This is a genomic window from Alphaproteobacteria bacterium, from assembly GCA_019635875.1.
Classification (GTDB): domain Bacteria; phylum Pseudomonadota; class Alphaproteobacteria; order Reyranellales; family Reyranellaceae; genus JAFAZJ01.
Genome location: JAHBYP010000003.1, coordinates 622968 through 732443, shown reverse-complemented (window position 1 = coordinate 732443; position 109476 = coordinate 622968). Strand labels below are relative to the sequence as shown.

At 68.9% G+C, this 109476-nt stretch carries 99 protein-coding genes and 1 pseudogene; 54 read left to right on the top strand and 46 right to left on the bottom strand.

What is annotated here, in order from left to right:
* The first annotated feature begins 86 nt into the window (after window positions 1-86).
* A complete protein-coding gene (locus KF889_14720) occupies window positions 87-851 on the top strand; it encodes an SDR family oxidoreductase (protein ID MBX3500699.1) in 765 nt (254 codons plus the stop codon).
* Window positions 851-1249 carry a hypothetical protein gene (locus KF889_14715; GenBank protein MBX3500698.1) on the top strand — a complete coding sequence of 133 codons (399 nt, stop codon included), beginning with the start codon at window positions 851-853 and terminating at the stop codon, window positions 1247-1249. Before KF889_14720 ends, KF889_14715 begins: the two co-directional genes overlap by 1 nt.
* Window positions 1250-1325: 76 nt before the next feature.
* On the opposite strand, the gene ilvD is transcribed toward KF889_14715, so the two are convergent.
* From ilvD to KF889_14695, 4 genes are all read right to left on the bottom strand, one after another.
* Window positions 1326-3194 (bottom strand): dihydroxy-acid dehydratase, encoded by a 1869-nt coding sequence (gene ilvD, locus KF889_14710; GenBank protein ID MBX3500697.1) that lies wholly within the window; start codon window positions 3192-3194, stop codon window positions 1326-1328.
* A 219-nt stretch (window positions 3195-3413) separates the two neighbouring features.
* The gene (locus tag KF889_14705) at window positions 3414-4874 is read right to left on the bottom strand and encodes an amidase (protein ID MBX3500696.1); all 1461 of its coding nucleotides are present in this window, start codon (window positions 4872-4874) and stop codon (window positions 3414-3416) included.
* Window positions 4875-5060: 186 nt separating this feature from the next.
* Window positions 5061-7550 (bottom strand): ATP-dependent helicase HrpB, encoded by a 2490-nt coding sequence (gene hrpB, locus KF889_14700; GenBank protein ID MBX3500695.1) that lies wholly within the window; start codon window positions 7548-7550, stop codon window positions 5061-5063.
* A gap of 9 nt (window positions 7551-7559) precedes the next feature.
* Window positions 7560-8237: a hypothetical protein gene (locus KF889_14695; protein ID MBX3500694.1), complete on the bottom strand. Its 678-nt coding sequence runs from the start codon at window positions 8235-8237 to the stop codon at window positions 7560-7562.
* A 210-nt stretch (window positions 8238-8447) separates the two neighbouring features.
* Between KF889_14695 and KF889_14690 the strand changes: the two genes are divergently transcribed.
* The 7 genes from KF889_14690 to KF889_14660 all read left to right on the top strand — a co-directional run bounded on the left by KF889_14690 (window position 8448) and on the right by KF889_14660 (window position 16238).
* The gene (locus tag KF889_14690; GenBank protein ID MBX3500693.1) at window positions 8448-8822 is read left to right on the top strand and encodes an EthD domain-containing protein; all 375 of its coding nucleotides are present in this window, start codon (window positions 8448-8450) and stop codon (window positions 8820-8822) included.
* Between the two features lie 29 nt (window positions 8823-8851).
* Window positions 8852-9163, top strand: a complete 312-nt coding sequence (locus KF889_14685; protein ID MBX3500692.1) for a nucleotidyltransferase domain-containing protein — start codon at window positions 8852-8854, stop codon at window positions 9161-9163.
* Window positions 9160-9543, top strand: a complete 384-nt coding sequence (locus KF889_14680; protein ID MBX3500691.1) for a HEPN domain-containing protein — start codon at window positions 9160-9162, stop codon at window positions 9541-9543. The genes KF889_14685 and KF889_14680 overlap by 4 nt, the downstream gene beginning before the upstream one ends.
* 25 nt (window positions 9544-9568) lie before the next feature.
* A complete protein-coding gene (locus tag KF889_14675; protein MBX3500690.1) occupies window positions 9569-10939 on the top strand; it encodes a glutamine synthetase in 1371 nt (456 codons plus the stop codon).
* 94 nt (window positions 10940-11033) lie between these two features.
* A complete protein-coding gene (locus tag KF889_14670) occupies window positions 11034-12425 on the top strand; it encodes an aldehyde dehydrogenase family protein (GenBank protein MBX3500689.1) in 1392 nt (463 codons plus the stop codon).
* A 33-nt stretch (window positions 12426-12458) separates the two neighbouring features.
* On the top strand, window positions 12459-13625 hold the full coding sequence (locus KF889_14665; GenBank protein ID MBX3500688.1) for an iron-containing alcohol dehydrogenase: 1167 nt from the start codon (window positions 12459-12461) through the stop codon (window positions 13623-13625).
* A 150-nt stretch (window positions 13626-13775) separates the two neighbouring features.
* On the top strand, window positions 13776-16238 hold the full coding sequence (locus tag KF889_14660; GenBank protein ID MBX3500687.1) for an FAD-dependent oxidoreductase: 2463 nt from the start codon (window positions 13776-13778) through the stop codon (window positions 16236-16238).
* Window positions 16239-16296: 58 nt separating this feature from the next.
* Here KF889_14660 and KF889_14655 read toward each other — a convergent pair whose 3' ends face one another.
* On the bottom strand, window positions 16297-17226 hold the full coding sequence (locus KF889_14655; protein ID MBX3500686.1) for a LysR family transcriptional regulator: 930 nt from the start codon (window positions 17224-17226) through the stop codon (window positions 16297-16299).
* Window positions 17227-17322: 96 nt separating this feature from the next.
* Between KF889_14655 and KF889_14650 the strand changes: the two genes are divergently transcribed.
* The 4 genes from KF889_14650 (at window position 17323) to KF889_14635 (ending at window position 22003) form a co-directional block, all read left to right on the top strand.
* Entirely contained in the window at window positions 17323-18471 is a 1149-nt protein-coding gene (locus KF889_14650) for a 2-aminoethylphosphonate--pyruvate transaminase (GenBank protein ID MBX3500685.1), read from the top strand.
* A 9-nt stretch (window positions 18472-18480) separates the two neighbouring features.
* Complete coding sequence (gene phnA, locus KF889_14645; protein ID MBX3500684.1) at window positions 18481-19743, top strand: phosphonoacetate hydrolase; 1263 nt, start codon at window positions 18481-18483, stop codon at window positions 19741-19743.
* Window positions 19744-19874: 131 nt separating this feature from the next.
* Window positions 19875-21341 carry a phosphonoacetaldehyde dehydrogenase gene (gene phnY / locus KF889_14640; protein MBX3500683.1) on the top strand — a complete coding sequence of 489 codons (1467 nt, stop codon included), beginning with the start codon at window positions 19875-19877 and terminating at the stop codon, window positions 21339-21341.
* Window positions 21342-21457: 116 nt separating this feature from the next.
* Window positions 21458-22003, top strand: coding sequence for a hypothetical protein (locus KF889_14635; protein ID MBX3500682.1), 546 nt, complete (start codon window positions 21458-21460; stop codon window positions 22001-22003).
* 7 nt (window positions 22004-22010) lie between these two features.
* Here KF889_14635 and KF889_14630 read toward each other — a convergent pair whose 3' ends face one another.
* The gene (locus KF889_14630) at window positions 22011-24431 is read right to left on the bottom strand and encodes a GcvT family protein (GenBank protein ID MBX3500681.1); all 2421 of its coding nucleotides are present in this window, start codon (window positions 24429-24431) and stop codon (window positions 22011-22013) included.
* A 145-nt stretch (window positions 24432-24576) separates the two neighbouring features.
* Window positions 24577-25848 (bottom strand): aromatic ring-hydroxylating dioxygenase subunit alpha, encoded by a 1272-nt coding sequence (locus tag KF889_14625; protein MBX3500680.1) that lies wholly within the window; start codon window positions 25846-25848, stop codon window positions 24577-24579.
* Window positions 25849-26015: 167 nt separating this feature from the next.
* Between KF889_14625 and KF889_14620 the strand changes: the two genes are divergently transcribed.
* The 3 genes from KF889_14620 to KF889_14610 all read left to right on the top strand — a co-directional run bounded on the left by KF889_14620 (window position 26016) and on the right by KF889_14610 (window position 29964).
* Window positions 26016-27038: a putative 2-aminoethylphosphonate ABC transporter substrate-binding protein gene (locus KF889_14620; protein MBX3500679.1), complete on the top strand. Its 1023-nt coding sequence runs from the start codon at window positions 26016-26018 to the stop codon at window positions 27036-27038.
* Window positions 27039-27058: 20 nt separating this feature from the next.
* Window positions 27059-28132, top strand: coding sequence for a putative 2-aminoethylphosphonate ABC transporter ATP-binding protein (locus KF889_14615; protein MBX3500678.1), 1074 nt, complete (start codon window positions 27059-27061; stop codon window positions 28130-28132).
* Window positions 28133-28269: 137 nt separating this feature from the next.
* A complete protein-coding gene (locus tag KF889_14610; GenBank protein MBX3500677.1) occupies window positions 28270-29964 on the top strand; it encodes a putative 2-aminoethylphosphonate ABC transporter permease subunit in 1695 nt (564 codons plus the stop codon).
* Between the two features lie 103 nt (window positions 29965-30067).
* Here the strand turns inward: KF889_14610 and KF889_14605 are convergent, their stop codons facing one another.
* Window positions 30068-30985: a DUF1194 domain-containing protein gene (locus KF889_14605; protein ID MBX3500676.1), complete on the bottom strand. Its 918-nt coding sequence runs from the start codon at window positions 30983-30985 to the stop codon at window positions 30068-30070.
* Window positions 30986-31135: 150 nt separating this feature from the next.
* Between KF889_14605 and KF889_14600 the strand changes: the two genes are divergently transcribed.
* Both KF889_14600 and KF889_14595 read left to right on the top strand, forming a co-directional pair.
* Window positions 31136-32344, top strand: a complete 1209-nt coding sequence (locus tag KF889_14600; protein MBX3500675.1) for an acyl-CoA dehydrogenase family protein — start codon at window positions 31136-31138, stop codon at window positions 32342-32344.
* The gene (locus KF889_14595) at window positions 32344-33336 is read left to right on the top strand and encodes a glutathione S-transferase N-terminal domain-containing protein (protein MBX3500674.1); all 993 of its coding nucleotides are present in this window, start codon (window positions 32344-32346) and stop codon (window positions 33334-33336) included. Before KF889_14600 ends, KF889_14595 begins: the two co-directional genes overlap by 1 nt.
* Here KF889_14595 and KF889_14590 read toward each other — a convergent pair.
* The 4 genes from KF889_14590 to KF889_14575 form a co-directional block, all read right to left on the bottom strand.
* Complete coding sequence (locus KF889_14590; GenBank protein MBX3500673.1) at window positions 33284-34531, bottom strand: MFS transporter; 1248 nt, start codon at window positions 34529-34531, stop codon at window positions 33284-33286. The genes KF889_14595 and KF889_14590 overlap by 53 nt on opposite strands.
* Before the next feature lie 103 nt (window positions 34532-34634).
* Window positions 34635-36209, bottom strand: coding sequence for a GMC family oxidoreductase N-terminal domain-containing protein (locus KF889_14585; GenBank protein ID MBX3500672.1), 1575 nt, complete (start codon window positions 36207-36209; stop codon window positions 34635-34637).
* Window positions 36206-38497: a xanthine dehydrogenase family protein molybdopterin-binding subunit gene (locus tag KF889_14580; protein MBX3500671.1), complete on the bottom strand. Its 2292-nt coding sequence runs from the start codon at window positions 38495-38497 to the stop codon at window positions 36206-36208. The genes KF889_14585 and KF889_14580 overlap by 4 nt, the downstream gene beginning before the upstream one ends.
* Before the next feature lie 106 nt (window positions 38498-38603).
* Window positions 38604-39647 carry a low specificity L-threonine aldolase gene (locus KF889_14575; protein MBX3500670.1) on the bottom strand — a complete coding sequence of 348 codons (1044 nt, stop codon included), beginning with the start codon at window positions 39645-39647 and terminating at the stop codon, window positions 38604-38606.
* Between the two features lie 92 nt (window positions 39648-39739).
* On the opposite strand from KF889_14575, the gene KF889_14570 reads away from it, so the two are divergent.
* Window positions 39740-40567: an enoyl-CoA hydratase/isomerase family protein gene (locus KF889_14570; GenBank protein ID MBX3500669.1), complete on the top strand. Its 828-nt coding sequence runs from the start codon at window positions 39740-39742 to the stop codon at window positions 40565-40567.
* Between the two features lie 3 nt (window positions 40568-40570).
* Here KF889_14570 and KF889_14565 read toward each other — a convergent pair whose 3' ends face one another.
* From KF889_14565 to KF889_14545, 5 genes are all read right to left on the bottom strand, one after another.
* Window positions 40571-41578 (bottom strand): NADPH:quinone oxidoreductase family protein, encoded by a 1008-nt coding sequence (locus KF889_14565; protein MBX3500668.1) that lies wholly within the window; start codon window positions 41576-41578, stop codon window positions 40571-40573.
* 9 nt (window positions 41579-41587) lie between these two features.
* The gene (locus tag KF889_14560) at window positions 41588-42811 is read right to left on the bottom strand and encodes a cytochrome P450 (protein MBX3500667.1); all 1224 of its coding nucleotides are present in this window, start codon (window positions 42809-42811) and stop codon (window positions 41588-41590) included.
* Complete coding sequence (locus tag KF889_14555; protein ID MBX3500666.1) at window positions 42808-43455, bottom strand: VOC family protein; 648 nt, start codon at window positions 43453-43455, stop codon at window positions 42808-42810. Before KF889_14555 ends, KF889_14560 begins: the two co-directional genes overlap by 4 nt.
* A gap of 102 nt (window positions 43456-43557) precedes the next feature.
* A complete protein-coding gene (locus KF889_14550) occupies window positions 43558-43929 on the bottom strand; it encodes a VOC family protein (GenBank protein ID MBX3500665.1) in 372 nt (123 codons plus the stop codon).
* A 263-nt stretch (window positions 43930-44192) separates the two neighbouring features.
* On the bottom strand, window positions 44193-45038 hold the full coding sequence (locus KF889_14545; protein ID MBX3500664.1) for an enoyl-CoA hydratase/isomerase family protein: 846 nt from the start codon (window positions 45036-45038) through the stop codon (window positions 44193-44195).
* A 142-nt stretch (window positions 45039-45180) separates the two neighbouring features.
* On the opposite strand from KF889_14545, the gene KF889_14540 reads away from it, so the two are divergent.
* The 7 genes from KF889_14540 (at window position 45181) to KF889_14510 (ending at window position 55148) form a co-directional block, all read left to right on the top strand.
* Window positions 45181-45972 carry an enoyl-CoA hydratase gene (locus KF889_14540; GenBank protein MBX3500663.1) on the top strand — a complete coding sequence of 264 codons (792 nt, stop codon included), beginning with the start codon at window positions 45181-45183 and terminating at the stop codon, window positions 45970-45972.
* A gap of 159 nt (window positions 45973-46131) precedes the next feature.
* On the top strand, window positions 46132-46923 hold the full coding sequence (locus KF889_14535; protein ID MBX3500662.1) for an enoyl-CoA hydratase: 792 nt from the start codon (window positions 46132-46134) through the stop codon (window positions 46921-46923).
* A gap of 21 nt (window positions 46924-46944) precedes the next feature.
* Window positions 46945-47706 (top strand): VOC family protein, encoded by a 762-nt coding sequence (locus tag KF889_14530; protein ID MBX3500661.1) that lies wholly within the window; start codon window positions 46945-46947, stop codon window positions 47704-47706.
* Between the two features lie 4 nt (window positions 47707-47710).
* Window positions 47711-48448, top strand: a complete 738-nt coding sequence (locus tag KF889_14525) for a glutathione S-transferase family protein (protein MBX3500660.1) — start codon at window positions 47711-47713, stop codon at window positions 48446-48448.
* 2 nt (window positions 48449-48450) lie between these two features.
* On the top strand, window positions 48451-48849 hold the full coding sequence (locus KF889_14520) for a hypothetical protein (protein ID MBX3500659.1): 399 nt from the start codon (window positions 48451-48453) through the stop codon (window positions 48847-48849).
* A 132-nt stretch (window positions 48850-48981) separates the two neighbouring features.
* Complete coding sequence (locus KF889_14515) at window positions 48982-50832, top strand: outer membrane protein assembly factor (GenBank protein ID MBX3500658.1); 1851 nt, start codon at window positions 48982-48984, stop codon at window positions 50830-50832.
* Window positions 50832-55148 carry a translocation/assembly module TamB domain-containing protein gene (locus KF889_14510; protein MBX3500657.1) on the top strand — a complete coding sequence of 1439 codons (4317 nt, stop codon included), beginning with the start codon at window positions 50832-50834 and terminating at the stop codon, window positions 55146-55148. The genes KF889_14515 and KF889_14510 overlap by 1 nt, the downstream gene beginning before the upstream one ends.
* A 215-nt stretch (window positions 55149-55363) precedes the next feature.
* Here KF889_14510 and KF889_14505 read toward each other — a convergent pair whose 3' ends face one another.
* Window positions 55364-56320 carry an IS110 family transposase gene (locus KF889_14505; GenBank protein MBX3500656.1) on the bottom strand — a complete coding sequence of 319 codons (957 nt, stop codon included), beginning with the start codon at window positions 56318-56320 and terminating at the stop codon, window positions 55364-55366.
* A gap of 299 nt (window positions 56321-56619) precedes the next feature.
* A complete protein-coding gene (locus KF889_14500) occupies window positions 56620-57594 on the bottom strand; it encodes a nitronate monooxygenase (protein ID MBX3500655.1) in 975 nt (324 codons plus the stop codon).
* A 123-nt stretch (window positions 57595-57717) separates the two neighbouring features.
* On the opposite strand from KF889_14500, the gene KF889_14495 reads away from it, so the two are divergent.
* From KF889_14495 to KF889_14480, 4 genes are all read left to right on the top strand, one after another.
* The gene (locus tag KF889_14495) at window positions 57718-58608 is read left to right on the top strand and encodes a TauD/TfdA family dioxygenase (protein MBX3500654.1); all 891 of its coding nucleotides are present in this window, start codon (window positions 57718-57720) and stop codon (window positions 58606-58608) included.
* Between the two features lie 96 nt (window positions 58609-58704).
* On the top strand, window positions 58705-59520 hold the full coding sequence (locus KF889_14490; GenBank protein MBX3500653.1) for an SDR family oxidoreductase: 816 nt from the start codon (window positions 58705-58707) through the stop codon (window positions 59518-59520).
* 58 nt (window positions 59521-59578) lie between these two features.
* Entirely contained in the window at window positions 59579-60379 is an 801-nt protein-coding gene (locus KF889_14485) for a putative hydro-lyase (GenBank protein ID MBX3500652.1), read from the top strand.
* A 7-nt stretch (window positions 60380-60386) separates the two neighbouring features.
* Complete coding sequence (locus KF889_14480; GenBank protein MBX3500651.1) at window positions 60387-61079, top strand: DUF2848 domain-containing protein; 693 nt, start codon at window positions 60387-60389, stop codon at window positions 61077-61079.
* Window positions 61080-61082: 3 nt separating this feature from the next.
* Here KF889_14480 and dctP read toward each other — a convergent pair whose 3' ends face one another.
* Window positions 61083-62123 carry a TRAP transporter substrate-binding protein DctP gene (gene dctP / locus KF889_14475; GenBank protein ID MBX3500650.1) on the bottom strand — a complete coding sequence of 347 codons (1041 nt, stop codon included), beginning with the start codon at window positions 62121-62123 and terminating at the stop codon, window positions 61083-61085.
* Window positions 62116-63234, bottom strand: a complete 1119-nt coding sequence (locus tag KF889_14470) for an NAD(P)/FAD-dependent oxidoreductase (GenBank protein ID MBX3500649.1) — start codon at window positions 63232-63234, stop codon at window positions 62116-62118. The genes dctP and KF889_14470 overlap by 8 nt, the downstream gene beginning before the upstream one ends.
* 229 nt (window positions 63235-63463) lie before the next feature.
* Here KF889_14470 and KF889_14465 point away from each other — a divergent pair, with 229 nt between their 5' ends.
* From KF889_14465 to KF889_14430, 8 genes are all read left to right on the top strand, one after another.
* Complete coding sequence (locus tag KF889_14465; GenBank protein ID MBX3500648.1) at window positions 63464-64009, top strand: methyltransferase domain-containing protein; 546 nt, start codon at window positions 63464-63466, stop codon at window positions 64007-64009.
* 15 nt (window positions 64010-64024) lie between these two features.
* Window positions 64025-64813: an SDR family oxidoreductase gene (locus tag KF889_14460; GenBank protein ID MBX3500647.1), complete on the top strand. Its 789-nt coding sequence runs from the start codon at window positions 64025-64027 to the stop codon at window positions 64811-64813.
* Window positions 64810-65211, top strand: coding sequence for a dihydroneopterin aldolase (locus KF889_14455; protein ID MBX3500646.1), 402 nt, complete (start codon window positions 64810-64812; stop codon window positions 65209-65211). Before KF889_14460 ends, KF889_14455 begins: the two co-directional genes overlap by 4 nt.
* A gap of 161 nt (window positions 65212-65372) precedes the next feature.
* Window positions 65373-66476, top strand: a complete 1104-nt coding sequence (locus KF889_14450; GenBank protein MBX3500645.1) for a Zn-dependent alcohol dehydrogenase — start codon at window positions 65373-65375, stop codon at window positions 66474-66476.
* Complete coding sequence (locus KF889_14445; GenBank protein MBX3500644.1) at window positions 66476-66844, top strand: hypothetical protein; 369 nt, start codon at window positions 66476-66478, stop codon at window positions 66842-66844. Before KF889_14450 ends, KF889_14445 begins: the two co-directional genes overlap by 1 nt.
* A complete protein-coding gene (locus tag KF889_14440; protein ID MBX3500643.1) occupies window positions 66841-67692 on the top strand; it encodes an alpha/beta hydrolase in 852 nt (283 codons plus the stop codon). Before KF889_14445 ends, KF889_14440 begins: the two co-directional genes overlap by 4 nt.
* A 142-nt stretch (window positions 67693-67834) precedes the next feature.
* Window positions 67835-68749: a DMT family transporter gene (locus tag KF889_14435; GenBank protein ID MBX3500642.1), complete on the top strand. Its 915-nt coding sequence runs from the start codon at window positions 67835-67837 to the stop codon at window positions 68747-68749.
* Window positions 68746-69660: a DMT family transporter gene (locus KF889_14430; protein ID MBX3500641.1), complete on the top strand. Its 915-nt coding sequence runs from the start codon at window positions 68746-68748 to the stop codon at window positions 69658-69660. The genes KF889_14435 and KF889_14430 overlap by 4 nt, the downstream gene beginning before the upstream one ends.
* Here the strand turns inward: KF889_14430 and KF889_14425 are convergent, their stop codons facing one another.
* On the bottom strand, window positions 69661-70575 hold the full coding sequence (locus KF889_14425; GenBank protein MBX3500640.1) for a LysR family transcriptional regulator: 915 nt from the start codon (window positions 70573-70575) through the stop codon (window positions 69661-69663).
* 102 nt (window positions 70576-70677) lie between these two features.
* On the opposite strand from KF889_14425, the gene KF889_14420 reads away from it, so the two are divergent.
* The 5 genes from KF889_14420 to KF889_14400 all read left to right on the top strand — a co-directional run bounded on the left by KF889_14420 (window position 70678) and on the right by KF889_14400 (window position 75080).
* A complete protein-coding gene (locus KF889_14420; protein ID MBX3500639.1) occupies window positions 70678-71010 on the top strand; it encodes an Atu4866 domain-containing protein in 333 nt (110 codons plus the stop codon).
* 107 nt (window positions 71011-71117) lie between these two features.
* Window positions 71118-71846 carry an NTP transferase domain-containing protein gene (locus KF889_14415; GenBank protein ID MBX3500638.1) on the top strand — a complete coding sequence of 243 codons (729 nt, stop codon included), beginning with the start codon at window positions 71118-71120 and terminating at the stop codon, window positions 71844-71846.
* A gap of 154 nt (window positions 71847-72000) precedes the next feature.
* Window positions 72001-72411 (top strand): FdtA/QdtA family cupin domain-containing protein, encoded by a 411-nt coding sequence (locus tag KF889_14410; protein ID MBX3500637.1) that lies wholly within the window; start codon window positions 72001-72003, stop codon window positions 72409-72411.
* Window positions 72408-73505, top strand: a complete 1098-nt coding sequence (locus KF889_14405) for a DegT/DnrJ/EryC1/StrS family aminotransferase (GenBank protein ID MBX3500636.1) — start codon at window positions 72408-72410, stop codon at window positions 73503-73505. Before KF889_14410 ends, KF889_14405 begins: the two co-directional genes overlap by 4 nt.
* 84 nt (window positions 73506-73589) lie before the next feature.
* The gene (locus KF889_14400) at window positions 73590-75080 is read left to right on the top strand and encodes a hypothetical protein (protein ID MBX3500635.1); all 1491 of its coding nucleotides are present in this window, start codon (window positions 73590-73592) and stop codon (window positions 75078-75080) included.
* Here KF889_14400 and rfbB read toward each other — a convergent pair.
* On the bottom strand, window positions 75052-76125 hold the full coding sequence (gene rfbB, locus KF889_14395; protein ID MBX3500634.1) for a dTDP-glucose 4,6-dehydratase: 1074 nt from the start codon (window positions 76123-76125) through the stop codon (window positions 75052-75054). The two genes, KF889_14400 and rfbB, sit on opposite strands and share 29 nt — an antisense overlap.
* A gap of 89 nt (window positions 76126-76214) precedes the next feature.
* On the opposite strand from rfbB, the gene KF889_14390 reads away from it, so the two are divergent.
* On the top strand, window positions 76215-77066 hold the full coding sequence (locus KF889_14390; protein MBX3500633.1) for a methyltransferase domain-containing protein: 852 nt from the start codon (window positions 76215-76217) through the stop codon (window positions 77064-77066).
* Window positions 77067-77136: 70 nt separating this feature from the next.
* Here KF889_14390 and KF889_14385 read toward each other — a convergent pair whose 3' ends face one another.
* The 3 genes from KF889_14385 to KF889_14375 form a co-directional block, all read right to left on the bottom strand.
* Window positions 77137-77571: an OB-fold domain-containing protein gene (locus KF889_14385; protein MBX3500632.1), complete on the bottom strand. Its 435-nt coding sequence runs from the start codon at window positions 77569-77571 to the stop codon at window positions 77137-77139.
* Entirely contained in the window at window positions 77571-78752 is a 1182-nt protein-coding gene (locus KF889_14380) for an acetyl-CoA acetyltransferase (protein ID MBX3500631.1), read from the bottom strand. Before KF889_14380 ends, KF889_14385 begins: the two co-directional genes overlap by 1 nt.
* A gap of 183 nt (window positions 78753-78935) precedes the next feature.
* Complete coding sequence (locus KF889_14375) at window positions 78936-80135, bottom strand: amidohydrolase (GenBank protein ID MBX3500630.1); 1200 nt, start codon at window positions 80133-80135, stop codon at window positions 78936-78938.
* Between the two features lie 128 nt (window positions 80136-80263).
* Between KF889_14375 and KF889_14370 the strand changes: the two genes are divergently transcribed.
* Window positions 80264-81007: an IclR family transcriptional regulator gene (locus KF889_14370; GenBank protein MBX3500629.1), complete on the top strand. Its 744-nt coding sequence runs from the start codon at window positions 80264-80266 to the stop codon at window positions 81005-81007.
* Window positions 81008-81044: 37 nt separating this feature from the next.
* On the opposite strand, the gene KF889_14365 is transcribed toward KF889_14370, so the two are convergent.
* Both KF889_14365 and KF889_14360 read right to left on the bottom strand, forming a co-directional pair.
* Window positions 81045-82001, bottom strand: a complete 957-nt coding sequence (locus KF889_14365) for a terminase small subunit (protein MBX3500628.1) — start codon at window positions 81999-82001, stop codon at window positions 81045-81047.
* Window positions 82002-82226: 225 nt separating this feature from the next.
* Window positions 82227-83504, bottom strand: a complete 1278-nt coding sequence (locus KF889_14360; protein ID MBX3500627.1) for a hypothetical protein — start codon at window positions 83502-83504, stop codon at window positions 82227-82229.
* On the opposite strand from KF889_14360, the gene KF889_14355 reads away from it, so the two are divergent.
* Window positions 83503-85668, top strand: coding sequence for a TonB-dependent siderophore receptor (locus tag KF889_14355; GenBank protein ID MBX3500626.1), 2166 nt, complete (start codon window positions 83503-83505; stop codon window positions 85666-85668). The genes KF889_14360 and KF889_14355 overlap by 2 nt on opposite strands.
* 86 nt (window positions 85669-85754) lie before the next feature.
* On the opposite strand, the gene KF889_14350 is transcribed toward KF889_14355, so the two are convergent.
* The 7 genes from KF889_14350 to KF889_14320 form a co-directional block, all read right to left on the bottom strand.
* Complete coding sequence (locus KF889_14350; GenBank protein MBX3500625.1) at window positions 85755-86462, bottom strand: methyltransferase domain-containing protein; 708 nt, start codon at window positions 86460-86462, stop codon at window positions 85755-85757.
* A 247-nt stretch (window positions 86463-86709) separates the two neighbouring features.
* Window positions 86710-86979, bottom strand: a complete 270-nt coding sequence (locus KF889_14345; protein MBX3500624.1) for a hypothetical protein — start codon at window positions 86977-86979, stop codon at window positions 86710-86712.
* Window positions 86972-87658: a DUF1826 domain-containing protein gene (locus KF889_14340; protein MBX3500623.1), complete on the bottom strand. Its 687-nt coding sequence runs from the start codon at window positions 87656-87658 to the stop codon at window positions 86972-86974. The genes KF889_14345 and KF889_14340 overlap by 8 nt, the downstream gene beginning before the upstream one ends.
* Window positions 87655-88869 carry a zinc metallochaperone GTPase ZigA gene (gene zigA, locus KF889_14335; protein MBX3500622.1) on the bottom strand — a complete coding sequence of 405 codons (1215 nt, stop codon included), beginning with the start codon at window positions 88867-88869 and terminating at the stop codon, window positions 87655-87657. Before zigA ends, KF889_14340 begins: the two co-directional genes overlap by 4 nt.
* A 107-nt stretch (window positions 88870-88976) precedes the next feature.
* Window positions 88977-90332, bottom strand: a complete 1356-nt coding sequence (locus KF889_14330; protein ID MBX3500621.1) for an FAD-binding oxidoreductase — start codon at window positions 90330-90332, stop codon at window positions 88977-88979.
* Window positions 90333-90631: 299 nt separating this feature from the next.
* Entirely contained in the window at window positions 90632-91177 is a 546-nt protein-coding gene (locus tag KF889_14325) for a hypothetical protein (GenBank protein ID MBX3500620.1), read from the bottom strand.
* 194 nt (window positions 91178-91371) lie between these two features.
* Window positions 91372-92871, bottom strand: a complete 1500-nt coding sequence (locus KF889_14320; GenBank protein MBX3500619.1) for an FAD-binding oxidoreductase — start codon at window positions 92869-92871, stop codon at window positions 91372-91374.
* 158 nt (window positions 92872-93029) lie between these two features.
* Between KF889_14320 and KF889_14315 the strand changes: the two genes are divergently transcribed.
* Window positions 93030-93626: a 2-hydroxychromene-2-carboxylate isomerase gene (locus KF889_14315; protein ID MBX3500618.1), complete on the top strand. Its 597-nt coding sequence runs from the start codon at window positions 93030-93032 to the stop codon at window positions 93624-93626.
* 10 nt (window positions 93627-93636) lie between these two features.
* On the opposite strand, the gene KF889_14310 is transcribed toward KF889_14315, so the two are convergent.
* The 4 genes and pseudogenes from KF889_14310 to cysQ all read right to left on the bottom strand — a co-directional run bounded on the left by KF889_14310 (window position 93637) and on the right by cysQ (window position 97500).
* Window positions 93637-94650 (bottom strand): IS30 family transposase, encoded by a 1014-nt coding sequence (locus KF889_14310; GenBank protein ID MBX3500617.1) that lies wholly within the window; start codon window positions 94648-94650, stop codon window positions 93637-93639.
* Between the two features lie 100 nt (window positions 94651-94750).
* The gene (locus tag KF889_14305) at window positions 94751-94891 is read right to left on the bottom strand and encodes an SEC-C domain-containing protein (protein ID MBX3500616.1); all 141 of its coding nucleotides are present in this window, start codon (window positions 94889-94891) and stop codon (window positions 94751-94753) included.
* A gap of 783 nt (window positions 94892-95674) precedes the next feature.
* A complete protein-coding gene (locus KF889_14300) occupies window positions 95675-96766 on the bottom strand; it encodes a threonylcarbamoyl-AMP synthase (protein ID MBX3500615.1) in 1092 nt (363 codons plus the stop codon).
* A pseudogene (gene cysQ / locus KF889_14295) lies at window positions 96676-97500 on the bottom strand (3'(2'),5'-bisphosphate nucleotidase CysQ). The gene KF889_14300 and the pseudogene cysQ overlap by 91 nt, the downstream one beginning before the upstream one ends.
* 74 nt (window positions 97501-97574) lie before the next feature.
* On the opposite strand from cysQ, the gene KF889_14290 reads away from it, so the two are divergent.
* From KF889_14290 to KF889_14280, 3 genes are read left to right on the top strand one after another with little or no spacing between them, the layout of a single operon-like run.
* Window positions 97575-97919, top strand: coding sequence for a hypothetical protein (locus tag KF889_14290; GenBank protein MBX3500614.1), 345 nt, complete (start codon window positions 97575-97577; stop codon window positions 97917-97919).
* A 32-nt stretch (window positions 97920-97951) separates the two neighbouring features.
* Entirely contained in the window at window positions 97952-98314 is a 363-nt protein-coding gene (locus tag KF889_14285; protein MBX3500613.1) for a hypothetical protein, read from the top strand.
* Between the two features lie 5 nt (window positions 98315-98319).
* Window positions 98320-99162, top strand: a complete 843-nt coding sequence (locus KF889_14280) for an SDR family oxidoreductase (protein MBX3500612.1) — start codon at window positions 98320-98322, stop codon at window positions 99160-99162.
* Window positions 99163-99300: 138 nt separating this feature from the next.
* Here the strand turns inward: KF889_14280 and KF889_14275 are convergent, their stop codons facing one another.
* Together KF889_14275 and KF889_14270 are read right to left on the bottom strand one after the other, a co-directional pair.
* Entirely contained in the window at window positions 99301-99564 is a 264-nt protein-coding gene (locus tag KF889_14275) for an SDR family oxidoreductase (protein MBX3500611.1), read from the bottom strand.
* Window positions 99565-99626: 62 nt separating this feature from the next.
* Window positions 99627-100391 (bottom strand): glucose 1-dehydrogenase, encoded by a 765-nt coding sequence (locus KF889_14270; protein ID MBX3500610.1) that lies wholly within the window; start codon window positions 100389-100391, stop codon window positions 99627-99629.
* Window positions 100392-100489: 98 nt separating this feature from the next.
* Here KF889_14270 and KF889_14265 point away from each other — a divergent pair, with 98 nt between their 5' ends.
* Window positions 100490-100741, top strand: a complete 252-nt coding sequence (locus tag KF889_14265; GenBank protein MBX3500609.1) for a DUF1127 domain-containing protein — start codon at window positions 100490-100492, stop codon at window positions 100739-100741.
* A gap of 43 nt (window positions 100742-100784) precedes the next feature.
* Window positions 100785-101588: an SDR family oxidoreductase gene (locus KF889_14260; GenBank protein ID MBX3500608.1), complete on the top strand. Its 804-nt coding sequence runs from the start codon at window positions 100785-100787 to the stop codon at window positions 101586-101588.
* Window positions 101589-101767: 179 nt separating this feature from the next.
* Here KF889_14260 and KF889_14255 read toward each other — a convergent pair whose 3' ends face one another.
* The 5 genes from KF889_14255 to KF889_14235 form a co-directional block, all read right to left on the bottom strand.
* Window positions 101768-102328, bottom strand: a complete 561-nt coding sequence (locus KF889_14255) for a protein-tyrosine-phosphatase (protein ID MBX3500607.1) — start codon at window positions 102326-102328, stop codon at window positions 101768-101770.
* A gap of 38 nt (window positions 102329-102366) precedes the next feature.
* Window positions 102367-103524, bottom strand: a complete 1158-nt coding sequence (locus KF889_14250; protein MBX3500606.1) for a DUF3616 domain-containing protein — start codon at window positions 103522-103524, stop codon at window positions 102367-102369.
* A gap of 224 nt (window positions 103525-103748) precedes the next feature.
* Window positions 103749-104486 carry a sulfite exporter TauE/SafE family protein gene (locus KF889_14245; protein ID MBX3500605.1) on the bottom strand — a complete coding sequence of 246 codons (738 nt, stop codon included), beginning with the start codon at window positions 104484-104486 and terminating at the stop codon, window positions 103749-103751.
* A complete protein-coding gene (locus tag KF889_14240) occupies window positions 104477-105685 on the bottom strand; it encodes a DUF2029 domain-containing protein (protein MBX3500604.1) in 1209 nt (402 codons plus the stop codon). The genes KF889_14245 and KF889_14240 overlap by 10 nt, the downstream gene beginning before the upstream one ends.
* Entirely contained in the window at window positions 105661-106788 is a 1128-nt protein-coding gene (locus tag KF889_14235) for a DUF2029 domain-containing protein (protein ID MBX3500603.1), read from the bottom strand. Before KF889_14235 ends, KF889_14240 begins: the two co-directional genes overlap by 25 nt.
* A 202-nt stretch (window positions 106789-106990) precedes the next feature.
* Here KF889_14235 and KF889_14230 point away from each other — a divergent pair, with 202 nt between their 5' ends.
* Window positions 106991-107878, top strand: coding sequence for an NAD(P)-dependent oxidoreductase (locus KF889_14230; GenBank protein ID MBX3500602.1), 888 nt, complete (start codon window positions 106991-106993; stop codon window positions 107876-107878).
* A 138-nt stretch (window positions 107879-108016) separates the two neighbouring features.
* A complete protein-coding gene (locus tag KF889_14225; protein MBX3500601.1) occupies window positions 108017-109390 on the top strand; it encodes an MFS transporter in 1374 nt (457 codons plus the stop codon).
* The last annotated feature ends 86 nt before the right edge of the window (window positions 109391-109476 follow it).

Genomic DNA, 109476 nt, shown 5'->3' with positions numbered 1-109476 from the left:
TCTTCGACATCCCCCTTCCGGCGCTGCGCGCCACCTTCCCCCTCCGGGGGAAGGTAGAAGTTGAGACTGTAGGGAAGGAACGAGCCATGAAGGTCAACGGCAAGGTCTGCGTCGTCACGGGCGCGGCGGGCGGCATCGGCGAGGCGGTGGCGCGGCGCTATGCGGCGGAAGGTGCCAAGGGCGTCGTCGTCGCCGATCGGCCGGGCGACAACCTGCAGCGCGTGGCGAAGGAGATCGGCGGCCTGGCCGTTGCCTGCGACGTCGCGATCGAGGGCGACATCAAGAAGCTGGTGAGCGAGGCCGAGCGCAGCTATGGGCCGGTCGACGTGTTCTTCTCCAACGCCGGCATCGCCCGCGCCGGCCACGAGGCGGCCTCGGACAAGGACTGGGCCGACAGCTGGGCGATCCACGTGATGAGCCACGTCTACGCCGCGCGCGCCCTGGTGCCGGGCATGCTGGCGCGCAAGTCGGGCTACCTGCTCAACACCGCCTCGGCCGCCGGCCTGCTGGCCTCGATGGGCTCGGCGCCCTACGGCGTCACCAAGCACGCCGCCGTGGCGCTGGCCGAGCATCTGGCGATCCAGTACGGCGACAAGGGCATCCGCGTCTCCTGCCTCTGCCCCCAGGCGGTCGACACCAACATGTATCGCGGCACCACGACGACGGCGGCCGGCATCGACGGCATCATGACGCCCGCCGATGTCGCCGACGCGGTGATCAAGGCGATGGATGCCGAGCGCTTCCTGATCCTCTCGCACCCCGTGGTGCACGAGTACATGCAGCGCAAGACCGCCGACGTCGATCGCTGGCTCACCGGAATGCGCCGCCTGCGCGATCGCGCGGTGAAGTGATGGCGGGCGAGCCGGGCACCAGCAGCCAGGCGCCGCCGCAGATCGTCGCGGTGATCGAGGCCTATATCGAAGCGCTCAACAGGCGCGACCTCGACGGCGTGCGCGCGACGTTCCACTTCCCGCACGTGCTGTTCGGCTCCGGCATGGTGACGCATTACCCGACGCCGGCCGACCTGTCCTTCACCGCCTTCGATTCGCGCACGGCGCAGCATGGTTGGGCGCGCAGCACCTGGGACGGCCATTGCGTGCTGCTGGCCGGTCCGGACAAGGTGCATATCGACGTGTGGTTCACGCGCTGGCGCGCCGACGGCTCGAAGATCGGCACCCACCACTCGATGTACATCGTCACCAGGCTCGACGAGCGCTGGGGCATCCAGGCGCGGTCGAGCTACGGGTGACTGAGCTGTCATCCCGAGCGAAGCGAGGGATCCAGGCCGGCCGTAGATCCCTCGCTTCGCTCGGGATGACAAATGGCTATCCCCTCGACTGGCGCTCGATGAGGTCGATGTCGCGGGCGGCGCCTTCGGAAGCCGACAGCGCGAAGGCGGCGTAGGCGCGCAGCGCCGTCGACACCAGGCGCTCGCGCTGCTCGGTCGGCTTCCACGCCCTGGCGCCGCGCGCCAGCATGGCCTCGCGGCGCTTCGCCAGGGTCGCCTCGTCGACTGCGAGGTGCAGCTTGCGCTGCGGGATGTCGATCTCGATGATGTCGCCTTCCTCGACCAGGCCGATCAGGCCGCCGGTCGCGGCCTCGGGCGAGATGTGGCCGACGCTGAGCCCCGAGGAGCCGCCGGAGAAGCGGCCATCGGTGATCAGGGCGCATTTCTGACCCAGCCCGATGCTCTTGATGTAGCTCGTCGGGTACAGCATCTCCTGCATGCCCGGCCCGCCGCGCGGTCCCTCGTAACGGATGACCACGACGTCGCCCGGCTTGAGCGTGAAGCCGAGGATCGCCTTGACCGCCGAGTCCTGGCTCTCGAAGACGCGCGCCGGTCCCTTGAAGCTCAGGCAGTTGGCCGGCACGCCGGCGGTCTTCACGATCGAGCCGTCAGGCGCGAGGTTGCCGTAGAGCACCGCCAGGCCGCCGTCCTGCGAGTAGGCGTGCGCGCCGGAACGGATGCAGCCCTTCTCGCGGTCCATGTCCAGCGAGTCCCACTTCCTATCGGTGCTGAACGCCTCGGTGGTGCGCACGCCGCCCGGCGCGGCGCGGTAGAACTCGCGCACCTCGGGCGCCGGCTGGCGCATGATGTCCCAGCGGTCGATCGCCTCGCCGATGGTCTTCGCGTGCACCGTCGCGCGGTCGCGATGGATCAGGCCCAGCCGGTCGAGCTCGCCCATCAGGCCCATGATGCCGCCGGCGCGATGCACGTCCTCCATGTGGAATTCCGAGGTCGAGGGTGCCAGCTTCGACAGATGCGGCACGCGGCGGCTCAGCCGGTCGATGTCGGCCATGCCGAACGGCACCTCGCCCTCGCGCGCCATGGCGAGCAGGTGCAGCACGGTGTTGGTCGAGCCGCCCATGGCGATGTCGAGCACCATGGCGTTCTCGAAGGCCTTGAAGTCGGCGATGCCGCGCGGAGTGGCCGTCACGTCGTCCTGCTCGTACCAGCGCTTCGTCAGCTCGACGATGGTGCGGCCGGCCTTGAGGAACAGCTCCTTGCGGTAGGCATGCGTGGCCAGCACCGAGCCGTTGCCCGGGAGCGCCAGGCCCAGCGCCTCGGCCAGGCAGTTCATCGAGTTGGCGGTGAACATGCCCGAGCACGAGCCGCAGGTCGGGCAGGCCGAGCGCTCGTACTTGGCGACGTCGGCATCCGAGGTCTGCGGATTGGCGGCCTGGATCATGGCGTCGATCAGGTCGGCCTTGCGCTGGCTGCCGTCCTCGAGGATCACCTTGCCGGCTTCCATCGGCCCGCCCGACACGAAGATCGCCGGGATGTTGAGCCGCATGGCGGCCATCAGCATGCCCGGCGTGATCTTGTCGCAATTGGAGATGCAGACCAGCGCGTCGGCGCAATGGGCGTTGCACATGTACTCGACGGCGTCGGCGATGTGCTCGCGCGAGGGCAGCGAATAGAGCATGCCGTCATGGCCCATGGCGATGCCGTCGTCGACCGCGATGGTGTTGAACTCCTTGGCGACCGCGCCGGCCTTCTCGATCTCGCGCGCCACCATCTGGCCGAGGTCCTTGAGATGGACGTGGCCGGGCACGAACTGGGTGAAGGAATTGGCGATGGCGATGATCGGCTTGCCGAAATCGCTGTCGCTCATGCCGGTGGCGCGCCACAGGCCACGGGCGCCGGCCATGTTGCGGCCATGCGTGGAGGTACGCGAACGATACTGCGGCATGATCTCCCCTCGTTTGCGCGCAGCCCTAATGCGCGCGCCGCAAGGCGTCAACGCGATCTTTCTCCTCCCAACGCAGGCCAGCTCTACCTTCCCCCGGAGGGGGAAGGTGGCGCGTAGCGCCGGAAGGGGGATGTCGAAGACGGACTCCTGCGTTCGGCTTCGACATCCCCCTTCCGCCCTTCGGGCACCTTCCCCCTCCGGGGGAAGGCAAGTGATGCCTCACGCGTAGCCCGGCGGCGGCACGAAGGCCTGGTACTCGCGCTCGAGCAGGCGGGCGAAAGCGATGGTGGTGCGGTCGGCGTATTGCGGGCCGATGATCTGCACGCCCACCGGCAGGCCGCGCGGCGTGAAGCCGATCGGCGCCACGGTGCCCGGCAGGTAGCAGACGCCGTTGATGCCGGCCCAGAACAGCTGGTCGGTGGTCGGCACGCGCTGGCCGTTGACCTCGATGGTGCGCTCGTGGCGCTCGCCCACCTGGTCGTGCGGGAAGGCGGCCGAGGCGGCGGCCGGGCAGAGCAGCAGGTCGTAGTCCCTGAAGAACTCGGCCCAGCGCAGGCGCAGCTGGTGGCGCCGCTCGTTGAGCGCCAGCCAGTCGCGATGGCCCAGCACGTTGGCGCGGGTCATCTCGGCGAAATAGCTGTGGTCGTCCGGCGCGAGATTGCGCGCAGTTTCCTTGTTGCGCGCGTAGGTCTCGTCGCTCTGGCGGCCCGAGGTCGCGCTGCGCAGCAGCGCGATGTAGAGGCGGTGCAGCTCGCCGGTGTCGATCTCCGGCCGCGCCGTCAGGCTGATCTTGGCCCTGGACTTGCCGAGGAACTCGGCCAGGCGCGACAGCAGGCTCTGCACCTCCTGGTCGACGGCCGAGTTGGCATCCTCGAGCATCACCGCGACCTTGAACTCGCGGAGCTTCGTCTTGGCCGGCTTGGGCAGCTTCAGCCGCCAGCCGGCGCCGTCGATGTCGTCGGGCCCGGCCATCGCCTTGAGCGCCGTGGCGAGGTCCTCCGCACCGCGCGCCAGCGGGCCGATCACCGAGATGTCGCCCTGGGCCACGCGGCCGGGCAGCGCATGGCCGCGCGGGCTGACGACGCCCCAGGTCGGCTTGTGGCCGTAGACGCCGCAGTAATGCGCGGGGTTGCGGATCGAGGCGCCGATATCGGAGCCGGCCTCGATGCCGGTCAGGCCGGCGGCGAGCGCCGCCGCCGAGCCGCCCGAGGAGCCGCCGGGCGAGCGGCTGGTGTCCCAGGGATTGCTGGTCGTGCCGTAGATCGCGTTGTAGCTCTGCCAGTCCGCCAGCATCAGCGGCACGTTGGTCTTGCCGAACAGGTTGACGCCGGCGGCGCGCAGCCGCGTCACCGACAGCGCGTCGCCCGACGCCACGCTGGCGCGCAGCGCCGGGTCGCCCCAGGTCGTCGGCAGGCCGGCGACGTCGTAGCTCTCCTTGATGGTCATCGGCACGCCGTGCAGCGGCGGCAGGTCGTCGCCGCGCGCCACCTTCTTGTCGGCCGCCTTCGCCGCCTTGCGCGCCTTGCCGGTGTCGAGCGCGATGATCGCGTTGAGCTTGGGGTTATAGGTCTCGATGCGCTTGAGGTAGAGCTCGAGCAGCTCGACGCAGCCGATCTTCTTCTTGCGGATCGCGCGGGCGAGGTCCGTGGCCGTGCGGAACGGCAGGTCGGGCGAGGCCATGGGTCTGTCTCCTGGATCGGCGGCGGCCGGATCATAACGGGCGCGGCGTGAGGTTCAATCTTGCCTTCCCCCGGAGGGGGAAGGTGCCCGAAGGGCGGAAGGGGGATGTCGAAGCCGAACGCAGGAGTCCGTCTTCGGCATCCCCATCCGGCGCTTCGCGCCACCTTCCCCCTCCGGGGGAAGGTATTAACGGGGGCGAGGCCGGACGCGGGCGGTGGGCTCGGCGATCAGGGGATCGTCGGGCCAGTAGTGCTTGGGGTAGCGGCCCTTCATCTCCGCCTTCACCTCGCGATAGCCATTGGCCCAGAAGCTGGCGAGGTCGCGGGTGACCTGCACCGGGCGGCGTGCCGGCGACAGCAGGTGGATCAGCAGCGCCACCTTGCCACCGGCGACGTGCGGCGTCCGGGCCAGCCCGAACATCTCCTGCAGGCGCACGGCGAGCACCGGCTCGGCCGGGTTGGCGTAGTCGATCGGCAGGTGCGAGCCGCTGGGCACGTCGACATGCGTGGGCGCCAGGCGATCGAGATCGCGGCGCGCGCCCGGCGGCAGCAGGCCGCCCAGCGCCGAGTCGAGATCGACCTGCGCCAGGTGCGCGCGGCGCGTGACGCCGGCGAGATAGGGGCCGAGCCAGTCCTCGAGATCGGCCAGCAGGCGCGCATCGGAGAGGTCCGGCCAGTCTTCGCCGAGGTGATGGCGCAGGAAGGCGACGCGCTGACGCAGCGAGACGAGGCCGTCGCGCCACGGCAGGCTGTCGATTCCCATCGCGCGCACGCCCTCGAGCATCGCCAGGCGCAGTGCCTCGGGATCGGGGTTGGCCAGCGGCCGATCCTCGAGCACCAGCGCGCCCAGCCGGCGCTGCGCGCGCGCCACCACCGCCTGCTCGCGCGCATCCCAGCGCAGCACGTCGCGGCGCGCGAGGCGATCGGCGAACAGCTCCTCGATATCGCCCATCGTCAGCGGCGCGGCGAGGAAGACGCGGCCGTCCTGCTGTGCACCGTCGAGATCGGCGATCGCCAGCCACGCCTCGGCGCCCAGCGGATCGCCCGCCGGCAGCGCCGCGCCGCGGCCGCCGCTCAGCGCGTAGCGGCCATCGCTGTTGGGACGCCGGCGCGCGATACGGTCGGGATAGGCGAGCGCCACCAGCCGCCCGGTGTCGCGGCTGTCGATGTCGCTCTCGTCGCGCACGCCCAGCCGACGGCGGAACTCGCGCGCCGACTGGCGCACGGCGGCGAGCGTGCCGCGATCGACCGAGGCGCCGCGCACCGGCCGCTCGGCGTTGAGCGCGACATCGACGCGATGGCGCAGATCGGGGTCGCGCTGGCCCGGCGCGAAGCGCAGCAGGTCGCGCTCGCCGATCAACGCGGCCAGCAGGCAGGCCAGCGCGCCGCGCCCGCTGAGCAGCATGTGGGCGATGCGGGGATGCGCGCCCAGCCCGGCCATCTCGAGGCCATGGGTTGTTATGCCGTCGTCGTCGTCGATGGCGCCGAGGTCGCGCAGCAGGGCGCGCGCCTGCTCCAGCGCCGCGGCAGGCGGCGGCGTCAGCCACGGCAACGCCGCCGGATCGCGCGCGCCCCAGGCGGCGAGCTCCAGCGCCAGCGGCGCGAGATCGGCTTCGAGGATTTCCGGCGTGCCGAATGCCTTCAACCCGCGCTGCGTCGCCTCGCTCCACAGGCGAAAGCAAACGCCCGGTTCCAGTCGTCCGGCGCGGCCGCGCCGCTGGTCGGCCGAGGCCTGCGTCACGCGCACCGTCTCCAGCCGCTCCATGCCGGTGCGCGGCGAGAAGCGCGGCACACGCATGTAGCCGCCATCGACGACGATACGCACGCCGTCGATGGTGAGACTCGTCTCGGCGATCGCCGTGGCGAGCACGATCTTGCGGCGGCCCGGCGGCGAGGGGCGGATGGCGCGATCCTGCTCGGAAGCCGACAGATCGCCATAGAGCGGCACAAGATCGGTGTCGGCGGGCAGCACGTCGCGCAGGCGCTCCTCGACGCGGCGGATCTCGCCGACGCCGGGCAGGAAGACCAGCGCGCTGCCGCTTTCCTCCTCCATGGCGCGGCGCGTGGTCGAGGCGACAATGTCCTCCAGCCGTCCCTCGGGATCACGCTCGAGATAGCGTGTGCGCACCGGGAACATGCGGCCGGCGCTTTCGATCACCGGCGCGTCGCCCAGCAGCTTCGCCACCGCCGCGCCGTCGAGCGTCGCCGACATCGCGAGGATGCGCAGATCCTCGCGCAGCGCCATCTGCGCCTCGCGCACCAGCGCCAGCGACAGGTCGGTCTCCAGTCCGCGCTCGTGCAGCTCGTCGAAGATCACCAGGCCGACGCCGTCGAGCGACGGATCGGCCTGCAGGCGGCGCAGGAACAGGCCGTCGGTGACCACCTCGATGCGGGTCGTCGGGCCGACGCGGGAGTCCAGCCGCACGCGATAGCCCACCGTGCCGCCGACTTCCTCGCCCAGGGTCTGCGCCATGCGCCGGGCGGCGGCCCGCGCGGCGACCCGGCGCGGTTCCTGCATGACGATCCGGCGCCCGGCGAGCCAAGCCTGATCGAGCAGGGCCAGCGGCACGACGGTCGTCTTGCCGGCGCCCGGCGGCGCCAGCAGCACCGCCGCGCTGTCACGCGCCAGCGCCTCCTTCAGCGCCGGCAGGGCGTCGACGATGGGCAGATCGGCCATGGCGGCCGTTCAAGCAGGCGTGGCGATCCTGCGCAACCGCGCATCGAGCTCCCGCCGGTCCGCCGGCGGAAGGTTCGGCTGCGTGCAATGGTTTGCGATGGTCGGCGACGGCTGCCCGACAGCCTCGCCGGCTGCCGGATGATCGGCATTGCTATGGTTTGCAATGGTGGGCGACGGCGGCTCGCCTGCCGCCCCGAACGGGAGAGCATCGCCATTGCTATGGTTCGCCATGGTCTGCGGCGGCGGCGCGTCCGGCTCGCCGAATGGCGGACTTCGCGGAGTCTGGCCATTGCTATGGGTTTCAATGGTCGGCGGCGAAGGCGGCTCGCCCGCCTGGCCGACGCCGGGAAGCGGGGAGGCAGCGGCTGGATACCGCCGCCGCGCACGCTTGCCGACCCGCTGGAGCTGGTGCCAGTCGGCGATCGCAACGTATTCCTGGCCGTCGACTTCGTAGATCCGCACCAGCCGCTGCGCCGCCAGTTCGTCGATCATCCGTCGTACGGCGTCGCTGTCGAGCTCCTCTCCGGGCAGCACCTGCATGCGGATGGTGCGCGGCCGAAGCGGCTGCACGCCGTAATCGTCGGCGAAATTCCACAGGCCGATGAACAGAAGGCGCGTCATCGGCTGGCAGTCGATGACGGCTTCCCAGGTCCAGAAGTCGGGTGAGATCGTGCGGTTGCGGGCCATCGGGCGGACTCCGGTTCGGGTGAGAGTGGCACCGGTGTACCGCCGAAATCCGTCCTGTCCTATTTCCACCCCTAGGCGTGTCGGAATCGCCTGGATTCGCCTGGTCGGCGGGCTGTAATCGCGGTGGAAAAGGCCCGCCGCACAAGGACTTACAGGGTTGTTCCTGATATTGGTATGTCCGCCCTTATGCGTGTCGAAGAGGAGGCCCGGATGCCTGCCGTGAAGCTGACATTCTGCCTGCACCGCCTGCCGCACCTGACGCGCGCGCAGTTCCAGGATTACTGGCTGAACCGGCACGGTCCGCTGGTGCGCAGCCACGCCGCGGCGCTGGGCATCAGCCGCTATGTCCAGACCCACGCCACCGAGACACCCTTCGACGCCGGTCTGCAGGGCGTGCGCGGCGCGCCGGAGCCCTATGACGGCATCGCCGAGTTGTGGTGGGCGGACGAGGCGGCCTTCGAGCGCTCGATGCGCGATCCGGCGGCGCGGGAAGCGGGAAAGATCCTGGTCGCCGACGAGAGGACTTTCATTGACCTCGCGCGCTCGCCACTATGGGTCAATCGCGAGAACGAGATCGTGGGCTGAAACCGACCGGCGGCCTATAATGGTTCGTGATGACGGACGAACTTGCCCTGGTCCGAGAATACAAGCGACGTGTTGAGGCCAAGCTGCCTGGACGCGTGGCGAAGGTTGTGCTGTTCGGTTCGCGTGCCCGAGGAGATGCGTCGGCGGATTCCGATTGGGATATCGCTGTGTTCCTGGGCAGCCGACCGACTGTGGGGGAACGCGATGTGATCTCGGACATCGCCTTCGACCTCATGATGGAGACCGGCGCGCAAATTCAAGCGCTTGCCCTGTCCGCAGCCAGCGAAGCGGGCGATTTCCGCTTCTATCGCAATCTGCGCCGAGATGGCGTTGCCGCATGACGACGGAAGTCGACGCTCGATTGGCGAAGGCCGATCGGTATCTGCGATCGACCGAGACCGTCGCTGCCAAGGAGTTTCCTGAAACCATTGTGACGGCTGCTTACTACGCGATGTTTCATGCAGCGGTCGCTGTTCTGGAGGCGCGGGGAATAGAACCCCCAAGGACGCACCGCGGCTTGGTCGCACGCTTTGGCGAGCTGGCCAAGAGCCTCGGCGATGACGCGCGTGAGATGGGCCGCCTCCTGGCACGCGGTCTGGATCGACGCGTTATCGGCGACTACTCGGTATCCGAGGTGCTGACACCGGAAGAGGCTAGCGAAGCGCGCGACCGAGCCGAGCGCTTCGTTGACTGGTGCGTGCGGACGATCCGCCGACGATAGCTATCGAATTGGGGAGAAAGACCGCATGGAACCGCGGCAGGTGAAGAATGCAGCCGACGTCCGCAAGATCCTCAAGGACCGCAAGCTCACGCACGTGAAGGTCGGCGTGCACGACATGGATGGCGTGCTGCGCGGCAAGTACCTGCATGTCGAAAAGTTCCTCGGCGCGCTCGACGGCGGCTTCGGCTTCTGCGACGTGGTGCTGGGCTGGGACAGCAACGACCAGCTCTACGACAACGTCACCTATACCGGCTGGCACACCGCCTATCCCGACGCGATGGTGCGCATCATCCCCGAGAGCTGCCGCGAGATCGCCACCGAGCCGGGCAACCTGTTCTTCCTCTGCGAGTTCGTCGGCAAGGCCGAGGCGCTCTGCCCGCGCGGCACCCTGCGCCGCGTGCTCGATCGCGCCGCCGACATGGGCTTCGACGTCTGGGCCGGCTTCGAGTACGAGTTCTTCGTCTTCGCCGAGACGGCGTTCAGCGTGCGCGAGAAGGGCTTCAGGAACCTCAAGCCGATCTCGCCCGGCTTCTTCGGCTACTCGATGCTGCGCAACTCCGTGCACGCGGAGTGGTACGCCGACATGCTGAAGCTCGGCGAGACGATGGATTTCCCGATCGAGGGGTTACACACCGAGACCGGCGCCGGCGTGCTCGAGGCGGCGCTGCGGGTGAGCGGCGGGCTGGAGGCGGCGGACCGCGCCGCCTTGTTCAAGACCTTCACCAAGGTGCTGGCGCAGCGGCGCGACTGGATGGCGACCTTCATGGCCAAATGGTCGAAGGACTGGCCGGGCTGCGGCGGCCACATCCACATGTCGCTGTGGCAGAAGGGCCGGGACGTCTCGGCCTTCCACGACGAGAAGGGTCCGCATCGCATGAGCGCGACCATGCGAAGCTTCGTCGCCGGCCAGAAGGCGCTGATGCCGGAGTTCCTCGCCATGGTGGCGCCGACGGTGAACTCGTTCCGTCGCCTCATCCCGGGTTTCTGGGCGCCGACCGCCGCGAGCTGGGGGGTCGAGAACCGCACATGCGCCCTTCGTGTTATCCCCGGCTCGAAGAAATCGACCCGCGTCGAGTACCGGGTGGCCGCCGCCGACGGCAATCCGTACCTGGCACTGGCCGCCGCCATTGCATCGGGCCTGTGGGGCATCGAGCAGAAGCTCGATCCGGGCGATCCGGTCGACGGCAACTCCTACGCCAGGACGCATCCCGCGAAGTCGCAGCTGCCGCGCACGCTGACCGAGGCGGCGGAACGCTTCCACAAATCCAGGGCGGCGCGGGCGCTGTTCGGCGACGCCTTCGTCGAGCACTACGCCGCGACGCGCGAGTGGGAGGAACGCGAGTTCCGCAAGCACATCAGCGACTGGGAGCTCGATCGCTATTTCGAGATCATCTGATTGACGCACCCCGTCATCCTGAGCGAAGCGAAGGATCTGGCGGTGTGTGACCGAGACCGCGAGATGCTTCGCTACGCTCAGCATGACGGGGAAAATGACCACGTTTGAAGTTCGTTCGCCGATCGACGGCTCCATCGTCGCCACGCGGCCGCTCGCCGGTGCGGCGGAGATCGCGTCCGCGGTGTCGGCCGCACGGGCCGCGCAACGCGCCTGGCGCGGCGCACCCGTGGCCGACCGCGCTGCGCTGGTGCGGCGCTTCGTCGAGGCGATGCAGGCGCGCAGGGACGGCATCGCGCAGGAGCTGACGCGGCAGATGGGGCGGCCGATCCGCTATACGCCAGGCGAGGTCAACGGATTGTCGGAGCGCGCCACGACGATGGCGGGCCTCGCGCCCGAGGCACTGGCCGATGTCGCGACGGCCGAGAAAGCGGGCTTCACCCGCTTCATCCGCAAGGACCCGCTGGGCCTCGTCTTCGTCATCGCGCCGTGGAACTACCCATACCTGACGGCGGTGAACGCGGTGGTGCCGGCGCTACTCGCCGGCAACGCGGTGCTGCTGAAGCACTCCAGTCAGACGCCGCTGGTGGCCGAACGATTCGCCGAGGGCTTCAAGGCGGCCGGCCTGCCGGACGGATTGCTGCAGGTGCTGCACCTCTCGCACGCCGACACCGAGAGGCTGATCGGCTCGCCCGACATCGACTTCGTCTGCTTCACCGGCTCGGTGGAAGGCGGCCACTCGGTGACCCGCGCCGCCGCCGGTCGCTTCATCGGCCTGGGGCTGGAGCTGGGCGGCAAGGATCCGGCCTATGTCCGGCCCGACTGTGATTTCGACCACGCGGTCGAGAACCTGGTCGACGGCGCATTCTTCAACTCCGGCCAGAGCTGCTGTGGCATCGAGCGCATCTACGTGCACGAGCAGCTCTATCCGCGCTTCGTCGATGCCTTCGTCGCGCTGACCAGGCAATACAGGCTGGGCGATCCGCTCGATCCCGAAACCACGCTGGGGCCGATGGTGCGCGCTTCGGCCGCCGCTTTCGTGCGCGGGCAGATCGCCGAGGCGGTGGGCAGGGGCGCGCGCTCGCTGGTCGATCCCAAGAGCTTCGCCGCCGATCGCGAGGGCACGCCCTACATGGCGCCGCAGGTGCTGGTCGATGTCGACCATTCGATGCGGGTGATGACCGAGGAGAGCTTCGGCCCGGTGGTCGGCATCATGAAGGTCGGCGCCGACGAGGAGGCGATCAGGCTGATGAACGACAGTCCGTACGGCCTCACCGCGGCGATCTGGACGCGCGACGAGGCGGCCGCCATCCGCATCGGCGATCAGGTCGAGACCGGCACCTGGTTCATGAACCGCTGCGACTACCTCGATCCCGAGCTGGCCTGGACCGGGGTCAAGGACACCGGGCGCGGCTGCACCTTGTCGCGGCTGGGTTTCGATTACCTGACGCGGCCGAAATCGTTCCATCTCCGGCACGCGACCGGCTAAGGTCGCGACCGATCCGCATCGCATCGAGGCCATATGACAGAGTCGCCCGTCGGCAACTGGAGCTACCCCACGACCGTGAAGTTCGGCGCCGGGCGCATCAGGGAATTGGCCGAGCACTGCAAGGCCGTGGGCATCGTCAAGCCGCTGCTGGTGACCGATCCTGGGCTGGCCGGCCTGCCGATGATCGCCGAGGCCTTCGTCTCGCTGGAGAAGGCCGGCGTACCGGCGGTGATCTTCTCCAAGCTGAAATCCAACCCGGTGGCGCAGAACGTCGAGGACGGCGTCGCCGCCCTGCGCGCCGGCAAGCATGACGGCGTGATCGCCTGGGGCGGCGGCAGCGGTCTCGACACCGGCAAGGTGATCGCCTTCATGGCCGGCCAGAAGCGGCCGATGTGGGATTTCGAGGATATCGGCGACTGGTGGACGCGCGCCGATCCTGACGGGATCCTGCCGGTGATCGCCGTGCCGACCACCGCCGGCACCGGCTCGGAGACCGGCCGCGCCGGCGTGATCACCGACGAGACCACGCATACCAAGAAGGTGATCTTCCATCCGAGGATGATGCCGAAGATCGTCATCGCCGATCCCGAGCTCACCGTCGGCCTGCCACCGCATCTCACGGCAGCGACCGGCATGGACGCCTTCGCGCATTGCCTCGAGGCGTATTGCGCGCCGTCCTATCATCCTTATGCCGACGGCATCGCCGTGGAGGGCATGCGGCTGGTGAAGGAGTACCTCGAGCGCGCCGTCGCCGACGGCACCGACATCGAGGCGCGCGCGCATATGCTGGCGGCGTCGCAGATGGGCTCCACCGCCTTCCAGAAGGGCCTGGGTGCCATCCATTCCCTGTCGCATCCGATCGGCGCCGTGCTCGACACGCATCACGGCCTGACCAACGCGGTGGCGATGCCCTACGTGCTGGTGTTCAACCGCGACGCCATCGCCGAGCGCATCGCGCGGCTGGCGCGATACCTCGGACTGCCGGGTGCGGACTTCGACGGCTTCCTGCAATGGGTGCTGGAGCTGCGCCAGCGGCTGCAGATCCCCCACACCTTCGCCGATCTCGGCGTGACGGAAGACATGCTCGACAAGTTCTCGGAAATGGCTGCCGTCGACCCCACCGCCGGCGGCAACCCGGTGCAGGCCGGCGTCCCGGAGATGCGCCAGATGTACGACGCGGCATTGCATGGGCGGTTGTAAGTTTTTCTACCTTCCCCCGGAGGGGGAAGGTGCCCGAAGGGCGGAAGGGGGATGTCGAAGACGGCCTCCTGCGTTCGTCTTTGACATCCCCCATCCGTCGCGCTGCGCGCGCCACCTCCTCCCTCCGGGGGAAGGTAAAGTTGGATGTCCATGACCGACACCCCTCCCGCGTTCCCGACACAGGCGCGCGTCGTCGTCATCGGTGGCGGCATCGTCGGCTGCTCGGTGGCCTATCACCTCACGCAGCTCGGCTGGAAAGACGTCGTGCTGATCGAGAAGGGCCGGCTGTCGAGCGGCACGACCTGGCACGCCGCCGGTCTCGTCGGCCAGCTGCGCACCCATCCCAGCATGACGCGGTTGATCCGCTACTCGACCGATCTCTATGCGCGGCTCGAGGAGGAGACCGGGCTGGCCACCGGCTGGAAGCAATGCGGCAGCCTCACCGTGGCGCGCACGCCGGAGCGCATGACCTTGCTCAAGCGCGTCGCGGCGATGGCCAAGGCGCAGAACGTGACCTGCGATCTGCTGACGCCGGCGGAAGCCGGCAAGCTCTATCCCATCATGCGCACCGACGATCTGGTCGGCGCCGCCTGGCTGCCGGGCGACGGCAAGGCCAATCCCGCCGACATCACCCAGGCGCTGGCGCGCGGCGCGCGGCGCGGCGGCGCGCGCATCTTCGAGCAGACCAAGGTCACCAGGGTCCATGTCAAGGACGGCCGCGCCACGGGCGTGTCGACCGACAAGGGCGACATCGTTGCCGACGTGGTCGTGAACTGCGGCGGGCAATGGGCGCGCGAGATCGGCCGCGCGGTCGGCGTCACCGTGCCGCTGTTCTCCTGCGAGCACATGTACATCGTCACCGAGCGCGTCGCAGGCGTGCAGCCGGACCTGCCCTGCCTGCGCGATCCCGATGGCTACATCTACTTCAAGGAAGAGGTCGGCGGCCTCTTGATGGGCGGCTTCGAGCCCGAGGCCAAGCCGTGGGCGCAGGCCTTCGACATTCCCGAGCCGTTCGAGTTCCAGCTGCTGCCCGACGACTGGGACCAGTTCCAGATCCTGATGGAGAACGCGCTGATCCGCGTGCCCGCGCTGGAGAAGACCGGCACCAAGCGCTTCATCAACGGGCCCGAGAGCTTCACCGCCGACAACAACTACATCCTGGGCGAGGCGCCGGAGCTGAAGAGCTTCTTCGTCGCCGCTGGCTTCAACTCGATGGGCATCGCCAGCGCCGGCGGCGCCGGCAAGGCGCTGGCGGAGTGGATCGTCAACGGCGATCCGACGCTCGATCTGTGGCCGGTCGACATCCGCCGCTTCGCGCGCTTCAACGCCAACGAGCAGTGGCTCAAGGCACGCGTCGCCGAGGTGCTGGGGCTGCACTACAAGATGCCGTGGCCCAACCGCGAGCTCGAGACGGCACGTCCGCTGCGCCGCTCGCCGCTCTACGACCGGCTGAAGGCGAGGGGCGCCTCGTTCGGCTCGAAGATGGGTTGGGAGCGGCCCAACTGGTTCGCTGTCGATGGACAGTCGACTTCGCTGGATTACGGCTGGGCGCGGCAGAACTGGTTCGCATCAAACGCCCGCGAGCATCGCGCGGCGCGCGAGGGCGTGGCGATCTTCGACCAGAGCTCATTCTCCAAGCTGCTGCTGCAGGGCCGCGACGCCGAGGCGGCGCTGCAGCATCTCTGCGCCAACGACATGGCCGTGCCGGTCGGCACGTCCGTCTACACGGGCGTGCTCAACGTGCGCGGCGGCTTCGAGTCCGATCTCACGGTGCAGCGCCTGGCGCGCGACCGCTTCATGCTGGTGACCGGCTCGTCGCAGACGACGCGCGACGCCGACTGGCTGGTCAAGCACATGCCCGAGGACGCGCACGCGGTTCTCACCGACGTCACCGGCGCCTGGGCGGTGATCTCGGTGATGGGCCCGAAGGCGCGCGATCTGCTGACGCGCGTCAGCCGCGCCGATCTCAGCGATGCCGGCTTCCCCTTCGGCACCTGCCGAGACATCGACGTTGGGCTGGCGACGGTGCTGGCGGTTCGTCGCACCTATGTCGGCGAGTTGGGCTGGGAGCTCTACACGCCGGTCGAGATGGCGGCCTCGGTCTACGACACCCTGCGCGAGGCGGGCGAGGCGCTGGGCCTGATCGACGCCGGCTACTACACGATCGAATCGCTGCGGTTGGAGAAGGGTTACCGCGCCTGGGGCCGCGAGCTGACGCCCGAGCACACACCGTACGAGGCGGGGCTGGGCTTCGCGGTGAAGCTCGACAAGGCGACGCCGTTCATCGGCCAGGAGGCGCTGCGCGGCCTGCGCGGCAAGCCGCTGTCACGCCGCTGCGTGTCGATTACGCTGGCCGATGGCGGACCAATCGCGCAAAGCGGCGAGCTGCTGCTGCGCGATGGCAAGCCGGCCGGCGAGACGACGTCGGCCGCCTACGGCCACACCTTGGGCCGCACCGCGCTGCTGGGCTACGCGCACAACAACGGCCAGCCGGTCGATGCGGCGTTTCTGTCATCGGGCACGTGGGAAGTCGACATCGCCGGCGACCGCTGCGCCTGCACGGTCTCCCTGAAGGCGCCGTACGACCCCGACGGCAAACGCACGCGCATGTAGTTGTGCTTCCCTTCCCCCGGAGGGGGAAGGTGGCGCGAAGCGACGGATGGGGGATGCATCAACGACTCCGCTGTCCGTCTTCGACATCCCCCTTCCGCCCTTCGGGCACCTTCCCCCTCCGGGGGAAGGAAGATTGTTCGGCGATCTCGAAGAACTGGCGCACCGGATCGAGGCGCCGCCGCTCGGCGAGGCAGACCGCGAACTCGCCGACCTCCATGTCGGCGCCGGCGATGTCGAGGGCGCGGAAGCGGGCGTCGGCGCCGAACTCGCTTTCGAACACCACGCCGATGCCGAAGCCCGCGGCCACCGCCTCGCGCACGCCCTCGCGGCTCTCGACCTCGACCAGCACGCCCGGCCGCACGTCGGCCTCGGCGAGGCGCTGCTCGAAGACCTCGCGGGTGATCGAGCCGCGCTCGCGCAGCACGAGGTCCTGCGCCGAGAGCCGCGAGAGTTCGACCCGCCGCAGCCGCGCCCAGGCATGGCGGCGCGGCACGAAGAGGATCAGACGATCCTTGCGGATTCGGCGGCAGACCAGGCGCGGATCGGAGGTCGGCCGCGCCATCACGCCGACATCGGTCTCGTGGTCGAGCACCTGGCGCAGCACCGCGTCGGAGTTGCCGATGCGCAGCGCGAAGGTGAAGCCCGGTCGCGTGCGACGGATCTCCGCCAGCGCCGGCATGACGTGATAGGCCGAGTCGGCGCCGACGCGCAGATGCCCGCCCGCCAGCGCCGCGCCGCCGGCGATGGTCGCGGCGGCCTCGTCGTAGACCGCGAAAAGCCGGCGGGCAACGTCGTGCAGTCGGCGGCCGGCCTCGGTGAGCTCGACGCGCCGGCCGACGCGGCGGAACAGCGCCACGCCGGACTCGCTTTCGAGGCCGCGCACCTGCGCCGACAGGGTGGGCTGGCTGATGCGCTGGGCGCGGGCGGCGGGCGAGTAGCCGCCGGCATCGGCCACGAGGTGGAAGGCGCGCAGCTGGGTGAAGTTCAATCTATCTAGCCATCCTATGGGATGGATATAAAATATATAATGGACCGATAGATGTCACGCCGCCATCCTGTCCCCGAGACAGTCGAGAGGACCTCCATGGCCCCGCGCGGCGCTTCCGAAACCGGCGATCCCCTGCTGCTGACCCCCGGTCCGCTCACCACCTCGGCCGCGGTGAAGCAGGCGATGGTGCACGACTGGGGCTCGCGCGACGCCGAGTTCATCCGCATCAACAGGATGGTCCTCGACAGCATCGTGCAGCTCGCCGGCGCCGAGGGCACGCATGTCACCGTGCCGGTGCAGGGCAGCGGCACCTTCGCCGTCGAGGCGATGATCACGACCTTCGTGCCGAAGACGGGCAAGCTGCTGTTGCTGATCAACGGCGCCTATGGCCAGCGGGCGAAAAAGATCGCCGAGATCGCCGGCCGCGCCGTCGTCACCCACGAGACGCCCGAGGACACGCCGCCCGATCTCGCCGCGATCGAGACGCTGCTGGCCGGCGACACGGCGATCACCCACGTCTTCGCCGTCCATTGCGAGACGACGTCGGGCATCCTCAATCCGATCGGCGAGACCGCAGCGTTGGTCGCGCGGCAGGGCCGCCGCCTGCTGGTCGATTCGATGAGCGCCTTCGGTGCGATCGAGATCGACGCGCGAACGGTCCAGTACGACGCGCTGGCAGCTTCGTCGAACAAGTGTCTCGAAGGCGTGCCGGGCCTCGGCTTCGTCGTCTGCCGCAAGGATGCGTTGGCTGCGTGCAAGGGCAACGCCACGACCCTGGTGCTCGACCTGCACGACCAGGCCGAGGGTTTCGCCAGGACCGGGCAGTACCGCTTCACGCCGCCAATCCACGTCATCGTGGCGCTGGGCAAGGCGATCGAGGAGCACGCGGCGGAGGGCGGCGTCGCCGGCCGCGGCGGGCGCTATCGCAGCAATGCCAGGATCCTGATCGAGGGCATGCGCGGCATGGGCTTCCGCACCCTGCTGCCCGACGCGCTGCAGGCGCCGATCATCGTCACCTTCCACATGCCGACCGACCCGCGCTTCGTCTTCCAGCGTTTCTATGACGGGCTGAAGGATCGCGGCTATGTGATCTATCCCGGCAAGCTCACGGTGGCGGAGTCGTTCCGCATGGGCTGCATTGGCCGCCTGAACGCCGAGCACATGAACGGCGCGCTGGCTGCGGTGCGCGAGGTCCTGGACGAGATGCGCGTGAGCAACGGCGGCCCGGCGCTGGCGGCGGAGTAGGAGACAGACATGGCACCCGACTCGCTCACCGCTGGCGGCACCACGACCATCACGGTCAACGGCCGCACCTACCGCCGGCCGCAGCGACCCACCGTCGTGGTCTGTGTCGACGGCTCCGAGCCCGGCTATATCGAGCGCGCGGTCGAGGCGGGCATGGCGCCATGGTTCGCGCGCATCCTGCGCGAGGGCACCAGCCTGCTCGCCGATTGCGTCGTGCCGAGCTTCACCAACCCCAACAACCTCTCGATCGTTACCGGCCGTCCGCCCGCGGTGCACGGCATCAGCGGCAACTACTTCCTCGATCCCGAGAGCGGGAACGAGGTGATGATGAACGATCCGAAATTCCTGCGCGTCGAGACGCTGTTCCCTGCCTTCCAGCGCGCCGGCTGCCGCATCGCGGTGATAACCGCCAAGGACAAACTGCGTGGCCTGCTCGGCAAGGGGCTGGAGCTCGCGCCGGGCAAGGCCTGCAGCTTCTCCTCCGAGAAGGCCGACCAGGCGAGCGTCGCGACCAACGGCATCGACAACGTGCTGTCGCTGGTCGGCATGCCCGTGCCCGACGTCTACAGCGCCGGACTGAGCGAGTTCGTCTTCGCCGCCGGCGTCGAGCTGATGCGCCGCGACCGGCCCGACCTGATGTATCTGTCGACCACCGACTACATCCAGCACAAGCACGCGCCGGGCACGAAGGTGGCCAACGCCTTCTACGCCATGATGGACGGCTACCTGAACGAGCTCGACGCCATGGGCTGCACCATCGTGCTGACCGCCGATCACGGCATGAACGCCAAGCACGACAGGGCGGGCCAGCCCGACGTGGTTTACCTGCAGGACCTGCTCGACGGCTGGCTGGGCGAGGCGAAGGCGCGCGTGATCCTGCCGATCACCGATCCCTACGTCGTGCACCACGGCGCGCTGGGCTCGTTCGCGGTGATCTACCTGCCGCGCGAGGCCAACGCCGACGTTGTGATGGCGAAGCTGCGCGCCACCGAAGGCATCGAATCGGCGCTGAGCCGCGAAGACGCCGCCCAGCGCTTCGAGCTGCCGGCCGATCGTCTGGGCGACATCATCGTCGTGTCGAACCGCCACAAGGTGCTGGGCACCAGCGCGTCGCGCCACGACCTCTCCGGCCTGACCGAGCCGCTGCGCAGCCATGGCGGCGTGTCGGAGCAGGGCGTGCCGCTGATCTGCAACCGCAAGCTCGGCGCCGGCCCGACGCAACGCTGGCGCAACTTCGACGCCTTCGACCTGGCGCTGAATTTGGTCGCCTAACTCCGTCATCCTGAGCGAAGCGAAGGATCCAGGGCTATGGCGGTCAGCCACCGCGAGATCCTTCGCTACGCTCAGGATGACAGGCGGAGCGAGTCTCCCCGCCGGACCAAAGGCTTGAGTGGAGAAGAACCATGAACGTCCAGGCGAAGCTCGGCGGCATCCAGGCGCCCGTCACCGGCCTGCGCGAAAGCATGCGCATCGCCGGCAGGCGGGTCGACGGCGAGGCCGCGCTCGAGGTGTTCAATCCCTGGAACAACAGCGTCGTCGGCACGGTGCCGCGCGCCAACCCGGCGCAGGTCGCCGAGGCGTTCCAGATCGCGCACGACTACAAGCCGAAGCTCAGCCGCTACGACCGCCAGAAGATCCTGATGAAGACCGCCGAGCTTCTGGTGGCGCGCAAGGACGAGATCGCGCGGCTGATCACGTCGGAGAGCGGGCTCTGCCTGAAGGATTCGCTGTACGAGGTCGGCCGCGCCTTCGACGTGTTCTCGCTCGCCGGCCAGCTCTGCATCATCGACGATTCGCAGACCTTCTCCTGCGACCTCACCCCGCATGGCAAGCAGCGCAAGATCTTCACCCTGCGCGAGCCGCTCAACGCCATCTCGGCCATCACGCCGTTCAACCACCCGCTGAACATGGTGGCGCACAAGCTGGCGCCGGCGATCGCCACCAACAACTGCGTGGTGCTTAAGCCCACCGAGCAGACGCCGCTCACCGCGCTGATGCTGGCCGACACGCTCTACGAGGCCGGCCTGCCGCCGCAGATGCTGTCGGTCGTCACCGGCGGCCCGGCCGACATCGGCGACGCGATGATCACCGATCCGCGCATCGACCTGATCACCTTCACCGGCTCCGTGCGCGTCGGCAAATGCATCGCCGAGAAGGCCGGCTACAAGCGCATCGTGCTCGAGCTGGGCGGCAACGACCCGCTGATCGTCATGGAGGACGCCGACCTCGACAAGGCGGCCGAGCTGGCGGTGCAGGGCGCGACCAAGAACTCCGGCCAGCGCTGCACGGCGGTCAAGCGCATCCTCGTCGTCGAGAAGATCGCCGAGGAGTTCGCCGCGCTCGTCCTGGCGAAAACCAAGAAGCTGCGCGCCGGCGACCCGATGGATCCCGCCACCGATGTCGGCACGGTAATCAACGAGCGCTCCGCGACGCTGTTCCAGAACCGCGTGACGGACGCGGTGTCCAAGGGCGCCAAACTGCTGCACGGCAACGATCGCAAGGGCGCGCTGTTCCCGCCCACCGTCGTCGACCGAGTCCCTTACGATTGCGAGTTGGTGCGCGAGGAGACCTTCGGCCCGGCGATCCCGATGATCCGCGTCAAGGACATCAACGACGCCATCCGCGTCTCGAACTCGACCGCCTACGGCCTGTCGTCGGGCGTCTGCACCAACCGCCTCGACTACATCACGCGCTTCGTCAACGAGCTCAGCGTCGGCACGGTCAACATCTGGGAGGTCCCCGGCTACCGCATCGAGATGTCGCCCTTCGGCGGCATCAAGGATTCCGGGCTTGGCTACAAGGAAGGCGTGCTCGAAGCGATGAAGAGCTTCACCAACGTGAAGACCTACTCGCTGCCTTGGGCGATTTGAGCGCCTACAACGGGGCTTGGACCATGTGCTTGAACACCTTCAGATCCCTGGGGATCAAGTTCGTCGGACCAGTTTTTTGCTTGGTGGCCTTCATTGCATGGCCGGCCGCGGGTCAGATGTCGACCAGCGCCCTGTTGAAGCGCGTGGAGGCCATGCGAATTGAGGGAGTATGGCTCGGTGCTGCTTTTGAGGCTCTCGATCCCAAGCTCCTCGATCGACCGGGTGCGGTGGAGCGACGAGTGGTCTCTGGGGTCAGCACGACAGATGTGAATGTAGAGGACAGAAAGAGCGAGGTACTGCCTGGGGCAGAGGTCTCGATGACGTTGAAGTTCGATTCAGACCGCGGTCGCGAGTCCGTATCCCTCATCATACTCGCGTATTCAGTTCTCAGCCGATCGCAGGTCGAGCAATTTGCCAAGTACGTCAATGACAGGATCGGGGTTCCAACGAGGCATATCGCTCAAACCTATGGTGCCTATCCTGATGTTTTGGAGTTTCGAAGCGTCTGGGAGCCCGAGTCGCCAGGCGCCGCGTCCTCTCTCGAACTCCCATATCGTTGGATCGTCAGCCTCGAGGTCACGCCGATGGACGGCGAGCTTGGCGCACTCAATCCACGCAGTGTGCTGTTCCTGACGGTCAGATACCCGATCGAGAAGAGATAGAGAGAAGCTACGCGAGTATTTTCCTGCGCTCGGGATCGTAGGCGGAGCCGTCGATACGCTTGGCGGGCACGCGCTGCGTGAAGGCTTCGATCTCGTAGTCGGCGTGCGTGGTTTCGGCTGAGGGCAGGTAGCCGAAGGCGATCCATTTGCCCACGGTGTGGCCGTAGCCGGCGCTCGACGTGACGCCCACGACCTTGCCGTCGCGCAGGATCGCCTCGCTGCCATAGACCGGCTTGTCGCCGTCGAGCAGGAAGACGCAGAGCTTGCGGTTGACGCCGTTCGTCCGGTGATTCTCGAGCGCAGCACGGCCGATGAAGTCGCCCTTCTTCATCGCCACGGCGAAGCCGAGGCCGGCCTCCCACGGCGTGTAATCCGGGCCGATGTCGCTGCCCCAGTAGAGGTAGCGCTTCTCCAGCCGGCAGGATTCGATCGCGCGGTAGCCGGCGTTGACGACACCCAAATCCTGGCCCTCGCGCCACAGCAGGTCGTAGACATGCGCGGCGTATTCGACCGGGATGTGCAGCTCGTAGCCGAGCTCGCCGACATAAGTCACCCGCGCGACGCGGCAGGGGGCATAGCCGAGACGAATCTCGCGCATCGCCATGTAGGGCAGGGCGGTGTTCGAGACGTCGGCGTCGGCGAGGCGTTCGAGCAGGGCGCGGCTCCTGGGGCCGCAGCAGTTGATCACCGCCCAGGCGTTGGTGACGTCGGTCAACGTGACCGAACCGTCGGCCGGCATGTGGCGGCGGATCCAGGAGGCGTCGTGGATGCCGAAGGCGCTGCCGGTGACGACGTAGTAGCGGTCCTCCGCGACGCGCATGAAGGTGAGGTCGGCCTCGATGCCGCCCTTCTCGTTGCACAGCTGGGTGTAGATCAGCGCGCCCACCGGCTTGTCGACGTTGCCGGCGGCAAGGCGTTGCAGGAACGACGCGGCGCCGGGGCCGGCGAGCTCGAACTTGGAGAACGAGCTCTGGTCGATCAGCGCGACATGCTCGCGGATGGCGCGGCATTCGCGGCCGACGGCGGCGAACCAGCTCGGCTTGCCCTCGAAGGACGGATGATCGACGCGCGCATCGCCGTTGGTGGCGAACCAGTTAGGCCGCTCCCAGCCGAAGCGCGAGCCGAACACGGCGCCGGCCTGGTCGAGCACGCCGTAGAGCGGCGAGCGGCGGCCGCCGCGGCCGGTGTTCATCTCCTCGCCCGGCCAGTGGATCAGGTAGTACCGGTGATAGGCCTCGACCGCGCGCTCGTGCAGGTACCTGGCGCCGACATGGTGCGGGCCGAAGCGCTGAACGTCGAAGCTCCACAGATCGAACTCCGAGGCGCCCTCGACGATCCATTGCGCGAGCTGCTTGCCCGCGCCGCCGGCGCCGGCGATGCCTGACGTGAAGCCGCCGGCGACAAAGACGTTGTCGAGCTCCGGCGCCTTGCCGAGGATCGGCTCGCCGTCGGGCGTGATCGGGATCGGCCCGTTGATCAGCTGGCGCACACCGAGATCGTTGAGCAGCGGCAGGCGCTCGGCGGCCGGCGTGGCGATCGCCTCGAAGCGGTCGTAGTTGCCCTGGAACAGCTCGCGGCCGAAATCGAACGGCACACCGCGCTCGCCGAATGGCCGCGTGTTGGACTCCCAGCCGCCGATGGCAAAGCCGCCGACCTCGGGCTTGAGATAGAAATTGTTGTCGGGGTCGCGCAGCGAGGTCAGCGTCTTCGGCAGGTCGGGCAGCTTCTCGGTCACCATGTACTGGTGCTCGACGGCGGCCACCGGCATGCGCACGCCCATCATCTTGGCCACATCGCGCGCCCAGATGCCGGCGGCGTTGACCAGCGTGTCGCAGGCGATGGTGCCGTGGTCGGTGACCACCGCGGTGGCGCGGCCGTCCTTGACCATGATGTCGGTGACGCGCACCCCTTCTACGATCTTGACGCCGCCCTGCCGCGCCAGCCGTGCCATGCCCTGCGTCAGGCTGCTGGGATCGATGTAGCCGTCGGAGGGGATGAACGCTGCGCCCTCGACGCCTTCGGTCGAGATGTAGGGGAAGATCTGCTTGGCCTCGCTGGCCGACATCAGATGCAGTTCGAAGCCGAAGCTGCGCGCGGTGCTGGCAGTGCGCTTGATCTCGCTCCAGCGATCCTTCGACGAGGCGAGCCGCAGCGAGCCCACCGGGTGCCAGTCGATGCCGTAGCCGAGCTGCTTTTCCATCGAGCCGTAGAGCTCGACGGATTGCTGCATCATGCGCGTGAGGTTGCGCTTGGAGCGCAGCTGGCCGACGAGGCCGGCGGCATGCCAGGTCGAGCCGTGGGTGATGCCGCTCTTCTCGACGACGAGCACATCGCGCTCGCCCATCTGCGCCAGGTGATAGGCGATCGAGCAGCCGACGGCGCCGGCACCAATGATGACGATGCGCGCCTGCGTCGGAATGCTGGTCATGGCTCATGCTCCCTCTCCCCGCGAGCGGGGAGAGGGTTGGGGTGAGGGGTCGTTTGAAGTTGCGCAGGGCGGCGGTGCGTCACCTGATGCAGCCCCTCACCCCAACCCTCTCCCCGCTCGCGGGGAGAGGGAGAAAGACGCAGGCTCATTCTGCCGCCTGCTGCCGAGGTGCTCCATGGCCGCTCATCTCGCCGAGGTACCAGTCGACGAAGTGCTGCACGTTGGCTTCCTGCGTGCGAGAGTAGGGGCCGGGCACGTAGCGCGGCGAGGTGACGCCGGCCTGGTTGGCCTCGCAGATGAACCAGTCCTGCTCCGACGTGCGTTCCCAGAACGGCGTCAGCTTCGCCGGGTCGTAGTCGCGGCCTTCGACCGCGTCCTTGTGCACGAACCACCAGACCACGATCTCGCAGGTCGTGGCGTCGACCGGTGTGATGCGCGTCGAAACCGCGTGGTCGTCGCTGGCGTGCTGCCAGAAGTTCGGGAACACCGTGGTGCGCAGGGTGCCGTCGCTCCACGTGTTGCGCTCGCGGAAGTGGCCCATCAGCGGCGCCACCGGCGTGCCGTCGAGGCTCTGCGTCTTCCAGCCCTCCATCAGCGGCGTGCGGTGGGCGCGCCAGAAGCCGCCGGTCATGTTGGAGAAGGCGTCGCCGGTGTCGATGCCCAGGGCGCGGAAGCGGGCATTGGCCAGCTCGGTCTGCTTCACCACGTCCTCGGCCAGCCCGGGCATGATTCGTGCAACGTCATAGGTGCCCTTGACGTACTCGGGATGGGCGACCGGGCAGTGCAGGCACTCGCGATTGTTCTCGAAGACCAGCTTCCAGTTGGCCTTCACCGTGTAGCGGCGCTCGACCGCGACCTTGGCGTCGTACAGCCCCTGGTGCTTCAGCCGGCTGGCGAGGTCCTCGTGTGCGCGCTCGAACGGCACGGGATCATCCGAGAGGTTGATCCACAGGATGCCGGCGGTGTCGCGCAGGCGCACCGGGTGGAGGCCGAGCGTCGCCTCGGAGACGCCGAACTCGGCCATGGTGCGCGTGGTGAGCCTGCCCTCCAGGTCGTAGGCCCAGCCGTGGTAGGGGCAGCGGAAGCCGCGCGCATTGCCGGTCTCGCCATTGCAGAAGCGTGCGCCGCGGTGACGGCAGGTGTTGTGGAACGCGCGGATCTGGCCGTCGCGTCCGCGCACAATTACGATCGAATCCAGGCCAATCTTCCACGTCATCCAGTCGCCCGGGTTGGGCAGCATGCAGGCGTGACCGGCATAGAGCCAGTAGCGCGACCAGATGCGGTCCATGTCGGCCTGAAACACCTCGGCGTCGATGTAGAAGTCGCGCGGCAGCGGCCCGCCATGGCGGTAGGCCGCGATCAGCCCGGCGATCCGCTCCTGGTCGAAGCGGTATCCGCTGGGGCGGGCGGTAGACATCGGGGTTCGTCCTCGCGCGGGTTCTTCGGCCGGTCACATCTATCGTGCAGGGTTGCGGTTGTCAGGACCGGGCATCTGCGATGTAATAAATCCGAAACCGTCGCGGACTTCAAATGCGACGCCGCGACGGTGCGGGCAGAGGGGGCAGAACGATGATGGACAAACTGATGCGTGGCGGTCTCGCCGCGCTGGCGGCTGTCGCCGTGATGGCAGGCGGGACGGCACTGGCCCAGAAGGTCAAGCTCACCGCCTACACGGCGCTGGAGAACGACCAGCTCAAGATCTTCAAGGACACCATCGAGAAGGCCGTGCCGACGGTCGAGATCTCCTGGGTGCGTGATTCCACCGGCATCATCACGGCGCGCTTCCTGGCCGAGAAGGCCAACCCGCAGGCCGACATGGTGCTCGGCCTCTCGGGCTCGAGCATGGCCGCCTTCGCCAAGCAGGGCTTGCTCGAACCCTACACGCCCAAGGGCGCCGACGCGCTGAAGCCGGTCTTCCGCAGCGGCGCCAAGCCGGCCGAGACCTGGATCGGCATGGACGCCTATCTCTCGGTGGTCTGCTTCAACACCGTCGAGGCCGGCAAGAAGAACCTGCCCAAGCCGGTGTCGTGGAAGGACCTGGCCAACCCGGCCTATGTCGGCTCGATCGTCATGCCCAACCCGGCCTCGTCGGGCACCGGCTACCTGACCATCGCCGCCTGGCTGCAGCTGATGGGTGAGGAGGCCGGCTGGAAGTTCATGGACGAGGTCCACAAGAACGTCGCTGTCTATACCCACTCCGGCTCGGCGCCCTGCGTGCAGGCCGCCAAGGGCGAGCGCATCCTGGGCATCGGCTTCGACATGCGCGGCGCGCGCGAGAAGACGGCCGGCGCGCCGATCGACCTGATCCTGCCCAGCGAAGGCGCGGGCTGGGAGATGGAGGTCTCGGGCATCGTCAAGGGCCGCCCGAACGTCGCCGCCGCCAAGCTGGTGCAGGACTGGGTCGCCTCGCAGGCCGCCAACGAGCTGTACGGCAAATACTACGCCATCGTCGCCCATCCGGCGGTGAAGGCGGCGCCGCCGAACTATCCGCCCAACGCCGACAAGGCGATGGTCAAGAACGACCTCGACTGGATGGCGTCCAATCGCGACCGCATCCTGGCGGAGTGGAACAAGCGCTACGACGGCAAGTCGGCGCCGAAGAAGTAGGCGATCGGCGGTTCGCAGACATGCCGTATCTCGAGGTCGACCGCGTCACCAAGAGGTTCGGCATGTTCACCGCCCTGGAGGCGGTGTCGCTGACGATCGAGCGCGGGGAGTTCGTCTGCTTCCTCGGCCCTTCGGGCTGCGGCAAGACGACCCTGCTGCGGGCCATCGCCGGGCTCGATCCGCAGACCAGCGGCACGATCCGGCAGGACGGCCGCGACGTCTCGGCGCTGCCGCCGGCCGAGCGCGATTTCGGCATCGTCTTCCAGTCCTATGCGCTCTTTCCCAACCTCACCGTCGCCGACAATGTCGGCTACGGCCTGAAGAACCGGCGCAAGCCCGCCGCCGAGATCAGGGCGCGGGTCAACGAGCTGCTGGCGCTGGTCGGCCTGCCGACGCAGGGCGACAAGTACCCGGCGCAGCTCTCCGGCGGCCAGCAGCAGCGCGTGGCGCTGGCCCGCGCGCTTGCCACGTCACCCGGGCTTCTCCTGCTCGACGAGCCGCTGTCGGCGCTCGATGCCCGCGTGCGCGCGCGCCTGCGTGGCGAGATCCGCGGCCTGCAGCGCCGCCTGGGCGTCACCACGATCATGGTGACGCACGACCAGGAAGAGGCGCTGACCATGGCCGACCGCATCGTGGTGATGAACCACGGCCGCATCGACCAGATCGGCACGCCGCAGGAGATCTACGGCCGCCCGGCCAGCGCCTTCGTCGCCGATTTCGTCGGCTCGATGAACTTCCTGTCCGGCCGAGTCGCCGGGCCGGGCCGGGTCTCGCTGGGCGACGGGCTGGCGATCGACTGCACGCACGCGCAGCCACAGGGCGGCGAGATCCGCGTCTGCCTGCGGCCCGAGGACGTGCAGGTGCGCGGCATCACCGAAAGCACGGCCAACCGCTTCCCGGTGACCATCGCGGAGCTGGAGTTCCTGGGCTCGTTCTGCCGCGCCACCTTGCACGCCGCGACGCCCGGGGTCACGCTGATGGCGGATTTCTCGATCAACCTGATGCGCGACCTCGACGTCGGCGTCGGCAAGACGCTGGACATCGCGCTGCCCGCCGACCGGCTGCGCGTGTTCGCCGGCGAGGCGGCGGGCTAGAGATGAGCCGGCCTACTGTCATCCTCGGGGCCGTCCGCGGCCCCTGCAGCGCAGCGAGGGACCTAGGCAGCTCCCCTGGATCCCTCGCTGCGCTCGGGATGACAGTGGAACCATTCGGACGGAAAGTGCGCTAGGTCATGGCGGTGGTGGCCGAAGCCGCGCTGGTGCGACCAAAGGCATCGACCGACGACATCGTCATGCGCGCCGGCATCGGCGTGGCGCTGATCCTGCTGGCGCTGTTCGTCGCCGCGCCACTGTGGACGCTGCTGTCCAAGAGCTTCCACAACGCCGATGGCGCCTGGGTCGGGTTCGACAACTACATCCGCTACGTCTCGACGCCGGCGCTGCTGCAGTCGCTGTGGAACAGCCTGTTCATCGCCGTCGTGAGCACGGCGATCGTCGTGCCGCTGGCCTTCGTCTACGCCTATGCCCTCACCCGCGCGGTGCTGCCGCTCAGGCCGGTGTTCCAGGCCGTGGCGCTGGTCCCGATCCTGGCGCCCTCGCTGCTGCCGGCGATGTCGATGATCTACCTGTTCGGCAACCAGGGCATGCTCAAGCATCTGCTGGGCGGCAGCGAGATCTACGGCGCCGGCGGCATCGTCGCCTCGCAGGTCTTCTACTGTTTCCCGCACGTGCTGATGATCCTGGTCACGGCGCTGTCGATGGCCGACCAGCGGCTCTACGAGGCGGCCGAGGCGCTGGGCGCCTCGCGCTGGCGCGTCTTCTGGACCGTGACGCTGCCGGGCGCGCGCTACGGCCTGATCAGCGCGATCTTCGTCTGCTTCACCCTGGTGCTGACCGATTTCGGCATCGCCAAGGTGATCGGCGGGCAGTTCAACGTGCTCGCCACCGACGTCTACAAGCAGGTGATCGGCCAGCAGAACTTCGAGATGGGCGCGGTGGTTGGCCTGATCCTGCTGGCCCCGGCCGTGCTGTCGTTCTTCGCCGATCGCTATGCGCAGAAGCGCCAGGTGGCGCTGCTGTCGGCCCGCGCCGTGCCCTACGCGCCCAGGCGGCAGCGCGGTCGCGACGCGCTGCTGTTCGCCTTCTGCTGGCTGGTCGCCTGCCTGATCCTGATGATCATCGGCATCGCCGGCTGGGCCTCTCTGATCAAGCGCTGGCCGTACAATCTTTCGCTGACGCTCGACAACTACGACTTCGAGAATTTCGATCCCACCGGTTGGGATCCGCTGTGGACGTCGTTGAAGATGGCGGCGCTGGCCGCCGCGATCGGCGCCGTCGCCATCTTCACCGCCGCCTGGCTGCTGGAGAAGAGCCGCGGCTTCCACTTCATGCGCGGCCTGGTGCAGTTTCTCGCCACCCTGCCGATGGCGGTGCCCGGGCTGGTGCTGGGCCTGGGCTACATCTTCTTCTTCAATCACCCGTCGAACCCGCTGAACTTCCTCTACGGCACGCTGGCGATCCTGGTGATCAACACCGCCGCCCACTTCTACACCGTGGCGCACATCACGGCGGTCACGGCGCTCAAGCAGCTCGACGCCGAGTTCGAGGCGGTGTCGGCTTCCCTGAAGGTACCGCTGCCGGTGACCTTCGTGCGCGTCACCGTGCCGATCTGCCTGCCGGCGATCCTCGACATCTTCATCTATCTCTTCGCCAACGCGATGACGACGATCTCGGCGGTGATCTTCCTCTACGGCGCCGACACCAAGCTGGCCTCGATCGCCGTCATCAGCATGGACGAGTCCGGCTTCAACGCCGCGGCGGCCGGGATGGCGATGTGCATCGTCGCGGTGTCGCTGGCGACACGGCTGCTGCACCTGCTGCTGGAGCGCACGCTGCTGGCGAAGCTGCAACGCTGGCGGCGGCGCTGACACTCCCTCGTCCTGAGCGAAGCGAAGGACCTCGCGGCATGGCGGACAGTCGCGTGCGGTCGTTCGACCGCGAGGTCCTTCGCTTCGCTCAGGACGACGGGAATCAGTTCGGCTGGTAGCGCCGATAGAATTCGCGGGTGCGCTTCTCGCCGACGTCGCAGCCGTGCTGATAGCGACGGTGGCCGCCCGGACCGGGACCGTGCGGATCGCGCACGCCCATGGCGCTGTCGCGGCTCTGCGCGAACTGCAATCCGGCACGCGGTTCCGGCGCGACATCGGCGATCTCCTGCAAGAGCTTCTTGCGGATCGCCTCGGCGAAACTCTGGAAGTCGTTGGCGACGACCATGAAGGAGCGCGGCCCGCCGATGACGCAGCCCTCGTAGTAGCGGTCGAGGTCGGGATCGTTGGGGAAGCCGGTGGGGTTGGGCCGGTTGTTGAAGATCGGCAGGCCGTTGATGGTAATGCCGCGCGCGACGGCGTCGTCGCGCGCCTGGGTCACCATGCCGCCGTCATTGTTCGAGCCGTCGCCGGAGATGTCGAGCACCTTGCGCTCGGGCACCCAGCGCAGGCGGTCGAACATCGGCACGGCGTAGCGCATCGCGCCGGTGATCGAGGTGCGCATCATGCGCGCGATCGGCAGGGTCTCGAGCTTGTGGGTGAAGGCTTCGATCGACTGCTCGCTGTCGAGCAACGTCCAGTCGACCACCAGGTTCTGCCGCCAGGCGTCCGACCATTCGAAGTAGGCGACGGCGATGCGGCCGTGGTAGCCGCCGAGGATGGCGCGGCGGATCGCCGGATCGCGGAACGCCTTGACGTAGCCATCGCGCTGCAGGCGGCCTTCCTCGAGATCGACGCTGCCCGATACGTCGATCGCCAGCGCCAGTGCCAGGTCGATCTCGCCGTCGGGCGTGTGGCTCTTGGCGCTCTGGGCCAGCGCCGGGACACCGCCGGCGAGCGACAGCGCCACCAGCGCGGCGAGAAGCCACGCAAGAGGCCGTCGTCGGGCGGGTGAGTCGGCCATTCTCTGCCTCCATTCCGGTCCGCGACGGAAAGCGTACGCCTGTCGAAACGGCGTGGGAAGCGGTGCGACGCCCGGCTGGCGCCTCCGTGCGGAACATGCTTGCCTTGCAAACAACGCAATCGCCGTGCCGCGGACACGCGGGAGGACGCCATGGACCTGTCGCTCAGCCCTGAGGACCAAGCCTTTCAGCAGGAGGTCCGTCAGTTCTTCGCCGAGAACCTGACGCCCGACCTGCGCGAGGCGGGCGCGCGCACCGGCGGCGTCTTCGCCGAGTTCGAGGCATCGATGCGCTGGCACCGCAAGCTGGCGAGGAAGGGCTGGTCGGCGACGACCTGGCCGAAGGAATACGGCGGCCCCGGCTGGACGGCGACGCAGCGCTACATCTACGCGCGCGAGGCCACCGCCGCCGATGCGCCGCGCATCTTCAACATGGGCGTGCGCATGGTCGGCCCGGTGCTGATGAAGTTCGGCACGCCGGAGCAGCATGCCAAGTACCTGCCGGGAATCATTTCCGGCGACATCGTCTTCTGCCAGGGCTACTCCGAGCCCGGCTCGGGCTCCGACCTCGCCTCGCTGAAGACGCGCGCCGATTCCGACGGCGACGACTACGTCATCAACGGCACCAAGATCTGGACCACCGGCGCGCACATCGCCAACCGCATGTTCTGCCTGGTGCGCACCTCGGCCGAGGGCAAGCCGCAGGATGGCATCTCCTTCGTGCTGATCGACTCGATGGACACGCCCGGGCTGACCGTGAAGCCGATCATCACCTTGGCCGGCGACCACGAGGTCAACCAGGTGTTCTTCGACAATGTGCGCGTGCCCAAGGCCAACCGGATCGGCCCGGAGAACGCCGGCTGGACCGTGGCCAAGCACCTGCTGGAGTACGAGCGCGGCGGCGAGGCCTATACGCCCAACCTTTACGCCCGCATCGAGGACGTGCGCCGCATCGCGCGCGAGGAGGCGGCGGGCAAGGGCGGCCGTCTGATCGACCAGCCCGAGTTCGCCCGCAAGCTGGCCGAGATGGAGATCTCGATCCAGGCGCTGGAGACCATCGAGCTGCAGGTGCTTTCCGACCTCAGCCAGGGCAGGAACCCCGGCGCGATCTCCTCGGCGATGAAGGTGCGCGGCTCGGAGACCTTGCAGACGCTCGACGAGCTCGGCATCGAGGCGCTGGCGCACTATGCCGCACCGTTCGAGCCCGAGGCCCGCGCGCTGGGCCGCAACGAGCCGACGGTGACGCCGGACTATGCGCTCACCGCCATGCCGCTCTACCTCAACAACCGCGCGGCGACGATCTACGCCGGCTCGAGCGAGGTGCAGCGCAACATCCTCGCCAAGGCGATGCTCGGTCTCTGATGTACGTCCTATACGGCTTCAATCCTTCACCGTACTCGGTGAAGATGCGCGCGATCCTGCGCTATCGCCGCATTCCGTTCATCTGGAAGGCGACCGGCAACCCGCGCGACGAGGCGGTGGCGGCAGGCCTGCCGCCGGTGATCCCCGTCCTGCGCTTTCCCGACGGCAGGATGATGAACGACTCGACGCCGCTGGCCTATGCGCTGGAGCGCGAGCGCGTGGAACGCTCGATCGTTCCCGATGACCCGATGCTCGCGTATCTCAGCGACCTGCTCGAGGATTTCGGCGACGAGTGGCTCACCAAGATGATGTTCCACTTTCGTTGGTACTACGCCGCGGACCGCGACTTCGCGCAGACCTGGATCATCACCTCGCGCGATCCGGTGATGCCTGATGATGCGCGGCGCGCCGGCATGAAGACGTTCAACGACCGCCAGGTCGGGCGCATGGCGCTGGTCGGCTGCACCGAGCAGAACCGGCCGATCATCGAGGACAGCTATCGCTTCGTGCTCGACGCGCTCGATCGCCACGTGCGGGCGATCCCGTTCCTGTTCGGCTCGCGCCCGTCGCTGGCGGATTTCGGCCTGTACGGCCAGCTGCAGATCCTCTCGGTCGATCCGACGCCGATGGCCGAGATGCGGGCGCGCGCGGCGGATGTCTATTGCTGGCTGCTGCGGCTCGACGACGCCTCCGGCGTCGAGGGTGAATGGCTCGATGGCAGGGCGCCGTTGCCGGAGACCTTGCTGGGGCTGCTCAGGCATTGCGGCGAGACCTACCTGCCGTTTCTATCCGCCAACATGCGGGCGCTGCGCGAAGAGGCGGCCGAGCTCGAGCTCGATATCCTCGGCCGGCGCTACAGCCAGGCGCCATTCCGCTATCAGGGCAAGTGTTACGACGCGCTGCGCAAGAAGCTGGCGGCCCTGCCGCGCGAGGTGCGCGTCAGGCTCGATCCGGTGCTGGAGCAGGCCCGCTGCCTGTCATGGCTGACCTAGGCCGGCCGCGCTGCGCCAGGAAGAGGATGGTCAGCAGCGCGAGGTTGACCAGGTTGGCGAGCAGTGCCAGCCGGAAGGCCCAGGTGTAGGAGCCGGTGGCGTCGAAGATCACGCCGCCCAGCCAGCCGCCCACCGCCATGCCCGACAGGGCGAGGAACAGCACCACGCCCAGGCGCCAGCCGCCGATGCCCGGCCCGTAGAGCGCGCGCAGATTGAGCGCATAGCCCTGCACGATGGCGATGAACGGGATGCCGTGGATCGCCGACAGCGTGTAGATGCCCCACAGCGAGGCAACGAACAGGAAGCCGACCAGCGCCACGATCTGGATCGCCGAGCAGATCAGGCTGGTGGGCAGCGGGCCGATCTTGTCGGCCAGCCGGCCCATCACGAAGGTGCTGGCGATCGCCGACAGCAGCACCAACGACACCGCCTCGGCGCCGCGCTCGGCGGCGAAGCCGAGATCGCCGCAGAACGCCACCATGTGCGCGAACGGCATCGCCATGGCGAGGCAGCAGCAGAACGAGGCCGCCGACAACAGCGCCATGAGCGTTGGCGAGGGCAGCGGCAGCGCCGCCAGGTTCTCGCGCACCGCGACGTTGCCGGGGCCGCGCAGCATCGGCGCCGGGCGCACGTAGAGGGCACCCAGGATCATGACCACCGCCGCGATCAGGCCGAAGATCACCAGCGTGTCGCGCCAGCCGAAATCGGGCAGCAGGGCGCGATAGATCTGCGGCCAGACGAAGCCGCCCACCGCCGGGCCGACCGAGACGATGGCCACGGCGATGCCGCGGCGGGCGTCGAACCAGCCCTGGATGTTGTTGAGCATCGGCGTGAAGGTCGCGGCGTTGCCGAGGAAGCCCAGCAGCAGGCCGTAGGACGCCAGCAGCGTCACCTGGCCGCCCTGCGCGCCCAGCCAGGCGCCCAGCGCGACGCAGCCGGCAGCGAGCAGCAGCGGCGGACGCGGGCCGAACCTGTCGGCGAGCCAGCCCATCATGATGCCACCGGCGCCGGCGCCGATGTAGCCCAGGGTGTAGGCGAGCGATGGCACCTGGCGCTGGCCGCCGAACTCCTGCGCCATCTGCGACATGGCGACGATCGGCAGGAAGGCCGAGCCGCCGCTGGCGGCGATGCAGATCATCGACACCAGAGCCAGCCGCCAGGCATAGCCGCTCTCGATCCCGGACGCCGGGGACATACGCGCACTCCTCCAGCCGGCGGCCACGTTCTGGGCGCGGCTCGCGAAGCGGCGGCTTATAGCATCGCGCCGCCGGCCGCCGCCGTCGTCATTGTCCCGCTTGCTAGGCCTGCCGCATCTGCGCGGCGACCTTCTCGCCGATCATCACGGTGGTCAGATGGGTGTTGGCGCGGCAATCGGCGGGCATCACCGAGGCGTCGACCACGCGCAGGTCCTGCAGTCCCTGCACCCGGCACTGCGGATCGACGACGGCCGACGGATCGCCGACGCGGCCCATGCGGCAGGTGCCGGCAGCGTGCTGCGCGTCGGTGGTCTCGGCCAGCAGCAGCGCGTCGAGCTCGGCGCCCTGCAGCTTCGCGGCGTCCTCCAGCTTCGTCTGCGTCATGCCGAAAGCGATGCCCTCGGCGACATCGGTGAAGGAGGGGTGCCGCAGCATCGCCATCTGCCGGCCGAAGCCGTCACGCATGCGCACCAGGTCGCGCTCGTCGCTCAGCATGCTCTCCTCGACGAAGGGATCGACATGCGGATCGGCCGAGCGCAGCTGCACCGCGCCGCGCGAGAAGGCCTCGAAGATCGAGCACGACAGGCTGCCGGGCAGCGCCTGGCCGTCGTCGCCGAAGCCGCGGTGGTTCATCGCCAGGAAGATCATGTCGCGATGGCCGCCGCCGCCCAGGCCCGAGCTCCAGGTCACGCAGACATTGGTGTGGCGGAAGTCGATATCGGTGGGCCGATGCGCGGGCTTCAGCCGCACCTCGGCGCGCACCACGGGATGATCCATGAAGTGCCCGCCCACCGCGGGCAGCGCGTGGCGCACCGCGATGCCGTGCTCGGCGAGCGACGCCGGATCGCCGATGCCGGAGCGCATCAGGATGGCGGGAGAATGCACGGCGCCGGCGCTGATCACGATCTCCCGGCCGCGATAGGTCATGCGCTCATTGCCGCGCAGCACCTCGACGCCAACCGCGCGGCGTCCCTCGAAGACGATGCGGTCGATCAGCGCCTCGCCGACGATGGCGAGGTTGTTGCGCCCGCGCGCCGGCTCGAGATAGCCGTCGTTGGTCGACACACGACAGCGCCCGGCACCGCAGGTGATCGGGTAGTGCGCCACGCCGTCGCCCATCGGCGCGTTGAGGTCGTCGTGCCAGGGATAGCCCAGCGTCAGCGCCGCCTCGGCGGCGGCGCGGTCGATCGCACCCCATTGCGAGCGCGGCGTGCGCCAGACCGGCAGCGGTCCGTCGCTGCCGTGCCAGGGCGAGCCGCTGAAATGCTCGTCGGCCTCGGCCTTGCGGAAGAACGGCAGCACGTCGTTGAACGACCAGCCGTCGCAGCCCAGCTGCTCCCAGTGGTCGAACGCCGCGGCGACGCCGCGGATCGCGATCAGGGCATAGACGGACGAAGAGCCGCCCATGCCGCGGCCGCGCCAGTACAGCCGGGGCTGCTGGCCCGCCGCGCGGCGCGCCATCACGCCGGGCCACTGGTAGAGCGCCTGCAGGCGCGGCGGCACGATGATGCGCAGCGGATTGAGGCTGGCCATCTCCGGCGGCGTCTCGGCCGAGCGGAAATCCCTGCCGGCCTCCAGCAGCAGCACGCGCCGCGCGCCGTCCTCGCTCAGCCGTGCCGCCAGCGGGGCGCCGGCCGATCCGGCGCCGACGACGATCACGTCGAAGGTTTCAGTCATCGCTGGGCCAGGCGCCAGACGCGCTCCGCCGTGAGGGGCAGCTCGATGCGGCCCTCGTCATGCGCGCCCAGCGCGTCCATCACGGCGTTGAGCACGGCGGCCGGCGCGCCGTTGGTCGGCAGCTCGCCGACGCCCTTGATGCCCAGGATGTTGAACGGCGCCGGCGTGGAGAGCGTGACCTGCTCAAACCTGGGCACGTCGTCGGCGCGCGGCAGGGCATAGTCCATCAGCGAGCCGGCCAGCAGCTGGCCGCTCTCGCGATCGTACGCCGCATCCTCCAGCAGCGCGCCGCCGATGCCGGCGGCATAGCCGCCGTGCAGCTGGCCGTCGAGCAGCAGCGGATTGACCACCGTGCCGACATCGACCGCCGACGAGAACCGCTCGATGGCGACATGGCCGCTTTCCGGGTCGATCTCGACCTCGCAGATCGCCACGCCCGTGGGCCAGCTCTCGATCTTGTCGGCGAAGTCGGCGCGGCCTTCGATCGCACCCTTGCGCTCGGCGATCTCGAACAGGCCGACGCGCCTGTCGGTGCCGACCACGGTGAAGGTGCCGTCGGCGTACTCCAGATCGGCCGGCGCCGCCTCGAGCATGTCGGAGGCTTGATCGCGCGCGCGGGCGATCACCACGTCGGCGGCGCGCTTCATCGTGGCGCCAGAGATGATCGTCGAGGACGAGCCGCCGGTGCCGCCGCCGCGCGTCACCTTCAGCGTGTCGCCCTGCACGATTCGCACGCGCTCGGGGCTGACGCCCAGCGCCGCGGCGATCACCTGGGCATAGACCGTGGCGTGGCCCTGGCCCTGGCTCTGCGTGCCGGTGACCGCCTCGATCGTGCCGTCGGCGTTGACGGTGACGATCGAGGTCTCGTCGCTCCAGCCGCCGGTGCCGTGGATATGGGCCGAGTAGCCGATGCCGCGCCTGCGTCCGCGCGCCTCGCTGGCGCGGCGGCGGGCCGCGAGGCCGGCGATGTCGGCCTTCCGGTTTGCGGCGTCGAGCAATGCCGCGTAGTCGCCGCTGTCGTAGGTGAAGCCCAGCGGCGTGCGATAGGGGAACTTGTCGGGAGCGACGAAGTTCAGCCGACGCAGCTCGCCGGGATCGCGGCCCAGCCGGTGCGCGGCGAGATCGACCAGCCGCTCGACCATGACCAGGGTCTCGGGCTTGCCGGCGCCGCGGAAGGCATCGACCGGCGCGGTGTTCGACACCGCGCATTTCATCGCGATGTGGGCGACCGGGATGTCGTAGAGACCGGTCAGCACCTTGGCCATGCCGCCGGTGGGAATGGTCGGATTCACCGTCGAGACATAGGCGCCGAAATTCGCCACGGCATCGACGCGGATGGCGAGGAATCGGCCGTCGGCATCGATCGCCAGCTCGGCCGTGGCGATCAGGTCGCGCGCATGCGTGTCGGCGAGATGGTGCTCGCCGCGCTCCTGCGTCCAGCGCACGTCGCGCTTGAGTTGCAGGGCGGCGAAGCTGACCAGGATCTGCTCGGGATAGGGCGGCAGCTTGGGCCCGAAGCCGCCGCCGACGTCGTGCGTCACCACGCGCAGCCGCTCGCGCGGAATCTTCAGGATGTCGGTGATCACCCGCTGCAGGATGTGCACGCCCTGCGAGGGCGTCACCAGCGTGACGACATCGCCCTGCAGGTCGTATCGTGCCAATGCCGCGCGCGTCTCGAGATAGCTGGCGAGGATGCGGTTGGCACGCTGCTGCACGCGCACGACATGCGCCGCGCGGGCGAAGGCGGCGTTCGTCGCGGTTTCGTCACCGCGCCGCCAGTCGCACAGCAGGTTGCCGGGGGCCTCGTCGTGCACCGGCGGCGCGCCCGATTTCAGCGCGTCGTCGCCGGCGACCACGGCGTCGAGCGGTGCGTAGTCGATCTCGACCAGCTCTGCGCCGTCGCGCGCCTGCTCGAGCGTGTCGGCCACCACCATGGCGACGATCTCGCCGACATGGCGCGCCTTGTCGGGCGCGATCGGCAGGCGCGGCGGCTCGATGTGGCGCCGGCCGTCGGCGCCCTTGATCTCGACCACCGCCGGATTGTGGCCCAGCCCGGCGGCGAGGATGTCGGCGCCGGTGAACACGCCGCGCACGCCGGGCGAGGCCTTGGCCGCGGTGGTATCGGCAGCGTTGATGCGGGCGTGCGCGTAGGGCGAGCGCACGAACACCGCATGCAGCGCACCGGGCGCCGCGATGTTGACGGTGTAGCGGCCGCCGCCGGTGAGCAGGCGCGGGTCTTCCAGCCGTCTGAGCGGCCGGCCGAGTCCGGGAAGCGTGTCGTAGGGCATGACGTTTCAGCGGTGCCTTAGTCGGTCGGGGCGCGCCACTCCAGTGGCGCGGCAACAGGCCGATCAGACGCGCCACTGGAGTGGCGCGCCCCAAGTCGTGCAATCATCACGCCGCCAGCACCTTGCTGAAGCTGGCCAGGGCCGTGTCGATGTCCTCCGACGTCACGTCGAGATGGGTGACGACGCGCACGGTCCTGGGCCCGAAGGCGCCGATGCCCACGCCGTGCTCCTTCATCGCCGCCATCAGCTTCGGCGCGGTCCAGCCCGGCTTGGTGACGTCGAAGAACACCAGGTTGGTCGGCATGGAGTCGGGATCGATGACGATGCCCTTGATGTTGGCCAGGCCGACGCTCAGCTTGCGCGCATTGGCGTGGTCCTCGGCCAGGCGGTCCCAGTGGTGGTCGAGCGCGTAGAGGCCGGCGGCGGCGATGATGCCGGACTGGCGCATCGAGCCGCCGAGCTGCTGCTTGACGCGCCAGGCCTGGTGGATGAACTCCTTCGAGCCGGCCAGCACGGCGCCGACCGGCGCGCCCAGCCCCTTGGTGAAGTCGAGCCACAGCGTGTCGCAGGGCGCCGCATAGGCCGCCGCCTTGATGCCGCTCTTGACGCAGGCATTGGGCAGGCGCGCGCCGTCCATGTGCAGCTTCAGGCCGCGGCGCCGCGCGACCTCGCCCACCGCCTCGATCTGCTCCAGCGGCCACAGCGAGCCGCCGCCGCGATTGGAGGTCTGCTCGATCTCCAGCAGGCGGCTGAGCGGCGAATAGCGGTTGTTGGGATCCTTGATCGCCGCCTCGGCCATGGCGGCGGTATAGACGCCGTTGGGCCCGTCGAGCGGGTGGAACATCACGCCCGAATTCGCGCCCGGCCCGCCGCCCTCCGAGGTGATGATGTGCGCGGTGCGGTCGCAGATGATCTCCTCGCCGGGCTTGCAGTGCACGCGGATGGCGATCTGGTTGGCCATGGTGCCCGACGGCAGGAACACCGAATCCTCCTTGCCGAGCAGCGCGCAGACCTTCTCGCGCAGGCGGTTGACGGTGGGATCCTCGAATTTCTGCTCGTCGCCGACCTCGGCTTCGGCCATCGCCTTGCGCATGCCAGGCGTCGGCCTGGTCTTGGTGTCGCTGTAGAGGTCGATGAAGCGGTTGGACATCTGAAGGGTTCCGATCTGCGGTCACTCGCACGGGCCGGCATTGAACGGGTCATGCCGGCGGCGAACAATAGCGGGACCAGCGAGGAGTCGCCATGACAAGCACCGCCGCCAGACCCGCGTCCGCCGCAGAGGAAGTTCTCCACAGCGTCGACGGGCCGATCGCCACCATCACGCTCAACGCGCCATCGCGCATGAACACCATCTCGCGGCCGATGCTGGAGGCGCTGTCGATGGCGCTGCTCGACGCCCAGGCCGATCCCGAGATCCGCGTGATCATCCTGACGGCGGCGGGCGACCGCGCCTTCTGCGCCGGGCTGAACCTGGAAGCACAGAAGAGCGGCGCCGACAGCATCGGGCTCAACCAGTCGTTCATGCGCACGACCATCGACCTGCGCGACACGCCGCCCACCGTGCTGCACAACCTCGACAAGCCGGTGGTCTGCGCGCTCAACGGCTCGGCCGCCGGCTACGGCCTCGACCTCGCCCTGGGCGCGGACATCCGCATCATGTCGGCGGGTGCCAAGCTGGCGGCCTCCTACGCCAAGCGCGCCGTGCTGCCGGAATCGGGCGGCACCTGGTACCTGCCGCGCCTGATCGGCTGGTCGAAGGCTGCCGAGCTGATCTTCACCGGCCGCACGCTGTCGGCCGACGAGAGCCTGAAGCTCGGCCTGGTCTCGCAGGTCGTGCCGGCGGGTGAGGTGATGGGCGTGGCGCGTAGCATCGCGGCCGAGATCGCCGCCAACGCGCCGCTCGCGGTGCAGGCCGCCAAGCGCATGATGCGCATGGCCTGGAACGAGCCCTTCGGCGAGCACGTGCACCACGTCTTCCTGCAGCTCTTGCCGCTGTTCGGCACGCAGGACTTCAAGGAAGGCATCGCCGCCTTCATGGAAAAGCGCGCGCCAGACTTCAAGGGACGTTGAGCGTCAATCCATCACGATGGCGACGCGACCAGCGATCTCGCGGTTGAGGATCGCGCGCATCGCCCGCGGCGTCTCCTCCAGCCTGAAGATGCGATCGACATGCGGGCGTAGGCGGCCCGCCTCGACATACTGGTGGATCCAGCGCCACGTCGCCTGCATGCGCTCGGCTTCCTCGAAGCGCGCATCGTGCGGGCTCCAGCCGACGTAGTAGCCGAGATTGACACCCACAACGGTGATGTTCTTCACCAACAGGATGTTCGCGGGGATCGTCGGAATCGTGCCCGACGCGAAGCCGATCGGGCAGATGCGGCTCTGCGGCGCCATGCAGCGCAGCGACTGAGTGAAGACATCGCCGCCGATGGGATCGTAGACGGCATCGACGCCCCGTCCGCCGGTCAGCCGCAGCACCTCCTCGCGGAACGGGCCGGCGCGGTAGTCGATGACATGATCGGCGCCATGCTCCCTGGCAAAGGCGCATTTTGCAGGACCGCCCGCGGTGGCGATCACCTTGGCGCCCAGGATCTTGCCGATCTCGACCGCGGCCACGCCGACGCCGCCAGCCGCGCCGTGCACCAGCAACCATTCGGCGGCCTTCAGGTCGATGAAGCAGGGCCAGGTCAGCGTCGCGGCCGAGGTCGCGTAGGAAATCGGCAACGGCACCGTGCGCACGAAGTCCAGGGATGGTGGCTTGGGCGAGACATTGACCTCCCACGCCACCGCTTCCTCGGCGCAGCCGCCCCAGTCGAGCACGGCCATCACGGCGTCGCCCGGCTTGAAGCGCGTCACCGCTGATGTGACCTCGATGACGTCGCCGGCGACTTCGGTGCCAGGCGAGAACGGGAAGGGCGGGCGGCGCTGGTACTTGCCGGCGATCACCAGCGAGGTGGCGAAGCTCACGGCGCCCGCCCTGATGCGGATGCGCAACTGGCCCGGCTTGAGCGGCGGGCGCTCGACCTCCTCGAGCCGCAGCGACTCCGGCGGTCCCCATTCGCGACAGACGATGGCACGCATCAGAAACCTCTACGCCAGCACCACAGGCAACGCCTTCACCCCGCGCAGGATCAGCGAATCGTGCCAGTCCGGCGCGCCGCCCGCGAGCCGGATGTCGGGATGGCGCTCGGCCAGCCGCATGGCGGCGATCTGCGCCTCGAGCCGTGCCAGCGGCGCGCCGAGGCAGAAATGGATGCCGTGCCCGAAGGTCAGATGCGGGTTTGGGTCGCGGCCGATGTCGAAGCGCTCGGCATCGGCGAAGGCCAGCGGATCGCGGTTGGCCGCGTTCATGAAGGCGAAGACGCGCTGGCCGCTCCTGATCGTGCGGCCGGCGAACTCCATGTCGGCCGACGCCACGCGCGCCAGCGCGCCCGACGGTCCGTCGTAGCGCAGCCATTCCTCGACGGCGCTGGGCGCCAGCGACGGGTCGGCGCGCAGCCTTTCCCATTGGTCGCGGAAGCGCATGCTGCAAAGGAAGCCGTTGCCGATCAGGTTGGTCGTGGTCTCGTGCCCGGCGAAGAGCAGCAGGATCGCGGTGCCGATGACCTCATCGGTCGACAGCGCGTCCTTCTCGTCGCGCGCCAGCACCAGCTGGCTCACCATGTCGCCGGCCGGTTCCGCGGTGCGCGCCTCGACCAGGCCGCGGAAGTAGGCGGCCATCAGCCGCGCGCCCTGCTCGGCGCGCAGGTACTTGTTGCCGGCGACCTGGGCGGTGCCGATGAACAGCGCGATGTCGTCCGACCACACTTTGACCCGCTGCAGGTCGGCGCGCGGCACGCCCAGCATGTCCATGATCACGCTGGCCGGCAGCGGATAGGCGAAGTCGGCGATGTAGTCGACCGGCTCGCCGCGCGCGGCCTTCGCCGCCATGCCGTCGAGCAGACGGGCGACGATGCTCTCGATGCTGGGCCGCAGATTCTCGACCGCGCTCGGCGTGAACACCTTGTTGAACAGCCGGCGCAGGCGCGTGTGGTCGGGCGGGTCCTTGAACACCATCCAGTGATTGAGGTAGCGCGCCAGGTTCTCGATCCCGCCGCGCTGGTACTCCGGGTTGGCCTTGAAGAACGGCGTCAGCCGGTCGGCCGAGAGCTCCCTGTTGTTCAGCGCCACGCGCCTGACGTCGTCGTAGCGCGTGACGATCCACGCCTTCATCGCCGGCGACCAATGCACCGGATCCTGCTCGCGCAGCCGCGCGAACTCCGGGAACGGGTCGGCGTTGGTCTCGGCGCAGCCGAGGTCGAAGACGTAGCTCATGATGCTGGTCCGGCGAACAGCAGCAGATTGCCATCGAGGTCGCGCACGATGAAGCTGCGGGCGCCCCACGGCTCCCCTCGCAGCGCCTGGAAGAAGTCGACGCCGGCCGCCTGGAACTCGAGGAACAGGGCCTTGATGTCCGCCGCCGTGCCGACGGTGAACGACGCGCCGAGAATCTCCTCGCGCTCGCGGATGCCGTCGACGAAGACCGGATCGCAGACGAGGCGAAGGTTCACCACCGCGGCGCCGCGCCGGAACTGGCCGTAATAGGGCGGCTCGCCGTAGGTGAAGACGGTGTCGAAGCCGAGCTTGTCGGTGAACAGGGCAAGGCTGGCGGAGAAGTCGCGGACAACGAGGTTGGGCTCGGCGGCCCGAAGTTCGGGCGTCGTCGACGGCCTGGCTGTCTGGTCGGTCACGGCATGCACTCCTGATGTGAGCGCCTGCCAGCTCTCGAATCCCTGCTGGCGCGCCACCAGCTCCTGGGCGTCGGTGAGCCGGAAGCTGTGTGCCAGCACCTGGCGATCGTCGAGATCGCGGAAGCGCGGCAGCACGGCCCGGATCTGCGCCGCGACGGTGTGATGGCCGTCGCGGTGCCAGCGCACATAGAGCTTGGCCTGCTTGCGGATGTTTTCGAGATTCGGCATGGGCGCAATGGTGACGGATGAGCAGGTGGGCATTGCCCCTCCGGCGTCATGCCGTTGCGCCCTGCAGCAGCGTTTCCAGCATGCGGGGCTGGTCAGTCCCTGTCAACGTGGCGAGATGCGGCACACGGCCTCGATATTGTGGCCGTCGGGATCGAGGACGAAGGCGCCGTAGTAGTGCGCGTGATAGCGCGGCCGCAGCCCGGGGGCGCCGTTGTCGCGACCGCCGGCCGCCATCGCCTCGGCGTAGAAGCGGTCGACCACCGCCCTGTCCGGCGCGAAGAAGGCGATATGCGTGCCGGTCTGCACGCCGGCGCGCTGGCCGATCCAGAAGAACGCCTTGGGATGGACACCGTATCCCGCGTCGGCTTCGCCCTCGGTGTACAGGCGCTCGACGCCGAGCGGCCGCAGCGCGCGGTCGTAGAACGCCTTCGACCGCTCGATGTCGGTGACGCCGAGACTCACATGATCGAGCATGATGCACCCCGCTGCGCTATCCGCGCCGCATCATAGACGAGGTGGGGGTGAGGGATGGTGAGGGATTGTCGGGTTATCGGCGTCACGCGCGCGGACGGTCGATAACGGAAAATCCCTCACCATCCCTCACCCCTCGCTTCCCCTTCCGGGACCAGCCGGGGGGGGGTGAAGGATGGTGAAGGATTGTCGGGTTATCGACGTCACGCGCGCGGACGGTCGATAAGGGAAAATCCTTCACCATCCTTCACCCCCGCCCCCGGGGCTCAGACTTCCTTGTGCCACGGCCCGAACGGCGGCATGTCCTGGCTGGGCCTCATGGGGAAGGCGGGCGGGCGCTTCTCCATGAAGGAGCGCACGCCTTCCTGGGCATCGCCCCTCGCCATGTGGGCGATGCAGGCGATGTCGATGCCCAGCGCGTCCTGCGGATCCTGCGCGCCCAGCATGCTCCACATCAGCTGCCGGTTCATCGCCGCCGCCACGGGCGAGGTGTCGGTGGCGAACTTGCGCGCCAGCGCCCTGGCCGCCGGCAGCAATTCCTCGGGCGCGTGCACGGAACGCACCAGGGCGCCCTTCAGCGCCTCCTCGGCGCCGAAGATCTCGGCCGACATCACCCATTCCTGGGCGCGCTGCATGCCGACCAGGCGCGGCAGGTACCACGAGCTGCCGGCCTCCATCACCATGCCGCGCCTGTTGAAGACGAAGCCGATGCGTGCCGTGCTCGACATCAGGCGGATGTCCATCGGCAGGCACATGGTGATGCCGACGCCGACCGCCGCGCCGTTGATCGCGGCGATCACCGGCTTGAGCGAGCCGGCGATCGCCGTGGTGATCGAATCGCCCTGGCGGCGCTGCTGCGGCTTCTCGCGCCCTTCGCCCCAGACCTGGAAGCTGCCGCTGCCGCCGGAGATGTCGGCGCCGGCGCAGAATGCGCGGCCAGCGCCGGTGACGATCACGGCGCGGATGGAATCGTCCTGGTTGATGCGGCCGAAGATGTCGAGCATGTCGCGCGACATCGCGGGGTTGAAGGCGTTGAGCTTGTCCGGCCGGTTCAGCGTGATGGTCAGCACGCCGTCATCGATCTCGGTCAGCAAGGTCTCGTAGCTCTGCATCGTCTTTCCTCCACTGGCGGCGAGTGTCGACGCCGCCCGGTGAGGGAGCAAGCGCCGTCGTTTCGACAGGCGAGGCGCGATAGGCGTTGCCACCCAGCGGGCCATCGGGGACGATGCGCGGCATCGAATTCCGGAGGGAAGAATGTCGGAGCTGATCGAGACGATCGAGGATGGCGTCGCTACGCTGACCATGAACCGGCCCGAGGCCATGAACGCGCTGTCGGGCGCCATTATGGGCGGGCTGCTCGACGCGCTGCCGCGCCTGGCGGCCGATTCGAAGGTCGGCTGCGTCGTCGTGCGCGGCGCCGGCGACAAGGCGTTCTGCGCCGGCGGTGACGTCAAGTCGATGGCGGCGGGCAGCAATCGCGAGCTGAGCTACGAGGACAAGGTCGCCCACCTGCGCTCGCGCATGGAGGTCTCGGAAGTCCTGCACGAGATGCCCAAGCCGACCATCGCCATGGTCAACGGCGTCGCCGCCGGCGCCGGACTGTCGATCGCGCTGGCCTGCGACATGCGCTTCGCGGCCAAGAGCGCGCGCATGACCACCGCCTTCGCCAAGGTCGGCTTCTCCGGTGATTTCGGCTCGCACTATTTCCTGCACAAGCTGGTCGGCACCGCCAAGGCGCGCGAGCTTTACTTCACCGCCGAGATCCTGGGCGCCGACAAGATCGAGAAGCTGGGCCTCGCGAACTGGATCGTCGACGACGACAAGCTTGAGGCCGAGTGCATGGCCTTCGCCAGGAAGCTGGCCGCCGGACCGCGCGTCGCCTGGTGGCATGTGAAGCACAACATGAAGATCGCCGAGGAGGGCTCGCTCTCGGCCGCGCTCGACAGCGAGGCCTCGCGCATGATCCGCACCGGCGAGACCGACGACCACAAGGAAGCCGCCCGCGCCTTCGTCGAGAAGCGCGCGCCGCAGTTCAAGGGCCGTTGAGCATCGTTCCCTTCCCCCGGAGGGGGAAGGTGCCCGAAGGGCGGATGGGGGATGTCGAAGACGAACTCGGAGCGTGCTGAGGCATCCCCCTTCCGTCAGCGCTACGCGCTGCCACCTTCCCCCTCCGGGGGAAGGTAGAAAGCTCCACAAGGACAACACATGAGCGATCTTCTCACGCGCATCGAGGACGGCGTCCTCGTCATGACCATGAACCGGCCCGACGCGATGAATGCGCTGACCTCGCAGATGACCGCGCTCATGCTGGAGTCGCTGCGCAACGCCGTCGACAACGACGATGTCGGCTGCGTGCTGGTCACCGGCGCCGGCCCGCGCGCCTTCTGCAGCGGCGGCGACGTCAAGGCGATGGCCAGCGGCACCAAGAACCTCGGCACCTTCGAGGCCAAGGTCAACGATTTGCGCAGCCGCATGGAGGTCTCGCGCCTGCTGCATGAGATGCCGCTGCCCACCGTCGCCATGGTCAACGGCGTGGCGGCGGGCGCCGGCCTGTCGATCGCGCTGGCCTGCGACATGCGCTATGTCGGCCGCTCGGCGCGCATGACCACTGCCTTTGCGAAGGTCGGCTTCTCGGGCGATTTCGGCGGCCATTTCTTCCTGCACCGCCTGATCGGCACCGCCAAGGCGCGCGAGCTCTATTTCACCGCCGACATCCTCGACAGCGGGCAGATCGAGGCGCTGGGCCTGGCCAACCGCGTCGTCGACGACGCCGGGCTCGAGGCCGAGACCATGGCCTTCTGCAAGAGGCTGGCGGCGGGACCGCGCGTCGCCCATGCGCTGATGAAGGGCAACATGAAGATCGCCGAGGAGGGCACCCTGATCGAGGCGCTCGACGGCGAAGCCTGGCGGCTGACCCGGGCGCGCGACACCGAGGACCACAAGGAGGCGGCGCGCGCCTTCGTCGAGAAGCGCAAGCCGGTGTTCAAGGGACGCTGACCGCAACCAGTGGAGGGAACGATGCGCTTTCGTCAGGGCGTGTTCGTGGCGCGCGATCTGGAGAAGAGCGCGGCCGAGCTGTGCGACATCCTCGGCATCGAGGTCGCCTATCGCGACACCAGCGTGGCCAAATGGGGTCTCGCCAATGTCGTCTGTCCCACCGGCGACGATTTCCTCGAGATCGTCGCGCCGACGCGCGACGGCACCTCGGCCGGCCGCTACCTCGACCGGCGCAACGGCGATGGCGGCTACATGGTGATCCTCCAGGTGCCCGACGCGATCCCGTATCGCGAGCGCATCACGGCGATGGGCGTGCGCGCGGTCGAGCAGAAGAACCTGCCCGAGTATCGCTACACCCATTTCCATCCAAGCGACACCTCGGGGGTGCTGCTGTCGATCGACTCGGTGCAGCCGCCGGCCGGCGCCGACGCGGCGAAGTTCTGGCCGCCGGCCAGCAACGGCTGGACCAAGCACGATCGCAGCGACGTGACCAAGGGTCTGGCCGGCGTCGAGATCCAGCATGTCGACCCGGCCGGCGCGGCGGCGACCTGGTCGCGCATTCTCGACCGGCCGGTGAACCGGCGCGGCGAGGCATCCGTCATCGCCATCGACGGCGGCGAGATCCGCTTCGTCGCCGCCACCGATGGCCGCGGCCCCGGCGTCTCGGCCTACGACGTGAAGGCGGCCGACAAGGCGCGTGCCCTGGCGGCCGCGGACAAGCGCGGCAAGCGGCTGGGCGATTCGCAGGTCGAGGTCTGCGGCTGCCGCATCAACCTCGTGTGATGCCGTGCTGATCGTCGGCAACTATCTCTCGCCCTATGTGCGCAAGGCGCTGGTGTGTCTCGAGCTCAAGGGCATCGCCTACGAGATCGACCCGATCGTGCCGTTCTACGGCGACGATCGCTTCTCGAAGCTCAGCCCGCTGCGCCGCATTCCGGTGCTGATCGACGGCGACCTGGTGCTGACCGACTCCTCGGTGATCTGCCAGTACCTCGACGACCTCAAGCCGTCGCCGCCGCTTCTGCCCGCCGACATCCGCGACCGCGCGCGGGCGCGCTGGCTCGAGGAGTTCGCCGACACGCGCATGGGCGATGTCTTCATCTGGCGGCTGTTCTACCGCGTCGCCGTCGGTCCGGCGATCTGGGGCGACAAGCGCGACGCCGAGCAGGTGGCGCGGCTCCTGGCCGAGGACGTGCCCACGGTGCTCGACTATCTCGAGGCCGAGGCCCCGGCCGAGGGGTTCCGCTTCGGCGCGCCGACGCTGGCCGACATCGCACCGGCCTGCTTCATCCGCAACGGCCACCTGTCGCGCTTCCAGATCGACGCGACGCGCTGGCCGCGCACGGCGGGCTGGATGGCGCGCACCCTGGCGCTGCCGGCTTTCGAGAAGCTGGCGGCCTTGGAGAACGCTACCGCGCGCCGTCCCATCGCCGAGCATCGCGACGCCCTGGCGGCCGTCGGCGCGCCGCTGAGCGCGCAATCGTACGGCGCGGCGACGCCGCGCCGCGGCGTCATGCCGATCTGAGCATGCGCGCATTCGACACCACCTATGTCGCCACGACGGCGTTGGCGTGCTTCGTGCCATTGCTGCTGTTCATGGGACACCGGGACATCGGCGTCGTCGTTCTCGGGACGCTGGTCGGTGGCGTCGGCGCGGCCATCGGCGGATCGATCTGTCGGCGGTGGCCGGGTCTCGCGGCGCCGGGCTGGAAGCTGTGGCTGGCGGCCTGGCTGTTCAATCCGGTGCTGATTGTGGTCCTGGGATACATCCTGTCCGAGTATGAATGCCTGCTGGGCTACGCACGGGGCTGGAAGTGCATGGGCCTGGCGCTGGCGATACTCGCCCTGCCGGTCACGCTGATCGGACCGACCGCGGCCGTCATTGCCCACGTGATCGCGCGGCGTTCGCGCCAGTCATCCGGCTGAAGAGCGCGATCGCCGCATTGGCCTCGCCCGGGGCGGCACATTTCTGTACGAGGGAGGGGTCCGCGGCGCTAGGCTGCGGGCGCAGAGGGGTGTCCGCCTTGGCCGCATCCCGCACCTGAACAGGGAGCGACCATGAGACGAGTCTGGCCGTGCTCTCATGTCCCCCGTCTCGCCGGATTGTTCCTTCTGTTCGCCCTCGGGCTTGGCCGGCCGACCCTGGCTCACACGCTCGATGTCGCCGTCAACGTGACGGGCGACGAGTCGATGGGCAAGGAGCTCAGGGAGCTGATCGAGGAGGCCGAGAAGGGGCAGGGAGCCGTCGACGGCGCCGGCGCGCTGCAGCGAGCCCGCACGCATCTGCGGCGCGTGACCCTGGCGCTGCGCTCGAAGGGCTACTACGGCGCGTCCATCACCGCGACGATCGCCGGCCGTTCGGTCGAGGACCCGGCAACGCTCGACACGCTTGAGGCGTTACCTCCGGATCAGAAGCTGTCGGTGGCGTTTCGCGTCGAGACTGGACCGGTGTTCCGTATGGCCAAGATCGACATCCAGGGCGCGCAGGATATCGAGCGCAAATCGCTGCGGCTGGCGCCCGGCGATGCGGCCGATGCGGCGCAGATCCTCGGCACCGAGGAGGATATCCTGGTGCAGCTGCGCAAGCGTGGCCACGCCCTGGCCGTCGCCGGCGAGCGCGAGGTGGTGGTCGACCATGCCACGCAGAAGGTCGATGTCACCTATGTCTTCGACGCTGGCCCGAAGGCGAAGATGGGGCCGGTGAGTTTCGCCGGCTCGGAAAGCATCGACATGGTGTTCCTGCAGCGGCGCGTGCCGTTCAAGCAGGGCGAGCCCTACGATCCGGACAAGGTCAAGAAGCTGCGCGACCGGCTGGGCGCGCTGGGGGTGTTCAGTGCCGTGCGGGTGAAGGCGGCACCCGAGCTCAATCCCGATGGCGAGCTGCCCTTGGCCGTGGACCTGCAGGATCGGCCGCCGCGCACCATCGGCTTCGGCGTCGGGTACGAGACGCAGCGTGGCTTCGCCGTGAACGGCTTCTGGATGCACCGCAACCTGTTCGGCCAGGCCGAGAGCGTGCGGCTGTCGGCCGAGATCAACAATATCGGCCGTGGCGGGCTGAACAGCCGCAGCTTCCGCAACACCGGCTTCGCCGTGTCGGCCGCCTTCCTGAAGCCCGACTGGTGGGTCGCCGGCCAGGATGCGACCGCCAAGGTCGAGGTGCTGCGCGAGATCCTCGACGCCTACCGGCGGCGCGCCACCGAGATCCAGGGCGGTCTCGATCGCCGCATTTCCCAGGAATGGCGCGTCACCGCCGGATTCAATCTCGAATACTCGGTCATTGAACGCTTCGGCGTGACGCGGAACTACCAGCTGCTCGGCATCCCGCTGGGCGTCACCTGGGATCGGACGGACAGCGAGCTGGAGCCGACCAAGGGCTGGAAGGTCAACGCCAAGGTCACGCCCTATCTCGATGTCGGCGAGCTCGGCAAACCCTTCACCATCATGCGCCTGACCGGCAGCGGCTACCTCGATGTGCTGGGCGGCGGTCGCACGGTGCTGGCCGCCCGCGCCTCGATCGGCTCGATCCCCGGCGTGCGCACCGATGCGGTGCCGCCGGACAAGCTGTTCTACGCCGGCGGAGGCGGCTCGGTGCGCGGCTTCGCCTACCAGACCGCCGGCCCGCGCAATGCCGTCTTCACGCCGATCGGCGGGGCCAGCATCATCGAAGGCAGTCTCGAGCTGCGCCAGCGCATCGGTGAATCGTTCGGCGTGGTCGCCTTCATCGATGTCGGCAGCGCCTATCCCGGCAAGCTCCCCGACTTCTCGATCACGCCGCGCATCGGCGCCGGCATCGGCGGCCGCTACTACACCGATTTCGGGCCGATCCGCGTCGATGTCGGCTTCCCGATCAACCGACGCGCCGGCGACGACCGCTTCGGTCTCTACATCAGTCTGGGGCAGGCCTTCTGATGCGCGTGCGGCGGGCCATCGCTCTCACAGCGATCGGCCTGGTGTCGGTCGCGGTCGTTGTGTTCGCTGGACTGCAGACGCGGCTGGGCCAGCGCTGGCTGATGGGCGCCGTCGCGTCGATGGCGTCGTCACCCGACATGCGGGTCGCGATCAGCGGCTCGCACGGCTATTTCCCGACGAACCTCACCATCGATCGTATCGAGCTCGCCGACCGCCGCGGCGTGTGGCTGCGGATCGACCAGGCGCATGTCGACTGGGCCTTCACCTCGCTGTTCAGCGACCGGCTGCGCATCGACCGCCTGGCGGCCCGGCGCGTCGAGATGATGCGCCAGCCCGACGCGCCGGGCGAGCCGGCGCCGCCATCGTCGGGCGGCGGCTTCAGCCTGCCGATAGGTGTTGATCTCAAGGCGCTTGCGGTCGACGAGATCCATGTCCGCGCGCCCGCCGCGCCGATGGATTCGCGCTGGAAGCTGGCGGGCAATGCCTCGGTCGCCGCCGACACCGGCCAGAGCGACGTCAGGCTGCTGCTGGAACGCACCGACGGCCGCGAGGGGCGGCTGTCGATCGACGGTCGCTATGACATCTTCAGACGCGTCGTCGCCGCCAGCGTGTCGCTGCAGGAAGGCGAGTCGGGCCTGATCGCCAGCCTGGTCGGCCGTCCCGACCTCAAGGAAGTCTCGGCGCGATTGGTGGCCAACGGCGACGAGCGGCAGGGCAACGCCGAGCTGACCTTCGAGGGCGGCGATGCGATGTCTGCGCGGGGCTCGCTGGTCTGGCGGCCACAGGGCGATGTGACGGCGATTGCGTTGAAGCTCGAGGCCGCCGCGCCCGGCCTGCCCGACGGGCCGCTGGCGCGCATCGTGCGCCAACCGCTGCGGATCGACGGGCAGGCGACGATCAGCGATGCGCTGCTCGACGTGCGCGAGCTCACGGCCGTTGCCGCACCGATCCGGTTGCGCGCGACGGGCAAGTACGGGCTGAAGGACCGCAGGATCGACGGCGAAATCACGCTGGCCGCCGCCGAGGCGGGCGGCTTGCGTGACTTGCTGGCTGGCACGACCTGGCGCGATCTTGGCCTCGATCTGCGCCTCTCCGGCACGACCGCGAAGCCGCGCCTCAACGCGCGCATTCGCGCCGCCGAGATCAACGGGCCGGACGGCGCCTCGGCGCGCGACGCGGATGTCACCATCGATGCCGAGGCGCGCGACATCGGCGCCCGCATGCAGGCCACCATGACGCTGAGCGGCCATGCCCTCGACGTCACGGCACCCACGGTCGATGGCCGCGGCATGCCGCCGACCCGGGTCGACTTCAGCGCCAAGACCGCGCTGCAGCCCGATGGACGGATCGTCGTCGACGCGGCGGAGCTGGCCTCGGCGTTCGCCTCGCTCAAGGGCGCTGGAGCCTACCAACCCGCCAGCCGCAGCGGCGAGGCCAGGGCGAGGCTCGCCATCGCCGACGCCGCGACGATCTCGACGCTCGCCGGCCGGCCAATCACCGGTCGTGGCACCGTCGACGTGACGGTGCGCATGGCGCAGGGGCAGGCCGGCGTGGAGTGGCGGGGCATCCTGCAGAACCTGTCCGTCGAGGGCGTGCCCACCGGCGTGACCACGCCGGATATCCGGCTGAGCGGCGCGGCAACGGCGCAGCCGGATCAGCGCTGGACCTTGCGCGCCTTGCGCATCGAAAGCGACGCGCTGGCCTTCGAGATGTCCGGCCAGGGGCGCGGCCAGGACGGCGATATCGAGGCGTCGCTGGCGGCGGCACGCCTGGCGGCGATCGATCGGCGGTTCGCCGGTGCGGTCAATGCCAGGGCGACGGTCGCGATGCGCCCCGACGGAATCGCGGTGAAGCTGTCGGCGGATGCGGTGGATCTTGTGCACGAGACGCTGCGTGCCGGTCGCCTCGCGCTGTCGCTGGACGCGCAAGTGCGAGGCGAGGCGGTATCCGGGGCGCTCAACGCCAGCGGCGATCTCGCCGACCAGCCCTTGCGTATCGACGCCCGCTTCGCGCGCGCCGCCGACGGCACACTGACGGTGCCGACGATCGACGCGCGCTGGGCCAGCTCGACCATCGACTCGAAGGATTTGACGGTCACCGCCAGCAGCGCGACGGGCAGCGCGCGCGCCAGGCTGGGCGACCTTGCCGAGATCGGCCGCGTCATCGGCCAGAAGCTCGCGGGCTCGGTGGAGTTGGACGTCACCACCGACAACGAGGTGCCCGGCGGTCGCGTGAAGACGGTGGTGCGCGGCAAGGGCCTGCAGGGCGGCGGCTTCGAGGCCGCGGCCCTGGACGTGGATGCCACGCTCGTCGATCCGCTGGGCCGCGCCGGCATCGAGGGCAGCGCGCGCGCCACCGGCCTGCGCGGCATCGACGAGCTGAGCCAGGTGGCGCTGACCGTCGGCGGTGAACGCGCGGCGCTCGATGTGACGGTGGACGCCAGGGGACCGCGCACCAATGCGCAACTCGCGGCGAAGCTGCGCGAGTTCGCCGATGGATTCGTCATCGAGCTGGCGCGTGCCACCGGCCGGTTCGCGGACCTGCCGATCGCCCTGGCCGGGGCATCGAAGGCGCGCATCGAGGGATCGCGGGTCGTGGTCGAGCCGACGTCGCTTCGCATCGCCGACGGTCGCGTCAATGTCGCCGGCACGCTGGATTCAGGTCAGAGCGATTTGGGCATCGAGATCGCCGGCTTCCCGCTGGTGGCGATCGGCAAGATCGCGCCCGGCGTCGATATGGTCGGCACGCTGCAGGCCAAGGCGCGGGTGCGGGGCGCGTTGGCCGCGCCGCGGGTCGAGTCGACCTTCACCATTGCCGCCATGCGCCTGCGCCGGCCGATGACCGAGCTGCTGCCGGCGCTGAACGTCACCGGGTCAGCGGCACTCTCCGGCAATCGTGCCACGTTCGACACACAGGTCGCGGCCGGCGCGGCAAGTCGGCTGACCATCAAGGGCGATGCGTCGCTCGCGGGCGGACCCACCAACGCCGCCATCGCCGGCACGCTCGATCTCGGGCCCTTCGCGCCCCTGGTCGGCTCGACGGTGCAGGGACTGCGCGGCACGGCGACGCCCGACGTGAGCCTGAGGATTGCCGGCGACTCGATCACCGGGCAGGGCAATGTCACCCTGAGAGGCATCGCGCTCACCCTGCCGGTCGCGGGTCTGCGCCTGCAGGGCGGCGACGCCGTCCTGCGGCTCAACGGCAATGCGCTGGCGATCGAGCGCCTGGTCGCCTCGACCGGCGGCAGCGGCGACATCAATGCCACGGGCACCGTGCAGCTCGACGCGGCGCGTGGCTTCCCCGTCGATCTTCAGGTCACCACGCGCCGCGCCGCGCTGGTCAATCGCGACGACCTGGTCGCCACGATCTCGTCGAACCTGCGCGTGACGGGTGCGGCGACCAACGGCCTCACGGTCAGCGGGCCGGTCACCATCGACCGTGCCGAGCTCACCATCGGCGCGAGCCAGGTGGCGAGCTATCCAACCCTGCCGGTGCGCGAGATCAACAAGCCCGGCGCCATCAAGCAGCCACCGCCGCCGCGTCCGGTGCGCGCCGGCAAGCCGGTGCCGACTGGGCCGCCGCGCGGCGCGGCGGTCAACCTGGCGCTGACCATCGACGCGCCGCGCGCGGTGTTCGTGCGCGGCCGCGGGCTGGACGCCGAGGTGGGCGGGCGCTTCCAGGTCTCGGGCGACGCCTCGAAGCCCGGCGTGGTCGGCAATCTCAGCCTGCGGCGCGGCGACTTCAACCTGGCCGGCAAGCGTCTGAGATTCACGCGCGGCAATGTCAGCCTGATCGACCTCGAAACCATCGAGCCGCTGCTCGACTTCGTCGCCTCGGCGCCGATCAACGGCGGCACCGCCGAGATCGTGATCTCCGGCACCAGCCGCGCGCCCAGGATCGAGCTGCGCTCGTCGCCGGAGATGCCGCCGGACGAGGTGATGGCGACGCTGCTGTTCGGCAAGTCCGGCTCAAAGCTCAGTCCCTTCGAGCTGGTCTCGGCGGCGCAGGCCCTGGCCGAGCTGACCGGCGTCTCGCAGGGGCGCGGCTTCCTGGCGCGCATCCGCGGCGGCCTGGGCCTCGATCGTCTGGCGGTCGATTCGGCGAACGAGGATCCCGCCTCGATCACGCTGGAAGCCGGCCGCTACGTCGCCCCGGGGATCTACGTTGGCGCCAAGCAGGGTGCCACGGCGGACTCCAGCCGCGGCGTGGTCGAGATCGACATCATGCGCAACACCAAGATCGAAGCCGATGTCGGCGCCGACAAGTCCGGCCGCTCGACCGGCCGCGTCGGCATCAAGATGGAATGGGACTATTGAGCTTATCCTTCTCCCCGCGAAGGCGGGGAGAAGGTGGCGCGAAGCGCCGGATGAGCAACTGTATTGTGGAGAGGTTGAGTGAACCGGAGCAGCGACCGCGTCAAGGCGCGCGCGTTCGCGCGCCCGCTGGCGCGGCTACGGCCTTGACCCGGCCGCTGCCCCGGTTCGTTGGGCTCGGCAAGCCGTCGGCGCATTGCGCCGACAGCTCGGCAGGCTCAGGCGGCGAGCGCCGCGGGTTGCCAGTCCTGGTCGCGCGCGACCATGGCGTTGAGCATGCCGAGCAGGCGGCGCAGACAGGCAATGATGGCGAGCTTGGCGGCCTTGCCCTTGGCCCGCAGCGCCGTGTAGTGGGCGTTGAGGGTCGGGTTGCAGGCGGTGGTGGCGGCGACCATGGCCGACATGTAGAGCACGTTGCGCAGCTTGGTGCGCCCGCCCTGGATGACGCGCACGCCGCGGCGCGGGCCGCTGTCGTCGTCGAAGGGCGCGACGCCGACGAGACGCGCCAGCTTGCGGCGCGAGAGCTTGCCGAGCTCGGGCAGCCAGGCGATCAGGGCGGCGATCGCCACCGGCCCCAGCCCGGGCACGCTGCCGAGGCGGCGCGCCAAGGCGGCGAACGGCGTGTGCGCGGCGATGGCCTCGGCGATCTTGCCGTCCAGCGTGGCGAGCGCCTGCTCGAGCGCCGCCAGCGGTTGGGCCATGATCTGGGCGACATCGGCGGCGATGCTGCGCTGCTGCTGCCGCAGCGCCGTGCGGTGATCGAGCAGATCGTGGCGCGCGGCGAGCAGCTCGCCCAGCGCCGCGCGCCGGGCATCGGGCAGGATCGTCGTGTCGCGATCGTCCGCCGTGGCCAGGCCGAAGCGGGCGATTACCTGCGCATCGATGCGGTCGTTCTTGGCCCGAGCCAGCGCCTTGGCGAAGTGGCGCACCCGCTTGGGATCGACCACCCGCACCCGCAGCCCGGCCGCCCACAGCGCCGATACCGCCGTCTTCTCGTAGCCGCCCGAGGCTTCCAGCACCGCGCACCGCACGCCCAGCGCGCCCAGCCGTTCGATCAGCGCGGCGTGGCCCGCCGCGTCGTTGCGCATGCGCCACGTCTCGCCGCTCGGCAGCACGTGACAATCGAGCCATTCCTTCGAGACATCGAGGCCGACAAGACCCTCGTTCCGTGCCATCTTCGTCATCCCTTCCTTGCTCGTTCGGGCTCGCAGCCCGTTCAACTGTTCGGGTCGAGGAAGACACGAAGCGGACCATGCTCATCCACGGTCTTCGGGCCTAGGGGCAATACGGTCTCTGCTTCGCGGCGGACGGCCGCTGCTAACGGCCGTCCGCTCGCGAACTCTAGTCCTTTCCCGATACACAAGGGGCTTCGCGGCGCGTCAACAACGACATCGCCGGGTGTTGCGCGAGAAAGCCCCTCATCCGCCTCGCTGGCGCTCGGCACCTTCTCCCCGCCTTCGCGGGGAGAAGGAAATCACGCCACCATCATCTTCTGGAACTTGCCCCGCATGATGTCCTCGGCCTCGCGCACGATGCGCTCGACAAGCTCCTTGCAGCTCGGGATGTCGTTGATCAGGCCCATGCAGGTGCCGGCCGACCACACGCCGTGCTCGAGATCGCCGGTCTCGTAGACCACGCGGCCCTTGGCGCCCGAGACGATGGGACCGATCTCCTGGATGGTCTTGCCCTCGGCCTCCATCTCGATCGCCTTCCTGGCCACCGAGTTGCCGTAGACGCGGCTGGTGTTGCGCAGGGTGCGGAATATCAGCGCGGTCGAGCGCTCGTCGGAGCCGACGATCTTCTCCTTCACGTTCTGGTGGATCGGCGCTTCCTTGGTCGCCATGAAGCGCGTGCCCATGTTGATGCCGTCGCAGCCCAGCGCCAGCGCCGCCACCAGGCCGCGCGCATCGGCGAAGCCGCCCGAGGCCAGCATCGGGATCTTGATCACGTTGGCCGCCGCCGGCAGCAGCACGAGGTTGGGCACGTCGTCTTCACCCGGATGGCCGGCGCACTCGAAGCCGTCCATCGAGATCGCATCGACGCCGACGCGCTCGGCGGTGACGCCGTGGCGCACCGAGGTGCATTTGTGGATCACCTTGATGCCGGCGTCCTTGAACTTGGGCAGGAAGGGCTTGGGGTTGTTGCCGGCGGTCTCGACGATCTTCACGCCCGACTGGACGATGGCGTCGATGTACTCACCATAGGGACGCGGCACGAGGGTGGGCAGGATGGTGAGATTCACGCCGAACGGCTTGTCGGTCATCTCGCGGCAACGCTTGATCTCCCTGGAGAGATCTTCCGGCGTCGGCTGCGTCAGCCCGGTGATGATGCCCAGCGCGCCGGCGTTGGAGACCGCCGAGGCGAGCTCGGCGCGGCCGACCCATTGCATGCCGCCCTGCACGATCGGGTGCTGGATGCCGAACATCTCGGTGAAGCGAGTCTTGATCATGGTGAGCGGTTCCCTGCCCCGATTTCGACGCGCGGAAGCGCCCATCGACGCGCCCCGCTGCGGCGCGTACCTTGTACCGAAGCAACGGCCGTTGACCAGTACCGACGGCCGGAGGGAGCGACCATGACCTATCAGCGTATCGCTGTGCGACGCCTGGCCGGCGGCTGCGGCGCGGAGATCGATGGGCCCGATCTGAAGAAGCCGCTCGACGAGCAGACGGTGGCCGAGATCCGCAAGGCCCTGATCGAGCATTGCTGCGTCTTCCTGCGCGGCCAGGAAGGCATGACCGATCTCGACCAGGCGCGCTTCGCCGGCTACTTCGGGACGTTCGGCCGCGATCCCTTCGTCGAGGGCGAGGAGACGCATCCCAGTGTGCTGAAGGTCGCCAAGGAGGCGGACGAGGGCAAGAACCCGACCTTCGGCGGCAACTGGCATTCCGACTGGAGCTTTCTGGAGACGCCGCCGGCCTTCACTTTCCTGCACGCGCGCGAGCTGCCGCCCTATGGCGGCGACACCATGTTCGCCAACCAGTACCTCGCCTACGAAACCCTGTCGGAGGGCCTGCGCCAGACGCTCGACAAGATGCGCGCGGTGTACTGGGCCAAGGGCTATGCCAAGGGTGCGGCGTTCCACGACAACCGCAACGCGCGCAGCATGAAGGTGCGCCACGACGAGAGCGCGATGGCCGAGATGGTGCACCCCATCGTGCGCGTGCATCCCGAGTCGGGAAGGCGCGCGCTGTTCGCCAACGTCGCCTACACCGTGCGCTTCGAGGGCATGACCGAGCGCGAGAGCCTGCCGCTCCTGAATTTCCTCTACGGGCACGCCGTGCGGCCGGAGTTCGTCTGCCGCTTCACCTGGTCGCCGGGCGCGATGGCGATCTGGGACAATCGCTGCCTCAAGCACTTCGCGATCAACGACTACGCCGGCTACCGCCGCGAGCTGCGCCGCACCACCATCCGCGGCGAGAAGCCGATCGCGGTGGGCGAGGACACGAACCGGCACGCGGCATGAAGCTGTCATTCCGAGCGCAGCGAGGAATCTTTCGTCAGGGCGAAGATCCCTCGCGGCGCTCGGGATGACAGTGGTGCCCAACTGAGGTCATCGGCCATGGATCTTGAGCTCGCCGGCAAGGTGGCGCTGGTCACCGGATCGAGTCGCGGCACCGGCGCCGGCATCGCCCGCGTGCTGGCGCGCGAGGGTGCGCATGTCGTGGTCAGCGGCGCCGACGAGATCGCCTGCGAGCGCATCGCGGCGCAGATTCAGAAGGACGGCGGCAAGGTCTCCATCGCCGCTGGCGACGTGGCGAGCGCCGACGGGGCCGAGGCGGTGATCGCCGCGCTGGTCGCGGCGCGGCTCGAGGTCGACGTGCTGGTCAACAATTACGGTACCGCCGAGCGCGGCTTCTGGTCGACCGCGACCGATGCCGACTGGCTCGCGATCTACGAGAAGAACGTGGTCTCGGGCGTTCGGCTGGTGCGCGCCCTGGTGCCGGGCATGAAGGCGCGCGGCTGGGGCCGCATCGTCTTCGTCGGCACCATCGGCAGCACGCGGCCCAACGCGCGCATGCCGCATTACTACGCCGCCAAGGGTGCGCTGCCGGTGATGACCGTGGGCCTGGCCAAGGAGCTGGCCGGCACGGGCATCACCGTCAACCTCGTCAGCCCAGGGCTGATTGCGACGGCCGAGGTGATCGAGAACGCCCGCCGCCGCGGCACGAAGGAGAACTGGCCCGAGGCTGCCGACCCCGACCCCGATGCGCTGCTGCGCCGGCTGGCGGCGCATGACATGCCCAACCCGGTGGGCCGCATCGCCACCACCGAGGAAGTGGGCGAGCTGGTCGCCTTCCTCGCCGGCAGCCGCGCCGCCTTCATCAACGGCCAGAACATACGCGTCGACGGCGGCGCGGTCGACGTGACGGTGTAGGCATGGCACGATAGGGGCCACAGTCCCAGTATCCCGGAGGTCCGCCATGGACACCACGATGAGCGCCCTGGGCGCGACGGCCCGCGAGACCGGCCACGCCGCCCGCCTGAAGATCCGCGCCGGTGCGCATCGCCGGCCGACCGCGGGCATGGCGCCGGGCTACGTGCAGGCCAACCTGGCGATCCTGCCGGCGGCGCTGGCGGCCGACTTCCACCGCTTCTGCCACCTCAACCCCAAGCCCTGTCCGCTGCTGGCGGCGTCGGAGCCCGGCGATCCGCGGCTGCCCGCGCTGGGCGCCGACCTCGACATCCGCACCGACATCCCGCGTTACCGCGTGTGGAAGAAGGGCGAGCTGGTCGACGAGGTCGACGACATCCGCGCGGTTTGGCGCGACGATCTGGTGTCCTTCGCGCTCGGCTGCTCGTTCAGCTTCGAGGAGGCGCTGATCGAGAACGGCCTCGATATCCGCCACATCAGCTGCAACAGCAACGTGCCGATGTACCGCACCAGCATCGCCACCGCGCCGGCTGGCCCGTTCCACGGCCCGATGGTGGTGTCGATGCGCCCGTTCAGACCGGCGGACGCGATCCGCGCCGTGCAGGTCACGACGCGCTTCCCCACGGTGCACGGCGCGCCGGTGCATCTGGGCAAGCCCGAGATGATCGGCATCAAGGACATCGCCAGGCCCGATTACGGCGATCCGGTCGAGGTGCGCGACGATGAGCTGCCGGTGTTCTGGGCCTGCGGCGTCACCCCGCAATCGGTGATCGCCACGGTGAAGCCGGAGTTCTGCATCACGCATGCGCCGGGCTACATGCTGGTGACCGACCTGCTCAACGCGCAGCTCGCGGTGCTCTGATCCAGGCATGACCGTCACGCTCGTCTTCGAGGGCCACGCCAGGGGCGCGGTCGAGCAAGTGCGCGCCGAGATCGCCGATCTCGTGGTCGCCGGCTGGACCGGCCGCGAGAGCGCGGCGCTGGAGCATCACATCGAGGAGCTGCAGGCGATCGGCGTGCCGCGCCCCAGCACCGTGCCGCTGTTCTATCGCATGTCGGTCGACCGCCTGATGCAGGCCGAGCGCATCCAGGTCGTCGGCCCTGACACGTCCGGCGAGGTCGAGCCGATGCTGATCGGCACCAGCGACCGGCTGTGGGTGACCGTCGCCTCCGACCACACCGACCGCAAGGCCGAAGCTTGGTCGGTGGCGCTCAGCAAGCAGCTCTGTCCCAAGATCTGCGGCCGCGTGGCCTGGCGCTACGAGGAGGTCGAGGCGCACTGGGACCGGCCGATGCTGCGCGCCTGGATTAGCGAGGCCGGCCGGCGCGTGCTCTACCAGGAAGGCCCGGCCGGCAACATCCGCGCGCCGCGCGACCTGGTCACCCGATACACCGGCGGATCGAAGCACCTGCCGGCGGGCACGGCGATGTCCTGCGGCACCTTCAACGCCATCGGCGGCATCCGCCCGTCGTCGCGGTTCGAGATGGAGCTCGAGGATCCGGTGCTGAACCGCAGGATCACGCACGCCTACGACATCGAGGTCGTGCCGCTGGTGAGCTGAATCTCACGGCGCCGCCGTCACGTCCGCCATCCTGCCCACGGTGTCGTTCCACACCGCGACGCAGTCGGCGCCGCAGCGCCTGGCCCAGCGCTTCAGCACAATATCGGCAACCACGTTCTCCCACGCCTTACGGTCGTTGGGAGAAAGTAGAACCCTTACCAATTTGCCCGCCTTACCGTCGCGGCAAATGGCCCCCATGATACATGCCCGGCCCATTGCGGCCTCGTCGGCGACTACCTTCCAGGCCCTGTCCTCGAATGCAGTCAATTGCGCCACGAGGAAGTCGCGCGATTTGCCGTTGAGGCCACGCCACGTCGCCTTGCTGACGGCGGTGTAAGCGATAGAAAAACCGACCGGCATGTCGATGACGTGCGTCACCACTTCGTGCCAGCCCACCTCGTTGGTCGCCGATGTGCTGGCGATGGCGCAATCGACTGCGCCCCGCAGCAGTGCGGGTACACCGTCGCCGAACGGCAAGGTGACGGCGATGGCGCCAAGGCCCTCGACCAGGTCACCCTGCGACACGTCCTGCACACCCACCTTCCTCCCCTTGAGATCGGCGAGCGATTTGATCGGCGTCTTGCAATGGATCATCTGTGTCGGAAAGGCGTACCAGTTCAGGAACTTGGCGTTGTAGTCCCTGTCCATCCGCGCATCGAGGCGCGGCGCCCATACCGTGGTGATCTTGCGCGCCATATCGAGATCGCGCGCCACGCCCGCGATGTCGACCGCCTCGAGCCAGGGATCGTTGGCGACATAGGTCGGTAGCCCGTGCGCGAAGTCGTACCGGTCCTGCTTGAGCAGGCCCATGACCTCGCTACCTTTGAGCCCGAGCCCGGTGATCGACTGCGCGCTGGCGGTGAAGGCCCCGCCCGACTCCTTCGGCAGCGCGTCCCAGAACGGCTTCTCGATCTTCTGCCAGCTGGTGAGGTTGCCGAACGAACCCACCACCTTGAACTGGAGCTTCGGCAGATCCTGCGCCTGGGCGATCGCCACCCCGGCCACCAGTGCGATGGCAGCCGCAAGCGCCCTCATGCTACGCATGGCTTGGCTCCGTCATCGCCAGCACGTGATCGCCGATGGCGAGCGAGGCCGTCAGCCCCGGCGATTCGATGCCGAAGAGGTGGATCAGGCCGGGAATGCGATGAGTCTCGGGGCCGTGGAAGGTGAAGTCCTGCGCCGGCGCGCCCGGCGGCACGATCTTGGGCCGGATGCCGGAATAGTCGGGCTGCAGCGCGCCGTCCTTCAGGTCGGGCCAGTAGCGGCGCACGGCGGCGTAGAACTTGTCGCCGCGCGCCGGATCGACTTCGTAGTCGATCTCCTCGATCCACTCGACGTCGGGGCCGAAGCGCGCCTGGCCGCCGAGATCGACGGTGATGTGCACGCCCAGCCCGCCGGGCACCGGCACGGGGTAGATGAGGCGCGAGAACGGCGCCTTGCCGCTCAGACGGAAATAATTGCCCTTGGCGTAGTAGGCGGTGGGCAGCGTGTTGTAGAGCGCGCCCTCGATCCTGCGTGCGAGGTCGGGCGCGTGCAGCCCGGCGCTGGTCACCAGCAGGCGCGTGCGCAGGGTCATCGGCTGCTCGCCGCCGACATCGATCTCGATGCCGTCCTCGACGACGCGGCCGCGTTCCATCGGGCTGTGGAAGGCGATCATCGCGCCGGCTTCCTCGGCGTCGCCCTGCAACGCCACCATGAAGCGGTGGCTGTCGATGATGCCGGTGGTCGGCGAGACCAGCGCGCCGGTGCAGCTCAGCTGCGGCTCGATCGCCATGGCCTCGGCGGCGCTGAGGAACTCCATGCCCTCGACGCCATTGGCCTCGGCGCGTGCCTTGATCGAAGCCAGGGTCTCGCGCTCGGCCTCCGTCGTGGCGACGATGAACTTGCCGCAATTGTTGTAGGGCACGCCGTGCTCGTCGCAATAGCGGTAGAGCAGGCGCCTTCCCTCGACGCACAGCCGGGCGATATTGCCGCCCCTGGGATAGTAGATGCCGGCGTGGATCACCTCGCTGTTGCGCGAGGAGGTCTCGGTGCCGATGCCCTCGCGGGCCTCCAGCACGATCACCTCGCGCCCGGCCATCGCCAGCGCCCGCGCCACCGCCAGGCCGACGACCCCCGCGCCGACCACCACGCAATCAACCGTCTCGTACGCCATGGCGGGCACTCTATGTACCTTCCCCCGGAGGGGGAAGGTGGCGCGTAGCGACGGATGGGGGATGTCGAAGACGGACTCCCGTGTCCGTTCTCGACATCCCCCATCCGCCCTTCGGGCACCTTCCCCCTCCGGGGGAAGGGATTGGGCGCTTTTCTCTGGCATGTCGCGGCGGCCAAGCCTAGTTAATGGCCCCATGTTTCGCGCGGCGCGGCTATTTGTCGGACAGATCATGGGCGCGCCGCGTGCCGTCGGCGCGGTGCTGCCCAGCTCGCGGGCGCTGGGCGAGGCGATGGTCGAGCCGATCGATTTCGCCAAGGCGAAGGTGATCGTCGAGTTCGGCGCCGGCACCGGCGCGCTGACCCATGCCATCGTTCCGCACCTGACGCCGCAGCACAGGTATCTCGGCATCGAGCTCAACGCCGCGTTCGTGGATCACCTGCGCCAGGAATTCCCCAGGCTCACCTTCGTCGCCGCCAGCGTCGAGGACCTCGACAAGATCCTGGCCCAGCACGGCATCGAGTCGATCGACGCCATCGTCTGCGGCCTGCCCTGGGCGTCGCTGCCGGTGGAGGTGCAGGAGCGCGCCTTCGGCCATGTCAGCCGCTTCCTGGTGAAGGACGGATTGTTCATCACCTTCGCCTATCTGCAGGGCCTGCCGCTGCCGGCCGCGCGCGCCCTGCGGCGGCGATTCGACGCCATCTTCAGCGACGTCTCGCGCACGCGCATCGTCTGGGGCAACGTGCCGCCGGCCTTCGCCTATGTCTGCAGGAAGTAGATGCCCTCCCGCCCGATGAAAGCCGTCCCCACGAGGGCGGCCCTCGTCACCGGCGCCGGCAAGCGTATCGGCCGCGCCTTCGCGCTGGCGCTGGCGAGCGACGGCTGGTTCGTCTTCGTGCACCACAACGCCTCGGCGGCGGAGGCGAAGCAGACCGTGGCCGATATCGTCGCCGCGGGCGGCAAGGCGAGCGCGGTGCGTGCCGACCTTGCCTCGGCGAAGCAGGCCGACGCCTTGATCGACAGGTGCCGGGCCAAGCGCGTGGCGCTCAGCTGCCTGGTCAACAGCGCCTCGCTGTTCGCGCTGGACGCCGCGCCGCATGCCGGCGCCGCGCTGTTCGACCGCCACATGGCCGTCAACCTGCGCGCACCGCTGCTGCTGTCGCAGGCGCTGGCGCGGCAGCTGCCGGACGGCGAGATCGGCGTGATCGTCAACATCCTCGACCAGAAGCTCTGGAACCTCAATCCGGACTTCCTCACATACTCGCTGAGCAAGATCGGCCTGCAGGGCCTGACGACGATGCTGGCCCAGGCCTTCGCGCCGCGCCTGCGCGTGGCCGGCATCGCGCCCGGCCTGACCCTGCGCAGCGGCAGCCAGACCGACGAGCGCTTCCGCCGGCAGCACACCGCCAATCCGCTGCGCGTCGGCGTCGAGCCCGAGGATCTGGTGCGCGCCCTGCGCTTCATCCTGGCGACGCCGTCCTTCACCGGCGACACGCTGATCGTCGACAGCGGCGAGCATCTCGTCGGCCGCCCGCGCGACATCGCCTTCGATCCGAAGGCAGGCAAGGCCGGCAGGTCATGAGCGCCGAGGACCACGCCTCCAACCTGCTGCGGCGCGACGGCGAGACCCGCCGCATCTTCCTGCGCGATCTGAAGGTGATGGCCGATATCGGCATCCACGATTTCGAGAAGGCCGCGCGCCAGAAGCTACTGATCAACATCGATCTGTGGGTCGAGGTGCACAAGGGCGATCTCGGCGACGATATCGCCAACGTGCTCGACTACGATTTCGTGCGCAAAGGCGTCGTGGCGTTGGTGGCGAGCCGGCGCTTCAACCTGCAGGAAACCCTGGTGCACGCCATCCTCGACCTGTGCCTGACCCGGCCGCAGGTCCTGGTGGCGCGCGTTTCGAGTGCCAAAACGGACGTCTATCCGGATGTCGCCGCGGCAGGCTACGAAGCCACGCGCGTGAGACGATGAGAAGTTTCTTCCCTCGGAGGGGGAAGGTGACGCGCAGCGCCGGAAGGGGGATGTCGAAGACGGACTCCTGCGTTCGTCTTCGACATCCCCCTTCCGCCCTTCGGGCACCTTCCCCCTCCGGGGGAAGGTAGTAGGATCGCGCCACCAATTTGGAGGGAGCAATGAAAACGCGGGCCGCCGTGCTGTTCGAGGTCAACAAGCCGTTGCAGGTGGTCGAGCTCGACCTCGCGCCGCCCAAGGCCGGCGAGGCGCGGGTTAAGATGAAAGCCGCCGGCGTCTGCCAGAGCGACTGGCACGTGATGAACGGCGACTGGCCGACTGCGCTGCCCGTCGTGCCTGGTCACGAGGCCGCCGGCATCGTCGAGGAGGTTGCGTCCGACGTGACCTCGGTGAAGCCGGGCGACCACGTGGTCTTCTCATTCCGCCCGCATTGCGGACGCTGCCGCTACTGCACGGCGGGCCGCACGGTGCTGTGCATCGGCCGCCTGAACTCGCCGCCGTCGGCGCTGTTCGACGGCACCTTGCGGCTGTCGCAGGGCACGACCGGTGTGAACCAGATGGCGCGCATCGGCACCTTCAGCGAGCACGTCGTCGTGCCGTCGGAGATGCTGGTGCCGATTCGCAAGGACATGCCCTGGCCGCAGGCGGCGCTGGTCGGTTGCTGCGTCGCCACCGGCGTCGGCGCGGTGACGCGCCATGCCAAGATCGAGGCCGGCTCCACGGTGCTGGTGATCGGCTGCGGCGGCGTGGGCTTGAACGCCATCCAGGGCGCAATGCTCAGTGGTGCGCGCAAGATCATCGCCTGCGACCTGCTCGACAACAAGCTGGAGATGGCGCGCAAGTTCGGTGCCACGGATACCGTCAACAGCACGAAGGACGACGCGGTCAAACGCATCAAGGAGCTGACCGGTGGGCTGGGCGTCGACTACGCCTTCGACGCGGTGAGCATCGACAAGACCCAGGCGCTGGCCTTCGACTCGCTGGCGCCGGCGGGACATGCGGTGACGGTCGGCGTGCCGGCCGCGACCATGCGCGCAGCCTACTCGCCGCTCAACCTGGTGTTCACCGAGAAGACGATCTCCGGCACCTTCTACGGCTCGGTGCGGCCGAACGTCGATTTCCCGGTGCTGGTCGACCACTACATGAACAAGCGGATCAACATCGACGGCCTGATCAGCCGCACCTACAAGCTCGACGAGATCAACGAGGGCTTCCGTGCCATGATGGGCGGCGAGGTGGCGCGCGGCGTCGTGGTCTTCGACTGATGCTCGAGCGCCTGCCCCAGCTCGTGAACGCCGACGCGATGCTGCAGTATCGCGGCCGCGGCCTGAAGACGACCTTCCTGGTCGCCGTCGGCGCGCAGGAATGGCTGCTGCACATCGACGACGGCAAGGTGGCGCGGGTCGAGAAGGGACCGTTCCGCATGCCCGCCTACAGCTTCGCGCTGCGCGGCGGCGAGGAGGGCTGGAAGCGCTTCTGGCAATCGGTGCCGCCGCCTTACTACCAGGACCTGTTCGGCCTGATGCGCCAGGGCGAGCTGCGCGCCGAGGGCGACCTGCGCCAGCTCTGGGCGCGCATCATGTACGTGAAGGGCGTGCTGGGCGCGCTGCGCGGGCAGGCAGGTGCGGCATGAGCGTCGAGTTCGAGCCCATCGTCGGCCGCTACCTGCGCTTCCCGTTCAAGGGTCGCGATTACCGGCTCTATGTCGAGGAGGCGGGGCAGGGTATCCCGCTGCTCTGTCTGCACACCGCCGGCTCCGACGGCCGCCAGTATCGCGCGCTGATGAACGACGCGACCATCACGTCGAAGTATCGCGTGATCGCCTTCGACCTGCCATGGCACGGCAAGTCCTCGCCGCCCGAGGGCTTCCATCACGAGCAGTACAAGCTCACCCGCGAGTTCTACATCGACATCATCGTCGCCGTGGCGAAGGCGCTGGAGCTCGACCGGCCTGTCGTGATGGGCTGCTCGATCGGCGGGCGCGTCGTGCTGGGGCTGGCGGCCGATCACGCGCATGTCTTCCGCGCCATCATCGGCCTGCAATCGTCGGCGACACCCAGCGCCTATTACGATATCTCGTGGCTGAACCATCCCGAGGTCGACCACAGCGAGGCGGCGCTGGGCGCGGTGTCGGGCCTGATGGCGCCGATGAGCCCGGAGGCCGAGCGCTGGGAGACGCTGTGGCACTATATGCAGGGCGGGCCGGGCATCTTCTTCGGCGACCTGCATTTCTACACGGTCGACGGCGATCTGCAGGACCGGCTGCATCGCATCGACACGGGCAAGTGCCCGCTCTACCTGCTGACCGGCGAGTACGATTACTCATGCAAGCCCGAGTACACGCTGGAGGTCGGCAAGGCCGTGCCCGGCGCGAAGATCACCATCATGAAGGGCCTCGGCCACTTCCCGATGAGCGAGAACCCGCCGCTGTTCCGCAGCTTCATCCTGCCGGTGCTGGAGGAGATCGCGGGGCGTTCGTGATGTCCTACCTTCCCCCGGAGGGGGAAGGTGCCCGAAGGGCGGATGGGGGATGTCGAAGCCGGACTCCGCCGTTTGTCATCGACATCCCCCTTCCGGCGCTGCGCGCCACCTTCCCCCTCCGGCGGAAGGTAGAAGACTCCCAATGAACCGTGGATCCATGCTCCTGGCCTCGGCCGGCCTGATGGGCTGTTGCCTGATCTGGGGCTCGATGACGCCGATCCTCAAGGAGCTGACCGAGGTCATGGACCTCTGGCTGCTCTCGGCGCTGCGCTACGTGCTGGGTCTGCCGGTGCTGTGGGTGGCGTGGATGCTGGCGACGGCACCGCGAAATAATCCGAGGCCGATGAGGGTAGGCCAGCTCGCTTCGCTGGGCCTCGCCATGAGCGCCTTCTCGGTGCTGTTCACCTTCGGTGTGCGCCACTCGCATCCTGTGACGGCGGCGATCGTGCTCAACACCGGGCCGGTGATCGCCACCGTCATGGCCTGGTTGCTGCTGCGCGCGAAGCCGGCGCCGGGCTTCGTCATCGCGCTGTCGCTCAGCCTCACCGGCGCGGCGCTGGTGGTGATCGGCGCGCCTGGCTTCGCCGAGCGCGGCTTCGGCTTCGAAGGCGGCGAGCCGCTCCTGATCCTCGCCCAAGTCTGCTGGCAGTGGTACTCGATCCGTGCCCAGCAATGGCTGGGCGATCGCGGCCAGATCGGCCTGAGCGCCATCACCTCCAGCGCCGCCGGACTGTGGATGTTCGCGGGCTACGCCGCGATGTACGGCGCCGGCCTGGCCGGCGGCCTGCCTGACACGATCAGCCCGCTCAGCATCGGCTACCTGATCTGGGTCTGCGTCTTCGGCGTCGCCATCGCGGTGCTGATGTGGAACTACGGCGTCAGCCGGCTGTCGCTGCCCGTGGCGTCGCTGCACATGAACGCCGCGCCCGTGGTGACCGTGCTGACCTCCTGGGCGATCGGCCGGCCACCGACGGCGCTGCAGGTGCTGGGTGGCGTGGTCGTGCTGTCGGGCATCGTCTACATGCAGTCGCGGCAATTCGCGCGGGCGCGCGCATGAATGGCGCGCCGACGCCGCGCGACACGCTGGTCGGCCTCTCGGCGTTCCTGATCACGTCGATCTTCTGGGGCGCCAACGTGCCGGTGACGGCGGTGCTCTTCGGCACCTTCGATCCCTACTGGATGCAGATCTGGCGCGTCTTGATCGGCACCGTGGCGCTGGCGGCGATCGTCGTGGCGCTGCAGGGCGTCAGGGCGCTCGCCATCCCGATTTCAGTCGGCCGCTTCGTGATGCTCGGGCTGGGCATCAGCCTGTTCCTGCTCGTCTACAATGTCGGCCTGCGCTACACCAACGCCATCACCGCCGCCGCCGTCATGGTCGGCTCGCCGGTCTACACGGCGCTGTTCCTGCGCGCGTTCAACGGCACGCCGTTCGACAAGGGCTTCTGGGTCGCCGCGTTGCTGACCGCGATCGGCGGCACCATTGCCGTGCTGGGCCGGGCCGACGCCGCCGGCTTGAGCCTGCAGGGCGGCGAGCCGCTGATCGCGCTCAGCGTCATCTTCTGGGCGCTCTACTCGCTGGCCGCCCAGAAATGGTTCGTATCAGCGGAGACCCAGATCCGCCGGACTTATGTCTCCACCTTGTCGGCCGTGGGCTGCAGCGTCGTCCTGTGGTCGCTGTGTCGGATGGCCGGCATCGCCGGACCGCCCAATACCGAGCCTGGCACCGAGGCCGTGGTCATGCTGGTGACCATCGCGATCCTGGCCACCGCCGTCGGTGGCGTGACCTGGAATATCGGCGTGAGCCGGCTGGGCATCGCCGCCGGCTCGCTGTGGCAGAACGCCGTCCCGGTCTTCGCCGTGCTGATCGCGATGGCCTTCGGCATCCACCCCACCGGCCAGCAGATTCTCGGCGGCGCGATCGTGATGGCTGGCGTGGCCTATATGCAGTGGCGCAGGTTCCGGGGTTGATCACGATCGCCGGCGACGGGCGGTCTTCGGTCGATAGCGCACATGGTCGATCAGCGCGCGCAGCTTGGGTGGCAGATTCCGGCGGTTGGCGAAATAGAGGAAGAAGCCGGGGAAGGGTGGGCAGAACTTCTCCAGCAGCGGCACCAGCTCGCCGCGCTCGAGGTACGGCCTGAAGGTTTCCTCCATGCCGAACGTGAGGCCGCCGCCGGCACAGGCGGTGCGGATCATCAGCCACATGTCGTTGGTGGTGATCCGGGGATCGACCGCGACATCGAACGCGCGGCCGCTCTCCTCGAACTCCCAGCGATAGGGTGCGACCTCGGGCGACGGGCGCCAGCCGATGCAGCAATGTCTCGACAGCTCGGTGGGATGCGTGGGCGCACCGAAGCGCTGCAGGTATGACGGCGCCGCCACGACCATCTGGCGCTGATCGCCCGAGACCGGCACGGCGATCATGTCCTGCTCGATCACCTCGCCCAGCCGGATGCCGGCGTCGTAGCCCTCGGCGACGATGTCGAACTCCTCGTCCGTCACGGTGACGTCGAGCTGCACGCCGGAATGGGCGTGGGTGAAGCCGGCGAGCAGCGCGCCGGAGAGAAACCGCTCCGCGATCGAGGACACCGCCAGCCGCAGCAATCCACTGGGCGTCGCCTCGCGATCGCGCGTCGCGTCCAGTGCGATCTCGACTTCGGCCAGCGCCGGCGCGACGCGGCGTTGCAGGCGCTCGCCGGCCTCGGTGAGGCTGACGCTGCGCGTCGTGCGATGGACCAGCGCGACGCCCAGCCGGTCCTCCAGGCGCCGGATCGCCTGGCTCACGGCCGAGCGGGTCACGCCGAGCCGGTCGGCGGCGGCGCGGAAGCTGCGCGCCTCGGCTACGGCAAGGAAGACGGCGATGCCGCCGAAGTCGAGATTCATTGGTTAGGTAATCTTAACAAAATGATGAGGATTGAGCAAATTGCCTATCCTAATACCAGCCACTACATCACCGCCCATCGCAACACGAGGAGGCTGAACGACATGACCAGCAGATCGGCGATCCTGCGCGGCCTGATCGCGAGCTCTTTGCTCGCGGCCAGCCTGTCTCCCGGCACCGGCCAGGCGCAAAGCCAGTCGACACCTCATCCCTATGTCGGCATGTGGGTGACCGACGATGGCCATGTCCGGCACGAGCTGCTGCCGAACGGCCGCTACGACGAAGCGCGCGGTACGCGCCAGAGCGCCTATCAGGGGCGCTACAGGGTGACCGGCAGCCACATCGACTACTGGGACGACACCGGCTTCACTGCCGACGGCACCTTTGTCGACCACAATACCCTGCATCACGGCGGGATGATCTTCCGCCGGCGCTGACGCCGGAGCGCGGCGGATTGCGCCGCAGTTGCGCCCCCCGGCCTGTGCTACACGGTTGCTTTCGGCCGCCGGGTGCGTGAGCTTGCGGCGGTTTCCCGGGGGAGCGCATGAAGGGCGTCATTCTGGCCGGCGGCAAGGGCACGCGGCTCTATCCGCTGACCAAAGCCACCAACAAGCACCTGCTGCCGGTGGGCCGCGAGCCGATGATCTACCACCCGATCCGCCACATGGTGGCCGCGGGCATCAGCGACATCCTGGTGGTCACCAGCGTCGACCACATGGGCGAGATGGTGAACTGCCTCGGCTCGGGCGTCGAGCTGGGTTGCGGGCTGACCTACCGCGTGCAGGACGGCGCGCTGGGCATCGCCAACGCGCTGTCACTGGCCGAGGGCTTCGCCGGCGGCGGCAAGATCTGCGTCTTCCTCGGCGACAACGTCTTCCAGAACTCGATCGCACCCATCGTCGAGTCCTTCCGCAGGCAGGACATAGGCGCGCGCGTGGTGATCAAGAGCGTGCACGACCCGGAGCGCTACGGCGTGGCCGCGCTCGACGAGCAGCACATCCTCGAGATCGAGGAGAAGCCGGCCAGGCCCAAGACCTCGTTCGCCGTGGTCGGGCTCTATTTCTACGACGGCCAGGTCTTCGACATCATCCGCACCATCAAGCCTTCGGCGCGCGGCGAGTACGAGATCACCTCGGTCAACAACGAGTACATCGCCCGCCGCCAGCTGCAGTACGAGATCTATCCCGGCGCCTGGACCGACGCGGGCACCTTCGAGTCGCTGCTCGAGGCCAACAAGCTGCTGTACGACACCGCCAACGAGATCGCGCGATGAGCCGCACGAGTCACCTGCCTTCATCTCTCCCTCTCCCCGCTAGCGGGGAGAGGGTTGGGGTGAGGGGCTGGGAATCAAGGACCGCGGCCGCGGCGTGTCGCACGAACCCCTCACCCCGACCCTCTCCCCGCGCGCGGGGAGAGGGGGGCAAGCCATGACCGTCGGCGGCTGCCGTTGGATCGACGTGCGCGGCTCGTCCGATCCGCGCGGCACGGTGAGCTTCATCGAGACCGGCATCGACCTCGACTTCCCCATCCGGCGCGCCTTCTGGATCCATGGCGTGCCGGCGGGCCAGCCGCGCGGCCATCACGCCCATCGCGAGGTGCGACTGGCGATGGTCGCGCTCGCCGGCGGCGCCGACCTCGTGCTCGACGACGGCACGACGCGCGAAACCGTGCGGCTCGACCGGCCGGATCGTGCGATGCTGGTCGAGCCCTGGGTCTGGCACGAGCTGGTGGATTTCGCCGCCTCAACGGTCGTGCTGGTCCTGGCATCGGCCAACTACGCCGAGGCCGACTACATCCGTGACTACGACACGTTCCGCCGCGAGGTGAAGGCGCGATGATCCCGTTCCTCGACCTGCGCGCCGTCTACCTCGAGCTCAAGCCCGAGATCGACGCTGCGATGGCGCGCGTGGCGGATTCCGGCTGGTATATCCTGGGCAAGGAGGTCGCGGCCTTCGAGCAGGAGTTCGCCGCCTTCTGCGGCGTGAAGCACTGCGTCGGCCTGGGCAACGGGCTGGAGGCGCTCGAGCTCGTCCTGCGCGCCTGGGACATCGGGCCCGGTGACGAGGTGATCGTGCCGTCGAGCACCTACATCGCCACCTGGCTCGCGGCCACGGCCTGCGGTGCCAGGCCGGTGCCGGTCGAGCCCGACATCCGCACCGCCAACCTCGACCCCGAGCGCGTCGCCGCGGCGATCACGCCGCGCACCAGGGCAATCATCCCGGTGCATCTGTACGGCCAGGCCAGCGACATGGACCCGCTGATGGAGCTCGGCCGCAGGCACGGCATCAAGGTGCTGGAGGACGTCGCCCAGGCGCAGGGCGCGCGCTACAAGGGCCGGCGCGCCGGTTGCCTCGCCGATGCCGGCGCCTTCAGCTTCTTCCCGAGCAAGAACCTCGGCGCCATGGGCGATGCCGGCGCGGTCACCACCGACGACGATCGGCTCGCCGACCGGCTGCGCACCCTGCGCAACTACGGCTCGAAGGTGAAGTACGTGAACCTCGAGACCGGCGTGAACTCCCGGCTCGACGAGATGCAGGCGGCGATCCTGCGCGCCAAGCTGCCGACCCTCGACGTCTTCAACGAGCGCCGCCGCGTGCTCGCCGTCCGCTACCTCGAGAGGCTGCGCGGCATCCCGGGCGTCGAGCTGCCCTACGTGCCGCAATGGGCCGAGCCGATCTGGCATCTCTTCACCGTGCGCTGCGCCGATCGCAGGCGCATCACCGACGCGCTCGACCGGGCCAAGATCGGCTGGCTGATCCACTACCCGATCCCGCCGCATCTGCAGCAGGCCTATCGCGGGCTGGGCATGAAGCAGGGCGATTTCCCGCTGGCCGAGCGCATCGCCGAGACCACGCTCAGCCTGCCGATCGGCCCGCACGCCACGGTCGAGCAGATCGACCGCGTCGCCGACGCGATCCGCGCGGCGGTGTAGCGGCATGACTGTCGTCCCGGGTTCTTCTGGGAGCGCCGGCGCTCCCAATCCTTCGCTCCGCTCGGGACGACGGGGCCTGGTCCGGTGCTGAAGCTATTCAAGGCGATGGTGACATCCGGCGGGGCCGGCCTCGCCGGGCTGTTCTTCGGCCTGATCGCCAACAAGATCTTCGCGGTGACTCTGGGGCCGACGGGCATCGGCCTGCTGGCGACCTATCGCCAGGTGCACGACATGGCGACCGGGCTCGGCATCTTCGGCGCCGGCGCCGGCCAGATCCAGGCGCTGAGCTCGGTCCAGGGCGAGGCGCGGCGGCGGCGTGTGGTGGCGTCGATCTGGCTGTCGCTGTGCGGCGCCGTGCTCGCCTCGATGACCCTGCTGCTGACCGCGCCGCTGATCGCCGAGCACGTCTTTCGCGACTCCTCGCCCGACATCGTCCTGGGCGTGCGCTGCCTGGCACTCACCGTCGGCATCGCCATCGTCGGCGTCACCCTGCAGGGCCTGATCAACGTCTCGCGCGCCATCGGCCGGCTGGCGATCGTGCAGGTGCTGGGCTCGCTGACCTTGGCGCTCATCGCCTGGCCGCTGGCCAGACTGGCGGTGGGCGGCTATCAGCTCGCCTTCATCGGCTTCGTGCTGCTGCCGATCGTGGCACAATTCGCAGTGGCGACCTGGTACGTCCACCGGCTCGGCTGGATGGCGCCGGTGCTCGAGGCCTTCTCGCGCCGGCCCGAACGCGCGGACATGGCGCACCAGTTGCGCTTCTTCGCCGCCGGCCTGAGCGCCGGTGCCCTGTCGGCGACCTGCTTCATGGCGATGCGCGCGCTGCTGGTCGAGACCGGCGGGCAGGAGCTGCACGGCCTGTTCCAGGCGGCCTGGACGCTGGCGCTGCAGAACGTCGGCCTGCTGATGTCGGCGGCGACCACCTACCTGCTGCCCACCATGGCCGGCGCCGCGAGCGAGGAGGAGCGCAGCCGCACGGTCAACGACGCCATCGAGATGCTGGCGCTGTGCTCGATCCCGCTGATCGGCGGCGCGCTGCTGTTCCAGCCCCTGATCCTCGAGCTGCTGTTCTCGCGCCGCTTCCTGCCGGCGGCCGATGCGCTGACCTGGATGCTGATCGGCAACTACTTCCGCGTCTTCCAGGTGCTCTACTTCAACGTCGCGGTCTCGGCGGCGCGGGTTCGCGTGATGATGATCACCGAGATCGCCTGGTACGGCAGCTTCTCCGGGCTGGTCGTGCTGGCGCTCAGCCCGCACCCGCCGGAATGGCTGACCGGCCTGAACGGCATCGGCATCGCCTTCGCCGTGGTGCAGCTCGGCACCATGCTGGGCGGCATGTGGTACGCGCGCGCGGCGCTTGGCGTGCGTCTGCTGAGCCGCACCCAGGCGATCTGGCTGGGCGGCCTCGTCATGGTGGTGATCTGCGCCGTGGCGACCTGGCACGACCGCGCGACCAACTGGCAGGTCTCGGTGCCGCTGGCGCTGGGCACGCTCGTCGTGCCCGTGGTGCTCGCCGGGCCGCGGCGCTGGAACGAGGTGCGTGCCGTCATCTCGGGGTGGCGGGCGCGCGGCTGACGCCCAGGCGCTCGCCGCGATAGGCGCCGCTCATGACGCGCTCCCACCAGCCCCGGTTGTCGAGGAACCAGCGCACGGTCTGGCGCAGCCCCTCGTCGAAGGACCGGCTCGGCCGCCAGCCGAGTTCCGACGCGATCTTGCCGGCGTCGATGGCGTAGCGCAGATCGTGGCCCGGCCGGTCGGCGACGAAGCGGATCAGCCCGGCGTGCGGGCGATGGCCCGAGTCGGGCAGGAACTCGTCGAGCGCGCGGCAGATGCCCTGCACGACGTCGATGTTGCGCCGCTCCTCGTTGCCGCCGACGTTGTAGCTCTGCCCGACGCGGCCTTTCTGCAGCACCGCCAGCAACGCCTCGGCGTGATCCTCGACATGCAGCCAGTCGCGCACGTTCTCGCCCTTGCCGTAGACCGGCAGCGTTTCGCCGCGCAGGCCGCGGATGATCACCAGCGGGATCAGCTTTTCCGGGAAGTGATAGGGGCCGTAATTGTTGGAGCAGTTGGTGGCCAGCGTCGGCAGGCCGTAGGTGTGATGCCAGGCGCGCACGAGATGATCGGAGCCGGCCTTGCTGGCGGAATAGGGTGAATTGGGCTGGTAGGGCGTGTCCTCGCGGAAGGAGCCCTCGGGTCCGAGCGAGCCGAACACCTCGTCGGTCGAGATGTGCTGGAAGCGGAAGCGCGCGCGGCGTTCCTCGGGCAGTGTGCGCCAGTAGGCCGTGGCGGCTTCGAGCAGGGTCCAGGTGCCGACGATGTTGGTCTGGATGAAGGGCGCGGCGCCGTCGATCGAGCGGTCGACATGGCTTTCGGCCGCGAGGTGCAGGATGGCATCGGGCTGCTCCACCTGCAGGATGCGGTCCATCGCCGCGCGGTCGCAGATGTCGGCGCGGTGGAAGCGATGCCTGTTGTGCTCGCGCGCCTCGGCCAGCGACTCCAGGTTGCCGGCATAGGTCAGCTTGTCGATGGTGGCGACCTGCCAGTCAGTCTGGCGCACGATGTGGCGCACCACCGCGGAGCCGATGAAGCCGGCCCCGCCCGTGACGATCACCTTCATGTCCGGAGAGCTTTCATGGGGTAGACTGGCATCCTCGCAAGACGGTACTAGGAAAACAACGTGGACCTTCGACTGGGTGGCCGATCCTGATGACGGGTGAACCCCGCCGTTTCCACGAACGCCTGTTCGGCCACATCAAGCGGCCCCCCCTGGACCCGTCCTGGCCGGATTCCTGGCGATACTCCTACGGGCACGATGTGGATTCGGTATGGCCGGGCAGGAGCGCGCGCGGCTACCGCGTCGCCTACCGCAACCGCTTCGCCCGCGCCGTCGACTACGTGCTGCAGGCCAAGCCCGGCGGCGGGCGCGTGCTCGACCTCGCGGCCGGGCAGGGCAATTTCTCCATCGTGCTGGCCGAGCTCGGCTACCAGGTGACGTGGAACGACCTGCGCGACGATCTCGTGGGCTATGTCAGGCTCAAGACCGACCGCGGCGACATCCGCTTCCTGCCCGGCAATCTCTTCGAGCTGCCGCCCGAGCAGGTCGGCCGCTTCGACGCCGTCGTGGCCACCGAGATCATCGAGCACGTGGCGCACCCCGACGACTTCCTGCGCAAGCTGGCGGGCTTCCTCGAGCCCGGCGGCGTGATCGTGCTGACCACGCCCAACGGCCGCTACTTCCGCAACACCCTGCCGCGCTTCTCCGATTGTCCCGATCCCTCGCAGTTCGAGGCGCTGCAGTTCAAGCCCGACGCCGACGGCCACATCTTCCTGCTCTATCCCGACGAGATCGTGACACTCGCCGCGAAGGCGGGGCTGAAGGTCGATCGCCTCTCCTTCTTCAACAATCCGCTGACGGCCGAGAATCTCAAGACCCGCCACCTCTCGCCGATCCTGCCCTACGGCCTGGTCGACGCCATCGAGCGCGCCACCCAGGCGCTGCCCGAGGGGCTGTCGCAGCGCCTGCACCTGCAATCGGCGGCGCTGCTGAGCAAGGCGTAGTGTCCAACCCCGAGCGCAGCGAGGGATCTGGTGATTCGCCTGGATCCCTCGCTACGCTCGGGATGACAGACTAAGCGTACTTCCACTGCACCAGGGTGAAGGGCGGCTTGGCGTCGTCGTGCGGTTCGAAGACGGCTTCGACCTCGGCGCTGATGCGTACCGCCTGCTTCGGATCACCGAGCAGGTTGCCCAGCATGCGGATATTGCCGGCGTGCGGCAGCTCGACCAGCACGACGATGTAGGGACCCTGGTCCTTCAGCGCCGGATGGACCGGGTGCCAGGGACGCTCCCAGCTGTAGATCCTGCCGCGTCCCTCGACCCTTACCCAGGACATATCGAAGGACAGGCACTTGTGGCAGATCCACTCCGGACCCCATTGCCAGGTGCCGCAGGCCTTGCAGCGCTGCACCATGAGCTCGCCGCGCCGCGTGCCCTCCCAGTAGGGCGCATCGAGGCCGTCATTCTCGGCGACGGGAGCCGGCAGGCCGGGCTTGAGGTAGGACATCACAGCGTCTCCGCCGAACCGAGGATCATGCTCGACACCGGCGTCACCATCGGGCCGGAGATCACCATCGAGATTTCCGGGTCCCTGACCTGCGCCGTCGACTCGCCACGCAGCTGGCGCACGGCCTCGACCTGCAATTCGAGGCCGTGCATGTAGCACTCCGCCAGATTGCCGCCGCTGGTGTTGAGCGGCAGCTTGCCGGAAGGCGCCAACAGGTTCTCGGGCACGAGGAAGTCGTTGGCCTCCTCGGCCTTGAAGAAGCCGTGCTCGACCAGGCTCATCAGCACGCCGCCGGTGAAGTTCTCGTAGCTCTGCAGCACGTCGACCTCCGAGGGCTTCACGCCGGCCATGGCGTAGAGATGCGGCGCCACCGTGGTGAAGCTCGAGGTGGCGTAGAGCGGCGCGTTGTGGCCGCGCGCGCCGTTGCGGTACTCCGAGCCCAGCGCCGCACCCAGCAGGTAGGCCGGCTTCCTGGCGAAGTCCTTCGCCTGCTCCGCCGGCACGATGATCAGCGCGGCGGCGCCGTCGTTCTCCTGGCAGCAGTCGAACAGCCGCCACGGCTCGACGATCCAGCGCGAGGCGTCGTAGGCCTCCGCCGTCAGCGGTCTTCCATGCATCACCGCGCGGGGGTTCTTCTGCGCATGCGCATACGAGGCCAGCGCGATGGCGCGCTGCGCGCCGTCGCCGATCCTGTTCTCATGGAGAAAGCGCATCGCACGCATGGCGTAGCGCTGCGCCGGCGACATCACGCCGTAGGGCGCGTTGAGCGCCGCTTCGCCCGTCGCGACGCCGCCCGGCGGCGCGGCACCGAAACGCTGGAACTGCCCCTGCGCCAGCGCGCGGAAGACCACGACGCAATCGGCCAGACCGCCGGCGACCGCGGCCGCCGCATTGGCCACGGCGCCCGACCCGCCGCCGCCGCCGCCACCCCATTGCATGTTGGAGAAGCGCAATTCGGGCAGGCCCAGCGCCGCCGCCAGCCGCGAGGGATCGTTGCGGTCGTTGCTGTACGACGCGAAGCCGTCGATGCGGCGCGGATCGATGCCGGCGTCCCTGGCCGCAGCGAGGATCGCCTTGAGCGCCAGCACGAACTCGGGATCGGGCGACTTGCCGTGCCTGTAGTAGGGCGTCTCGCCGATGCCGACGATGGCCACCCTGCCGCGCAACGTGCGGTCGGTCATGGGTACTCCTTGATGCAGAGAGTCCCTCTCCCCGCGCAGGCGGGGAGAAGGTGCCCGAAGGGCGGATGAGGGGCTTCGCGATCGCGGGACAACCACCTTCGTTGTCGAGAGGCTGCGGAAGCCCCTCATCCGCCTCGCTGGCGCTCGGCACCTTCTCCCCGCCTGCGCGGGGAGAAGAAAAGATTACGCCCTGTACTTCGCCGGCACCTCGAGCTTCAGGAACCGAGCGGCGTTGAGCCCGAGGATGTCGGCGCGGGTGGCTTCCGACAGATGGCCCATGGTGCGCTCGATCGCCTCGGCGGAGTGCGGCCAGGTGCCCTCGTGGTGCGGGTAGTCGTTGGCCCACATGAAGTTCTTCGACAGCCCGTGCGACTCGCACAGCGCCAGGCCGGCGGGGTCCTCCTGGAACGAGGCGTAGCCGTGCGCCTTGTAGTAGTCGCTGGGCAGGCCCTGCAGCTTGGGTCGCACCCAGAAGTGATGCTTGCGATAGGCCTCGTCCATGGCGTCGAGCAGCCACGGGATCCAGCCGATGCCGGCCTCGATGGTGGCGAAGCGCAATTTGGGGAAGCGCTCCAGAACGCCCGATGCGCACATGTTGGCGACCGGCTCGATGGTCGGCGACAGCGAGTGGGTGACATAGTTGATCACCGCGCCACCGTTGCCGCGCGAGGCGCGCGGATCGCGGCCGGTCGAGATGTGATAGGTGATCGGCAGGTCGACATCCTGGATTGCCGCCCACAGCCGGTCGAAATGCGGCAGGTTGTAGTTGGGATGGTCGATGTCGTGATGGCCCCACACCGGCTTGCACGGCAGGGTGAGGCAGCGGAAGCCGAGCTTGGCGAGACGCTGCACCTCGGCGATCGAGCCCTCGAGATCGGCGGTGGCAATGGCGCCGGCGATCACCACGCGATCCTGGTGCGCTTCGAACTGCTCCCACGCCCAGTCATTCCACACCCGGCACTGCGCCTGCGCGAACTCCGCGTCCTGCGTCGCCCACATCGACAGGCCCTTGTTGGGGAACAGCAGCTCGACGTCGATGCCGTCGCCGTCATGGTCGGCAATGCGCAGCGTGGGGTCGACGCCGGCCTTGTTGCGCGCGTCGTCTTCGCCCTCCATCTCGTGGATGCGCAGGCGGTCGGGGCGATGGCCCTCCGAGACGCGCCACTTCACGCCGTCCTTGTCGGTGATCACCCGTGGCAGGCGCTCGCGGTACCTGGCATCGATGCGCTCGGCCCACAGATTGGCCGGCTCGTTGGCGTGGCAGTCGGCCGACACCATGAAGTACTTCTTCGCCGCGCCCGGCCTCGGGCTGCGCTGCCAGCCCGCCGAGCCCGGAGTTTCCAGGCGCCACTTGTTGGGCTCGTTGACGACGATGTGGTTCATGGCGTTCCTCCCGCCTTGACAGCTGTTCTGATATCGGAACATTGTTCCGGTAGAGGAATTGTGGACACGGTATGCCCCGAGACGCAACAGGGATATCGGCCGGCCCGCCGCGCGCGCCCGCGCGCGCCATGCGGGTGATCGAGGCGCTTGCCACCCAGCCCGACGGGCTGGCGCTGGCCGATCTCGGCCGTTCCCTCGGCCTGCCCAAGACCAGCCTGTTCAGCATGCTGCGCGCGCTGGAGGGCGAGGCCTATGTCGAGAATGCCGGCGGTGTCTATCGGCTGGGCCCGGCGGCGCTGCGCCTGGGCGCGCTGATCGGCGGCGGCGACACCCTGGAGCGACGACTCTCGCCGTTGCTGGCGCCCGTGGTGAAGAAGGCCGAGGAGACGGTGCTGCTGGCAGTGCCGACCGAGGATCATCTGGAGGTGCGCTACATCGCCATCGCCGACGGCCCGCAGGCGGTGCGCTACGCCGCAACGATCGGCCTGCGCCGGCCGCTCTACTGCACCGCCTCGGGCCGCGCCGTGCTGGCCTTCAGCGATCCGACCATTGTTCGCGATTACCTCGCGCGCGCGCCGCGTCCGGCGCACACGCCGCAGACCACGACATCCAGGGCGGCGCTGCTCGACATCATCGCCGAGGTGCGCCGCGCCGGCGTGGCCGAGACGCGCGACCAGATGTTCATGGGCCTGTGGGGCTTCGCCGCGCCGGTGCTCGACGCGCAGCGCAAGGTCGTCGCCTCGCTGATGATCGCAGCGCCAGCCGACCGCGCCCGCCGCAAGCGCGCCACGCTGGTCGCCGCCGTGCGCGAGGGCGCCGAGGAGATGTCGCGCGTGCTGGGGCTGAACGGGGAATACATCGCCTCGCGCTGATCGGGCAGGGCGCGGTGCCAGACCCGTCATCGCCGCTTCACCGTAATGCCGCGCGGATGTGGGCGGCGATCTCCTCGCTGGAGTCCTCGGCTTGCCTGGAACAGCCGGGCGGGTCGAAGCCGCCGGGTTTCATGTCGCGCAGGGCGTCGGCCCAATTCGGCCCGAGCCGGGTCCCGCTGCGCTGGATCATCTTGCCGTTGAGATGGCCGGGCGTGTAATCCGGCGGCGGCGTCGTCGGCATGCCCGGCTCCACCGCGCGCTGCGGCTCGGCTTTCGTCTCGACAGGCGGCGACTCGGCGGGTGGCGGCTCGGCGGGCGGCGTCTCCGTAGGCGACTCTGGCGGCGGCTTGCCGGGGCCGGGGCGGATCAGGTTGGCGGCGTCGATGGTGGCGTGCGCCGCCTTGAGCGCCGCGCGCACCTCCTCGAGCTCCTGGCGCCAGCGCCGTTTCTCTTCATCTCTATGGTCGAGCCCGCGCTCGTAGCCGGCGATGCGCTCCTCGTAGCGCTCGCGATCCTCCGGCGTCAGCCCCGGCTTCGGCTTGGCCACCAGCAGGCCGACCTGCTTCGTCAGCATGTTCAGCGCCTGCAGCTTGCCGAGCTTCAGGGTCACGGTCTGCTCTTGTTTGCCATGGTTGCTGACCTTCAGCTCGACGATGCTGGCGCACTGCGCCTGGCTCGCCTTCATCAGGTCGACGCGCACCCGGCCGTCGGCCTCGACGGTGAGGAAGTCCACGACATTGGCGAAGGCGATCCTGGCGTATTCCTGGGCCAGGCGGGTGACGTCGACCTCCAGCGCCTGGGCCATGCGCGCCCGGCCGGCGGCGATGGCGGCCTCGATCCTGGGGTCCCGCAGCAGGCGCGAGGCGCTGGGCTGGGCGCCGCGCGGCGAATAGCCGGCGCGGACATAGGCCTGGGTGGCGTTGCCGTCCTTGAGGAACTCCAGGACGAAGCGCTCGTGGCGCGGCGAAAGCGGGGGTGTGGTTTCCGTGCTCATGGCGGCGAAGCTACGCCTCTCGCCGCCGGGAGCAATTTTAACCCCTACGCGTGTCGCCGACGCCCCTTTGGTGCAAGTGGGACAGGGATTATTTAGATTCCTAGCGGTGCTCGGCAGGACAGCATCCCTTACCTTCCCCCGGTGAGGGAAGGTACCCACGCTTGCACATCGAATCGCTCGGCCGAGGCGGTGTGTCGAGTGGAACCCGGCACTTCGCGGCGCCCGCTAGTGGCTGCGCCCGCTGCCGCCGGTGACCACGATATCGAACGGCGTGCCGCCAAGCCGGATGCGCCGCCGCTCGGCCAGTGTCGTGGCGTCGAGGACGACGATCTCGCCCGCGGCCGGGTCGCTCACCGCGACGAAGGGACCGGCGGCCGAGAGGCGCGGCCGGGCGGTGTCGTCGTTGGCGGCATAGCGGCCGGTCGCGCCGGTCCGATGCGTGATGCGTGCGTTCAAGGTGTCGATGCGCACGAGCTCGCCGCTCTCCATCAGCACGAACGCCGTGTCGCCGGGGTCGTGCAGCAATGTCTGCGCGATGCGTCGGCCGGGCAGGTCGATCACGGCGAAACCGTCGACGCGGCCCGGATCGATCGAGACCACGGCGCGCGGCCCGAAATCGCCGAAGAACAGGCTGTAGCCCAGCGCGCCGTCGAGCCAGCGGACCTTGCGGCCGTCAGCGATGTCCGGCGGATAGGCGAGCTTGACGGCGGCGAGGCGAACGCGCCGCTGCTCGTAGACCGCGATGCCGTCGGCGCAGCCGAACGCGACATGGGCACCGCTGCGCGCCTCGCCATGCAGCTTCGGGCATTCCAGCCGATGCTTCGGCTGATCGGTCCTGTCCCGGAGCACAACCGCGTCCGGCAGCGCTTGCGATGGCGTCGGGACGCTGATTGCGAGCTGGCGTCCCACGGGCACGGCGGCACCGTGGTGCGGCGCGCCCGACGCGACGCGCCATTGGCGGCTGACGTCGCCACGCGCGAAAGCGTCTTCGTCCAGCACAACGGCCATGCCGTCGCCATCGAAGAAGACCGCGATGTCGCGATGGCCGGTACTGATGTGCGAGGGCTTGCGGCCGGACAGGGCGGGACGCAACAGCCGTGGCGCGCCAATCGCGATGTCGCGATGGTCGTCGTGTCCTTCGAGCACCACGCCGCTGTCGACCAGGCGGACCTCGTCCGCGCTCGGCAGGGTCGCGACGACATAGCGTCCGCTGGCACCGCGGTGAAGACGGGCGGAGGCACGCAGTTCCTCCGTCGCCAGGATCCGACCGGTTGCGAGGTCGACGATCCAGAGCCGACCCGTGGCGTGGTCGGCCACGACACCGCGCCACGCGGCGACGCTGGCCTGCCCTGTGGCCGGTGACGGCAGGCTCGGCAATAGGAGAAGAAGGAGAGCGAACGCGGCGCCACGCATGACTTGGATTCCCAACGGAAACACCACTATAAGGACAATGTTATAACGTATCATATTGGAGTTGGGGATGGCGTTTGGGATATCGGGCATGCGCCTGTCCGTGGTCGGGATGACATTCTGGGCGTTGGCGGCGGGAACCGGAGCGGCGTTGGGCCAGGGCACACCTGGTCCTCTACGGCTGGATCGCATCGTGGTCGACGAACGTCTGGTTCCCCGCGACCGGGTGACGTCGACCACCGATCTCGACGCACCCAACACCACCGGTTCGCGCCTGCCGGGCACGGCGCGCGACGTGCCGGGCGGCGTCGAATCGATCAACCAGGCGACGATCCAGGAGCGCGGCAAGCGCACGTGGATCGAGGCGCTCGAGGGCATGACCGGCTTCACCGCCGCCGTGCGGCCCGGCGCCGCTGGCGTGATGTCGGCGCGCGGCTTCACAGAGAACGGCTTCGCGCTGCTCTATGACGGCATCCGCGTCTCGTCGACGACGATCACGACGCGCACCTACGATGCTTTCATGTTCGATCGCATCGAGGTGCTGCGCGGACCGGCCTCGGTGATGTTCGGCGAAAGCGCGATCGGCGGCGCGGTCAATCTCGTGCGCAAGGCGCCGTCAGGGCAGCCTCAGCCGCTGGAGGTGACGACCACGCTCAGCATGCCGGCCGGCCTGCGCGTCGGCGTCGGCAAGGGCGGGCGGATCGGCGATTCGCTGACGTGGCGGCTCGACGGCGTGATCAATGCCGAGCGCGGGACGGTGAACGGCAGCGAGCTGCGCTCGGGCAACATCAGCGGCGCGATCCGCTGGCAGGTCACCGATCACATCGCCACCGGGCTCGACTTCGACTACCTGCGCTCGGACATCGACGACGCCTACTGGGGCACGCCGCTGGTGCGCGGCGCGATCGACAAATCGCTGCGCGACGTGAACTACAACAACCTGCCGAACAACCGCTACAACGACCGCGTGCTGTGGCTGCGCTGGAAGACCGAAGCCGAACTCGGCGACGGCTTCAGCCTGCGCAACCAGCTCTGGAACTACCAGGCGTATCGCGACTGGGTGAACGCCTATCGCTTCGCCTACATCCCGGCCGGCGGCACCTGCAGCTTCCGCGGATCGACGCTGGTCAACGCCACCGGCGCGGACCAGGTCTGCCGACAGACCTGGGAGAACCTCGGATACGATCACCGCTTCACCGGCAACCGCCTGGAGGCGGCCTTCAACGGTACCGTCGCCGGCCGCGCGGTGGCGGCGGTGGCCGGCGTCGAGTACGCCGACACGCGCTGGGACAGCCCGCGCAACGAGGTGACGTCGCTGCAGCTCGTCGACCCGTACAGCCCGCCGGCGACCGACTTCTTCACGCACGGCACGGCGCGCACGCAGCATGTCCAGGCGAAGCTGCGCCAGCTCGCCGGCTTCGCCGAGCTGCGGGTCGAGCTGTTCCCCGGCTTCAAGCTGGTCGGCGGCATGCGCCAGGACTGGTTGTGGGTCGACTACGATCGCCAGCCCGCCAACCAGCGCTACCAGCGCAGCTTCGCGCCGACGACCTGGCGCGTGGGCGCGGTGTGGGACGTGTGGAAGGAGGGCACGGCCTACGCCGCCTTCGCCACCGCGGTCGAGCCGCGCTTCGCGCTGTTCACGCTGGGCGCCAGCGATACGCCCTTCAGCCTGACCAGCGCGCGCCAGTTCGAGGTCGGTTTCAAGCAGGGCTTCGGCGGCGGCCGCGGCGAGGTTACCGCGGCGGTCTACCGCATCGAGAAGAGGGATATCCCGACGACGGATCCCGCCACAGGCAACACGGTGCAGATCGGGCGGCAGTCGTCGACCGGCTTCGAGATCGGCGGCAGCTTCCGACCGGTCGACTCGCTGCGGCTTTTCGCCAACGCCGCGATGGTCAGCGCCCGCTACGACGAGTTCCGCTCGGGCGCCGCGAACTTCGCCGGCAATCAGCCGCCCAACGTGCCGCGCTGGGTGCTCAACGGCGGCGTCACCTGGGCGCCCGTGGTGGATTGGACGGTCGGCGGACTCGTGAACTACCGCTCGTCGATCACCGCCAACGACGCCAACACTGTGCGGCTGCCCGGCGCGGCGATCGCCGACATTTTCGTCACATGGGCATTCCGGCCCAATGCCGACGTGACCTTCCGCGTCCACAACGTCACCGACACGGTCTACGCGGCGTGGGCCACCGACGCGAACTACGTCATCCTCGGCCGGCCGCGCACCTTCGAGCTCGGTCTGCGTGCCCGGTTCTAGGAAAGAGCCGCTTGACGGTGCTGTCGCCGCTTCTCGGCCAGGCTTCGCATTCTGCGAGAGCGTGTCTGATCCTGTCGCCCATGGCGTCAAGCGTGGGCTATCCAGCCGCGCCACGTGAAGGCGGCATAGAACAGGCTTACGTCGACGAAGCCGGCGGCGCGCAAAATGGCCTCGTCCTGCTCGGGGCTGTACATGTGCACGCTCGTCTCGACAGCCTTCCGGAACTTCTCGGCTTGCTCGATCTCGACGCCCGATGCGACCGCAAAAGCCGCATAGCGCGACAACCAGCGTGACCGTTCGGAAGGGCCCTGCGGAAAGCTGCCGTGCGCTACGACGAAGGGAGCGCCCGGCCTCAGCCGCCGTCTGATCTCCGCCGCCGTTTGCTGTCGCTCCGCGGCTTCAATGAAGTGCATTGTCAAGAGACAGACGGCTCCATCAAACGGTCCCTCGGGCGCATCGCCGACATAACCTTGGACAAGGTCAACCCGGTTGCCGAGCGTCCCCAGGGTGCGTCGTGCCTCGTCCAGCATCAGTGCCGACGGGTCGACGCCGACAAACCGCCACGCCGGATGGACTGCGGCGAGCGCCTTCAGCTCCAATCCCCCGCCGGCTCCGAGAACGAGCACGCATGGATCGATTGACATCTGCTCCGCCAGCAACAGGCCCGTCATGGTGTAGAGGGCATCGAGGCCCGGCACGAAGCGGCGTGGCCCGTCGGCATAGCGCGCGACGGTTTCCGGATCGGAGAAGGCGCCCAGGAAATTCTTCGAGCCGGCGTCCTTGTCATCTCGCATGTCGTGGGTCCTGCTGCTGATGGCGGGTCGAGCGGTACGCACGGCGCATCCGTGCTCATCGCGTGCTGCCAAGGAGCCGGTCGTCGAGCCGAACTCGCGGCAGTGCGGGCATTCAGATTCGTCTTTCGGCGGTTTGTCGGCTGAACCGAACGCAATATCGGCGGCGAACGTATCGTGGCATGGCGCGTGATCGCGCGGCATGGGCGCTACACCACGACGGTTCAAACGTCGCCGTCAGCCGCAGCTCCTAGTGCGTCGCGCCGTCGGGCTGGCTGGCCGAGAGCAGCGACAGCAAACGTGCGGCCTTGCCGAGATGGGCGGCGACGAGATGCGCGCTCGCCGGATCGCGGGCCTCCTCGATCACCGCGAGCAGCAGCGCGTCGAGTACCGCGTCGCGCGGCAGCCACTCGTCGGCGCAGGCGGCGCGGGCGCGGCGCACATGGGCCAGCGCACGATCTGTGTCGGCCTTGTGCATGGCCTCGATCGCCCGGGTCAGGCTGGTCGCGGGCTCAGACAAGAACCGCCCGCCCGAGCCGCGAGTGGTCGACCATGCCGGCGTCGAGGCACAGCAGCACGCGGCGATGTCCGCCCTCGGGCGGCGGCGGTGAGCGATGCACGATGCCGCGTCCGGCATTGCCGGGCCACGCCTCGCCCTTGAACAGCCCGACATCGCCGCGCGCCATCGTCTCGACCGATCGGGCGTCGGCGACGATATTGTCGTTGTCGCCCACCGCCAGCATGCCGCGTCGCACGGCGGCGTCGGGCAGCCACTGCGTGCCGCCGCCGTCGTAGGTGCACAGCAGGCGCAGCCCGACATGGTCGACGTGGAACTTGCGGCAGCCCGCGCCGGTCACCGTCTCGAGCGTCGCGCGCACGACGTGTGCGGCGCTCAGCCGCGCGAAGGCGCCGACCAGCGGCTCGATGTCGGCGCGCCACAGCGCCTGGTCGGCTGTCGCGATGTCGCGCAGCAGCACGGCGAAGTGCCCGTCGGTCCGTGCCGCCGAGTCGCAGGCGTCGAACCAGACCTCGCCAGCGATCGGGCGGGCGCGATGCGCCGCGACGCTGGCCTCCAGCGCGCGGGGAAGGCGACGCTGCCACAGCGCGAGGTTGACGGCGGGCGAGGTGATCGCCGAGAGCGCTGCGGGCGTGTCGCCGCATGCGACATGCGGGCGGATCGCCTGCGCGGCCGCGCTCATTGCACGATCTCCTCGGTCCAGGCCGGGAAGGGGTCGGGCAGGTACTTCCAGACCGCCGCGCCGGCGGCGATCTCGCTCGGGCTCAGCAGGCAGGCGTCGAAGGCCGCCGTGAGCGCGGCGCGGTCCATGTCCTTGCCGATGAGCACGATCTCCTGCCGGCGGTCGCCGAACGGCTCCTTCCAGTGGTCGAGCACCATGCGCCGCGCCGCGCGGTCGCGCGGCCAGCGGCTGCGCGGCACGCTCGCCCACCAGCGGCCACCCTTCTCGTGGCGCGTCACCGCGCCGGCCTGCGACCAGACGCCGACGAAGGCCGGCCGCGTCGCCAGCCAGAAGAAGCCCTTGGAGCGGATCACGCCGGGCCATTCGCGCCGCAGCCATGCCATCAGCCGTGCCGGATGGAACGGTGCCTGGGCGCGGTAGACGAAGCTCGAGATGCCGTACTCCTCGGTCTCGGGCAGCGGATTGCCGAGCAGCGCCTGCTGCCAGCCCGGCGCCATCGACGCCTCCCGCATGTCGAACAGGCCGGTGTCGAGCACGTCCTCGAGGTCCACGTCGCCCCTGACGCTGCGCACGATGCGCGCGCGGGTGTTGAAGGCGCGGATGATGCCTTCGAGCGTGCCCAGATCCTCGGGCGGGACGAGGTCGGCCTTGTTGAGCACGATGACGTCGGCGAACTCGACCTGCTCGACCAGCAGGTCGACGATGGTGCGCGCGTCGCCGTCGCCGGCGGTCTGGCCGCGATCGCGCAGGAACCCGGTGCCGGCGTAGTCGCGCAGGAAGTTGAAGGCGTCGACCACCGTGACCATGGTGTCCAGGCGCGCCACGTCGGCGAGGCTCGCGCCATCCTCGTCGCGGAAGTCGAAGGTCGCGGCCACCGGCATCGGCTCCGAGATGCCGGTCGATTCGATCAGCAGGTAGTCGAAGCGGCCCTGCGTCGCGAGGTGGCGCACCTCGCGCAGCAGGTCGTCACGAAGGGTGCAGCAGATGCAGCCGTTGGACATCTCCACCAGCTTCTCGTCGGTGCGGCTGAGCCCGGCGCCGCCGTCGCGCACCAGCGCGGCGTCGATGTTGACCTCGCTCATGTCGTTGACGATCACCGCCACGCGCCGGCCGCGGCGATTGTGCAGGACACGGTTGAGCAGCGTCGTCTTGCCGGCGCCGAGGAAGCCGGACAGCACGGTGACGGGCAAACGAGATGCGGCCGAAGTCATGCGTCGCTCGTGACGTTGATGGGAGTGACAATGTTATAACATAACATTTCTGAGGCAACAAAAAACGCGCCTCGGCACGCGCCGCGCCCGCGGGCGCAGCGCCGTGCCTAGACCCTGATCACCTTGCCCGGGTTCATCAGGTTCTGCGGGTCGAGCGCGCGCTTGATGGCACGCATGACGTCGAGCTCGACCGGCGAGCGGTAGTGCTCGAGCTCCTCGAGCTTGAAGCGGCCGATGCCGTGCTCGGCCGAGATCGAGCCCGCGACCTCGCGCACGATGTCGTAGACTGCGCGGTTGATCGCGCCATAGTGGGCGAAGAACGCTTCCTTGCCCATGCCCTCGGGCGCCTGGGCATTGAAGTGCAGATTGCCGTCGCCGACATGGCCGAAGGGCACCGGCCGCAGGTCGGGCACGATCCGCTTCATCGCCGCGATGCCGCGCTCGATGAAGGCGGGAATCTCGCCGACCGGCACCGAGATGTCGTGCTTGATCGAGGGGCCCTCGATCTTCTGCGCCTCGGAATGGCTCTCGCGGATCTTCCAGAAGGCCTGCGCCTGCGTCGTCGACTGCGCGATGGTGGCGTCGAGCACCAGGCCTTCCTCCAGCAACTCGCCGAGGAAAGCCTCCATGCGCTCGCTCATGCCCGATCCGCCCTCGGGCACGGCGCGCGTCGAGGACCATTCGAGCAGCACGTACCAGTCATGGCGGCCGGCCAGCGGATCGCCGCAGCCGGGGATGTGCTTGTAGACGAAGTCGAGTCCCTGGCGGCTCATCAGCTCGCAGGAGGTGACGTTGTCCTCGCTCGCCTCGTGCGCGCGCGACAGCAGCTCGACCGAGGCGGCGGGATCGCGCACCGCCATCCAGGCGGTGGCGACGTCCTTGGGCGCCGGGAAAATCTTCAGCACCGCCCGCGTGATGATGCCCAGGGTGCCCTCGGCGCCCATGAAGAGGTTCTTCAGGTCGTAGCCGGTGTTGTCCTTCTTCAGCGCGCGCAGGCCATTCCAGATGCGCCCGTCGGGCAGCACGACCTCGAGCCCGAGCACCAGGCTGCGCGCGTTGCCGTAATGCAGCACCTGCACGCCGCCGGCATTGGTCGAGAGATTGCCGCCGATGGCGCAGCTGCCCTCGGCGCCGAGGCTGAGCGGGAACAGGCGATCATGCGCCGCCGCGGTCTCCTGGATGGTCTTCAGCACCACGCCGGCCTCGACCGTCATGGTGAAGGCCATCGGGTTGACCTCGAGGATGCGGTTCATGCGCCGCATCGACAGCACGATCTCGCCGCCATGCTCGTGCGGGATGCCGGCGCCGACCAGCCCGGTCATGCCGCCCTGCGGCACCACCGGCACGCCTGCTTCGTGGCAGATCCTCACCACGGCGGCGACTTCCTCGGTGCTGGCCGGCTTCACGACGGCGGCGGCGCGGCCATGGTAGTTGTCGCGCCACTCCACGACATGCGGCTCCATCTCCGCGGGATCGGCGGTGAAGCCCTTGTCGCCCACGACGCGGCGGATCGCCTCGAGCACCGAGGCGGGAACGGCGGCGGGGATTGTCGTGTAGGTGTCCGGCACGCCCTGAATTTATGGTTCGCCATTGTCCCTGTCGGCGACGAACTTGTCCGCATTGCCCCGTTGGGACAATCGGATGGCCCCTGTCGTCCCGAGCGCAGCGAAGGACCCTGCGGTGGTGCGAACGGATCGGCGCTTCAATGTGCCCGCGATACCGCAGGGTCCTTCGCTGCGCTCAGGACGACGGCCTGATTGTGCTATCGCAGCACGAACGGAATGAACCGCGCCACCGCCTCGCGGGTGATGGCGTGGTCGAGCACGTCGTGCGAGGAGCTGTCGATCAGGATCGAGCGCGAGCCGGGGCCGCGGTCCTTCACCGCCTCGCCGCAATCGCCCGCGATGCCCAGCCGCTCGTAGAGGCTGTAGGTGGTGGCGATCAGCGCCAGCACCGCGCCGCGGCCCCTCACGCCGTTCTGCGAGGGGTCGTGCTGGTTGTTGCAGGTCCACGCGATCAGCACGCGGGCGCGGAACTCGTTGCCGGCGTATGTCGCGGCGGTCTGCCCGCCATTGCTGTAGCCGGCCAGCACCAGCCGTCGCCCGTCAGCCCACGGCGCGGCGGCGATTTGGGCGGCGGCGTAGGCAACGTCGATGTGACGTGCCGCGACGACCGCGGCGAGCTTCGCGCGGTCGGTGGTGCAGCGCAGGCCGGTCGAGAAGCCGTCAGGCTCGACGACGATGGCGCCCAGCTCGAGGAACGGCGTCGGCCGGCGCAGGCCGCGGCAGCCATGCAGGAACACGATCACCGGATGGCGGCCGGGCGTGATCTGCCGCGCGCACGCGCCGGCGGGCGCGCTGTCGCAGGCCTTGCTCGAGGTCGAGAGCGACGCCGGTATGTAGAGCCTGCCGGCATTCCACGCCGCGGCGCCAGGTTGCGCCTGTGCCGCGCCGGCGAAGGCCAGCGTGGCGCCGACTAGGATCGTTCTGAGCAGGTGGGCGCTCAGCGCATCGGAAAGGCTTCGGCCACCGGCTCGCCGGGATCGACGCGGATCACCTTGCCCGGGTTCATCAGGCCTTTAGGATCGAGCGCCTTCTTGATGGCGCGCATGATGTCGAGCTCGGTCGAGGAGCGGTAATGCTCGAGCTCGAGCAGCTTGACCGAGCCGATGCCGTGCTCGGCCGAGATCGAGCCGCCGATCTCGTTGACCATGTCGTGCACGATGCGGTCGAGCATCTTGACCATCGGCAGGAAGGCCTCGCGCGTCGTCACGTCGAGCGGTGCGCCGAAGGAGTAATGCAGGTTGCCGTCGCCCATGTGACCCATCGGCTTGGGCCGGATGCCCGGCACGGCCTGCACGCAGGCGGCGTTGCAGCGCTCGATGAAGTCCGGGATGTCATGCACCGCGACCGAGATGTCGAAGGAGCAGCTCGGGTTGGGATCGCGGCGGCCGGCCTCGGCATGGCCCTCGCGGATCGCCCACATGTTGCGCGCCTGCGCCTCGGACTGGGCGATGGTGCCGTCGACCGCCAGGCCGCGCTCGAAGGCGCCGGTGAGGAACTCCTCCATGCGCTCGGCCATGCCGCCGGCGCCATTGCCACTGGGCGCGCGGGTCGAGGACCATTCCATCAGCAGCTGCCATTCGGGCGAGCCCTCGATCGGCCGCTGCAGGTTGGGCACGTGCTTCAGCACGCTCTCGTAGCCGATGCCATGCACCAGCTCGCACGAGGTCACGCAGTCGCCCGAGGCCATGCGCGCCTCGGCCAGCAGCTCGAAGGCGGCCTTTGGGTTCGGGATCGCCAGCCAGCAGGTGGCGACGTCCTTGGGCTTGGGGAAGACCTTGAGCACCGCCTTGGTGATGATGCCCAGCGTGCCTTCGGCGCCGACGAAGAGGTCCTTGAGGTCGTAGCCGGTGTTGTCCTTCTTCAGCGCGCGCATGCCGTCCCAGATGCGGCCGTCGGGCAGCACGACTTCCAGGCCCAGCACCATGCTGCGCGTGTTGCCGTAGTGCAGCACCTGCGCGCCGCCGGCATTGGTCGAGAGGTTGCCGCCGATCATGCACGAGCCCTGCGCGCCGAGGCTGATCGGGAACAGGCGGTCGTTGTCCATCGCCGTCTGCTGGATGGTCTGCAGCACCACGCCGGCCTCGACCGTCATGGTGTAGGCCTGCGGGTTGACGTCGAGGATGCGGTTCATGCGCGCCAGCGACACGACGATCTCGTCGCCCTGGCGCACCGGGATGCCGGCGGTCATCAACCCGGTCAGCCCGCCCTGCGGCACGATCTTGACGTTGTGCTGGTTGCACAGCCTGACGATGGCGGCGACTTCCTCGGTGCTCGCCGGCTTGACCACGGCGGCGGCGCGTCCCGGCGCCAGGCCCTGCCAGTTGGTGGTGTGGAACTGCACCGCCTGCGGATCGGTGACCAGGCCCTTCTCGCCGACGATGGCGGCGAGCGCCTCGTGGAACGCGGACGAGGGCGGCGAGATGTAGGTGTCGGGCATGAGTCTTGGTTTCCTCCGGAGGCGGACAGTCTAGAGGCGAATGCGGGCGGGTTGGAGTCTCCTGTCACCCCGAGCGCAGCGAGGGATCTATGCGGTTTTGCTGGATCCCTCGCTGCGCTCGGGATGACAGATGAGTCCGGCGGCGTCACCATGGCCGCATGACGCCGATGCAATTCTGGTACGACTTCGCCAGCCCGTATTCCTGGCTGGCGGCCGAGCGGCTGGCCGCGATGCGCGACATCGCCGTCGAGTGGGTGCCGTTCATCATCGGCCCGATCCTGCGCCTGCGGCCGGACAACCCGTCGCCGCTGCAGAACGCGCCGCCGGCCCAGCGCAGCTATCGCCGCCGCGACGTCGAGCGGCTGGCGGCGCGCCAGGGCCTGCCTCTGCGCTGGCCGTCGACCTACCCGCGCAACGGCCTGCTCGGCGCACGTGTCTGCCGCGCGGTGCCGGCCGAGCGACGCCCGGCGCTCACCCTGGCGATCTACCGCGCCAGCTTCGCCGAGGACCGCGAGATCGCCGAGACCGACGTCATCCGCGACGTTCTGGCGCGCGCCGGATTCGACGCCGAGGCGACGCTGCGGGCCGCGCTCGCCGACGACAACAAGAAGGGCTTGGGTGCCGACGTCGATCGCGCCGTCGCGCTGGGCATCTTCGGCGCACCGAGCTTCATCGTCGGCGGCGAGCTGTTCTGGGGCAACGACCGCCTCGACCTGGCGCTCGACTGGGCGCGCAAGCCGTGGTTGGTGGGGTAGACCAAAGCTGTCATCCCGAGCGGAGCGAGGGTGTGGATTCACATTCGAAGCGCAACACGGTGGAGAGAAAGACCTCGGCCGGTGACCTGAACTGGAGGCACTTGCGGGGTGTGTTGTTATAGGCGGCGATGGCGGCGTCGAGAAGCCGGGGCGTGATGGTGTCGAGGTTGGTCTTCCTGGGCAGGAACCTGCGCAGGCGACCGATGGCGTTCTCGACGCCGCCTTTCTGCCACGGGCTATGCGGGTCGCAGAAGAAGGTGCGCATGTCGAGGTGGTCGGTCAGCACGTGGTGCTGAGCGAACTCGCTGCCGTTGTCGATGGTGAGGGAGCGTCGCAGGCGGCGATCGAGCTGCTGGAACCAGGCGTGAAGACGCTTGGCGAGGGGTTTGGAGGCCTTGCCGGGCTGGCGTGCGCCAATGGTCACGCGAGACTTGCGCTCGTGGGCGACAAGGATGGCCTGACCGGGGGTGGCGAAGGCCATGAGATCGCCTTCCCAATGGCCGAAGACGCGGCGGGTGGCGACGGATAGGGGGCGCAAAGCGATGGAAACACGGCGCTTGATGAGGTCCTCGGCGGGGCGCTTGTGCCGGGCACGCCGGCCGCGCCGGTACTTGCCGCGGGGCAGCAGGTGGCGCCAGGCGCCGTCGTTGGTGCGGCGGATCTGCCTGTAGATGAAGCGGTAGATGCTCTCGTGGCTGATGGTGACGGCGGCCTTCTGCTGCTTGAGCCGGCCGGCGATCTGCTCGGGCGACCAGCCGCGCGCGAGCTGGCCGAGCACCAGCTCGCACAGCTCCTCGTCGCGTTCCAGGCGCGAGCCGTGCCAGCGCCGGGCGCGGGTCTGCTGCTGGGCATAGCTCGGCTTGTAGCCGACCTGCCTGCCGCTGTTGCGCCTCAGCTCGCGAGAGATGCTCGATGGCGAGCGATCCAGAGCTGCTGCAATCTGGCACTGCGGATAGCCGGCTTGTTGAAGCTGGGCAATCGTGCAGCGCTCTTCGAGCGTGAGATGGCTGTAGTGTTTTCCCATGGCAACACCTTAGTCTGGTGTTGCACTTCGTTTGTGAACTCAGGGGGATCTATGTGGTTTTGCGGGATCCCTCGCCGCGCTCGGGATGACAGGGGGAATCTCAGCTCTTCCCGTGGCATCGCTTGAACTTCTGCCCGCTGCCGCAGGGACAAAGATCGTTGCGCCCGACGTGACGGTAGGGATTGGTCTGAGGCCAGCCCTCGCGTGACTCACGCGCGATCCGGTCAAGCCTGCGCTCCATGCGCACCGCGTCGCGCTTGCGCTCGCGCTGGTGCGCCGCGCTGAAGCAATGCCAGCTGCCCAACTCGGTGACGGTGTCGTCGAACAGCGTCCAGCGTTTGCTGCGGCCCTTGGCTGTCGCGCGGCCGTCGGCGACAGCGGTTCGCAAGTCCTCCTCGAAATGCCTGTAGGTGAGCCACGACGGATCGATGAAGGAGTCGAAGGCCTGGCGCACCTTCGGAGCGAGTGTTTCCAGCCCGAGCAGGGCAACGGCTTCCTGCCATCCGGACCATACGTAGTTGACATCACGAGGACGCAGCGTATCGAACGCGTCACGCAGGAAGCGCTCGGCCTCGGCGATCGGCAAGTCGCCTCGTGCGCTCACCATCGTCAGCGCGTGGCATGCGCAGGATCGGGCAAATTCATCGGCTTCCGCATCGTGGATTAGATCGTAGAGCGGCTGCGGATCGCCGTCGAAGACAGACGCCAGCACCCGATGTGCACTCTCTGTAAGGCCATCTCCGATGACCTTCTCGATGTCCTCGTACGCCAGGCGCAACAGCCGGCACAGCGAGGGATAGGCCGCCTTCTCGCGCCATTCGCCCATCAGGTAGAAAGCGAAGAGCAGCCGCCACGGCCGATTGGCCTGATCCTCCGGGTCAGCCACATAGCGGTCGAGCTCGGCGATCAGGCGCGGCGCGATGGTCGCGCGATTGGCGATCGCCGCGAGCAAGGCGTCACGTGGGAAGGGGTATTCACAGTCGAGCGCCTGGAGAATCTCATCGTCGGTCATATGCAGGACCTTCTACTGCGTTGACGGCCGCGGCGCGGCGGCGCGGCGCAGGCGGTCGTTGATGGCGATGCCCAGACCCTGCTGCGGGATGGCGGCCACGGCAATCCGCGTGGCGCCCGATGCGTCGAGCTGGCGCAGCATGGCGAAGAGATTGGCCGCCGCCTCGAGGAGATCGCCGCTCGGGCTGAGATTGAGCGCGCCGTCGATCCGGCCGAATCCCAGCAACGTCTCGCCGGGTTCCGCCGCTGTCGCGTTGAGCCGCACCGTGGCGCTGGGCGCGTAGTGGCTTTCGAGCTGGCCCGGCGCATGCAGCGTGCCGGCGACGCCGATCGCTGGTCCGGCATCGACGGGTCCGATCAGCGCCTCGATGGCCTCGCGCGTCGTGCCGCCGGGGCGCAGCAAGGTCGGCCTGGGCGTGCTGAGATCGAGCACCGTGGATTCGAGGCCGACATCGCAGGGCCCGCCATCGATCACCAGATCGACCGCGTCGCCCAGCGACTCCACGACGTGTTCCGGCCGGGTCGGGCTGATCGCGCCGGAGCGGTTGGCGCTGGGCGCGGCGATCGGCACGCCCGATGCGGCGATCAGCTCGCGGGCGATGGGGTGCGAGGGCGCGCGCACGGCCGCGGTGTCGAGGCCGGCGGAGGCCAGCAGCGACAGGCGGCAGCCTTCGACGCGGGGCAGGACGAGGGTGAGGGGGCCGGGCCAGAAGGCGGCGGCCAGCCGCCCGGCGGTGTCGTTCCACACGACGTGGCGGCGCGCCTCGGCGGCGTCGAGCACGTGGGCGATCAGCGGGTTGAAGGCGGGCCGGCCCTTGGCCGCGAAGATGGCGGCGACGGCGCGATCATTGGTGGCGTCGGCGCCCAGGCCGTAGACGGTTTCCGTCGGGAAGGCGACCAGACGGCCGCGCCGGATGAGCTCGACGGCGCGCGCGATGATCGCCCTCATCGCGTCTGCCAGTCGCGCGCCGCGGGCCAGCCGCGGGCGACGAACCAGGGATTGCGATGGGCGGGCTTGCCGTAGCGCATCGGCTGGCGCGTGCTGTCGTCGATCACCTCGCCGCCGGCCGCCTCGAGCACCGCCTGGCCGGCGGCGGTGTCCCATTCCATGGTCGGGCCGAAGCGCGGGTAGATATCGGCCTCGCCCGCGGCGATCAGGCAGAATTTCAGCGACGAGCCGGCCTGCCGGCGCTCGGCCACCGGGATGTCGTTGTTGCGCAGCCAGATGTCGAGCTGGCTGAACACCGCGTGGCTGCGGCTGGCGAACACCGTGAGGCCCTGCGCCGGCGGTCGGCGCACGGCGATCGCCGACGGCGCCTGGCCGTCGAGCATGCGTTGCGCGCCGTGGCCCTTGGCGCCGCGCCACAGCACGCCCTGCGCCGGCGCCGAGACCACGCCCAGGGTCGGCACGCCGTCCTCGATCAGGGCGATGTTGACGGTGAACTCGCCGTTGCGCTTGATGAACTCCTTGGTGCCGTCGAGCGGATCGACCAGCCAGAACGGGCCGGCGCCGACCTCGGGCGTGCGGCCGGCGGCGACCTCCTCCTCGGCGACGACCGGGATGTCGGGCGTCAGCCGGCCGAGGCCGGCGAGGATGATGGCCTCGGCGGCGTGGTCGGCGTCGGTCACCGGCGAGGCGTCGGTCTTGCGGCGCTCGCCCTGATCGGGCCGGGCATAGATGTCGAGGATCGCGGCGCCGGCCTCGCGGGCGAGCGCCGTGAGGTCGAGCAGCAGGGCGGGCTTGTCGAGATGGGACACGGTAACCTTGCGTAACGCGGCGGCGACGTTATAGCCCGATCCCGCCACAATGTTATGGATTCTGGGCTGGTCGGGAGGCATGGTCCGATCATGGTTCATTGCCGCTGACCATCCATTGAGGAGGCATCATGCGAAGTGTCGTTCTTGGATCCCTGATGGCCGCCGCTGTGCTGGCCGCGACGCCGGTCCTGGCGCAGCAGAATTACGCGGGCTCGGTCAGTTCCGGCCAGAATCAGCTGGGATCGACGCGCTGTCCGACCTACGCCATGAAGATGGACCTGACCGTCAACGGATCGGACATCAAGGCGACTTTCCAGCAGGCGGGCCGGGACCAGCGCAACTTCGCCGCTACGGCCAAGCCGGACGGCACGTTCGTCACCGAGGCCATCGTCGGTGGCGGCAACCGGATGAGGGTGACGGGCAAGGTCACGCCCGGCCTGGTCACCGTCAAGCTCGACGGCTACTGCATCTTCGACTTCAAGCTTGCGCCCGTGCGCTGATCGAGGGTCCATCGAGAAGGGGGAGGGGTCTCATGCGCGCCGTCATCGTCTGTTGCATCGCCGTCGCCGGGCTGCTGAGCGCAGCGCCGGCACTGGCGCAGACCCAGTACACCTGGACCGGCTACGGCCAGGGCCAGGGCAGCTGCACGCGCTACAAGATGACCATCGACGTGTCGGTCACCGGCAACCAGGTGAGCGGCACCTTCATGCAGGAAGGCCGCACGCAGCGCTTCTGGAATGCGGTGGCGATGGACGCCGGCGGCAACTTCCGGACCACCGCCAGGGTCGGTGATGGCAACACGATGCAGGTGCGTGGCCGCATCACGCCGGCCGGCGGCAACGTGCTGCTCGACGGTTACTGCAAGTTCGACGCCAAGCAGCTGACCAGGAAATAGCCGGCATGGCGCGCCTTGACGGCAAGGTCTGCATCGTCACCGGTGCGACCAGCGGAATCGGCCGCCGCACGGCCGAGATCTTCGTCGCCGAGGGCGCGCGCGTCGTGGCAGCCGGCCGCCGCGCCGATCTCGGCGCGGCGCTGCAGGAGGAGCTCGGGCCCGAGCGCCTGCTGTTCCAGCGCACCGATGTCACCGAGGAGAGCGAGTTCCAGGCGCTGATCGACGCGTGCGTGGCGAAATGGGGCCGCGTCGACTGCCTGTTCAACAACGCCGGCGGGCCGGCGCCGGTGGGCGGCATCGAGACCATCCCGGTCGACGGCTTCGACGCAGCGATGGCCTCGCTGGTGCGCAGCGTGATGCTGGGCATGAAGCACGTCACGCCCGTGATGCTGAAGCAGGGCGGCGGCAGCATCATCAACAACGGCTCGGTGGCGGCGCGGCGCGCCGGCATGTCGAGCTCGATGATCTACAGCGCGGCCAAGGCGGCGGTGAACCACCTCACCGTCTGCGTCGCCATGCAGCTGGGCGAGAAGAACGTCAGGGTGAACTCGATCTCGCCTGGCGGCATCGCCACCGGCATCTTCGGCAAGGCCCTGGGCCTCTCGCACGAAGACGCCGAGAAGACCGCCGAGACGATGAAGGGCGTGTTCGCCGCCAACCAGCCGATCCCGCGCGCCGGCCTGCCCGACGACATCGCCCAGGCCGCGGTGTTCCTCGCCTCCGACGAGTCGAGCTTCATCAACGGCCATGATCTGGTGGTCGATGGCGGCCTGGTCGGCGGCCGCATGTGGACGCCGCACCAGCAGGGACTGAACGCCCTGCGCAAGGCCTTCGGCGTCGAGGGGTGAGACTTCCCCCGTCGTCCTGAGCGAAGCGAAGGACCTCGCGGTGAAGCGACCAGATACCTGTGGCGCCGGAGATCATCCGACGCCGTAGTTCCTTGGCCGATCGACCGCGGGGTCCTTCGCTGCACTCAGGGCGACAACTCACGCCAAGACCGTCGTCATCCCGCCATCGACGACGATCGACTGGCCGGTGATGTAGGCGCCGGCGTCGGACGCCAGCAGCAGCAACGCGCCGCGCAGGTCCTCGGGCCTGCCCCAGCGATGCGCCGCGGTGCGCTGCTCCAGCAGGGGCTCAACGCCCTGCGCAAGGCCTTCGGCGTCGAGGGCTGAGGCTTCCCTGTCGTCCTGAGCGCAGCGAAGGACCTCGCGGTGGAGCGACCAGATGCCTGCGGCGCCGGAGATCATCCGACGCTGTAGTTGCCTGGCCGATCGACCGCGAGGTCCTTCGCTGCGCTCAGGACGACATCTCACGCCAGGATCGTCGTCATCCCGCCGTCGACGACGATCGACTGGCCGGTGATGTAGGCGCCGGCATCCGAGGCCAGCAGCAGGAGCGCGCCGCGCAGGTCCTCGGGCCTGCCCCAGCGATGCGCCGCGGTGCGCTGCTCCAGCATGTCGTTGAAGCTCTTGGTCTGCTGCAGCACGACGTTGAACTCGGTGCGGATGTAGCCCGGGCAGATGCAGTTGGCCGTCACGTCGGGGCCGAGCTCGACCGCCAGCGTCTTGGTCAGCCCGATCAGCCCGTGCTTGCAGGCGACATAGGCCGCCACCGTCTCGCGGCCGAGAATGCCCAGGATCGAGGAGATGTTGACGATGCGGCCGCTCTTGCGGCGCAGCATGTGCCGCCCGCATTCGCGCGCCAGCATGAAGGGCGCGGTGAGGTCGGTGTCGACCACGCGCTGCCAGTCCTCGCGCGGCAGGTCGACCACCGGCTTGCGCACGGTGATGCCGGCATTGTTGACCAGCACGTCGATGCGGCCATGGCGCGCGACGATGTCGGCCACCGCTTTCACCACGGCGGCCTCGTCGTTGACGTCGAGCGCCAGCGACTCGGCCTTGCCGCCGCCCTTGACGATCGACGCCACGGTGGCCTCGAGATCGGGCGCGGTGCGCGCGGCGCAGATCACGGTGGCGCCGGCTTGGGCGAGCGTGACCGCGAAGTCGCGGCCCAGCCCGCGCGACGCGCCGGTGACCAGGGCGACGCGGCCTGCAAGCGAAAATAATCCGTCCATGAGCAATCCCCTCGCCGCATGATCTGGCGCGTAATTGAGAGCCCGATGATAGCGGCCTATCTCGGATGCACGACAGACCCATTGGTCAGGAGGCATCCATGTCTCACTTCAGGTCCGATCTCCAGGTCGACATCCCGACCTTCCAGTCGCTGATCGCCCGCGAGGCGAAACCGACCCTGACCGCGCGGATCATCGAGACCTTGCGCCTCTGGCACGAGCGCCGCGCGGCAAGGCGCGAGCTGACGCGGATCGACGCGCGCAGCCTGCGCGACGTCGGCATCGCGCCCGAGCTCGTGGCATACGAAATCGCCCAGCCCTTCTGGCGCGATCTGCGCGACTGGCGGGCGTGACCTGCGCTAGGGTGCGGCCGCACGCCAATCGCAGGAGGAAGACATGGCCGCACAGAAGGGGAAGGTCGCGATCGTGACCGGATCGGCAACCGGGCTGGGCGCCGCTGCGGCGGTCCAGCTCGCCGGTCTGGGCTGGAACATCGTCGTCAACTACACGCGCAGCAAGGCGGAAGCCGACGAGACCATGGCGGCCGTCAAGGCCAAGGGCGTGGGCGCGATCCTGGTGCAGGCCGATGTCGGGCAGGATGCCGACTGCAAGAGGCTGGTCGAGTCCGCCGTGAAGGAGTGGGGCCGCGTCGACGGCGTGCTCAACAATGCCGGCACCACCAAGGCCCAGGCGCAGGGCGATCTCGACGGCGTCAATGCCGAGGATTTCGAGCGCATCAACCGCATCAACGTGGTCGGCCCCTACCAGATGGCCCGCGCCGTCTTCCCGGTCATGAAGAAGCAGTGGGAGGACAAGAAGGAGCGCGGCTCGATCGTCAACATTTCCTCGGTCGCCGGCGTCATGGGCGTCGGCTCATCGATCCCCTACATGTGCTCGAAGGGCGCGCTCAACACGCTCACCCTGGCGCTGGCGAAGTGGCTGGCACCGGCGGTGCGCGTGAACACGATCTGCCCGGGTTTCATCCAGGGCCGCTGGCTGCTGGGCGTCTTCGGCAAGGAGGGCTACGACGCGGCGCTGGCGCAGCAGGAGAGCAGCACGCCGCTGCGCCAGGCCGGCACGCCCGACCAGATGGCCGAGACCGCGGTGTTCTTCCTGACCAGCGCCAGCAACGTCACCGGCGAGTTCATGATCGTCGACGCCGGCATGCACCTGGGCGCGCTGCCGCTGCGCGGGCGGTAGTTTTCCTTCTCCCCGCAAAGGCGGGGAGAAGGTGCCCGAAGGGCGGATGAGGGGCTTCGCAGAGTCCCAACGAAATCAGTCGATGTTGTTGCGCGAGGAAGCCCCTCATCCGCCTCGCTTCGCTCGGCACCTTCTCCCTCGGGGCCGTCCGCGGCCCCTGACCTTCGCGGGGAGAAGGGCTAAGGCAGCTCGTGGCCGCGGCCGATATTGACGATCACCTGGCGCAGATGCGGCTTGCGCGCCAGCAGCGCGCGGCGATAGGCGACCAGGCCGTCGAGCAGCGCGCCGTTGCGCGCCAGCAGGCGGTCGGCGAACTCGACGATGCGCGTGTTGGGCCAGGCGTGTGGACGCAGATCGAGGATCCTCAGGAACGCCTCGGTCTCGCGGCCGGGATTGAACTGCGCCATCAGCACCGCTGCCGAGGCCGTCGAGCGCGAGATGCCGGCGTGGCAATGCACCAGCAGATGCCGCGCGCGCTCGCCGGCCTCGCGCATGCGCTCGCCCAGCGCGAGGATGCGGCGCACGTCGGCCTCGCTGCAGGCGACGAAGCCCGGGAACTCGGCGACGACATCGTCGAAGCGCACCAGCTCGTGGTCGATCTCGCCATAGCTGCCCAGCGCCTCGGGCAGCACATGCTGCGTGTCGATCAGCGACAGCACATGGCTGACGCCGCTGCCGCCGTGCTGCGGCAGATCGGGAATGCCGCAGATGGTGACCTTGAACGGGGTGAGTTCGGACATGCGCCGTCCTTAGCCAGCGCGGCGCGGCCTGTCCACCGTCACGGCTCCGCGATGCGGTAGACTTCCGCATGGTAGGTCGAGCCGTCGAGGCGCTCGCCCTTGATGCCGTCGCGCAGCAGCATGTAGCCGTCACTGCCGGGCGTGATCGTGGCGATCGCCTCGGGACCACCGTCGTCCTTCATGGGCAGCGGACCGAGCCGGTCGATCGTGTCGACCTCGAGGACATTGGCGACCGGGCCGCGCGCGCCCATCGCGTTCCAGGCGTTGCGCCAGCAGAACAGTTCCGACTCCGTCTGCCTGGTCATCGTCGGACCGGCAAGGATCAGCAGATCGTCGCCGCGCCATTCCAGGTCGCGCACACCGAAGCCCTGCAGGTTCAGCAGGTGGAAGCGCGGCGCGCCCTCCAGCTTCAGCCTCCGCCTGTTGTGATCGCGGATCTCGACCTCGATGACGACCGCGAAGCCGTCGATCACCGGTCCGCGCAGGCCGACCAGGGCCACCACCTTCGACGCATCCTCGCCGCGGCGGCGGACGACCAGGCCCTCGACGTCAAGGCCGTTCTCCTTCGTGCTGGCCATCGTGTAGGGCGTGAACCAGCCGATGCTTCCGGCGACCTTCTCTGGGATCGTCAGGTGCGCCAGCGCCGAGGCTTCGCGCACGAAGCCGCCGGCGCTGGGCGGCGCCTCGCGCAGTGCCGACAGGAAGCGGGTCGTCCAGGTGCCGCCGATCGGGCTGATGCGCAGGTGACGGCCCGAACCTTCGACATGCGCGCCCTGTTCGTCGACCTCGATGCAGCCGAACAGCAGGCGGTTGCGCTGGCGTCTCAGGCCCAGCCGCCTGAGGTCGCTGCCCGGCGGCTCGTCATGGCCCATCGCGTGCGAGCCGATCAGCCACAGGCGCACGGTTCTGCCGTCGCGCGTGTCGACGGCCAGCGCCTCGAGATCGAACTCCTTCCTGTCGACCTCGCCATCCTGCAGCTTGAAGAGATCGGCGATGCCGATCGCCGTGCAGGTGCCGTAGCGTCGCGGCGCATCGCGCGTCAGGCGCAGCAGGTGCCTGCCTTCGTCATTGGCGAGATAGAGATGCTCGCCGATGAACGCGGCGCCGGACAGGTTCTGGATCGCGGTCCTCTTCCCGGCATGCTTGCCGAGATCGAGCGCGATGGACTCCGCCAGAGGCGACAGATTGTCGAGCAAGCGCGGCTCCGCCTTTCGCGTGCGACGGTTATGCCTTCTGCAACGCGCAAAGAAAATGGGCGCTCGTCTGACGGAAAGACGAGCGCCCAAGGGGGTGTGTCGCCCACCGGTCGGCCCGTTGGGGCAGAACCGCCGATGTGCACGACCACCATGCCAACAAATCCTGATTGAACGCTGACGAGGCGCATGACGATTGCGATTCGCACTGCTGTGGAAAAATCGTCTCAGAAAAGACCGCGCGAAAGATATGCGCCGACGCCGAACATCACGGCGAGGAACAACTTGCGAAACGCTTCAGGCGACACTGCGCGACGCAATCTTTGTCCAAGCCAAACGCCGAGAAATGTCGGTGCAGTGGCTACCAAAGTGCCGACGCCGTTGGTGATCGTGAATGCACCAGCATCCGCGAGTGCGATCATCAACGCGGCCGTGAACACCACGAAGAGAATGCCCAGCGCCTGAATCAACTCGTCGCGCGTGAGCGACAGCGACTGCATGTAGGGCAGGAACGGCACCGCTGCCATGCCGGTCACGCCGCCGACGAGTCCCGTCGCCACGCCGCTCAGCGGGTTGGCCCACCATTCGTGTCGTGGCGACACATATGGCCGCCACGCGACGAAGGCGGTTAACGAAAAAATCACGAGGATCACGCCGAGCAGTCCGACCGACAGCGGCGAGCCCAGGCTGCGCAGAGTCAGCGCGGAAACGAAGATGCCGATGGTGATCGCGATACCCATGACCCAGAAGCGACGCAGCATTGTGCGGAAATGGCCGCCCCAGAACGCCTGCCAGACATTCGTCGCCAGGGTCGGCACCGTCAGCAGTGCCAGCGCATCGCTCATCGGCAGCACCAGCGTCGTCAGCGCGACGGCGGTGGGCGGCAGTCCCATGCCAGCGGTGCCTTTGACCACGCCGGCAAGAAGAAACGCACCGACCACGATGGCAAAAAACGTCAGATCCATCGTGCCTGTCCGCTGCCCTCGATGGCCTTCGTCGCGCAGCGCCGCCACGCCATCAGGAACAGGGCGAGGCTGGCAAGCGGCATGATCTGCAATCCGGTGTGCTCCGCCAGATTGGGCGCGATCGCCGGCACGAGCCAGGCGATCGGCAGGATGGCCCGCATGCCCGGCATCCAGCCATTGCGAAATCCGTCGACCAGCAGCGCGCCGATCGGCAGCACGATGACCGCGAGGTCGTAGTCGAAGAGATAGGGCGAGACCAGCGGCACCGTCGCCGCCGCCATGGCGATGCGCGGCAGCTCCTCGCCACCGCGTCGCCAGGCGCGAACCGCCAGCGCCATCACGCCCAGCGCGACGATGCCGTGCAGCGCATAGGCGAGTGCCACCGGCGCGCCGAGCTTGCGCACGAGGGAGTAGACGCTGGCGATCTTGTCGAGCGGCCCGCCTTCGCCCTCGAGCACCATGCGCGCGTCGCCACCCTGCTCGATGAAGGCGCGCCAGACATCGAGACCGAGCACCGCCGCCGACGCGGCACAGAGCGCCGCGACCGACAGTGCCGCGCCGCCGACGGCGCGCCACTGCCCGCCGGCGATCAGCAGCAGGCCGACCGAGATGCCGAGCTGCGGCTTGTAGCAGAGCGCGCCGATCGCCATGCCGGCGAGCAGCGGCCGGTGCCTGAGCGACAGCAGGCCGATGCCGAGCAACGCGGCGCTCAGCAGGCCGTTCTGGCCGTGCAGCACGTTGAGATAGACCGCCGAGCATCCCAGCGCCGCCCAGAAGGCCGGCGTGTCGCCGAAGGCGATGCGCCAGACCGCGACGTGCAGCGCGAACAGCACGGCGGCCCACACGATGTACGCCCAGACATAGGGCAGGCCGGCGAGCGGCTTCAGCACCATCTGGAAGACCGGCGGATAGGCGTACATCAGCGCGTAGGTCGCCTGCGGCAGCGCGCGCTTCTCCGCCTCGGTGATCGTCGCCATGTCGTATGCCGCCTGCGGCCGGCCCTCGCGCGCCAGCGTGCCGGCGGCGTAGAAGGCGATGAAGTCGCCGCCGAAGCCGCGATTGGGCGACAGCATCATGTCGCGCATCGACGCCAGGGTGGCGATGAAGGCGAGCAGGAAGGCGATGGCGATCGCCTTGGCGAACAGCGCGACGCGCGCCTCGGTGAACAGGTTGGTCATGCCGCGCGCAGTCTCTGCCATGTCAGCAGCCACGCCGCCAGCAGCACGATCGGCTGCAGCTGGACGTGCGTCGCCTCGGCGACATAGGACAGCACCGCCGGCGCCAGCCACAGCACGACGATCGCCGGCCGCATGCCCGGCCGCCAGCCACGGGCGAAGCCGTCGCGCAGCAGCAGGCCCAGCGCCAGTGCGGTCACGGCGAGGTCGTAGTCGAAGAGATAGGGCGAGACGAGCAGCGCGGTCAGCACGGCCAGCGCGACCTTCAGCTCGAACAGGCCGGGCCGCCGCCACGCCAGCATCGTCATCGCCAGGACGGCTGCCGCCACCGCGCCGTGCACGATGTAGGCGAGTCCGAGGCCGCCGCCCGCCAGCCGCACCGTGGCGAACATCGAGGCCATCTTGTGCCAGGGCACGGCGCCGCCTTCGAGCACCGCGCGCGCCGTTGCGGCGTTGGCGAGGAAGGCCTGCCAGGTGTCGATACCGAACAGCAGGGCGGAGAAGCCGCACAGCGCGATCGCCGACAGCACCGCGCCAAAGGCGGCGCGCCAATGTCCGCCGGCGAGCAGCAGCAGGCCCAGCGGCAGGCCCAGATGCGGCTTGTAGCACAGCGCACCGATCAGCAAGCCGGCCAGCAGCGGCTTGCGCTCGAGCAGCAGCAGGCCGCCGGCGGCGAGCGCGGCGGTCATCAGCCCGTTCTGGCCGTGCAGCGCGTTGACGTAGACGGCCGAGGCGCCGATCGCCAGCCAGAATGGCGCCGGGTCGCGGAACGCGGCGCGAAAGGTCGCGGCATAGATCGCCAGCCACGCGGCGAGCCACAGGCCGTAGGCCCAGAGATACGGCACCAGCGCCAGCGGCAGCACGACGAGCTGGAACGGCGGCGGGTAGTGCCAGAGATAGACGTCCTGGGCCTTGGGCAGCGCCTTGCGCTCGGCGGCGATGATCGCGGCTTCGTCGTAGGCCGAGGCGGGCCGGCCCGACAGCGCCAGATCGGACGCCGCCCAGAAGGTGACGAAGTCGGCGCCCACGGCGCGGCCGGAGGAAAAGACCAGGTCGCGCGACTGGGTGAGCAGCGCGGCAAAGGCGATCGCGAAGCCCAGCGCGGCGAATTTCGCCACGCGCGCCACGCGTTCTTCCGTGAACAGGTCCCCGATTCTCACGCGCGCGAAGTGTGGGCGCGAACCTTGCAGGAGGCAAGCCGCGCGGAAGTATCGCGCATTCCTGTCATTCCGAGCGCAGCGAGGAATCTTTCGCTAGATTGAGAGGGACTGAAAGGATTCCTCGCTGCGCTCGGAATGACAGCAGCAGCCAAACCAGGAGGGGACGGGCATGAAGATCGGCTTCATCGGCGTGGGCAACATGGGCGGGCCCATGTGCCGCAACATCATCAAGAAGACCAACCACACGGTCACCGTGTTCGACCTCAACCCGGCCAGCGTCAAGGCCTGCACCGATCTCGGCGCGAGCGCCGGCAAGAGCATCGCCGAGATCGCCGCGTCCAACGAGGTGATCATGACCTCGCTGCCGATGCCCAAGGATGTCGAGGCGGTGGCCGTGGGGCCGGGCGGCATCCTCGAGAACGCCAGGCCGGGCACGGTCTATTTCGATCTCAGCACCAATGCGCTGACCAACGTGCGCGCCATCGCGGCGAAGCTGAAGGAGAAGGGCATCGTCATGCTCGACGCGCCGGTCAGCGGCGGCGTGGTTGGCGCCGAGGCCGGCACCATCGCCATCATGGTCGGCGGCGACAAGGCGGCGTTCGACGCGCACCTGCCGATGCTGCAATCGTTCGGCGCCAACGTGCTGCACATGGGCGAGCTGGGCACCGGTACCATCGCCAAGCTGGTCAACAACATGATGGCCTTCTGCAACATGGCGGCGGCGGCCGAGGGCATGATGCTGGGCGAGATGGCCGGCATCGATCCGGCCAAGCTGCAGCAGGTGATCTCCAACAGCAGCGGCAATTCCAACGCCTACCGCATGTTCTCGGACCGCGTGATGAAGGGCAACTTCAAGGCCTCCTTCGCGCTCGACCTCGCCTACAAGGACATGCACCTCGCGCTCGAGCTCTCCGACCAGCTCGGCGCGCCCACGCCGCTCGCCGCCGCCACGCACAACCTGATGCGGCTGGCGCGCGGCATGGGGCTGGGTCCGTCGGACACCGCCTCGATGATGCGGGTCTACGAGACCTCGCTGAAGCGCGAGGTGCGGATCTGACATGCATTGTCGTCCTGAGCGGAGCGAAGGACCTTGCGGTGGTGCGAGCCGACACCACGCTTGCGTCTGGTCGCGATACCGCAAGGTCCTTCGCTTCGCTCAGGACGACAGGTTGAGATGAGCGATATCCGCTCCGCATTGGAGGCGCAGGACGGCCTGCCCGTCCCGCGCCGCTACTGGGCGGTCGCCACCATCACCCTGGGCCTGTCGCTGTCGGTGCTGAGCACCGCGATCGCCAACGTCGCGCTGCCGGCGATGGGCCGGGATCTCGGCGTCGATCCCGCGACCTCGATCTGGATCGTCACCGCCTACCAGATCGCGGTCACGGTGGCGCTGCTGCCGCTGTCGTCGCTGGGCGACATCGTCGGCTACACGCGGGTCTATCGCGGCGGCATCGCGATCTTCCTGCTGGCCTCGCTGGCCTGCGCGCTGGCCGATTCGCTGCAGACCTTGGTGATCGCGCGCGTGTTCCAGGGGCTGGGCGCCGCCGGCATCATGGCGGTCAACGCCGCGCTGGTGCGCTTCACCTACCCGCGCGCGCAGCTCGGTCGCGGCATGGGCGTGAACACGCTGATCGTCGCCGGCTCCTCGGCGTCGGGACCGAGCATCGCCGCGGCGATCCTCGCAGTAGCACCCTGGCCATGGCTGTTCGCCTTCAACCTGCCGATCGGGCTCGCGGCCCTGGTTCTGTCGATCTGGACCCTGCCGCGCGTGCGCGTGCCGCGCTATCCCTTCGACTGGCCCAGCGCCTTCCTCAGCGGCCTGACCTTCGGCCTGCTGATCTTCGGCGTCGACGGCGTCGGTCACGGCCAGCCCCTGCCGGTGGTGCTGGGCGTGGTGGCGGCGGCGCTGGTCTTCGGCTGGCTGTTCCTGCGCCGGCAGAAGGTGCTGACGACGCCGATGCTGCCGATCGACCTGTTCCGTCGTCCGGTCTTCGCGCTCTCGGTGCTGTCCTCCTCGATCGCCTTCACGGCGCAGGGCTGCGGCGTGGTGGCGCTGCCCTTCTACCTGCACGACGTGCTGGGCCGTTCGCAGGTCGACACCGGCCTGCTGATGACGCCGTGGCCGGCCGGCCTCGCGCTCACCGCGCCGATCGCCGGACGCCTGGCGGACCGCCATCCCGCCGGCCTGCTGGGCGCGATCGGGCTCAGCTGCATGTGCAGCGGGCTGGTGTCGCTGGCGCTGCTGCCCGACGATCCTTCGGGCTGGAACATCGCCTGGCGCACGGCGCTGTGCGGCATCGGCTTCGCGCTGTTCCAGACGCCCAACAACCGGCTGATGGTCTCCAACATCCCGCGCGAGCGCAGCGGCAGCGCCGGCGGCATCATGTCGACGGCGCGGCTGATGGGCCAGACCTTCGGCGCGGCGATCGTCGCCATGGTCTTCGGCCTGGTCGCCGCGCCCGCGACGGCGCCGACGGTCGCGATCCTGATCGGCGCCGGCTTCGCCATCCTCGGCATCGCCACGTCGGGGTTGCGCCTCTCACGCCGGGCGCGCAAGGAACCGCTGTAAGCACCTGCCGGGACCGGCACCGGAGGAGTCCTGTGCTCGTACGGTGCCGGCACAGGATGGAAAGGAAGGGAAGGGAAAGGAAGGGG

What these genes read in the sequence shown, in the direction of transcription:
- KF889_14385 (MBX3500632.1), bottom strand. Translation starts at nt 77,571, where the DNA reads ATGTCCTACCTCAAGCCCGGCCTGCCGGCTCCCGTCGCCGAGAATGAC.
- KF889_14505 (MBX3500656.1), bottom strand. Translation starts at nt 56,320, where the DNA reads ATGGCACGGAACGAGGGTCTTGTCGGCCTCGATGTCTCGAAGGAATGG.
- KF889_14290 (MBX3500614.1), top strand. Translation starts at nt 97,575, where the DNA reads ATGGCCGCCGCTGTGCTGGCCGCGACGCCGGTCCTGGCGCAGCAGAAT.
- hrpB (MBX3500695.1), bottom strand. Translation starts at nt 7,550, where the DNA reads ATGGCCGATCTGCCCATCGTCGACGCCCTGCCGGCGCTGAAGGAGGCG.
- KF889_14405 (MBX3500636.1), top strand. Translation starts at nt 72,408, where the DNA reads ATGATCCCGTTCCTCGACCTGCGCGCCGTCTACCTCGAGCTCAAGCCC.
- KF889_14450 (MBX3500645.1), top strand. Translation starts at nt 65,373, where the DNA reads ATGAAAACGCGGGCCGCCGTGCTGTTCGAGGTCAACAAGCCGTTGCAG.
- KF889_14495 (MBX3500654.1), top strand. Translation starts at nt 57,718, where the DNA reads ATGACCTATCAGCGTATCGCTGTGCGACGCCTGGCCGGCGGCTGCGGC.
- KF889_14625 (MBX3500680.1), bottom strand. Translation starts at nt 25,848, where the DNA reads ATGTCTACCGCCCGCCCCAGCGGATACCGCTTCGACCAGGAGCGGATC.
- KF889_14460 (MBX3500647.1), top strand. Translation starts at nt 64,025, where the DNA reads ATGAAAGCCGTCCCCACGAGGGCGGCCCTCGTCACCGGCGCCGGCAAG.
- KF889_14420 (MBX3500639.1), top strand. Translation starts at nt 70,678, where the DNA reads ATGACCAGCAGATCGGCGATCCTGCGCGGCCTGATCGCGAGCTCTTTG.
- KF889_14605 (MBX3500676.1), bottom strand. Translation starts at nt 30,985, where the DNA reads ATGGCCGACTCACCCGCCCGACGACGGCCTCTTGCGTGGCTTCTCGCC.
- KF889_14310 (MBX3500617.1), bottom strand. Translation starts at nt 94,650, where the DNA reads ATGGGAAAACACTACAGCCATCTCACGCTCGAAGAGCGCTGCACGATT.
- KF889_14340 (MBX3500623.1), bottom strand. Translation starts at nt 87,658, where the DNA reads ATGAGCGCGGCCGCGCAGGCGATCCGCCCGCATGTCGCATGCGGCGAC.
- KF889_14300 (MBX3500615.1), bottom strand. Translation starts at nt 96,766, where the DNA reads ATGGGACACCGCCGCCGGCCAGGCGGTGCTCGAGGCGGCCGGCGGCGA.
- KF889_14660 (MBX3500687.1), top strand. Translation starts at nt 13,776, where the DNA reads ATGACCGACACCCCTCCCGCGTTCCCGACACAGGCGCGCGTCGTCGTC.
- KF889_14685 (MBX3500692.1), top strand. Translation starts at nt 8,852, where the DNA reads ATGACGGACGAACTTGCCCTGGTCCGAGAATACAAGCGACGTGTTGAG.
- KF889_14440 (MBX3500643.1), top strand. Translation starts at nt 66,841, where the DNA reads ATGAGCGTCGAGTTCGAGCCCATCGTCGGCCGCTACCTGCGCTTCCCG.
- KF889_14630 (MBX3500681.1), bottom strand. Translation starts at nt 24,431, where the DNA reads ATGACCAGCATTCCGACGCAGGCGCGCATCGTCATCATTGGTGCCGGC.
- KF889_14465 (MBX3500648.1), top strand. Translation starts at nt 63,464, where the DNA reads ATGGGCGCGCCGCGTGCCGTCGGCGCGGTGCTGCCCAGCTCGCGGGCG.
- KF889_14445 (MBX3500644.1), top strand. Translation starts at nt 66,476, where the DNA reads ATGCTCGAGCGCCTGCCCCAGCTCGTGAACGCCGACGCGATGCTGCAG.
- KF889_14410 (MBX3500637.1), top strand. Translation starts at nt 72,001, where the DNA reads ATGACCGTCGGCGGCTGCCGTTGGATCGACGTGCGCGGCTCGTCCGAT.
- KF889_14540 (MBX3500663.1), top strand. Translation starts at nt 45,181, where the DNA reads ATGTCGGAGCTGATCGAGACGATCGAGGATGGCGTCGCTACGCTGACC.
- KF889_14595 (MBX3500674.1), top strand. Translation starts at nt 32,344, where the DNA reads ATGTACGTCCTATACGGCTTCAATCCTTCACCGTACTCGGTGAAGATG.
- KF889_14560 (MBX3500667.1), bottom strand. Translation starts at nt 42,811, where the DNA reads ATGAGCTACGTCTTCGACCTCGGCTGCGCCGAGACCAACGCCGACCCG.
- KF889_14555 (MBX3500666.1), bottom strand. Translation starts at nt 43,455, where the DNA reads ATGCCGAATCTCGAAAACATCCGCAAGCAGGCCAAGCTCTATGTGCGC.
- KF889_14520 (MBX3500659.1), top strand. Translation starts at nt 48,451, where the DNA reads ATGCGCGCATTCGACACCACCTATGTCGCCACGACGGCGTTGGCGTGC.
- ilvD (MBX3500697.1), bottom strand. Translation starts at nt 3,194, where the DNA reads ATGCCGCAGTATCGTTCGCGTACCTCCACGCATGGCCGCAACATGGCC.
- KF889_14330 (MBX3500621.1), bottom strand. Translation starts at nt 90,332, where the DNA reads ATGGAGCCGCATGTCGTGGAGTGGCGCGACAACTACCATGGCCGCGCC.
- KF889_14240 (MBX3500604.1), bottom strand. Translation starts at nt 105,685, where the DNA reads ATGGCAGAGACTGCGCGCGGCATGACCAACCTGTTCACCGAGGCGCGC.
- KF889_14650 (MBX3500685.1), top strand. Translation starts at nt 17,323, where the DNA reads ATGGCCCCGCGCGGCGCTTCCGAAACCGGCGATCCCCTGCTGCTGACC.
- KF889_14255 (MBX3500607.1), bottom strand. Translation starts at nt 102,328, where the DNA reads ATGTCCGAACTCACCCCGTTCAAGGTCACCATCTGCGGCATTCCCGAT.
- KF889_14275 (MBX3500611.1), bottom strand. Translation starts at nt 99,564, where the DNA reads ATGATCTCCGGCGCCGCAGGCATCTGGTCGCTCCACCGCGAGGTCCTT.
- KF889_14635 (MBX3500682.1), top strand. Translation starts at nt 21,458, where the DNA reads ATGTCGACCAGCGCCCTGTTGAAGCGCGTGGAGGCCATGCGAATTGAG.
- KF889_14305 (MBX3500616.1), bottom strand. Translation starts at nt 94,891, where the DNA reads ATGGAGCGCAGGCTTGACCGGATCGCGCGTGAGTCACGCGAGGGCTGG.
- KF889_14500 (MBX3500655.1), bottom strand. Translation starts at nt 57,594, where the DNA reads ATGATCAAGACTCGCTTCACCGAGATGTTCGGCATCCAGCACCCGATC.
- KF889_14455 (MBX3500646.1), top strand. Translation starts at nt 64,810, where the DNA reads ATGAGCGCCGAGGACCACGCCTCCAACCTGCTGCGGCGCGACGGCGAG.
- KF889_14715 (MBX3500698.1), top strand. Translation starts at nt 851, where the DNA reads ATGGCGGGCGAGCCGGGCACCAGCAGCCAGGCGCCGCCGCAGATCGTC.
- KF889_14665 (MBX3500688.1), top strand. Translation starts at nt 12,459, where the DNA reads ATGACAGAGTCGCCCGTCGGCAACTGGAGCTACCCCACGACCGTGAAG.
- KF889_14230 (MBX3500602.1), top strand. Translation starts at nt 106,991, where the DNA reads ATGAAGATCGGCTTCATCGGCGTGGGCAACATGGGCGGGCCCATGTGC.
- KF889_14370 (MBX3500629.1), top strand. Translation starts at nt 80,264, where the DNA reads ATGCGGGTGATCGAGGCGCTTGCCACCCAGCCCGACGGGCTGGCGCTG.
- KF889_14270 (MBX3500610.1), bottom strand. Translation starts at nt 100,391, where the DNA reads ATGGACGGATTATTTTCGCTTGCAGGCCGCGTCGCCCTGGTCACCGGC.
- KF889_14430 (MBX3500641.1), top strand. Translation starts at nt 68,746, where the DNA reads ATGAATGGCGCGCCGACGCCGCGCGACACGCTGGTCGGCCTCTCGGCG.
- KF889_14280 (MBX3500612.1), top strand. Translation starts at nt 98,320, where the DNA reads ATGGCGCGCCTTGACGGCAAGGTCTGCATCGTCACCGGTGCGACCAGC.
- KF889_14350 (MBX3500625.1), bottom strand. Translation starts at nt 86,462, where the DNA reads ATGCGAGATGACAAGGACGCCGGCTCGAAGAATTTCCTGGGCGCCTTC.
- KF889_14415 (MBX3500638.1), top strand. Translation starts at nt 71,118, where the DNA reads ATGAAGGGCGTCATTCTGGCCGGCGGCAAGGGCACGCGGCTCTATCCG.
- KF889_14360 (MBX3500627.1), bottom strand. Translation starts at nt 83,504, where the DNA reads ATGCCCGATATCCCAAACGCCATCCCCAACTCCAATATGATACGTTAT.
- KF889_14705 (MBX3500696.1), bottom strand. Translation starts at nt 4,874, where the DNA reads ATGGCCTCGCCCGACCTGCCGTTCCGCACGGCCACGGACCTCGCCCGC.
- KF889_14515 (MBX3500658.1), top strand. Translation starts at nt 48,982, where the DNA reads ATGAGACGAGTCTGGCCGTGCTCTCATGTCCCCCGTCTCGCCGGATTG.
- KF889_14390 (MBX3500633.1), top strand. Translation starts at nt 76,215, where the DNA reads ATGACGGGTGAACCCCGCCGTTTCCACGAACGCCTGTTCGGCCACATC.
- KF889_14265 (MBX3500609.1), top strand. Translation starts at nt 100,490, where the DNA reads ATGTCTCACTTCAGGTCCGATCTCCAGGTCGACATCCCGACCTTCCAG.
- KF889_14575 (MBX3500670.1), bottom strand. Translation starts at nt 39,647, where the DNA reads ATGTCCAACCGCTTCATCGACCTCTACAGCGACACCAAGACCAGGCCG.
- KF889_14610 (MBX3500677.1), top strand. Translation starts at nt 28,270, where the DNA reads ATGGCGGTGGTGGCCGAAGCCGCGCTGGTGCGACCAAAGGCATCGACC.
- KF889_14720 (MBX3500699.1), top strand. Translation starts at nt 87, where the DNA reads ATGAAGGTCAACGGCAAGGTCTGCGTCGTCACGGGCGCGGCGGGCGGC.
- KF889_14480 (MBX3500651.1), top strand. Translation starts at nt 60,387, where the DNA reads ATGACCGTCACGCTCGTCTTCGAGGGCCACGCCAGGGGCGCGGTCGAG.
- KF889_14260 (MBX3500608.1), top strand. Translation starts at nt 100,785, where the DNA reads ATGGCCGCACAGAAGGGGAAGGTCGCGATCGTGACCGGATCGGCAACC.
- KF889_14315 (MBX3500618.1), top strand. Translation starts at nt 93,030, where the DNA reads ATGACGCCGATGCAATTCTGGTACGACTTCGCCAGCCCGTATTCCTGG.
- KF889_14425 (MBX3500640.1), bottom strand. Translation starts at nt 70,575, where the DNA reads ATGAATCTCGACTTCGGCGGCATCGCCGTCTTCCTTGCCGTAGCCGAG.
- phnY (MBX3500683.1), top strand. Translation starts at nt 19,875, where the DNA reads ATGAACGTCCAGGCGAAGCTCGGCGGCATCCAGGCGCCCGTCACCGGC.
- KF889_14365 (MBX3500628.1), bottom strand. Translation starts at nt 82,001, where the DNA reads ATGAGCACGGAAACCACACCCCCGCTTTCGCCGCGCCACGAGCGCTTC.
- KF889_14695 (MBX3500694.1), bottom strand. Translation starts at nt 8,237, where the DNA reads ATGGCCCGCAACCGCACGATCTCACCCGACTTCTGGACCTGGGAAGCC.
- KF889_14435 (MBX3500642.1), top strand. Translation starts at nt 67,835, where the DNA reads ATGAACCGTGGATCCATGCTCCTGGCCTCGGCCGGCCTGATGGGCTGT.
- KF889_14320 (MBX3500619.1), bottom strand. Translation starts at nt 92,871, where the DNA reads ATGCCCGACACCTACATCTCGCCGCCCTCGTCCGCGTTCCACGAGGCG.
- KF889_14680 (MBX3500691.1), top strand. Translation starts at nt 9,160, where the DNA reads ATGACGACGGAAGTCGACGCTCGATTGGCGAAGGCCGATCGGTATCTG.
- KF889_14285 (MBX3500613.1), top strand. Translation starts at nt 97,952, where the DNA reads ATGCGCGCCGTCATCGTCTGTTGCATCGCCGTCGCCGGGCTGCTGAGC.
- KF889_14690 (MBX3500693.1), top strand. Translation starts at nt 8,448, where the DNA reads ATGCCTGCCGTGAAGCTGACATTCTGCCTGCACCGCCTGCCGCACCTG.
- KF889_14485 (MBX3500652.1), top strand. Translation starts at nt 59,579, where the DNA reads ATGAGCGCCCTGGGCGCGACGGCCCGCGAGACCGGCCACGCCGCCCGC.
- KF889_14565 (MBX3500668.1), bottom strand. Translation starts at nt 41,578, where the DNA reads ATGCGTGCCATCGTCTGTCGCGAATGGGGACCGCCGGAGTCGCTGCGG.
- KF889_14375 (MBX3500630.1), bottom strand. Translation starts at nt 80,135, where the DNA reads ATGAACCACATCGTCGTCAACGAGCCCAACAAGTGGCGCCTGGAAACT.
- KF889_14545 (MBX3500664.1), bottom strand. Translation starts at nt 45,038, where the DNA reads ATGCAGAGCTACGAGACCTTGCTGACCGAGATCGATGACGGCGTGCTG.
- KF889_14355 (MBX3500626.1), top strand. Translation starts at nt 83,503, where the DNA reads ATGCGCCTGTCCGTGGTCGGGATGACATTCTGGGCGTTGGCGGCGGGA.
- KF889_14600 (MBX3500675.1), top strand. Translation starts at nt 31,136, where the DNA reads ATGGACCTGTCGCTCAGCCCTGAGGACCAAGCCTTTCAGCAGGAGGTC.
- KF889_14510 (MBX3500657.1), top strand. Translation starts at nt 50,832, where the DNA reads ATGCGCGTGCGGCGGGCCATCGCTCTCACAGCGATCGGCCTGGTGTCG.
- KF889_14580 (MBX3500671.1), bottom strand. Translation starts at nt 38,497, where the DNA reads ATGCCCTACGACACGCTTCCCGGACTCGGCCGGCCGCTCAGACGGCTG.
- KF889_14620 (MBX3500679.1), top strand. Translation starts at nt 26,016, where the DNA reads ATGCGTGGCGGTCTCGCCGCGCTGGCGGCTGTCGCCGTGATGGCAGGC.
- KF889_14550 (MBX3500665.1), bottom strand. Translation starts at nt 43,929, where the DNA reads ATGCTCGATCATGTGAGTCTCGGCGTCACCGACATCGAGCGGTCGAAG.
- KF889_14670 (MBX3500689.1), top strand. Translation starts at nt 11,034, where the DNA reads ATGACCACGTTTGAAGTTCGTTCGCCGATCGACGGCTCCATCGTCGCC.
- KF889_14590 (MBX3500673.1), bottom strand. Translation starts at nt 34,531, where the DNA reads ATGTCCCCGGCGTCCGGGATCGAGAGCGGCTATGCCTGGCGGCTGGCT.
- KF889_14570 (MBX3500669.1), top strand. Translation starts at nt 39,740, where the DNA reads ATGACAAGCACCGCCGCCAGACCCGCGTCCGCCGCAGAGGAAGTTCTC.
- phnA (MBX3500684.1), top strand. Translation starts at nt 18,481, where the DNA reads ATGGCACCCGACTCGCTCACCGCTGGCGGCACCACGACCATCACGGTC.
- KF889_14535 (MBX3500662.1), top strand. Translation starts at nt 46,132, where the DNA reads ATGAGCGATCTTCTCACGCGCATCGAGGACGGCGTCCTCGTCATGACC.
- zigA (MBX3500622.1), bottom strand. Translation starts at nt 88,869, where the DNA reads ATGACTTCGGCCGCATCTCGTTTGCCCGTCACCGTGCTGTCCGGCTTC.
- KF889_14470 (MBX3500649.1), bottom strand. Translation starts at nt 63,234, where the DNA reads ATGGCGTACGAGACGGTTGATTGCGTGGTGGTCGGCGCGGGGGTCGTC.
- KF889_14675 (MBX3500690.1), top strand. Translation starts at nt 9,569, where the DNA reads ATGGAACCGCGGCAGGTGAAGAATGCAGCCGACGTCCGCAAGATCCTC.
- KF889_14615 (MBX3500678.1), top strand. Translation starts at nt 27,059, where the DNA reads ATGCCGTATCTCGAGGTCGACCGCGTCACCAAGAGGTTCGGCATGTTC.
- KF889_14490 (MBX3500653.1), top strand. Translation starts at nt 58,705, where the DNA reads ATGGATCTTGAGCTCGCCGGCAAGGTGGCGCTGGTCACCGGATCGAGT.
- KF889_14380 (MBX3500631.1), bottom strand. Translation starts at nt 78,752, where the DNA reads ATGACCGACCGCACGTTGCGCGGCAGGGTGGCCATCGTCGGCATCGGC.
- rfbB (MBX3500634.1), bottom strand. Translation starts at nt 76,125, where the DNA reads ATGAAGGTGATCGTCACGGGCGGGGCCGGCTTCATCGGCTCCGCGGTG.
- KF889_14530 (MBX3500661.1), top strand. Translation starts at nt 46,945, where the DNA reads ATGCGCTTTCGTCAGGGCGTGTTCGTGGCGCGCGATCTGGAGAAGAGC.
- KF889_14245 (MBX3500605.1), bottom strand. Translation starts at nt 104,486, where the DNA reads ATGGATCTGACGTTTTTTGCCATCGTGGTCGGTGCGTTTCTTCTTGCC.
- KF889_14585 (MBX3500672.1), bottom strand. Translation starts at nt 36,209, where the DNA reads ATGACTGAAACCTTCGACGTGATCGTCGTCGGCGCCGGATCGGCCGGC.
- dctP (MBX3500650.1), bottom strand. Translation starts at nt 62,123, where the DNA reads ATGCGTAGCATGAGGGCGCTTGCGGCTGCCATCGCACTGGTGGCCGGG.